105 protein-coding genes, 1 tRNA gene and 1 pseudogene (2 of these 107 running past the window's edge) are annotated in these 111,445 nt (G+C 70.8%); 66 read left to right on the forward strand and 41 right to left on the reverse strand.

All coding sequences use genetic code 11. From position 1 onward, the window contains the following. Positions 1-175 carry the end of a thioredoxin domain-containing protein gene (locus tag MFF64_RS09750; protein WP_238190581.1) on the forward strand. The gene continues 629 nt to the left of window position 1, outside the view, so the window shows 175 of its 804 coding nt (coding positions 630-804); its start codon lies beyond the left edge, outside the window; its stop codon occupies positions 173-175. A 335-nt stretch (positions 176-510) separates the two neighbouring features. After that, positions 511-1,344, forward strand: a complete 834-nt coding sequence (locus MFF64_RS09755; protein WP_099903946.1) for a beta-keto acid cleavage family enzyme — start codon at positions 511-513, stop codon at positions 1,342-1,344. Between the two features lie 3 nt (positions 1,345-1,347). Here MFF64_RS09755 and MFF64_RS09760 read toward each other — a convergent pair whose 3' ends face one another. The 3 genes from MFF64_RS09760 to MFF64_RS09770 all read right to left on the reverse strand — a co-directional run bounded on the left by MFF64_RS09760 (position 1,348) and on the right by MFF64_RS09770 (position 4,994). Then, complete coding sequence (locus MFF64_RS09760) at positions 1,348-2,424, reverse strand: lytic transglycosylase domain-containing protein (RefSeq protein WP_238190583.1); 1,077 nt, start codon at positions 2,422-2,424, stop codon at positions 1,348-1,350. Positions 2,425-2,658: 234 nt separating this feature from the next. Continuing rightward, positions 2,659-4,101 carry a DUF5666 domain-containing protein gene (locus MFF64_RS09765; RefSeq protein ID WP_099899078.1) on the reverse strand — a complete coding sequence of 481 codons (1,443 nt, stop codon included), beginning with the start codon at positions 4,099-4,101 and terminating at the stop codon, positions 2,659-2,661. A gap of 11 nt (positions 4,102-4,112) precedes the next feature. After that, positions 4,113-4,994 (reverse strand): DUF6502 family protein, encoded by an 882-nt coding sequence (locus MFF64_RS09770; RefSeq protein WP_099899080.1) that lies wholly within the window; start codon positions 4,992-4,994, stop codon positions 4,113-4,115. Positions 4,995-5,141: 147 nt separating this feature from the next. Between MFF64_RS09770 and MFF64_RS09775 the strand changes: the two genes are divergently transcribed. The 3 genes from MFF64_RS09775 (at position 5,142) to MFF64_RS09785 (ending at position 6,447) form a co-directional block, all read left to right on the forward strand. Further along, positions 5,142-5,345 (forward strand): hypothetical protein, encoded by a 204-nt coding sequence (locus MFF64_RS09775; RefSeq protein WP_099899082.1) that lies wholly within the window; start codon positions 5,142-5,144, stop codon positions 5,343-5,345. A 17-nt stretch (positions 5,346-5,362) separates the two neighbouring features. Beyond that, on the forward strand, positions 5,363-5,578 hold the full coding sequence (locus tag MFF64_RS09780) for a hypothetical protein (protein WP_099899084.1): 216 nt from the start codon (positions 5,363-5,365) through the stop codon (positions 5,576-5,578). Positions 5,579-5,679: 101 nt separating this feature from the next. After that, the gene (locus MFF64_RS09785) at positions 5,680-6,447 is read left to right on the forward strand and encodes an outer membrane protein (RefSeq protein WP_238190586.1); all 768 of its coding nucleotides are present in this window, start codon (positions 5,680-5,682) and stop codon (positions 6,445-6,447) included. Between the two features lie 254 nt (positions 6,448-6,701). Here the strand turns inward: MFF64_RS09785 and aroQ are convergent, their stop codons facing one another. Then, a complete protein-coding gene (aroQ, locus tag MFF64_RS09790) occupies positions 6,702-7,148 on the reverse strand; it encodes a type II 3-dehydroquinate dehydratase (RefSeq protein ID WP_099899088.1) in 447 nt (148 codons plus the stop codon). Positions 7,149-7,344: 196 nt separating this feature from the next. On the opposite strand from aroQ, the gene MFF64_RS09795 reads away from it, so the two are divergent. Beyond that, positions 7,345-7,605 carry a hypothetical protein gene (locus MFF64_RS09795; protein ID WP_099899090.1) on the forward strand — a complete coding sequence of 87 codons (261 nt, stop codon included), beginning with the start codon at positions 7,345-7,347 and terminating at the stop codon, positions 7,603-7,605. A gap of 107 nt (positions 7,606-7,712) precedes the next feature. Then, the gene (locus MFF64_RS09800; RefSeq protein ID WP_099899092.1) at positions 7,713-8,645 is read left to right on the forward strand and encodes a LysR family transcriptional regulator; all 933 of its coding nucleotides are present in this window, start codon (positions 7,713-7,715) and stop codon (positions 8,643-8,645) included. Between the two features lie 3 nt (positions 8,646-8,648). Here the strand turns inward: MFF64_RS09800 and MFF64_RS09805 are convergent, their stop codons facing one another. From MFF64_RS09805 to MFF64_RS09825, 5 genes are all read right to left on the reverse strand, one after another. Next, entirely contained in the window at positions 8,649-8,819 is a 171-nt protein-coding gene (locus MFF64_RS09805) for a hypothetical protein (RefSeq protein WP_165795498.1), read from the reverse strand. An 83-nt stretch (positions 8,820-8,902) separates the two neighbouring features. Next, a complete protein-coding gene (mmsB, locus tag MFF64_RS09810; protein WP_099899094.1) occupies positions 8,903-10,108 on the reverse strand; it encodes a multiple monosaccharide ABC transporter permease in 1,206 nt (401 codons plus the stop codon). Positions 10,109-10,117: 9 nt separating this feature from the next. After that, entirely contained in the window at positions 10,118-11,701 is a 1,584-nt protein-coding gene (gene mmsA, locus MFF64_RS09815) for a multiple monosaccharide ABC transporter ATP-binding protein (protein WP_099899096.1), read from the reverse strand. Continuing rightward, positions 11,701-12,783 (reverse strand): multiple monosaccharide ABC transporter substrate-binding protein, encoded by a 1,083-nt coding sequence (chvE, locus tag MFF64_RS09820; protein ID WP_099899098.1) that lies wholly within the window; start codon positions 12,781-12,783, stop codon positions 11,701-11,703. Before chvE ends, mmsA begins: the two co-directional genes overlap by 1 nt. Before the next feature lie 373 nt (positions 12,784-13,156). Then, a complete protein-coding gene (locus MFF64_RS09825; protein ID WP_099899100.1) occupies positions 13,157-13,915 on the reverse strand; it encodes an SDR family NAD(P)-dependent oxidoreductase in 759 nt (252 codons plus the stop codon). A gap of 135 nt (positions 13,916-14,050) precedes the next feature. On the opposite strand from MFF64_RS09825, the gene MFF64_RS09830 reads away from it, so the two are divergent. From MFF64_RS09830 to MFF64_RS09845, 4 genes are read left to right on the forward strand one after another with little or no spacing between them, the layout of a single operon-like run. Next, complete coding sequence (locus tag MFF64_RS09830; protein ID WP_238190588.1) at positions 14,051-14,833, forward strand: FadR/GntR family transcriptional regulator; 783 nt, start codon at positions 14,051-14,053, stop codon at positions 14,831-14,833. Beyond that, on the forward strand, positions 14,830-15,852 hold the full coding sequence (locus tag MFF64_RS09835) for an aldose epimerase family protein (RefSeq protein WP_099899104.1): 1,023 nt from the start codon (positions 14,830-14,832) through the stop codon (positions 15,850-15,852). Before MFF64_RS09830 ends, MFF64_RS09835 begins: the two co-directional genes overlap by 4 nt. Then, positions 15,849-16,724, forward strand: a complete 876-nt coding sequence (locus MFF64_RS09840; RefSeq protein ID WP_099899106.1) for an SMP-30/gluconolactonase/LRE family protein — start codon at positions 15,849-15,851, stop codon at positions 16,722-16,724. The genes MFF64_RS09835 and MFF64_RS09840 overlap by 4 nt, the downstream gene beginning before the upstream one ends. 7 nt (positions 16,725-16,731) lie before the next feature. Further along, positions 16,732-17,934, forward strand: a complete 1,203-nt coding sequence (locus MFF64_RS09845) for an FAD-dependent monooxygenase (protein WP_238190590.1) — start codon at positions 16,732-16,734, stop codon at positions 17,932-17,934. Between the two features lie 129 nt (positions 17,935-18,063). On the opposite strand, the gene MFF64_RS09850 is transcribed toward MFF64_RS09845, so the two are convergent. Continuing rightward, positions 18,064-18,744, reverse strand: a complete 681-nt coding sequence (locus tag MFF64_RS09850; RefSeq protein WP_099901116.1) for a nitroreductase — start codon at positions 18,742-18,744, stop codon at positions 18,064-18,066. A gap of 130 nt (positions 18,745-18,874) precedes the next feature. Between MFF64_RS09850 and MFF64_RS09855 the strand changes: the two genes are divergently transcribed. From MFF64_RS09855 to MFF64_RS09875, 5 genes are all read left to right on the forward strand, one after another. Next, entirely contained in the window at positions 18,875-19,726 is an 852-nt protein-coding gene (locus tag MFF64_RS09855) for a transporter substrate-binding domain-containing protein (RefSeq protein ID WP_238190591.1), read from the forward strand. A 46-nt stretch (positions 19,727-19,772) separates the two neighbouring features. Further along, positions 19,773-20,435: an amino acid ABC transporter permease gene (locus MFF64_RS09860; RefSeq protein WP_099901233.1), complete on the forward strand. Its 663-nt coding sequence runs from the start codon at positions 19,773-19,775 to the stop codon at positions 20,433-20,435. An 8-nt stretch (positions 20,436-20,443) separates the two neighbouring features. Further along, positions 20,444-21,232, forward strand: coding sequence for an amino acid ABC transporter ATP-binding protein (locus tag MFF64_RS09865; RefSeq protein ID WP_238190593.1), 789 nt, complete (start codon positions 20,444-20,446; stop codon positions 21,230-21,232). Further along, entirely contained in the window at positions 21,229-21,975 is a 747-nt protein-coding gene (locus MFF64_RS09870) for an SDR family NAD(P)-dependent oxidoreductase (RefSeq protein ID WP_238190595.1), read from the forward strand. The genes MFF64_RS09865 and MFF64_RS09870 overlap by 4 nt, the downstream gene beginning before the upstream one ends. 71 nt (positions 21,976-22,046) lie before the next feature. Next, positions 22,047-23,117 (forward strand): enolase C-terminal domain-like protein, encoded by a 1,071-nt coding sequence (locus tag MFF64_RS09875; RefSeq protein ID WP_099902095.1) that lies wholly within the window; start codon positions 22,047-22,049, stop codon positions 23,115-23,117. Between the two features lie 107 nt (positions 23,118-23,224). Here the strand turns inward: MFF64_RS09875 and hmpA are convergent, their stop codons facing one another. Then, the gene (hmpA, locus tag MFF64_RS09880) at positions 23,225-24,469 is read right to left on the reverse strand and encodes an NO-inducible flavohemoprotein (protein ID WP_238190599.1); all 1,245 of its coding nucleotides are present in this window, start codon (positions 24,467-24,469) and stop codon (positions 23,225-23,227) included. Between the two features lie 93 nt (positions 24,470-24,562). On the opposite strand from hmpA, the gene MFF64_RS09885 reads away from it, so the two are divergent. After that, positions 24,563-25,042 carry an Rrf2 family transcriptional regulator gene (locus tag MFF64_RS09885; protein ID WP_238190601.1) on the forward strand — a complete coding sequence of 160 codons (480 nt, stop codon included), beginning with the start codon at positions 24,563-24,565 and terminating at the stop codon, positions 25,040-25,042. Between the two features lie 92 nt (positions 25,043-25,134). On the opposite strand, the gene MFF64_RS09890 is transcribed toward MFF64_RS09885, so the two are convergent. After that, the gene (locus MFF64_RS09890) at positions 25,135-25,971 is read right to left on the reverse strand and encodes an NAD-dependent epimerase/dehydratase family protein (protein WP_238190603.1); all 837 of its coding nucleotides are present in this window, start codon (positions 25,969-25,971) and stop codon (positions 25,135-25,137) included. 246 nt (positions 25,972-26,217) lie between these two features. Here MFF64_RS09890 and MFF64_RS09895 point away from each other — a divergent pair, with 246 nt between their 5' ends. After that, the gene (locus MFF64_RS09895) at positions 26,218-27,153 is read left to right on the forward strand and encodes an SMP-30/gluconolactonase/LRE family protein (protein ID WP_099902986.1); all 936 of its coding nucleotides are present in this window, start codon (positions 26,218-26,220) and stop codon (positions 27,151-27,153) included. A gap of 23 nt (positions 27,154-27,176) precedes the next feature. On the opposite strand, the gene speB is transcribed toward MFF64_RS09895, so the two are convergent. Continuing rightward, positions 27,177-28,217: an agmatinase gene (gene speB, locus MFF64_RS09900; RefSeq protein ID WP_099902988.1), complete on the reverse strand. Its 1,041-nt coding sequence runs from the start codon at positions 28,215-28,217 to the stop codon at positions 27,177-27,179. 297 nt (positions 28,218-28,514) lie between these two features. On the opposite strand from speB, the gene MFF64_RS09905 reads away from it, so the two are divergent. Further along, a complete protein-coding gene (locus MFF64_RS09905; RefSeq protein WP_238190605.1) occupies positions 28,515-29,798 on the forward strand; it encodes an MFS transporter in 1,284 nt (427 codons plus the stop codon). Positions 29,799-29,815: 17 nt separating this feature from the next. Continuing rightward, positions 29,816-30,898: a helix-turn-helix domain-containing protein gene (locus MFF64_RS09910; protein WP_099901817.1), complete on the forward strand. Its 1,083-nt coding sequence runs from the start codon at positions 29,816-29,818 to the stop codon at positions 30,896-30,898. A gap of 70 nt (positions 30,899-30,968) precedes the next feature. On the opposite strand, the gene MFF64_RS09915 is transcribed toward MFF64_RS09910, so the two are convergent. After that, positions 30,969-31,487: a Ros/MucR family transcriptional regulator gene (locus MFF64_RS09915; protein WP_238190607.1), complete on the reverse strand. Its 519-nt coding sequence runs from the start codon at positions 31,485-31,487 to the stop codon at positions 30,969-30,971. A 363-nt stretch (positions 31,488-31,850) separates the two neighbouring features. Here MFF64_RS09915 and MFF64_RS09920 point away from each other — a divergent pair, with 363 nt between their 5' ends. The 5 genes from MFF64_RS09920 (at position 31,851) to MFF64_RS09940 (ending at position 37,870) form a co-directional block, all read left to right on the forward strand. Beyond that, positions 31,851-33,221, forward strand: coding sequence for an MBOAT family O-acyltransferase (locus tag MFF64_RS09920; protein WP_099904887.1), 1,371 nt, complete (start codon positions 31,851-31,853; stop codon positions 33,219-33,221). After that, entirely contained in the window at positions 33,208-34,221 is a 1,014-nt protein-coding gene (locus MFF64_RS09925; protein WP_099904885.1) for a hypothetical protein, read from the forward strand. Before MFF64_RS09920 ends, MFF64_RS09925 begins: the two co-directional genes overlap by 14 nt. After that, positions 34,218-34,832 carry an SGNH/GDSL hydrolase family protein gene (locus tag MFF64_RS09930; RefSeq protein WP_238190609.1) on the forward strand — a complete coding sequence of 205 codons (615 nt, stop codon included), beginning with the start codon at positions 34,218-34,220 and terminating at the stop codon, positions 34,830-34,832. The genes MFF64_RS09925 and MFF64_RS09930 overlap by 4 nt, the downstream gene beginning before the upstream one ends. 87 nt (positions 34,833-34,919) lie before the next feature. Continuing rightward, positions 34,920-37,265 (forward strand): Orn/Lys/Arg family decarboxylase, encoded by a 2,346-nt coding sequence (locus MFF64_RS09935; protein WP_238190610.1) that lies wholly within the window; start codon positions 34,920-34,922, stop codon positions 37,263-37,265. Beyond that, positions 37,265-37,870 (forward strand): GNAT family N-acetyltransferase, encoded by a 606-nt coding sequence (locus tag MFF64_RS09940; RefSeq protein ID WP_099901191.1) that lies wholly within the window; start codon positions 37,265-37,267, stop codon positions 37,868-37,870. Before MFF64_RS09935 ends, MFF64_RS09940 begins: the two co-directional genes overlap by 1 nt. 237 nt (positions 37,871-38,107) lie before the next feature. On the opposite strand, the gene MFF64_RS09945 is transcribed toward MFF64_RS09940, so the two are convergent. From MFF64_RS09945 to MFF64_RS09975, 7 genes are all read right to left on the reverse strand, one after another. Continuing rightward, positions 38,108-38,608 (reverse strand): hypothetical protein, encoded by a 501-nt coding sequence (locus tag MFF64_RS09945; RefSeq protein WP_238190612.1) that lies wholly within the window; start codon positions 38,606-38,608, stop codon positions 38,108-38,110. A gap of 47 nt (positions 38,609-38,655) precedes the next feature. Next, positions 38,656-39,024: a hypothetical protein gene (locus tag MFF64_RS09950; protein WP_238190614.1), complete on the reverse strand. Its 369-nt coding sequence runs from the start codon at positions 39,022-39,024 to the stop codon at positions 38,656-38,658. A 420-nt stretch (positions 39,025-39,444) separates the two neighbouring features. Further along, a complete protein-coding gene (locus MFF64_RS09955; RefSeq protein WP_238190615.1) occupies positions 39,445-42,585 on the reverse strand; it encodes an efflux RND transporter permease subunit in 3,141 nt (1,046 codons plus the stop codon). Positions 42,586-42,590: 5 nt separating this feature from the next. After that, positions 42,591-43,859 carry an efflux RND transporter periplasmic adaptor subunit gene (locus MFF64_RS09960; RefSeq protein WP_099906840.1) on the reverse strand — a complete coding sequence of 423 codons (1,269 nt, stop codon included), beginning with the start codon at positions 43,857-43,859 and terminating at the stop codon, positions 42,591-42,593. Then, positions 43,856-44,542, reverse strand: coding sequence for a TetR/AcrR family transcriptional regulator (locus tag MFF64_RS09965; RefSeq protein WP_238190617.1), 687 nt, complete (start codon positions 44,540-44,542; stop codon positions 43,856-43,858). Before MFF64_RS09965 ends, MFF64_RS09960 begins: the two co-directional genes overlap by 4 nt. Positions 44,543-44,980: 438 nt before the next feature. After that, complete coding sequence (locus MFF64_RS09970) at positions 44,981-45,532, reverse strand: DUF4337 domain-containing protein (RefSeq protein ID WP_099906836.1); 552 nt, start codon at positions 45,530-45,532, stop codon at positions 44,981-44,983. 12 nt (positions 45,533-45,544) lie between these two features. After that, positions 45,545-45,763: a hypothetical protein gene (locus MFF64_RS09975; RefSeq protein ID WP_133123677.1), complete on the reverse strand. Its 219-nt coding sequence runs from the start codon at positions 45,761-45,763 to the stop codon at positions 45,545-45,547. Between MFF64_RS09975 and MFF64_RS09980 the strand changes: the two genes are divergently transcribed. The 4 genes from MFF64_RS09980 to MFF64_RS09995 all read left to right on the forward strand — a co-directional run bounded on the left by MFF64_RS09980 (position 45,762) and on the right by MFF64_RS09995 (position 50,092). Further along, positions 45,762-46,478, forward strand: coding sequence for a hypothetical protein (locus MFF64_RS09980; protein WP_099906834.1), 717 nt, complete (start codon positions 45,762-45,764; stop codon positions 46,476-46,478). The genes MFF64_RS09975 and MFF64_RS09980 overlap by 2 nt on opposite strands. A gap of 115 nt (positions 46,479-46,593) precedes the next feature. Next, on the forward strand, positions 46,594-48,261 hold the full coding sequence (locus MFF64_RS09985) for a Na/Pi cotransporter family protein (protein WP_099906832.1): 1,668 nt from the start codon (positions 46,594-46,596) through the stop codon (positions 48,259-48,261). Positions 48,262-48,408: 147 nt separating this feature from the next. Continuing rightward, positions 48,409-48,627, forward strand: coding sequence for a hypothetical protein (locus MFF64_RS09990; protein WP_165795843.1), 219 nt, complete (start codon positions 48,409-48,411; stop codon positions 48,625-48,627). A 58-nt stretch (positions 48,628-48,685) separates the two neighbouring features. Further along, the gene (locus tag MFF64_RS09995) at positions 48,686-50,092 is read left to right on the forward strand and encodes an FAD-binding oxidoreductase (protein ID WP_099906842.1); all 1,407 of its coding nucleotides are present in this window, start codon (positions 48,686-48,688) and stop codon (positions 50,090-50,092) included. Positions 50,093-50,446: 354 nt separating this feature from the next. On the opposite strand, the gene MFF64_RS10000 is transcribed toward MFF64_RS09995, so the two are convergent. Next, on the reverse strand, positions 50,447-51,403 hold the full coding sequence (locus MFF64_RS10000) for a ketopantoate reductase family protein (RefSeq protein WP_099902185.1): 957 nt from the start codon (positions 51,401-51,403) through the stop codon (positions 50,447-50,449). A gap of 296 nt (positions 51,404-51,699) precedes the next feature. Beyond that, a complete protein-coding gene (locus tag MFF64_RS10005; protein ID WP_099902187.1) occupies positions 51,700-51,936 on the reverse strand; it encodes a hypothetical protein in 237 nt (78 codons plus the stop codon). Positions 51,937-52,579: 643 nt separating this feature from the next. Here MFF64_RS10005 and MFF64_RS10010 point away from each other — a divergent pair. After that, complete coding sequence (locus tag MFF64_RS10010) at positions 52,580-52,765, forward strand: hypothetical protein (protein ID WP_238190619.1); 186 nt, start codon at positions 52,580-52,582, stop codon at positions 52,763-52,765. A gap of 643 nt (positions 52,766-53,408) precedes the next feature. Here the strand turns inward: MFF64_RS10010 and MFF64_RS10015 are convergent. After that, positions 53,409-53,485: transfer RNA gene (locus MFF64_RS10015), tRNA-Arg, on the reverse strand. A gap of 219 nt (positions 53,486-53,704) precedes the next feature. On the opposite strand from MFF64_RS10015, the gene MFF64_RS10020 reads away from it, so the two are divergent. Together MFF64_RS10020 and MFF64_RS10025 are read left to right on the forward strand one after the other, a co-directional pair. Continuing rightward, on the forward strand, positions 53,705-55,276 hold the full coding sequence (locus MFF64_RS10020) for an integrase family protein (protein ID WP_165795837.1): 1,572 nt from the start codon (positions 53,705-53,707) through the stop codon (positions 55,274-55,276). A gap of 49 nt (positions 55,277-55,325) precedes the next feature. Beyond that, positions 55,326-55,563: pseudogene (locus tag MFF64_RS10025) on the forward strand (IS481 family transposase); the annotation flags it as partial. Here the strand turns inward: MFF64_RS10025 and MFF64_RS10030 are convergent. Next, entirely contained in the window at positions 55,560-55,991 is a 432-nt protein-coding gene (locus MFF64_RS10030) for a tellurite resistance TerB family protein (protein WP_099906619.1), read from the reverse strand. The pseudogene MFF64_RS10025 and the gene MFF64_RS10030 sit on opposite strands and share 4 nt — an antisense overlap. A 110-nt stretch (positions 55,992-56,101) precedes the next feature. Beyond that, positions 56,102-56,911, reverse strand: a complete 810-nt coding sequence (locus tag MFF64_RS10035; RefSeq protein WP_099906617.1) for a formate/nitrite transporter family protein — start codon at positions 56,909-56,911, stop codon at positions 56,102-56,104. A 160-nt stretch (positions 56,912-57,071) separates the two neighbouring features. Here MFF64_RS10035 and MFF64_RS10040 point away from each other — a divergent pair, with 160 nt between their 5' ends. Then, positions 57,072-58,343, forward strand: coding sequence for an alpha-hydroxy acid oxidase (locus MFF64_RS10040; protein WP_165795836.1), 1,272 nt, complete (start codon positions 57,072-57,074; stop codon positions 58,341-58,343). A gap of 250 nt (positions 58,344-58,593) precedes the next feature. Here the strand turns inward: MFF64_RS10040 and olsB are convergent, their stop codons facing one another. After that, the gene (gene olsB / locus MFF64_RS10045) at positions 58,594-59,580 is read right to left on the reverse strand and encodes a l-ornithine N(alpha)-acyltransferase (protein ID WP_099906613.1); all 987 of its coding nucleotides are present in this window, start codon (positions 59,578-59,580) and stop codon (positions 58,594-58,596) included. A 303-nt stretch (positions 59,581-59,883) separates the two neighbouring features. Here olsB and MFF64_RS10050 point away from each other — a divergent pair, with 303 nt between their 5' ends. Then, positions 59,884-61,710 carry a DUF4153 domain-containing protein gene (locus MFF64_RS10050; RefSeq protein ID WP_238190621.1) on the forward strand — a complete coding sequence of 609 codons (1,827 nt, stop codon included), beginning with the start codon at positions 59,884-59,886 and terminating at the stop codon, positions 61,708-61,710. Positions 61,711-61,758: 48 nt separating this feature from the next. On the opposite strand, the gene MFF64_RS10055 is transcribed toward MFF64_RS10050, so the two are convergent. Beyond that, positions 61,759-62,154 carry a DUF2267 domain-containing protein gene (locus MFF64_RS10055; RefSeq protein ID WP_099901857.1) on the reverse strand — a complete coding sequence of 132 codons (396 nt, stop codon included), beginning with the start codon at positions 62,152-62,154 and terminating at the stop codon, positions 61,759-61,761. A 289-nt stretch (positions 62,155-62,443) separates the two neighbouring features. Here MFF64_RS10055 and rplU point away from each other — a divergent pair, with 289 nt between their 5' ends. From rplU to MFF64_RS10105, 10 genes are all read left to right on the forward strand, one after another. Further along, positions 62,444-62,761: a 50S ribosomal protein L21 gene (gene rplU, locus MFF64_RS10060; RefSeq protein ID WP_099903429.1), complete on the forward strand. Its 318-nt coding sequence runs from the start codon at positions 62,444-62,446 to the stop codon at positions 62,759-62,761. A gap of 42 nt (positions 62,762-62,803) precedes the next feature. Next, a complete protein-coding gene (rpmA, locus tag MFF64_RS10065; protein WP_099903427.1) occupies positions 62,804-63,085 on the forward strand; it encodes a 50S ribosomal protein L27 in 282 nt (93 codons plus the stop codon). A gap of 193 nt (positions 63,086-63,278) precedes the next feature. Further along, positions 63,279-63,914 carry a GNAT family N-acetyltransferase gene (locus tag MFF64_RS10070; protein ID WP_099903425.1) on the forward strand — a complete coding sequence of 212 codons (636 nt, stop codon included), beginning with the start codon at positions 63,279-63,281 and terminating at the stop codon, positions 63,912-63,914. 65 nt (positions 63,915-63,979) lie between these two features. Further along, a complete protein-coding gene (gene obgE, locus MFF64_RS10075) occupies positions 63,980-65,008 on the forward strand; it encodes a GTPase ObgE (RefSeq protein WP_099903423.1) in 1,029 nt (342 codons plus the stop codon). 48 nt (positions 65,009-65,056) lie between these two features. After that, complete coding sequence (locus MFF64_RS10080) at positions 65,057-65,344, forward strand: type II toxin-antitoxin system VapB family antitoxin (protein ID WP_099903421.1); 288 nt, start codon at positions 65,057-65,059, stop codon at positions 65,342-65,344. Further along, positions 65,341-65,745: a type II toxin-antitoxin system VapC family toxin gene (locus tag MFF64_RS10085; RefSeq protein WP_099903419.1), complete on the forward strand. Its 405-nt coding sequence runs from the start codon at positions 65,341-65,343 to the stop codon at positions 65,743-65,745. Before MFF64_RS10080 ends, MFF64_RS10085 begins: the two co-directional genes overlap by 4 nt. Further along, positions 65,742-66,863, forward strand: a complete 1,122-nt coding sequence (gene proB, locus MFF64_RS10090; RefSeq protein WP_238190623.1) for a glutamate 5-kinase — start codon at positions 65,742-65,744, stop codon at positions 66,861-66,863. The genes MFF64_RS10085 and proB overlap by 4 nt, the downstream gene beginning before the upstream one ends. Positions 66,864-67,000: 137 nt before the next feature. Beyond that, positions 67,001-68,023: a chemotaxis protein CheB gene (locus tag MFF64_RS10095; protein ID WP_238190625.1), complete on the forward strand. Its 1,023-nt coding sequence runs from the start codon at positions 67,001-67,003 to the stop codon at positions 68,021-68,023. Between the two features lie 126 nt (positions 68,024-68,149). Then, on the forward strand, positions 68,150-68,833 hold the full coding sequence (locus tag MFF64_RS10100; protein ID WP_438823062.1) for a spermidine synthase: 684 nt from the start codon (positions 68,150-68,152) through the stop codon (positions 68,831-68,833). A gap of 194 nt (positions 68,834-69,027) precedes the next feature. Continuing rightward, on the forward strand, positions 69,028-71,379 hold the full coding sequence (locus tag MFF64_RS10105; protein WP_238190629.1) for a DUF3772 domain-containing protein: 2,352 nt from the start codon (positions 69,028-69,030) through the stop codon (positions 71,377-71,379). A gap of 121 nt (positions 71,380-71,500) precedes the next feature. On the opposite strand, the gene MFF64_RS10110 is transcribed toward MFF64_RS10105, so the two are convergent. Beyond that, positions 71,501-71,731, reverse strand: coding sequence for a hypothetical protein (locus MFF64_RS10110; RefSeq protein WP_238190631.1), 231 nt, complete (start codon positions 71,729-71,731; stop codon positions 71,501-71,503). Positions 71,732-72,140: 409 nt separating this feature from the next. Here MFF64_RS10110 and MFF64_RS10115 point away from each other — a divergent pair, with 409 nt between their 5' ends. The 4 genes from MFF64_RS10115 to MFF64_RS10130 all read left to right on the forward strand — a co-directional run bounded on the left by MFF64_RS10115 (position 72,141) and on the right by MFF64_RS10130 (position 77,938). Then, the gene (locus MFF64_RS10115) at positions 72,141-72,563 is read left to right on the forward strand and encodes a translation initiation factor 2 (protein ID WP_238190633.1); all 423 of its coding nucleotides are present in this window, start codon (positions 72,141-72,143) and stop codon (positions 72,561-72,563) included. 14 nt (positions 72,564-72,577) lie between these two features. After that, the gene (locus MFF64_RS10120; RefSeq protein WP_238190635.1) at positions 72,578-73,084 is read left to right on the forward strand and encodes a CC0125/CC1285 family lipoprotein; all 507 of its coding nucleotides are present in this window, start codon (positions 72,578-72,580) and stop codon (positions 73,082-73,084) included. A 155-nt stretch (positions 73,085-73,239) separates the two neighbouring features. Further along, positions 73,240-76,356, forward strand: a complete 3,117-nt coding sequence (locus MFF64_RS10125) for a S8 family serine peptidase (RefSeq protein ID WP_238190636.1) — start codon at positions 73,240-73,242, stop codon at positions 76,354-76,356. A 556-nt stretch (positions 76,357-76,912) separates the two neighbouring features. Next, complete coding sequence (locus MFF64_RS10130; protein ID WP_238190638.1) at positions 76,913-77,938, forward strand: helix-turn-helix domain-containing protein; 1,026 nt, start codon at positions 76,913-76,915, stop codon at positions 77,936-77,938. A 72-nt stretch (positions 77,939-78,010) separates the two neighbouring features. Here the strand turns inward: MFF64_RS10130 and MFF64_RS10135 are convergent, their stop codons facing one another. Together MFF64_RS10135 and MFF64_RS10140 are read right to left on the reverse strand one after the other, a co-directional pair. Further along, on the reverse strand, positions 78,011-78,385 hold the full coding sequence (locus MFF64_RS10135) for a hypothetical protein (protein ID WP_099900320.1): 375 nt from the start codon (positions 78,383-78,385) through the stop codon (positions 78,011-78,013). Positions 78,386-78,550: 165 nt separating this feature from the next. Beyond that, positions 78,551-78,841, reverse strand: a complete 291-nt coding sequence (locus MFF64_RS10140; protein WP_099900322.1) for a hypothetical protein — start codon at positions 78,839-78,841, stop codon at positions 78,551-78,553. 285 nt (positions 78,842-79,126) lie between these two features. Between MFF64_RS10140 and MFF64_RS10145 the strand changes: the two genes are divergently transcribed. Beyond that, positions 79,127-80,365 carry a multidrug effflux MFS transporter gene (locus tag MFF64_RS10145; RefSeq protein WP_099900324.1) on the forward strand — a complete coding sequence of 413 codons (1,239 nt, stop codon included), beginning with the start codon at positions 79,127-79,129 and terminating at the stop codon, positions 80,363-80,365. 121 nt (positions 80,366-80,486) lie between these two features. After that, entirely contained in the window at positions 80,487-81,131 is a 645-nt protein-coding gene (locus MFF64_RS10150) for a transglutaminase-like cysteine peptidase (protein ID WP_238190640.1), read from the forward strand. On the opposite strand, the gene MFF64_RS10155 is transcribed toward MFF64_RS10150, so the two are convergent. Further along, entirely contained in the window at positions 81,115-81,396 is a 282-nt protein-coding gene (locus tag MFF64_RS10155) for a hypothetical protein (RefSeq protein ID WP_099906343.1), read from the reverse strand. The genes MFF64_RS10150 and MFF64_RS10155 overlap by 17 nt on opposite strands. 285 nt (positions 81,397-81,681) lie before the next feature. On the opposite strand from MFF64_RS10155, the gene MFF64_RS10160 reads away from it, so the two are divergent. Beyond that, positions 81,682-83,058 (forward strand): SGNH/GDSL hydrolase family protein, encoded by a 1,377-nt coding sequence (locus tag MFF64_RS10160; protein ID WP_099906345.1) that lies wholly within the window; start codon positions 81,682-81,684, stop codon positions 83,056-83,058. A gap of 7 nt (positions 83,059-83,065) precedes the next feature. Here the strand turns inward: MFF64_RS10160 and MFF64_RS10165 are convergent, their stop codons facing one another. From MFF64_RS10165 to gltB, 4 genes are all read right to left on the reverse strand, one after another. After that, the gene (locus MFF64_RS10165; protein ID WP_099906341.1) at positions 83,066-85,243 is read right to left on the reverse strand and encodes a TonB-dependent siderophore receptor; all 2,178 of its coding nucleotides are present in this window, start codon (positions 85,241-85,243) and stop codon (positions 83,066-83,068) included. A 407-nt stretch (positions 85,244-85,650) separates the two neighbouring features. Then, complete coding sequence (locus MFF64_RS10170) at positions 85,651-87,078, reverse strand: glutamate synthase subunit beta (RefSeq protein WP_099906339.1); 1,428 nt, start codon at positions 87,076-87,078, stop codon at positions 85,651-85,653. 45 nt (positions 87,079-87,123) lie between these two features. Next, complete coding sequence (locus MFF64_RS10175) at positions 87,124-87,726, reverse strand: glutathione S-transferase family protein (RefSeq protein WP_099906337.1); 603 nt, start codon at positions 87,724-87,726, stop codon at positions 87,124-87,126. Positions 87,727-87,924: 198 nt separating this feature from the next. After that, a complete protein-coding gene (gene gltB / locus MFF64_RS10180; protein WP_238190643.1) occupies positions 87,925-92,616 on the reverse strand; it encodes a glutamate synthase large subunit in 4,692 nt (1,563 codons plus the stop codon). Between the two features lie 687 nt (positions 92,617-93,303). Here gltB and MFF64_RS10185 point away from each other — a divergent pair. Next, entirely contained in the window at positions 93,304-94,362 is a 1,059-nt protein-coding gene (locus MFF64_RS10185; protein WP_099908698.1) for a threonine aldolase family protein, read from the forward strand. Between the two features lie 107 nt (positions 94,363-94,469). Here the strand turns inward: MFF64_RS10185 and MFF64_RS10190 are convergent, their stop codons facing one another. Then, positions 94,470-95,372, reverse strand: coding sequence for a DMT family transporter (locus MFF64_RS10190; RefSeq protein ID WP_099908697.1), 903 nt, complete (start codon positions 95,370-95,372; stop codon positions 94,470-94,472). A gap of 105 nt (positions 95,373-95,477) precedes the next feature. Between MFF64_RS10190 and MFF64_RS10195 the strand changes: the two genes are divergently transcribed. From MFF64_RS10195 to MFF64_RS10230, 8 genes are all read left to right on the forward strand, one after another. Further along, the gene (locus MFF64_RS10195; RefSeq protein WP_099908695.1) at positions 95,478-96,290 is read left to right on the forward strand and encodes an IclR family transcriptional regulator; all 813 of its coding nucleotides are present in this window, start codon (positions 95,478-95,480) and stop codon (positions 96,288-96,290) included. 150 nt (positions 96,291-96,440) lie between these two features. Further along, positions 96,441-97,169: a protocatechuate 3,4-dioxygenase subunit beta gene (pcaH, locus tag MFF64_RS10200; protein ID WP_099908693.1), complete on the forward strand. Its 729-nt coding sequence runs from the start codon at positions 96,441-96,443 to the stop codon at positions 97,167-97,169. A 4-nt stretch (positions 97,170-97,173) separates the two neighbouring features. Beyond that, the gene (gene pcaG, locus MFF64_RS10205; protein ID WP_099908691.1) at positions 97,174-97,809 is read left to right on the forward strand and encodes a protocatechuate 3,4-dioxygenase subunit alpha; all 636 of its coding nucleotides are present in this window, start codon (positions 97,174-97,176) and stop codon (positions 97,807-97,809) included. A 38-nt stretch (positions 97,810-97,847) separates the two neighbouring features. Further along, positions 97,848-98,681 carry a 3-oxoadipate:acetyl-CoA acetyltransferase gene (locus tag MFF64_RS10210; RefSeq protein ID WP_099908689.1) on the forward strand — a complete coding sequence of 278 codons (834 nt, stop codon included), beginning with the start codon at positions 97,848-97,850 and terminating at the stop codon, positions 98,679-98,681. Positions 98,682-98,685: 4 nt separating this feature from the next. Next, positions 98,686-100,044 (forward strand): class-II fumarase/aspartase family protein, encoded by a 1,359-nt coding sequence (locus tag MFF64_RS10215; RefSeq protein ID WP_099908687.1) that lies wholly within the window; start codon positions 98,686-98,688, stop codon positions 100,042-100,044. An 11-nt stretch (positions 100,045-100,055) separates the two neighbouring features. Beyond that, positions 100,056-101,237, forward strand: coding sequence for a bifunctional 3-oxoadipate enol-lactonase/4-carboxymuconolactone decarboxylase PcaDC (pcaDC, locus tag MFF64_RS10220; protein ID WP_099908686.1), 1,182 nt, complete (start codon positions 100,056-100,058; stop codon positions 101,235-101,237). A gap of 66 nt (positions 101,238-101,303) precedes the next feature. Next, on the forward strand, positions 101,304-101,948 hold the full coding sequence (locus MFF64_RS10225; protein ID WP_099908684.1) for a TetR/AcrR family transcriptional regulator: 645 nt from the start codon (positions 101,304-101,306) through the stop codon (positions 101,946-101,948). Positions 101,949-102,023: 75 nt separating this feature from the next. Continuing rightward, entirely contained in the window at positions 102,024-102,266 is a 243-nt protein-coding gene (locus MFF64_RS10230) for a hypothetical protein (RefSeq protein WP_099908682.1), read from the forward strand. Between the two features lie 105 nt (positions 102,267-102,371). Here MFF64_RS10230 and MFF64_RS10235 read toward each other — a convergent pair whose 3' ends face one another. From MFF64_RS10235 to MFF64_RS10245, 3 genes are all read right to left on the reverse strand, one after another. Further along, entirely contained in the window at positions 102,372-104,516 is a 2,145-nt protein-coding gene (locus MFF64_RS10235) for a TonB-dependent receptor (protein WP_099908680.1), read from the reverse strand. Between the two features lie 121 nt (positions 104,517-104,637). Continuing rightward, complete coding sequence (locus tag MFF64_RS10240) at positions 104,638-105,423, reverse strand: SDR family NAD(P)-dependent oxidoreductase (protein WP_099908678.1); 786 nt, start codon at positions 105,421-105,423, stop codon at positions 104,638-104,640. 52 nt (positions 105,424-105,475) lie between these two features. Next, the gene (locus MFF64_RS10245; protein ID WP_099908676.1) at positions 105,476-105,925 is read right to left on the reverse strand and encodes a cupin domain-containing protein; all 450 of its coding nucleotides are present in this window, start codon (positions 105,923-105,925) and stop codon (positions 105,476-105,478) included. 358 nt (positions 105,926-106,283) lie between these two features. On the opposite strand from MFF64_RS10245, the gene MFF64_RS10250 reads away from it, so the two are divergent. From MFF64_RS10250 to MFF64_RS10270, 5 genes are all read left to right on the forward strand, one after another. After that, positions 106,284-106,640 (forward strand): copper chaperone PCu(A)C, encoded by a 357-nt coding sequence (locus MFF64_RS10250; RefSeq protein WP_238190645.1) that lies wholly within the window; start codon positions 106,284-106,286, stop codon positions 106,638-106,640. An 84-nt stretch (positions 106,641-106,724) separates the two neighbouring features. Continuing rightward, positions 106,725-108,494, forward strand: a complete 1,770-nt coding sequence (locus MFF64_RS10255) for a PQQ-dependent dehydrogenase, methanol/ethanol family (RefSeq protein ID WP_238190647.1) — start codon at positions 106,725-106,727, stop codon at positions 108,492-108,494. Between the two features lie 69 nt (positions 108,495-108,563). Continuing rightward, on the forward strand, positions 108,564-109,070 hold the full coding sequence (locus MFF64_RS10260) for a c-type cytochrome (protein ID WP_099904154.1): 507 nt from the start codon (positions 108,564-108,566) through the stop codon (positions 109,068-109,070). Next, on the forward strand, positions 109,048-109,674 hold the full coding sequence (locus MFF64_RS10265; RefSeq protein WP_099904156.1) for a hypothetical protein: 627 nt from the start codon (positions 109,048-109,050) through the stop codon (positions 109,672-109,674). Before MFF64_RS10260 ends, MFF64_RS10265 begins: the two co-directional genes overlap by 23 nt. Before the next feature lie 149 nt (positions 109,675-109,823). Beyond that, complete coding sequence (locus tag MFF64_RS10270) at positions 109,824-110,180, forward strand: hypothetical protein (RefSeq protein ID WP_099904158.1); 357 nt, start codon at positions 109,824-109,826, stop codon at positions 110,178-110,180. 4 nt (positions 110,181-110,184) lie between these two features. On the opposite strand, the gene sfsA is transcribed toward MFF64_RS10270, so the two are convergent. Then, positions 110,185-110,892 carry a DNA/RNA nuclease SfsA gene (gene sfsA, locus MFF64_RS10275; protein WP_099904160.1) on the reverse strand — a complete coding sequence of 236 codons (708 nt, stop codon included), beginning with the start codon at positions 110,890-110,892 and terminating at the stop codon, positions 110,185-110,187. Between the two features lie 138 nt (positions 110,893-111,030). Here sfsA and MFF64_RS10280 point away from each other — a divergent pair, with 138 nt between their 5' ends. Continuing rightward, positions 111,031-111,445, forward strand: the 5' portion of a protein-coding gene (locus tag MFF64_RS10280; RefSeq protein WP_099904161.1) for a competence/damage-inducible protein A. Its footprint extends 338 nt past the window's final position; 415 of the gene's 753 nt are visible here — the first part of the coding sequence; the start codon lies at positions 111,031-111,033; its stop codon lies off the right edge, out of view.

The following is a 111,445-nucleotide window of genomic DNA, read 5'->3' on the forward strand; positions in this document are numbered from 1 at the left end:
CGGCGGCCTCGGTGATCGGTTGGTGCTGCTCTGCTACGGCTACGACCCGCAGACGGGACTCTACACCCCGCTGATCCGCCGCATCCTCACGGCCTCCGGCGTGGTCACGGTCGTCGGCATCGGCCTCCTGGTGCTGGGGCTGCACCGGCGCTCGCGCCGGGATCAGCCGACGTGAGACGAGGTCCGCACGATTCCTTCCGGACCTCGTCTCAGCAGCCCGCGCGGCCCCTGGGCGAAGCCGATTTCCGCATGGCGGAGCAATGAATCGAAAATCGTATGACTGAGCGGATTTCGCAAAAGTGATCGCCGGTCTTGCGACAAAAATCCGGGACACTACGAGACGTTGAGCTGCCGAAGCGTTGGCCTGCCAGCGCAAGGCTGCCGAGGACAGGACGTCCCGTCCGGGTGGCGGGAAGCGGGCGGTGCAGAGTGCAACGCCGCACGAGGGGCAACGCCGGCGGGCGGGCCCGACGATCGTGACCGGGACGAGCGCGGAGAATCGAGAGACAAATGGCATTCCCCCTCGTCATCACCGTGGCGCCGAACGGCGCCCGCCGGACCAAGGCCGATCACCCCGCCCTGCCGATCGACCCACGAGAGATCGGCCTGGAGGCCGCCCGCTGCCGCGAGGCCGGCGCCGCGATGATCCACCTGCACGTGCGGGACGCGGAGCAGCGCCACACCCTCGACCTCGACCGCTACCGGGCGGCGCTGGCCGCGGTGCGCCGGGAGGCGGGACCGGAGATGATCTGCCAGGTCACCACCGAGGCGGTCGGCATCTACAGCCCGGCCGAGCAGATGGCCACGATGCGGGCGCTCAAGCCCGAGGCATTCTCGGTCGCCCTGCGCGAGCTCTTCGCCGAGCCGGAGGACGAGGGCGCCGCCGCCGCCTTCCTGGTCGAGCAGGCCCGGGCCGGGGTGATGGTGCAGCACATCCTGTACGACGCCGGCGACGTGACCCGCTTCCAGGGACTGGTGGCGCGGGGGCTGATTCCGCTCGAGCGGGCGAGCGTGCTGTTCGTGCTCGGCCGCTACGCCGTCGGCCAGCGCTCCGACCCCGCCGACCTGCTGCCGTTCCTGAGCGCCTGGAATTCCGAGCACCACCTCGACCTGCCCTGGGCGCTCTGCGCCTTCGGCCCGCGGGAGGCGGCCTGCCTGGTCACCGCGGGGGCGCTCGGCGGCCATGCGCGGGTCGGGTTCGAGAACAACCTCTGGCGGCCGGACGGCAGCCTGGCGCCGGACAACGCCGCGCAGGTCGCCGGTCTCGCCGCCCTGGCGCGGGCGATCGGGATCGCCGTCGCGACGCCGGCCGAGGCGCGGGCGCTGTACGTCGGGGAGGCGTGAGGCCTACTGGCTGACCGCGGCGGCCGGCTCCGGCATTGCCGCGGCGGTCTGGGGCACCGGGGGCGCGGGTTTGCGCACGACGAAGTGGCGGAACTCGACCGGGCGGCGCGGCGGCAGCGGCATCTTGGCGCCGGCCTCGGACTCGGCCGGAGGGGCGGCCGGATCGAGGGAGGCGACCGTGGTCGCCGCGGCCGGAGGGGCGGCCGGGGCGGGAGCGGCCGGGGTCGCCGCGAGGCTGACCGTCTGGCCGGAGGTCGGGAACGGCAGGGTGGCGGCGGCCGTGGTACCCGCATAGGCGAGAGCCGGGCCGGCGGACGGGGCCGGGGCGGCGTGGAACGCCAGGGAGGCCGGGCGGACCGGCGGCAGCGGCACGGTGACGACCGGGTCGGCGGCGGCCTGGGCCGCCGCCTGCGCGGCGGCCTCGGGAGCCTGGATCTGCGCCGCCGCGGGCTGGTAGGCGGCGAGAGCTTGCGGGGCCGCGGGCGCCGGCAGCGTGTATTGCGGCGCCGCTCCGGGCTGGGCGACGGCGCTCGACAGGGCGGCGACCGACGGGTCGGCGGACGCCGTGGCGGTGGTGGCGGCCTGGCGGGCGCCGAAGACGCTGCCGAGGAACTTGTTGAGCGGGTTGGTCGGCAGTTCCCGGACCGGCGGCGCCTCGAGCTCGGCCACGTCGGTGCGGATGCCGGCTCGCTTGGCGGCGTAGTAGTAGCCGCGGGCATAGTAGCTGTAGGCCTGGGCCTCGTTGCCGTGCGCGGTCTTGTAGGCGCCGGCGAGGTAGGCGACGCCATAGGTCAGGTTGATCTTGGCATCGAGCAGGCCGGCGGCCGGGCCGCTATAGCCCAGGGCCCGGGCGGTGCCGTGCTTGATCTGCATCAGGCCCATCGCCCCGCCGCGGCCGACCGCGCGGGGATTGTAGCCGCTCTCCCGCTTCACCACCCGGTGGATGAAACTCGCCGGGACGCCGTTGGCCTTGGCATGCGCCTCGATCAGCGCGTCGATGTTGTCGCGAGCAGGGCTCACCTGGGCTGTGGCCGGGAGCGGCGCCGCGACGGCGACGGCGATGAGGAGGCGCTTGCGCATGCAGAACCTGCTGGAGGGGGCCGGTGCGCAGCCGCACCGACGGGAAGGCCCATCCTGCTCCGGTTCAAATACGGCGGGAAAGAGACTTGGCCGTTCCACACCCCGACTTGGCCGTTAACTGAGCCGTCGGATGCCCCGGTTTCGCGGTGCAGTGTGGCGGGACGGGCACAGCGGCGAAGCTTTTTCGGGCTCAGGCGGCGGGGTTTCGACGGGTGGCGATTCGGCTGATTCGCCTCAGCGCCGCCCGCCACCACCTCCGAATCCGCCCCCGCCGAACCCACCAGGGCCATCGCCGCCCGGTCGGCCGAACCCGCCAGGACCACCGAAGCCCCCTTGGCCGCCCTGCGTGCCGAAGCCGCCGGGGCCACCAAAGCCACCCTGGCCGCCGAACCCACCTTGGCCGGTTGGGCCGCCGAAGCGGCCCGTCCCCTCGCCGCTCGGCAGGCGCGGGTCGATCTCGCCGCGGCCCTGGCCGCCGAACGGTCCTTCCCCACCCGGCCCGAAGGACCGACCCGACGGACCCGACCGTTCACCCGGACCTCCCAGCGATCCGCCCCGCCCCCCGTGGCCCGGCCCGCCATGTCCTGGTCTTCCAGGTTCCGGGCCTCCATATCCCGGGCCTCCATGTCCCGGGCCTCGATGTCCCGGGCCTCGATGTCCCGGGCCGCCTCCCAGGCCGCCCCGCCCGGCTCCGCCGCCCGGACCGCCCTGGTCTCGCGTCCCGCCCCGCCCGGCCGGATCGGGTTGTAGCCGCACGCCATCGAGATCGACCCGGCCGCCGCGGCCGGTGCGCCCGTCGAGGATCGCGAGCCCGCCGCCGGCCGGGACGAGGCCGCCGCCACCGGATACCGCGTAGCCGGCACCGGTGCGCAAGGCGCCACCCTCGCGGGTCACGTAGGCCTCGATCGAGAGGCGGCGCGCTTCCGCCCCGAACGGCTCGGCTGCCGGCACCGCCCGCGTCACCGCGAGCCGGCCGCCGGTCAGGCTCCCCTCCGCCACCGCCCGCCCGCCGACGAGCGCCGGATCGAGGCCGGCGAGCGGCAGGTTGCCGATGCGCAGAGCCCCTGCGGGCCCGCGCCGCACCGGACCGGCGACGAGGTCCGGTGCCGTTCCGGCCGGGTCGATCCGGCTCGCCGCGATGCTGCCGTCGGGCCGGCGAAGGCCGCTCACCGCGACCCGCTCGCCGACCCGTGGCCGCGGCATCTCGGGCGGCAGCCCGGCAGTGGCGACCGCTTGGCCGAGCACCGTCAGCCGGTCGGGAGCGACGCGCTGCACCGGGCCGACCACCTCGTGGATCACCGCGATGCCGGCGGTGGACAGCCCGCTCTCCCCCGGCAGCGCCAGGGTGCGCACCACCTGGCCGACGCGCAGGTCCTCGGCCCGGGCCGGGCGCCCGTCCATCGTCACCGGCACGTCGGGCGGGTAGGCGATGCGCAGGTCATTGACGATGATGCTGCCGAAGCCCCGGATCGTACCGACGACGCCGGTGCCGCCGATGCCGCGATCGCCCTCCTCGTCGGGCCCCGGCCGGATGCCGGTGCCGCCGATCCCCTGGTCGAGGATCTTGTCGCCGGCGGCTCCCGCGGGACCCGCGACCGCGATCCAGCTCGCGCCGGAGAGGAGGCCCAGGACGCCTCGCAAGAGGCCGCGCCGGCTGACGGATGAGGCGCGTCGCACGGGCCGCTCCCTCACGCCTTGGGCTCGGGCAGCGGCGCGGAGTCGGGCCGAGCTCGCGGCGCGTCGTTCATTCGGGCCTGCGGCGCGTCCTCGGAATAGATGTAGATGCCGAAGTTCCAGCGCGCCTCGCCACCTGCATCGGTCTCGCAGGCCGCGTGCGCCTCGCGGTTGGCCTGCTGCAACGCCTCCATGGCGATCTCCCGCGCCCGCCCCTCGAGCCGCCGCGCCAGGTCGGGCGACAGCCCGTCGTAATGCACGGCACGCTCGAAGAAGCGCGGCTTCTCCTCCAGGATGTTGGTGACTGCAGCGGCGATGTGGTCATGGAGGTTGCGGCCGAAATAGTAGAGCTGCTGGCCGCCGCCGCCGCTCGGCACGAAGGCGGCCTCGGCCAGCACGATGCGCTCCTGCGGGTCGAGCGTCACGAGCCCGCGGTCGAGCCATTCGTCGAGCACCGCCCGCGGGCGCAGGTCCCGGGTCACCGAGGCGACCAGGCTCTCGAAGGAAGGCCCGCTCTCGGCCACCCGCGGCAGGGCCCTCGGCCGGCCGTCGGCCTCCGTGAAGTCGGGCGCGGCGACCCAGCGCGCGATGATGCGGCTGGTGCGCGAGACCGCGGCCGGCACCGCGCTCACCGGCGCGCCGGCCCCGCGCAGGCGGCGAACCTCCTTGCGGTGGATGCCGGTGAGCAGGCTCACCCGGCTGTCGGTCTGGTCCTTGCCGGGCAGGGCGAAGTCGTACTCGGCGACGTTCACGTACAGCTCGCGCAGGAGATCGATCAGCGCCGGGAAGGTGATCCCGCTGCGCACGAACAGCCGCACCAGCGGCCGCAGCAGCCGAGCGAGCGGGGCCTGCAGCGCACCGGCATCCGGCGACAATCTCGGGTTCGGCTCTGACATCGCGATCGTTGTAGCCCAGGCACTGTGGGACACAATCCCACGAAAGCGCGGCGCACCGTGTTTTCCGGTTGACGTGGGAATTTTGCCCACTTAGACCAGAGGCCGTGGTCAGATTTCCCACGCCGTCAGCAGCCGCAGGACAACCCGATGGCCAGCCCCCTCCCCCTCGTCCGCCCTTCCGACGAGCCCCTCAGGCTTCAGGCCGCCCCGCGACAGCGTCTCCCGTCGCGGCTCCCCGCCGCGATGCTGGTGCGCGGCCTGGCTGTCATCGCGGGATTGGGGATGCCGGTGGCGGCGGCGAGGCTGGCCGACCTCGTCCATCCCGCACCCGCGGTCTCCCCGGCCCGCTGACACAGGAGTTCGCCCCCATGCTCGAAGCTCTGCGCAGCGACCGGTCCCACCCCGCGCCCCTCGGCCGGGCCTTCCCGGCCCCGGAGATCGAGGAGTTTCGCCCCGCTCTCCGCTCCCGGCGCGAGCCGGTCGATGGCGGCGAGACCCTGATCGTCGCCGCGCTCTGCGTCGTGATCGGCGGCGCGATCCTGCTGGTCGCCCTCCAGGCGGTCTGCATCGTCCAGAACCTCTGACGCGGTTCGGATGCGCCGGCGCGACGCCGGCCGATACCTGACGGCCGGGACGGCTCGCCGCCCCGGCCCTTCCCCGAAGACCCGCACACACGGCATCCCTGATGACCAGATCGACCGAAGCGCTCGGCCTCGCCGCCGCGCTCGCCCTCACGGCTGCCCTCGCGGCCGCCTCGCCGGGTTCCGCCGCCGACCTGCCGCGCCGGGCCGCCCCGCCGCCGGCCTTCACCCCCGTTCCGGTCTTCACCTGGACCGGCTTCTACGCCGGCCTGAATGCCGGCGCCGGCTTCGGCGGTGCGGGCGGCACCTTCACGGACACCACCTACGGCACGGTGAGCCCGGGCAGCCGCGACGCCGCCTTCGTCGGCGGCGGCCAGATCGGCTACAATTACCAGATCACGCCAGGCTCCGGCTTCGTGGTCGGCGCCGAGGCCGACATCCAGGGCACCACCTTCGGGCGGGCCCGGAGCGGGCTCGTCGGCACCACAACCTTCTACGATATCGGCCCGAGCCTCGACTGGTTCGGCACCGTGCGCGGCCGGATCGGCTACGCCTTCGACCGCTTCCTGGTCTATGGCACCGGCGGCTTCGCCTATGGCAGCGGCAGCACGCCGTCGAACGCCTCGTATTACACCGGCACCCTGCCCGGCAGTTTCCGCACCGGTTGGACGGCCGGCGGCGGCGTCGAATACGCCATCACCGACCGCCTGAGCGCCAGGATAGAGGCGCTCTACGTCAGCCTCGAGCGCAACGGCGGCAGCGGCAGTCTCATCTACGACACCGCCACCGCCGCGTATTACGGCCTCGGCAAGCCCAAGTCGGAGTTCGGCGTGGTACGCGCCGGCCTGAACTACCGGTTCTCGACGGACTGATTTTCCCCCAGCATCAGGACGTTCGAGAGGGCCGGAGGCGGGCGACCGCCTCCGGTCCACCTGTTCCCGTGTCGCGCCCCGTCCCGAGGCGGATCACGGTCGGGCATGCGGGAGATCCCGAATGCCCGACCGACGTCGGTCCCGCAGGTTGCGGCAGGGAGGACGGGCGCCGCGGCAGTTCTCCGCTCTAGGAGCGCTCTCCGTGATGCGGTCGAGGCTGAACCGTGTCTCGGTGACGAAGAAGAGCTCGGCCTTCACGCCTTCGCGTCGATCAGCTGCGCGAGGCGGCGCAACGCCAGCCCATACCCTTGCGTGCCCAGGCCCGCGATCACCCCGTCGGCGCGCAGCGAGACGTAGGAGTGATGGCGAAAGGCCTCGCGCTTGTGGACGTTCGAGATGTGCACCTCGATCACCGGCGCGTCGAAGGCGTTGAGCGCGTCGAGGATCGCCACCGAGGTGTGGGTGAAGGCCGCCGGGTTGATGACGATGCCGCCGGCGGTCTCGCGCGCCTCGTGGATCCAGTCGATGATCTCGTATTCGCGGTTCGACTGGTGGAAGCGGATCTCCAGGCCCAGCTCGCCGGCGAGCGTGCGGCAGGAGGCCTCGACATCGGCGAGCGTCTCGCTGCCATAGATGTGCGGCTGGCGCTTGCCGAGCAGGTTCAGGTTCGGGCCGTTCAGCACGTAGACGAGGCGGCTCATGGGCGGGGCTCCTTGGTGCGGGGCGCGGAACCTGCGTTAGGCGCCGGTCCGCCAGCCTGCGTCAACCGTCCCGTCAGAGCCGGACGGCATCGCCACGATAGGCGAACGGCATTGGCGGGCGGGGGCACGCCGCGGCGATGATCACGGACAGACAGCGGGACCTCCCGGCCCGCTTCCCGAACAGAGGATCTGTCCGATGCGCAGCCTTCTCCTCGCCGGCGCCGTGCTCGCCGCCTTCTCGACCAGTTCCGCCGACGCCTGGACCCAGTCGCTCCTGCATCCCGAGGGCCAGGGGACGGCCGTCGTGACCACGATGCCGACGCCCCCGCGCTACAGCGGCTATGATGATGCGGCCCGCCGCGCGGCGACGCGGCGGGTCCCACCCGCGCCGACCGGCGTGACCGCCCCGACGCGGCCCTCGGACCCGCCGGCCTGGCCGTCCTGCCCGTGGTGCTGAGGGACGCGTCGCGGCGTCGTTCCCGGCTTCCTCCCGCGATGCTAGCCTCGTGACCGTCCCCGACGCCCGGGGCATCCGGTTCGTGGCTCGCAGAGCGGAGAGCGCCGATGGAGATGCATCAGGTCCGCTACTTCCTGGCCCTGTGCGAGGAGCACAACTTCACCCGCGCGGCCCAGGCCTGCCACGTCACCCAGCCCTCCCTCACCCGGGCGATCCATTTCCTGGAGCAGGAACTGGGCGGAGCCCTGTTCCATCGCGAGCGCACCGGCACGCAGCTCTCCGAGCTCGGCCGCACCGTGCGGCCCTACCTGGAGGAGGTCTACGCCAAGGCGCAAGCGGCGCAGGAAGAGGCCCGCGCCTTCGGCAGGCAGCGCCGCACCCGCCTGACCCTCGGGGTGATGTGCACGATCCAGCCCGACGCCCTCGTCGGGCTGATCGGCGGCCTGCGATCACGGCATCCGGATCTCGAACTCGACATCGTCGATGCCAGCGCGATCGCCCTCGAGGAGCGCCTGCTGTCGGGCGACCTCGAGGTGGCGCTCTACTGCCTGCCGGGCCGGGAGCCCGATCCGCGGCTCCACCACCTCGCCCTGTTCCGTGAGCCGATGGTGATCGCGGTGGCGGTCGGACACTCGCTCGCCGCCCTCGACGCGGTCCGCCCGCAGGACCTCAGCGGCCAGCACTACGTGCACCGCCTCAACTGCGAGTTCCGCGGCGTCGCCGGCCCGCTCTGGGAGGCGCAGGGCTGCACGGCGTGCGAGACGATCTACCGGAGCGAGCGCGACGACTGGATCCTGGCGATGATCGCGGCGGGGCTCGGCTTCGGCTTCATGCCGCGCTCCTGCGCCCATCATCCCGGGGTGGTCACGCGCCCGCTGGTCGAGCCGGAATTCTGGCGCCAGGTCAACCTCGTCACCGTCCGCGGCCGGCCGCACGCCCCGGCAGTCGGCGCGCTCCTGCGCGAGGCGATGCGCGCGGAATGGTTCGGCGCCCCCGCCCTGGCGGCCGAGCGCGAGCGGACCCGCAGCGGCGAGGCCTGAGGGCTAGCCTTCGGCCTTGTCGCCCTGCCCCTTCTTGGCGCCGCCCGCCGGGTCGGTCGCGTCCTCGCCCCCGGGCTCCGGCGCATCGCGTCCCTGGGGAGTCAGGCGCGGCCGGCTGATCTCGTCCTCGTCCACGCCCGGCGGCTCGGTCTTGTTCGGGTTCTGGTTGGTCATGAAATACTCCCCGGGAGACAAATCCTCCCGGGCAACGCCTGGCGACTGGCCGGGTTCGCGCCGGGGATGCCCGGCCCGGTACCTCAGCGCTTGCGATAATACTGATCGATGCTCACGGCGCCCAGCAGCACGAGCCCCTTGATGACCTGCTGGTAGTCGATGCCGATGCCGAGGATCGACATGCCGTTGTTCATCACGCCCATGATCAGCGCGCCGACCACCGCGCCCGTGACCTTGCCGACGCCGCCCGAGGCCGAGGCGCCGCCGATGAAGCAGGCGGCGATGACGTCGAGCTCGAAGCCTAAACCCGCCTTCGGGGTCGCGGTGTTGAGGCGGGCGGCGAAGATCAAGCCGGCGAGCGCGGCCAGCACGCCCATGTTGACGAAGGTGAGGAAGGTCAAGCGCTCGGTGTTGATGCCCGACAGCTTGGCCGCCTTCTCGTTGCCGCCGAGCGCGTAGATCCGCCGGCCGATCACCGTGCGGCTGGTGACGAAACGATAGAGCAGGATCAGCGCGAACATCACGATCAGCACGTTCGGCAGGCCGCGATAGGTGGCGAGCCAGGTGCTGAAGGCGACGATCACCGCGGCGACCAGCGCATTCTTGAGCGCGAAGGCCCCGATCGGCTCCGGGGTGAAGCCCTGGCGCTGCTGGCCGAGGCGCCGGCGCAGGTTCGAGCCGATGAGGATCAGCGCCAGCGCGACGCCGACGAGGACCGAGGTGATGCGCAGCGAGCCGCCGGTGACGATGTCCGGAATGAAGCCGGAGCTGAGCTTCTGGAAGTCGGAGGGGAACGGCCCGACCGACTGACCGGCGAGCAGCGCCAGGGTCAGGCCCTTGAACACCAGCATGCCGGCGAGCGTCACGATGAAGGACGGGATGCGCAGGTAGGCGACCCACCACCCCTGCGCCGCGCCGATGATGCCGCCGGCGACGAGGCAGAGCAGCGTCGCCGGGAGCGGGTGCAGGTCCATCTGCACCATCAGCACCGCGGCGAGCGCGCCGATGAAGCCCGCGGTCGAGCCGACCGACAGGTCGATGTGACCGGCCACGATGACCAGCAGCATGCCCAAAGCCATCACCACGATGTAGCTGTTCTGCAGCACCAAGTTGGTGAGGTTGAGCGGGCGCAGGAGCGCCCCGTCGGTGAAGAACTGGAAGAAGATCACGATGCCGATGAGGCACAGGATCATGCCGTAGTCGCGCAGCGAGCCGGAGAAAGCCTTGCCGTTGAAGCCGGCGATCACCGGCGGGCGCGGGGCCTGGAGAGGGGTGGCGGTGTCGCTCATGGTGGGTCGCTAGCCTCCCGAGGTGACGATGGCCCGCATGATCGCCTCCTGGGAGGCGTCACCTGCGGAGAGTTCGCCGACGATGCGGCCACGGTTCATGACGAGGATACGGTCACACATCCCGAGGAGTTCGGGCATCTCCGAGGAGATGATCAGCACGCCCTTCCCTTGGCCGGCGAGGTCGTTGATGATCGCGTAGATCTCGTACTTGGCGCCGACATCGATGCCGCGGGTCGGCTCGTCGAGGATCAGCACGTCCGGGTCGGTGAAGAGCCACTTGCTCAGGACGACCTTCTGCTGGTTGCCGCCCGACAGGTTCATCGTGGCCTGGTCGATGCCCGACGAGCGGATGCGCAGGCGCTCGCGGTAGCGTTCGGCCACCACCCGCTCCCGATCCTCGTCGATCACGCCCCTCGCGGCGACGCCCGCGAGGTTCGCCAGCGACACGTTGGTGCGGATGTCCTCGTGCAGCACCAGGCCGTAGCCCTTGCGGTCCTCGGTCGCGTAGGCGAGGCCGGCGTGAATCGCCTTCTCGACGGTTCCGAGATCCGCCGGCTCGCCGCGGAGACGCGCCTCGCCGGCGACGCGCTGGCCGTAGGCGCCGCCGAACAGGCTCATGGCGAACTCGGTCCGCCCGGCCCCGAGCAGGCCCGCCATGCCGACGACCTCGCCGCGGCGAACGGTCAGGCTCACATCCTCGACCGCCAGGCGCTCGGGATGGAGCGGGTGGCGCACGCTCCAACCCTTGACCTCCAGCAGCGGCTCGCCGATGGAAACACCCTCCCGCGGCGGATAGCGGTGGGCGAGGTCGCGCCCGACCATGCCCTTGATGATCCGGTCCTCGTCGAGCGTCCCGTCGGGCCCCAGCATCGCCGCGCGGGGCAGCGTCTCGACGCTTGCGCCGTCGCGCAGGATCGTGACGCTGTCGGCGACCCGGGCGACCTCGTTGAGCTTGTGCGAGATCAGGATCGAGGTGATGCCCTGCTCGCGGAACGCCTCGAGCAGGGCGAGCAGCGCAGCGCTGTCGCTCTCGTTAAGCGAGGCGGTGGGCTCGTCGAGGATGAGGAGGCGCACCCGCTTCGACAGCGCCTTGGCGATCTCGACGAGCTGCTGCTTGCCGACGCCGAGATGGGTGACCAGGGTCTCGGGCGCCTCGTTCAGGCCGACCCGGGCGAGCAGGTCCCGGGTGCGTGCCATGGCGAGGGGCCAGTCGATCACGCCGAAGCGCGAGGCCGCCTCGTTGCCGAGGAAGATGTTTTCCGCGATCGACAGGAGCGGCACCAGGGCGAGTTCCTGGTGGATGATGATGATGCCGAGCGCCTCGCTGTCGGGGATGCCGGAGAAGCGACGCTCCTGCCCGTCGAACAGGATGCTGCCGTCGTAGGAGCCGGCGGGGTAGACCCCGCTCAGCACCTTCATCAGGGTCGACTTCCCGGCCCCGTTCTCGCCGCAGACGGCGTGGATCTCGCCGGCGCGGACGGCGAGGGTGACGTTGTCGAGCGCCTTCACGCCCGGGAACGTCTTGGTGATGCCGCGCATCTCCAGGATCGGAGCGGCATTCGGCATCACGCACGAGGCCGGGGACGCCGCCATCACTTGACCTGCGAGGCCTTGTAGTAGCCGCTGTCGACCAGGATCGTCTGCCAGTTGGACTTGTCGACCGTCACCGGCTTCAGCAGGTAGGACGGCACTACCTTGACGCCGTTGTTGTAGGTCTTGGTGTCGTTGACCGGGACCTGGCCGCCGGTCGAGATCGCGTCGACCATGTCGCTCGTCACCTTGGCGAGCTCCCGGGTGTCCTTGAACACCGTCATGCTCTGGTCGCCGCGTACGATCGCCTTGACGGAGGGAACCTCGGCGTCCTGGCCGGTGATGACCGGCATCGGCTGGTCGGACGAGCCGTACCCGACGCCCCTCAGCGACGAGATGATGCCGATCGAGATGCCGTCATAGGGCGAGAGCACCGCGTCGAGGCGCTTGTTGCCGTAGAAGGCGGAGAGCAGGTTGTCCATCCGGGCCTGGGCCGCGGCGCCGTCCCAGCGCAGGGTCGAGACCTTGTCCATCCCGAGCTGCTTGCTCGGCACCGTCAGCTTGCCGGAATCGATGTAGGGCTTCAGCACCGACATCGCGCCGTCGTAGAAGAAGTAGGCGTTGTTGTCGTCGGGAGAGCCGCCGAACAGTTCGATGGTGAACGGCCCCTTGCCGTCCTTGAGGCCGAGCTTGTCGACGATGTAGCTGCCCTGGAGCACACCGACCTGGAAGTTGTCGAAGGTGGCGTAGTAATCGACGTTCTTCGAGCCACGGATCAGGCGGTCATAGGCGATGACCTTGATGCCGCGGTCGCTCGCCTGCTGCAGCGCGTCCGACAGGGTGGTGCCGTCGATCGCCGCGATCACCAGCACCTTGGCGCCGGTGGTGATCATGTTCTCGATCTGCGAGAGCTGGTTCGGGATATCGTCCTCGGCGTATTGCAGGTCGGCGGTGTAGCCCTTGGCCTTGAGCGCCTGGACCAGGCCCTGGCCGTCGGCGATCCAGCGCGCCGAGGACTTCGTCGGCATCGACACGCCGATCTTGCCCTTCTGCTGGGCTTGATCCTTCTGCTGGGCCTGCGCCGGGGATGCGAGCATCGCGGCAGCCATCAGGGCTCCGCCGATGAGGGCGACGAACGACTTCATGCTTCCTCCCAATCCCCGCGTCTTCGCTGCGCGGGGCTGCCGGTGATTGGTGCCCGGCAGGATTGTGTCCTGCCATTCTGCCGGAGCTCTTGTTTCTACATCATGGCTGCCGGGATGCCCCAGCGGTGGAGAGGCTCTTCCTCACAACCCATCGGTTCGACTCAACGACTCTTTCCCACCCTCGACCTCATCCTGAGGTGCTGCTGCTTGCAGTAGCTCGAAGGGGGCTCCAGATTGCTGGGAGACTTCTGGAGCCCTCCTCCGAGGCTCACTTCGTTCGCACCTCAGGATGAGGGCGCGCATAGGTTGGCGATAGACAGCGGAGGATACGAGACCTTTGGACGAGTGAACCCTGGTAAGTCGGGTCTCGTCCTCACACCCAGCCGCCGTCCACGACGTAGTGCTGGTTGGTGCAGGCGCCGGCCTCCTCGGAGGCGAGGAAGACGGCGAAGCGGGCGACATCGGCCGGCACCAGCTTGCGCTTGAGGCACTGCCGAGCGTTGATCTCGGCCTCAGATTCCGGGGTCACCCAGAGGGCGAGCTGGCGCTCGGTCATGATCCAGCCCGGCGCCAGCGCGTTGACGCGGATGCCGAAGGGCCCGAAATCCCGGGCGAGGGATCGGGTCAGCCCGATCACCCCCGACTTGCAGGCGGTGTAGGCCGCCATGCCGCCCTGGCCGATCATCCACGAGACCGAGCCGAAGTTCACGATCGCGCCGGCGCCCTTCGCCTTCATGTCGGGAAGGACCGCCTGGGCGGCGAAGAACTGGTGCTTGAGGTTCACGGCGATGCGGCCGTCCCAATAGGCCTCCGTCACCTCCTCGGTGGCGTGGCGCTCGTCATGGGCGGCATTGTTCATCAGCACGTCGATTGGCCCGAAGCGGTCACGGATCCGGCCGATCGCGGCCTTGAGAGCCGGAATATCGGTGACGTCGGCAGGCTCGAAGGCGACCGCGAGGCCCTCCGATTCGAGTTCGGAGGCCAGGGACCGGGAGGGCGCCTCCGCGATGTCCAGGAAGCCGACCCGTGCCTTCTGCCGGGCGAAGTGCCGGACCAGCTCGGCCCCGATGCCGGAGCCGCCGCCCGTCACCACCACGACCTTGCCCGCAAGGTCCGGATAGATTGCCGCCAACGCTTCCTCCCTCGAAGCCCGCCGGTTCGCTCGACGCACTGAAAATCATTTAATATGACTATTCCAGTGGCCCGGCCCTTATCGCGGAATCCTGACGCGCGGGCAAGAGGCGAAAAGCGGCGGGAGGATGCAACCTTGGATGAGATCGGCGCCGAAACCGTGCCACGGCGGTGTCCGGGCCACGCCCGGGTGGCCCGAGCGCTCGGCACCGCCATCGTCGCCGGGCGCTACCCTGAGGGCGACGTGCTGCCGGGCGAGCCGGTGCTCCTCGCACGCTTCGGGGTGTCGCGCACGGTCCTGCGCGAGGCGATGAAGACCCTGTCGGGCAAGGGCATGCTGGAGGCCCGCACCCGGGTCGGCACGCGGGTGCGCGAGCGGGCGGCCTGGAACCTGTTCGACCGCGACGTCCTGGCCTGGACCATCGAGGGCGGCATCGATCGCCGCTTCCTGCGCGACCTCGCCGAGATCCGCCTCGCCGTCGAGCCCGCGGCCGCCTCCCTCGCAGCGGAACGCCGGACCACTGCCGATCTCGACCGGCTCGATGCCAGCGTCGCAGCGATGCGCGCGGCGCCGGGTCTCGATCCGGCCTTCGCCGAGGCCGATCTCGCCTTCCATCTCGCGCTGGCTGATGCCTCCGGCAACGTCTTCATGCATTCCGTCGGGGCGGTGACCGAGGCGGCTCTCGACGTGCTCTTCCGGTTGAGCCGGCCCACCGACCCGCGGGCGCACGCCGTCTCCTGGCGCGCCCACGCGGCGATCGCGGCGGCGATCCGGGCCCGCGACCCTGCGGCCGCTGCCCGGGCGACCGAGGCGGTGGTGCGGGACGGCCTGAGGAACAGCGAGGCGGCGGTGGAGAGGGCGCCCCCTCCGCCCTACCCTACCGTGAGCCCGCCCTGCGCCCGAAGGAGCCCGGAATGAGCGACACTGCCCGCATCTCGGGCCCCGTCCCCGTCGGCGCGATGCCGGATGGCCGCCCGATCCTGGAGGCGCGGCTCGCCGGCGAGGGGCTGGCGGTCTCGATCCTGGACCTCGGGGCGGTGATCCGCCGGCTCGACTTCCACGGCCACCCGATGGTGCTCGGCCGCGACGACCCGCACGACTACGTGGCGAAGACGCCGCAATGCGGCGCGATCGTCGGCCGCTTCGCCAACCGGATCGCGGGCGGGCGCTTCACCCTCGACGGGACGACCTACGACCTTCCCCGCAACGAGGCCGGCCGCAACCACCTGCATGGCGGTGCGGCGGGATTCTCGCGCCGCAACTGGACCTTCGCCGAGGTGGGAGAGCGCAGCCTGACGCTGACCTACCGCGCGGCGGATGGCGAGGAGGGCTATCCGGGCGCCCTCGACGTCGCCTGCACCTACGCCATCACCGGCCCCGGCACCCTGCGCATCACCCTGACGGCGCGCACGGACGAGCCGACCATCGTCAACCTGACGAACCACAGCTACTTCAACCTGCTCCTGCCTCGTCAAGGCTTTCCGGCCCCGACCATCGACGATCACGTCATCGAGATCCCGGCCGAGTCCTACCTGCCGGTCGACGATGGCCAGATCCCGACAGGGGAGATCGCCCCGGTCGCCGGCACGCGGTTCGACCTGCGCCGCCCGACGCGCATCGGGGGCCGAGCCTTCGACCACGCCTTCGTGCTCGGGCGCGAGACGACACCCGAGCCCCGCACGGTCGGCCGGGTCACGGCGGCGGGCAGCGACGTGGCGCTCACGGTGCTCGCCACCGCGCCGGCGGTGCAGTTCTACGACGGCACGCATCTCGCCAAGGCCGGCCTCGGCTTTGCGGCCCGCTCCGCGCTCTGCCTCGAGCCGGAGGCGTTTCCGGATGCGCCCAACCACCCGGGCTTCCCGAGCGCGACCTTGCGCCCGGGCGAGACCTACCGCCAGATCATCGAGTACCGCTTCACGAAGGAGACCGCGCGATGAGCGGCTGGGCCGGCATCTTCTGCGACCGCGCCTGCATCCTCGGCGAGGGGCCGGCGGCGCATCCCGGCCTCGGCCGGCTCTACTGGCTCGACATCCTCGGCAAGCATCTGGCGGAGCGGTCATTCTCGGGCGGCAGCACCACCCTGCACGACCTGCCGGTGATGGCCTCGATGGTGGCGCGGATCGACGACCATACCCTGCTGCTCGGGGCCGAGGACGGCCTGTATCTCCGCGACATCGCGAGCGGCCGGCTGCGGTTGCTGACGCCGCTCGAGGCCGACCGGCCGGAGACCCGCTCCAATGACGGCCGGGTCCATCCGAGCGGGGCCCTGTGGCTCGGCACGATGGGCAGACGAGCCGAGTCCGGGCTCGGGTCGATCTACTGGTTCTTCCGCGGCGAACTCCGAACACTGTTCACCGGTCTCACCATCCCGAACGCCATCGCCTTCGCGGCCGACGGCGCGAGCGCGACCTTCGCCGATTCCGAGGCCGGGACGATCTGGCGCGTCGCTACCGATCCGTCGACCGGCCTGCCGGTCGGCGAGCGTCAGGTCTTCGTGCAGGTCCCGGCCTCCGAGGGTGCGCCGGACGGCGCGGTGATCGACGCGGAGGGCCTGCTCTGGAATGCCCGCTGGGGCGGCGCCAGCCTCGATGCCTACGCGCCCGACGGCACCCGGGTGCGCAGCATCGCGCTACCGGCCCGCCAGGTGACCTGCCCGGCCTTCATCGGGCCGGACGCCGACACCCTGGTGGTGACCTCGGCGACGGAAGGCCTCGACCCGGACCGGACCGACGACCGCTTCGCCGGGCGGACCTTTTCGGTTCCAGTGAAGGTGAAGGGGCGGTTCGAGCCGGCGGTGCGGGTGGAATAGAAGGCCCATGCCCCGCCGCATCCTGATCGCCGGCGCCAGCATCGCCGGCACCACCGCCGCCTGGTGGCTCGGCCGCGCCGGCGTCGACGTCACCGTGGTCGAGCGTGCGCCCGCCTTCCGCGACGGCGGCCAGAACGTCGACGTGCGCGGGGTCGGCCGCGCCGTCCTGCACGAGATGGGGCTGGAGCGGGCAGCGCTCGACCGCGGCACCGGCGAGGGGGGGACCGCCTGGGTCGACGCCGCGGGCCGGGCCCGGGCGCGTTTCATGACCGGCGAGATGGAGGGCGAGGGCCCGACCGCCGAGTTGGAGATCCTGCGCGGCGACCTCGCCCGCCTGCTCTACGAGGCGACCACCGAGCACGCTGCCTTCCGGTTCGGCGACAGCATCGCCCGAGCCGAGGAGGACGGGACCGTCGCCTTCGTGGGAGGCGCGACGGAGCGCTACGACGCCGTCATCGTCGCCGAGGGCGTCGGCTCCGCGACCCGCGAGCGGGTGTTTCCGGGCGAGAACGACTCGCGCTGGATGGACCTGACGATCGCCTACTTCACGATTCCCCGCACGCCCGACGACGATCGGCTCTGGCGCTGGTACAACGCGCCCGGTGGCCGCAGCGTGTCGCTGCGCCCCGACTCGCACGGCACCACCCGGGCGATGCTGTCGATCCATGGGCCGCTGCCCGAGGCGCAGAGCTGGGACGCCCCACGCCAGAAGGCCTTCCTGCGCGAGCGCTTCCGCGACGCCGGCTGGGAGACGCCGCGGGTGCTCGCGGGTCTGGACGAGACCGACGACTTCTACTTCGACGTGCTGCGCCAGGTGCGGATGCCACGCTGGTCGCGCGGCCGCATCGTCCTCACCGGGGACGCGGCCTGGTGCGCAACCCCGCTCGCCGGCATCGGCGCCACCTTGGCGATCACCGGAGCGCGGGTGCTCGCCGGGGAGTTGACCCGCGGCGGCGACGTGCCGGGTGCCCTCGCGGCCTACGAGCGGGCGATGCGTCCGATGGTCCAGCAGGCGCAGGGCGTGCCGAAGATCGCCCCGCGATTGATGCATCCGCGCACGCGGGCCGGCATCCGCCTGCTGCACGCGGCCTTGCGGGCAGCGAGCCTGCCAGCCGTTCGAGGGGTGACGGGGACGCTGTTCGGGGGACGGCGGGACGAACCGGACCTGTCGCGCTACGAGGATGGGCGGGTGAGGATGGCCGTCCGGTAGATGGTCGTCTGAAGACGAAAAAATCTTTGCGCGCTGGATTTGATGGTCTCTGCGTCAGCCCCGGCTCCGCTGCGCGGCACCGGAATGACGCGGAGAGTCGGGCCTCATGCGATCAGACCGAGCAACCGATCAATGATCGTGGAACACCGTATACGCCTCCACCGGCTCCCGCTCCGCCCGTAATGCATTCACCGGCTCGCCCGGATCGGCAAAACCCAGAGCCATCCCGCACACCACCATCTCGCTCTCCGGCACCCCGAGCTGGGCCCGCACCACGCCCGGATAGCTCGCGATCGCCGCCTGCGGGCAGGTATCGAGGCCGCGGCCGCGGGCGGCCAGCATCAGGGTCTGCAGGAACATCCCGTAATCGAGCCAGCTGCCCTGCTCCATGTCGCGGTCGATGGTGAAGACGAGGCCGACGGGGGCGCCGAAGAACACGAAGTTGCGACCCATTTGGCGCTTCGCGCCCTCCCGGTCGCCCTTTTCGATCCCGGCCAGCCCGTAGAGCTGCCAGCCGAGGGCGCGCCGGCGCCCGAGATACGGGTCGCGCCAGTCGACCGGGTAGTACTCGTATTCCCGGGCCTCCGGCGCGTCGCTCTCGTGCGCCGCCGTGAGCGCGCCGGTGAGGCGCCGGAGGGCCCGGCCGGTGACGACGTGGACCTTCCAGGGTTGGATGTTGCTGCCGCTCGGCGCCCGGCCGGCGAGCGCGATCAACTCGCGGATCGTCGCCTCCGGCACCGGATCGGGCCGGAAGCCCCGGACGCTGCGCCGACTGATGATCGCCGCGTCGATGGCTTTGTCCTCCGTCATATGGTCGTCTCCCCTCGTCACACCTTCGGCACGCGCATGCCGATGGATTAAACCACCCTACCCCGTGGCCTCTGGCCCGCCACGTGCTAGCGCGACCGCAAGGAACGTTCGTGGAGAAGGAATTTTCGTGATGCTGTCGCGCAGATCGCTGGCAGGCCTGGTCGGGGCCGGCACCATGGCGGCGGGGGCGGCTGCCTCCGCGCTCGTAACCCCGGCCGTGGCGCAGGACGCGTCCGAGAGCGCCTTCGACCGGATCCGCCGCACCAAGAAGCTCCGCACCGCGGCGGTGGCCGGCGGCGCGCCGTACTACCAGAAGGACATTGCCACCGGGCAGTGGCGCGGCTTCTACGTCGACATGGCGAAGGCGCTCGCCGCCGAGCTCGAGGCGGAGCTGGAACTGTCCGAGACCACCTGGGGCAACGCGGTGCTCGACCTCCAGGCCAACAAGATCGACCTGTTCTTCGGCCTCAACCCGACCCCGAAGCGGGCGCTGGTGGTCGACTTCTCGGTGCCGGTGTTCAGCAACGCCTTCACGGTGATCGCCAAGAAGGGCTTTGCCCCGAAGACCTGGGCCGAGCTGAACAGCCCCGACGTGAAGCTCGCGGTCGATGTCGGCTCCTCGCACGACGCCGCCGTGACCCGGCTCTGCCCCAAGGCGCAGGTCGTGCGCTTCAAGTCCGCCGACGAGGCGACGCTGGCGCTCTCGACCGGCCGGGTCGACGCGCAATGCCTGGTCCTGATGCTGGCGATGACCGTTCTGAAGAAGAACCCGGCCCTCGGCCAGTTGGTCGTGCCGAACCCGGTCTTCGCCACTACCTCGAATGCCGGCTTCCGGCGCGAGCGCGACAAGACCCTGCGCGACTTCGTCAACACCTGGATCGACTACAACAGGGGCCTCGGCTTCATCCGCCAGACCATCGTGTCGAACATGGAGCTGGTGGGCGTGTCCGAGGCCGACATGCCGGCCGGCGTCTCGCTGTGAGCCGGCAGGGGCGTGGGCCGGCCTGATAGGTACACCTGGAATTGACATGTACACTTGGGATTTCGGCTCGCTCTGGACCTATCGCTGGCTGTTCGTCCAGGGGCTCGGCGTCACCGCGGCCTTCACGGTCGCGATCGTGGTGATCGGGCTCCTGGTCGGCTTAGGCGCCGGCCTGGCGAAGCTCTCGCATCTCGCGCCCCTGCGCTGGCTCAGCAACGCCTATATCGAAGTGTTCCGCTGCACCCCGCTCCTGGTGCAGCTGGTGTGGTTCTACTACGCCCTGCCGATCCTCGCGGGGATCGAGATCTCGGCAATCGGCGCCTCGGTGCTGGCGCTCTCGCTCTACGGCGGCTCGTTCTACGCCGAGATCATCCGCGGCGGCATCGTGTCGATCGACCGCGGCCAGGGCGAGGCGGCGGCGGCCCTCGGCATGACCCCGGCGCAGAGCCTGCGCCGGATCATCCTGCCCCAGGCGCTCAAGCGCATGGTGCCGCCGCTGATGAACCAGTCGATCATCCAGTTCAAGAACACCTCGCTGGTCTCGGTGCTGGCGGTGCCGGACCTGCTCTATCAGGGCCAGGTCGCGGCACATGACAGCTATCGCCCGCTGGAGATCTACACGCTCGTGGCGGTGCTGTACTTCGCGGCGCTCTACCCGCTCACCTGGATCGTGCGCCGGGGCGAGCGGCGCCTCGCCACCAGCGATTGAGGGCGGCCATGGCAGAGAGCTCAGTTCCGAAGATCGCGATCGCACATCTCGCCAAGAGCTTCGGCGCGCATGCGGTGCTCAAGGACGTGTCGCTCACCGTGCCGGCGGGCGGGGTGGTGGCGCTGATCGGGCCGTCGGGCTCCGGCAAGTCGACGCTGCTCCGCTGCATCAACCTGCTGGTGGTGCCGGATGCCGGCGAGGTCCGGGTCGGGGCCGATGCGTTCCGATTCGGCCCGGGCACCCGATTGCCGGGGACGAAGGCCCTGGCGCGGTTCCGTGCCGGGACCGGCATGGTGTTCCAGCACTTCAACCTCTTTCCGCACCTCACCGCCCTCCAGAACGTCATGGAGGGGCCGGTCACCGTGCAGCGCCTGCCCAAGGCGGAGGCTGAGGCGCGGGCGCGGGCACTGCTCGACAAGGTCGGCCTCGCCGACAAGGCCGAGCAGTATCCGAGCCGCCTGTCGGGCGGGCAGAAGCAGCGCGTCGCCATCGCGCGGGCGCTCGCCATGGAGCCCGAGGTGATGCTGTTCGACGAGGCGACCTCGGCCCTCGACCCGGAGCTGGTCGGCGAGGTCTTGGGCGTGATGCGGGCGCTCGCCGCCGACGGCATGACCATGGTGATCGTCACCCACGAGATCGCCTTCGCCCGCGAGGTCGCCGACCGGGTGGTCTTCCTGCGCGACGGCGTCGTGGTCGAGGAGGGCCCGGCCCGCACCCTGATCGACGCGCCGCGGCACCCCGACACCCGGGCCTTCCTGGCCCATTTCCACCGCCGCGGCGAGACGGTGACCCCATGACCCGGGTCGCCCTGGTGACGGGGGCGGGGAGCGGCATCGGCCGCGCCACGGCTCTGGCCCTCGCTGCACCCGGCCACGGCCTGGTGCTGCATAGCGGCCGCAACGCGACGGGCCTCGCGGAGGTGGCGGAGGCCGCCCGCGCCCGGGGCGCCGCGGTGGCGACCTGGCTCGGCGACCTCGCCGATCCGGAGACCGGCCCGCGCGGCGTGGCGCTCGCTGCCGAGACCTTCGGGCGCCTCGACGCCGTGGTGGCCGCCGCCGGCAAGGCGCAAAGGGGCGGAGCGCTCGCGCTCGATCCGGGCGGCCTCGCGAGCGCGCTCGCCCTCTCGGCCGATTCGTTCCTGCGCCTCGCGCAAAGCTCCGTGCCGCTGCTGCGGGCAGGCCATGCGCCGCGGATCGTCGCGGTCTCTTCCTACGTCGCCCATCTCTATCGAGCCGATCTCGGCCTGTTCGCGGCCTCCTCCGCCGGCCGCGCCGCCCTGGAGGCCCTGGTGCGGAGCCTCGCCCGCGAACTCGCCCCGGACGGCATCACCGTCAACGCCGTGGCGCCGGGCCTGACCCGCAAGGATCCGGGCCGCGCCGGGGCGCTGTCGGCGGAGGCGATCGCGACCCTCGAATCCGCCATTCCCCTCGGCCGCCGGGCCGATCCGGCGGAGATCGCCGGCGTGATCGCCTTCCTCGCCTCGCCGTCCGCCTCCTACGTCACCGGCCAGGTCATCCACGTCGATGGAGGGCTCACGTGAGCCGCATTCCCCTCACCGACCCGCTCGTCATCGAGCACCTGCGCGTCGTCCTGATCGAGAGTCCGATCAGGATGGCGCGCCGCCAGGGCGTCGGCGACGTCAAGGGCACGGTGAAGCGGGTCCTCCTGCGCCTGACCACCCGGGAGGGCATCGTCGGCTGGGGCGAGGCGGCGCCGTGGGAGGTGTTCACCGGTACCGCCGAAGGCGCCTTCTCGGCCCTCGATACCTACCTGCGCCCGCTGATCCTCGGCCGCTCGGCGAGGTCCGTGCGGGCGCTCGCCGCCGATCTCGACCGGGCGCTCACCGGCCACACCGACGCCAAGGCGGCCGTCGAGATGGCCCTGTTCGACATCCTCGGCCGCGCCGCAGGCCTGCCGGTGGCCGAGCTGCTGGGCGGCCGGGTGCGGGACAGGATCCCGCTCTCGTTCTCGGTCGCCGATCCGGATTTCGACGCCGACCTCGCCCGCATGCACGCCATGACGGCGGAGGGCCACCGCCTGTTCAAGGTGAAGACCGGGGTGAAGTCCCATACCGAGGACCTCGCCCATCTGGAGGCCATGCGGGCGGCCTTCGGTGAGCGCATCGACCTCAGGGTCGATTACAACCAGGCGCTGGCGCCGTTCGGGGCGCTGCGGACCTTGCGCGACGTCGAGGTTTTTCGGCCGACCTTCATCGAGCAGCCGGTGGCCCGCCGCCACCTCGACGCGATGGCGGATCTCACCGCCGCCCTCGACACCCCGATCCTCGCGGACGAGAGCTGCTTCAACGCCGCCGACGCGCTCGAGGTCGTGCGGCGCCGGGCCGCCGACGCGGTCTCGGTGAAGCTGATGAAGTGCGGCGGGATGCTGAAGGCGCAAGCGCTGATGGCGATCGCCGAGACCGCGGGCCTGCCGGGCTACGGCGGCACCCTGTGGGAGGGCGGCATCGCGCTCGCCGCCGGCACCCAGCTCATCGCCGCCACCCCCGGTATTTCGCTGGGCTGCGAGTTCTACATGCCCCACCACGTGCTGACCGAGGACGTGCTGGAGGCGCGGGTGCCGGTCGAGGCCGGCGACGTGGTGGTGCCTCAGGCCCCGGGGCTCGGGATCACGGTCAGCGAGGCGGCGATCCGGGAGAATGCGCGGGTGCTGGCGGAGGCGTGAGGCCCTGCCAACCCCGTGCCGAACAAGCACCGATCCTCTCTCGCGACCTCATCCTGACGTCGCGAGTGGGACGGGAGAGCGACGCAAGAAGGGCCGGCGATTTGTCCCTACGCCGCCATGCGGGTGTTTTCCTCGTCCAGCTCGTCCGCCGGCCCGAAGAACTCGTACCGGATGCGCTCCGCCGGTACACCGAGGCGGGCGAGGCCGTGGACCAGGCTGGCGAGAAAGGGTTTCGGGCCGCACAGGTAGTAGGTCGCCTCCGCCGCCGGGGTGTGGGCGACGAGCCAGTCGGGGGTGATGCGGCCGGCCGCATCGTAAGCGACGCCCAGCCGGTCGCCGGCCTCCGGCGCCTCGTACAGAGTGTGCAGGCGGATCGCCGGGCGATCGGCGGCGAGCTGCCGGGCGCGCCCGGCCATGGCGTGGACCCGGCCGTTCAGCGCCCCGTGGACGTACCAGGTCGGCCGCTCGGGCGTTTCGGCGTGGATCGTCTCCAGCATGCTCATCATCGGGGTGAGGCCGACGCCGCCGCTCACCAGCACCACCGGTGCCGACGAGCCGCGATCAAGCACGAAGTCGCCGGCGGGCGCCGCGACGCTCAGCACCGTGCCGGGATGGGCCGCCTCGTGCAACCAGGACGAGACAAGGCCGGTGGGCCGGCCGGGCGTCGCCTCGCGCTTCACGGTGACGCGGTAGGCGCGGTCGTTCGGCGCGCAGGAGACCGAGTAGTTGCGCTTGAGCACGCCGTGTCCGGGCAGGTCGAGCCGGATCCCGAGAGACTGGCCGGGCTGGTGGCGCAGCACGGGGCCTCCATCCACCGGGACCAGCACGAAGGAGCGGATCGTCTCGCTCTCGAGGATCACGCTCTCGATGCGGAAGTCGCGCCAGCCGGTCCAGCCGCCGGGCCGCGATTCATGATCGTGGTAGATCGCGGCCTCGCGATCGATCAGGATGTCGGCGAGGTACCAGTAGGCCTCGCCCCAGGCGGCGCAGATTTCCGGGGTCGCGGCGTCGCCGAGCACGTCCTGGATCGCCCCGAGCAGCGCCTCGGCGACGGATGCGTAGTGGGCCGGCTGAATCGCCAGGGTGACGTGCTTCTGGGCGATGCGTTCGACCGCGCCGGAGAGCGCGCCGAGATTGTCGATGTTGCGCGCATAGGCCAGCACCGCGTTGGCCAGAGCCTTGGGCTGGGAGCCGGTCTCGCCGTGATGCGACTGGTTGAACAGGTCGCGGATCGCCGGATCCTGGAACAGGCGCTCGTACATCCGCCGGGTGATCGCGAGGCCGTGCGCCTCGAGGGCCGGCACGGTGGCCTTGACGAGGGCGATGGTGGCGGGGCTCAGCGAGGACGGCATGGCGGCTCTCAAAGGTATATTTCCCATACACCTTATAAGATCGCCTTTTGAAGGTGCATAGGATTTACATGTTATGAGGCGGGCGAGGCTCCCATGCGCCTGACGCGCTACACCGACTACGCCCTGCGCACCTTGCTGTATCTCGGCGCCAACGAGCCGCGGCAGAGCTCGATCGCCGAGATCGCCCGGGCCTACGGCATCTCCGAGAACCACCTGACCAAGGTGGTGCACCAGCTCGGCCGCCTCGGCCTGGTGCGCACCATCCGCGGCCGCGGCGGGGGCCTGCGCCTGGCGCTTCGCCCCAGCGAGATCGTGGTCGGCGCGGTGGTGCGGCAGACGGAGGAGGACCTGGCTCTGGTCGCGTGCTTCGGCGACGGGGCCTGCGCCATCACCCCGGCCTGCCGCCTGCGCCACGCCCTGGCCGAGGCGCTCGCCGCCTTCCTGGCGGTGCTCGACGGCTACACCTTGGCCGACCTCCTGGCGGGGGGCGCGGCGCCGGATCTGGCGCGGCTGCTGGGCTTGCCGGAGCCGGGAGGTGACAGATTGGATTCGTCAGGTGCCGGACGCCCTTGATGGGGTGTCGCGTTCGCGACGCTCACCGGGCGGTCGCCCACCTGCGTCCGGCCCCTCCCCCACGGAGGGGGAGGGGCCGGACGTGGCGGGCCTCAGTCCCTCGTCCGCCTCGGCCGCTCGGCTTGCGGCGTGTAGTCGATCGTCGTGAAGCTGCCGCCCTGGAGGGTGCGGGCGACTGGATCGAGGGGATTCTCCCGGGCGAGAATCTCGTCGGCGTAGTCCTCCGCCGACTGGGTCGGCCGGTAGCCGATCGCCGCGGCGGCGGCCGTGTTGTCCCAGTAGCTGCGCGGGTTGTTCGAGGCGCCCCAGACCGCGACGTAGCCGGGGATCGGCGCCACGATGCTGCGCAGCACGAGCTGGGCGAGGTCGTCGTGGCCGAGCCAGGTCGAGAGATGGCGGAACTCCGTCGGCCGCGGCAGGGCGCTGCCGATGCGGAGGGCGACGCCCTCGATGCCGTGCCGGTCCCAGTACATCTGGCCCATCAGCTCGCCCCAGGCCTTGCTCAGGCCGTAGGCGCCGTCGGGCCGGAACGGCGCGTCGATCGCGAGTCGCTCGTTCACCGAGTGCATGCCGAAGGCGTGGTTGGAGCTGGCGAACACCACCCGGCGCACGCCGTGGCGGCGGGCGCCCTCGTAGACCGCCTGCAGGGCACGCAAGTTGTTCTCGATCACCTCCGGCAGCGGTTTCTCGACGCTGGTGCCGGCCATGTGCACCAGGACCTCCGTCCCTTCGAGCAGCCGGTCGACCGCCTCGGGCTCGCGCAGGTCGCCGGTCGTCACGGTCTCGGACTCCGAGAGCGGCGTCAGCGCCGTCGGCCCTCCACCGGAGCGCAGGACGATGCCGGCGGCGAGGAGCCGCGGCCGCAGCACCTCCCCGATCTGTCCCCCCGCCCCCGACAGGGCGACCCGAATTCCCGCTGCCTCGCTCATGCTTCCTCCTGCTTCATCGTTGGTGGTGCTCCCCCCGGGCGGCGCGGGTCACGCTCCATCATCGAGGAGCGACGGTCCGTCGTCGAGGATCGTCCGACGTGGTGGGCCAGCGCGCTCGCGAGCGCCGGGACAGCCGGCCGCTGGCGGCGGGCGCGGACGGGCCGGGCTTCTCGAGGAACGCCTTGCATCCGGCGCGGCGGACCGCGATGGTCCGTCGCACGAAGAAACGACAGGAGGGAAGCCCCCGTGTGGACGCCGACGACCCGGTATCCCGACCCCGCCATCGAGGTCATCGACCCCTCCTTCGCCCGCTACCGGGTGTTCAGCGCCGGGGTCGAGCGCCTGGCCACCGGCTGCCGCTGGAGCGAGGGCCCGGTCTGGTTCGGCGACGGGCGCTACCTCCTGTGGAGCGACATCCCGAACAACCGCATCCTGCGCTTCGACGAGGAGAGCGGCGCGGTCTCGGTCTTCCGCAAGCCGTCGAACTTCGCCAACGGCAACACCCGCGACCGCCAGGGCCGTCTCGTCACCTGCGAGCATGGCGGGCGGCGGGTGACGCGCACCGAGTACGACGGCAGCATCACGGTGCTGGCCGACTCGTACGAGGGCAAGCGCCTGAATTCCCCGAACGACGTCGTGGTGGCCTCCGACGGCGCGGTCTGGTTCACCGACCCGCCCTTCGGCATCCTCGGCAATTACGAGGGCGAGCGGGCCGAGCCGGAATCGCCCCAGAACGTCTACCGCCTCGATCCGGCGACCGGGGTGCTGGCGGCGGTGGCGACCGACCTCGCCGGGCCGAACGGCCTGTGCTTCTCCCCCGACGAATCGATCCTCTACCTCGTCGAGTCGCGGGCGCAACCGAACCGCCGCATCCTCGCCTTCGACGTCTCCGGCGGGCGCCTGACGAACCAGCGCGTCCACATCGATGCCGGCCCCGGCACGCCGGACGGCTTCCGCTGCGACACCGACGGCAACCTGTGGTGCGGCTGGGGCATGGGCACGGACGCCCTCGACGGGGTGATGGTCTACAATCCCGAAGGCACCCTGATCGGCCGCATCCGCCTGCCGGAGCGCTGCGCCAACGTCTGCTTCGGCGGCCGCCACCGCAACCGGCTGTTCATGGCGGCGAGCCAGTCGCTCTACGCGCTCTACGTCGACACGCAGGGCGTGGCCGGGGGATGAGGCCCCGGCCCGCGGGGCGGTAGCTAGCCCCGCCGCCCCGCCGCCACCAGGCACAGCAACTCGAACAGCACCTGCGCGGCGCATTGCGCCGTGTTGCTGGTCGAATCGTATTGCGGCGCCACCTCGACCACGTCGCCGCCGACGACGTTCAGGCCGGCCAGCCCCCGCAGCAGTGCCAGCACCTCGCGGGGCGTGAGGCCGCCCATCTCGGGCGTGCCGGTGCCCGGGGCGAAGCCCGGATCGAGGCTGTCGACGTCGAAGGAGATGTAGGTGGGGCCGTCGCCCGCGACCTCCCGGGCCCGGGCGATCACCGCCGGCAGCCCGAGCTGCGGCACCTCCTCGGCGTGGATCACCGTCATGCCGGAGACATACGAGAACTCCCACAGGTACTCGGCGCCGCCGCGGATGCCGATCTGGATCGTGCGCGCGGGATCGAGCACGCCGTCGAGCACCGCCTGGCGGAACGGCCCGCCGTGGTGAAACTTCGAGCCCTCGTAGACGCCGCCGGTGTCGCAATGGGCGTCGATGTGGATCATGCCGACCGGACGCGCGGCGCCCACCGCCCGCAGGGTCGCGCGGCTGATCGAGTGGTCGCCGCCGACCGCGAGGGGGACGACGCCCGCCTTGACCACGGTGGCGAAGAACGCCTCGATGTCCTCGTGGCAGCTCTCGAGGGAGAAGCGGCTGCGGAACGGCACGTCGCCGATATCGGCCGCCTGCAGCTCCGCCGCCGGGGTGATCCGCAGCACGTGCTCGTAGGGGCCGATGCGCTCCACCGCCCGCACCGCCCGCGGCCCGTGGCGGGCGCCCGCCCGGTTGGTGACGCCGAGATCCATCGGCACGCCGATCAGCGCCACGTCGAGGCCGCCGAAATCGGGCAGGGTCGCGGCCTCGGGGCGGAACGGCAGGTCGAGGAATGTCGCCGGGTCCGCGAAGGGCCACTTGCGCCGGTCGCTCTCGCTGAATTGCTGCGCCGCCGCCTTCGCGAAATCCGGATCGTCGATGTCGCCGCCGGTCGCGTCGAGGTAGCGGGCACGAAGGGCCGCGAGCTTGGCCTGATCCATGGGGGCTCCGGAGATGGGGGCCCGCGAGGGCTCTCGAGCCCGCGGGCGCGGCACTCGGGGGGTCGGCCTTGCGGGCCCCGGCGCGCCCGGCGTGCCCTCGGCCCGCGCCACCCGGCCGCGACAAGAGCGCAGGCCGGCCATGCTGGCAAGCCCGTTGCCCAGGCGGGCGACGCTGGGTCAGGACTCCGGCACCGCGCGGTCCGCCGCTCCCGAGACTCAAGGACCGCCCTCGATGGCCGAGCTCCAACCCGATCCCGCTGCGTACCGCCTCGTCCCGGCGAGTTGATCGGCAGCCCGATGCGCGCCCTCCTGACCCCGGCCTGGCCGGGCGTCTGGCTGCTCGCCGGCGCCCATTTCCTCGCGTTCGCGGACCGGTTCATCGCCGCCCTGGTCGCCCCGGCGATCAAGGCGGACCTCGGCTTGAGCGACTTCGAGCTCGGCCTCGCCCAGGGCACCGCCTTCGTGGTGGCCTTCGCCGCGGCGTCCCTCATGGCCGGTCCCCTGGTCGACCGCGTCCACCGCCCGCGCCTGATGGCGGCCGGGATCCTGGTCTGGAGCCTCGCCTCCCTGACCTGCGGGCTGGCGACCGATCTCGCCGAGTTCGTCCTTGCCCGACTGCTGCTCGGTCTCGGCCAGGCCGTGCTCACCCCGGCCGCCCTCGCGCTCATCGCCGCGCGGCAGCCGCGGGACCGGATCGGGCACGGCGTCTCGCTCTACACCGCCGGCGCCGTCCTGGGGCGAGGCACGGCCCTGGTCCTGGGCGGCGGCCTCCTCGCCCTGCTGCCCGCCATGGTGCCGGTGATGGGTGTCCCCGCGCCGGTCGCGGCCTGGCGGGTGCTGTTCGTCCTCAGCGCCGTGCCGAACATCGTCGTCGTCGCCCTGCTGCTGCGGTGGGAGGATCCCGGCCGCGGCGGCTCGCGACCACCCAAGCCGGTGCGGGTCGGGCCGTGGCTCGCCCGCCATGCCGGGCGCTACGGCGCCATGATCGTCGCGGGGGGAGCCGTGACCCTGGTGGTGCAGACCACCAATGCCTGGGCGGTGACGCTGCTCGTGCGCCATTTCGGCCTGCCGCTATCCTCGGCCGGGATGTTGTTCGGGGCCGTCGTGGTGCTCGCCGCGCCGCTCGGCCAGTTCGCCGGCGGGCGCCTCCTCGATCGCAGGACCAGGGGAGACCTGCCCGGCGGGCGGCTGCTGCTCGGCGTCCTCGTCGGCACGCTGCCGCTCTCGGCCGCCGTCTGCCTCGCGGACAACCTCGCCCTCGCGACGGCCGCGCTCGCCGCACTGGTTTTCGGCCTCGGCATCGGCTCCGTGACGACGCTCGCGGGGCTGCAGATCATGACGCCCCGGTCCCTGCGCGGCCGCGTCACTGCCCCGTTCATGGCCGGCATCACGCTCGCGGGGTTCGGGCTCGGTCCGCCGCTGGTCGGCCTCATGGCCGACCGCGTCTTCGGCGAGGCGGGGCTCGGGCGCGCCCTGCTGGCGACCAGCGGCCTCGCTTACGTAACGGGAATCGTTGCCCTTCTGCTGAGTGCGCGTTACCTCACGACGCACACGACCGAACGGGCGCGGACCGCCCGCTGAGCGGGCCCACCACCGCGATGGACACGATCACTCTCGGGCCAAGCACCTTCGGGCCGGGTACCGTTGCACCGGGCATCTCCGGCACGTCCCCCGCGGACGCCGCCTTCGAGGCTTATCGCGCGCTCTACAGCGGCGGCACCGATGTCGACCGACTGGGCGACACCTTCGCCGGCCCGTTGCGAACCGAGGTCGTCGCCCACCGGCTGCCGCGGATGCTGCTCTTCGACCGGCGTCTCGCCGGCGTGTCGCATGCCCGCGCGCCCAGCCGGGTCGCCCGCGACGGCTTCGACCACGTCACCTTCCACCTCGTCCTCGCGGGCAGCATGATGCTGGAGGTGCCGGGCGCGATCCGTCGGGTCGAGGCCGGGAGCATGGCCCTGTTCGACCTCACCCGGCCGCAGCGGACCTGGACCGAGGGCGCGCACATCGTCACCGCCGCGATCGCCCGCGACCGGCTCGATGCCGCGACGCTGGACGGCCTCGACCTGCACGGCCTGGTTCTCGGCCGGCGCGAGGCGGGGCTGGTGCTCGACTTCGCGCGCTCGTTGGCCGCGCATGCGGCGGCGCTGACGCCGGAACTCGCCGGCGCCGCGACCGGGTCGCTGTGCCTGATGCTCGGCGCGACCCTGGCCTCCTTGCGCGACCGGAATGCCGTGCTCCCGCCGCCGGTCGCGGCGGGCCGCGCCCGCGCCCGGGTGGTCGCCTATATCGAGCGGCATCTCGGGGATCCCGGCCTGACCAGCGCGGCGATCGCGGCCGGGGCCGGCCTGTCGCGCAGTGCGCTCTATCGGCTGTTCGAGCCGGCGGGCGGCGTCGCCCGGTTCGTGCAGCAGCAGCGCGTGGCGCGCCTGCGCCGCTCCCTGTCCCGGGCCGACGAGGACCGTACGATCGACGAGCTGGCAAGCGCGGCCGGCTTCACCTCGCCGAGCCATGCCGGCCGGCTGTTTCGCGACGCGTTCGGAATCCCGCCCGGGGAGTACCGGCGCAGCCAGCGCGCGGGTACGTCTGAGACCGGGATCGTCCCGATCGGCGCGACGCACGGGGGCGCCGCGGCGAGCCCGCCGATCGGCCTCATGGCCTGGCACGGCGAGCTCGTGTGAGCGTCGCGGCAGCCCCCGCCAGCCGCGACGCTTCGCGGAACGGCCGCCCGGGCGACCGTTCCGGACGATCTCACGCGCTGCGCGCGCGCCCGCGCTTGGCCGTCTTGGTCTCGGCCGGCTTCGCCTCGGCGGCCGGCGCCTTCACGACGGCGTCGGACGCGGCGCGCTTGGCCGCCGCCGCGACGGTGCGGCCCCGGCCGAGGCCGATGCTCTTCGCCAGCTCGGAGCGCTGGGCGGCGTAGTTGGCGGCGACCATCGGGTAGTCGTGCGGCAGGCCCCACTTGCGACGGTACTCCTCGGGGGTGAGCCCGCGGGTCGACAGGTGGCGCTTGAGCGACTTGTACTGACGGCCGTCCTCGAGGCTGATCAGGTAGTCCGGGGTCACCGTCTTCTTGATCGGCATCAGCGGAACCGGCTTCTCGGCCTCCTTGGCGACCGGCTGGCCGAGGGAGACGAAGGCGCTGTGCACGGTGCCGATCAGGCCGGCCAGATCGGCGGCCGGGACGGAATTGTTGGCGACGTAGGCCGATACGACGTCGGCGGCGAGGGCGACGAAATCGACCTCCTGGACCAGATCTTCTTGTGACACGGAGAATCATCCTAACTTACGCACCCGTTGAACGGGCTTAGACGCGATATCGGGCATCGTACCGCGGTTTCAACCCATGGTCGCGCACTTACCCCTGAATTTCCCACAGATGCTTTTGATAATCGGGCAGGCTTGCCGCCGCGCAACGGCTTTATGGCGAATTCGGTGATGCGCCCAAGCCTTGCGGAGGGTGCTGGCTACTCGACGACCTACTCTGCGACGAAGGTCGGATCGGCGCGTCGAGGGCGGAAACATGCTCACAAGCGGCCCAAGCGCCGCCGAGGCACCGCTGAGACACCGGGCGCATCCCTTTCCCTGGCGTCGAATTTGCACTAACGCGGGGGCACGACCGGCGAGCGCCGCATGCCCTTCAACTCCCTGCCGTTCCTGCTGCTGTTCCTGCCGGTGGCGCTCGGGCTGCACGCCCTCTGCGTCGCTCGCCGGCCAGGCTGGCGCGTCGCCTGGCTCGCCGCGCTGTCCTTTGCCTTCTACGGCTGGTGGGACCTTCGCTTCGTGCCGCTGCTCGCCGGCTCCGTCGCCCTCAACTGGCTCGCCGGGGAGGCCTATCGGCGGAGCCCGCGCGCCGCGATCGTCACCGCCGCGATCGTCCTCGACCTCGGGCTGCTCGGCCTCTTCAAGTATCTCGGCTTCTTTGCCGGGCAGGCGGACGCCGTCACCGGTGCGGACATACCGCAGGTCTCCCTCGCGCTGCCGCTCGGCATCTCGTTCTTCACCTTCCAGCACATCGCCTACCTGGTCGACCTGCGGCGCGGCACGGCGGAGCGGATGACGCTCATCGAGTATGCCGTCTACGTCGCGTTCTTCCCGAGAGTGATCGCCGGTCCCCTGGTCCGGCCCTCGGAACTCCTGGGCCAGCTGCGCGCCCCCGAGCCTCCCTCCGCGGACCGCGCCGCCCGCGGCCTGATGCTGCTGACCGCCGGCCTCGCCAAGAAGGTTTTCCTCGGCGACGGCCTCGGGACTTACGTCGATCCGCTCTGGGCTGCGGCTGCATCGGGCGGGCAGCCGGATTTCGCCACGGCGACGCAGGCGACGGTCGGCTACGCACTCCAGCTCTACTTCGATTTCTCGGGCTACACCGACATGGCGCTGGGCCTGGCGCTCCTGTTCGGCATCACCCTGCCGGAGAACTTCCGGGCACCCTACCGGGCGGCCTCGATCCAGGATTTCTGGCGGCGCTGGCACATCACCCTGTCGTTCTTCCTGCGCGACTACCTCTACATCCCGTTCGGCGGCAGCCGGCACGGCGTGCCGCGCCAGCTCCTGGCGCTCTTCGCCACCATGGCGCTCGGCGGGTTGTGGCACGGGGCCGGGCTCACCTTCGTCGCCTGGGGGGCGGCGCACGGGATCGCGCTCGGCCTGCACGTGCTCTGGCGCCGCGCCGGGCTGAAGCTCCCGGAGGCAGCAGGCCTCCTCGCGACCTTCACCTTCGTCTGCCTCGCCTGGGTTCTGTTTCGTGCGCCCGATTTCGCCACCGCACTCGCGGTCTATCGCGGGCTCCTCGGCCTCGGCTCCGATGCCGGAGGTACGGCCACGTTCTGGCCGCTCGCCGCCGGCGCCGGCGCCCTGGCGATCCTCGGCCCCACCGCCCGCGAGGCGGTGGAGCGCCTGATCCCGCGCGCCTGGGCCGCCGCCGCGACCGCCCTGCTGCTGGCCGCGATCCTGCTGCAGGTCGGCAACGACGCCAACCAGGCCTTCATCTATGCTCGCTTCTGAGGCCCAGGCTCGCGAGACCCTTGCTCGCGAAATCCTCGCGCGGCGCTTCCTGGTGCTGACCGCGGTATTTCTTGCCTTCCTCGTCACCGGGGTGGCCGGGCGGGTGATCTGGTTCGACGCCTACTGGGTCTTTCGCCAGGATCCGCCCTGGCGGCACGAGACCGGCGGCAACAGCCGCCTCCTCGACCGGCAGACCCGCCGGGCCAAGGTGCTGCAGGCGCTGACGCGCCCCTACGACCTCGCGCTCATCGGCTCCTCGACGGTCTATCACGGCCTCGACCCCGCCGACGTCACGGCCGTGCCGGGGTCCCGCGTGTTCAATGCCGGCATCTCGGCGATCATCGCCACGGAGCTGCCGGTGATCGCCGCGGTGGTGGCGTCGCGCGCGCCGGCGCGCGCGACGCTGGGGCTCGACTACTACATGTTCTCGCGGCCAGGCGTGCCGGTGCATCTCGACGAGGCGCTGGCGACGCCGAGCGGCCGGCTCACGGCGCTGATGGGCAGCGTGCTCGGCCGCTACGCGCTCGACGACAGCCGGCTCGCGGCGGTGGCGGGCGGTGACGACCCGGGCTCCTGGACCAGGGCCGGCTTCCGCATCACCCCACCCTTGCCGGCGGCGCTGACGCTCGCGAACGACGCCACGCGCCGGCGCACCACCGCGCCGTTCCGGCCCGAGACCCTGGCCGGCCTCGACCTTGCCCTCGACCGGCTCTCCGGCCTCGACCTGACGGTCTACCTCTCGCCGGTGAGCGACGCGCAGCGGCGGGTGCTCGCCGAGCTCGGCCTTCTCGACGATTTCTCGCAATGGCGCGAGGCGGTGATGCGGCTCGGCGCCGCCCGCGGCCGTCCGGTCCTCGACCTCACCGGCCTGGGCGATCCCTACCCGTTCGATCCCGCCGCCGGCTCGACCCCCGCCTGGCTCGACAACCTGCACTACACGCCGCTGATCGGCCGCCAGGTGCTGGAGCGGCTGGGCCTGCGCCGGCCGCCCGCCCGGTGAGCGCGGCCCGCCCCCCTGCCCCGCCGGCGAAGACCTCCGGCCTGCGCCGCCACCGCGCCCTGATGGCCCGTCTCGCCGCCGGTCCCGCGCCGGAGGCGGTGATCCTCGGCGATTCGCTCGCCGCCGGGTGGCCCGAGCCGGACCTCACGGCCGCGACGGGTCTTCCCACCCTCAATCTCGGCCTGCCCGGGGACCGGGTGCAGATCACCCGCTGGCGCCTCACCGCGATGGCCGCCTTCGCCGTCAGGCCCCGCCTCGCGCTTCTGATGGTCGGCACCAACAGCTTCGCGGACGGCGACGGCCCTGAGACCATCGTCGCCGGGCTCGCCGCCCTGGTGGCGGCTCTGCGCGCCGTCTGGACGCCGCCGGTCATCGTGCTCGCCACCGTGCCGTGGCGCGAGAGCCTCCCTCAGCGGAGCGAGGCCGACCGGCTCGCGCTCAACGCCGCGATCGGGGACCTCGTCCGCATCGAGACCCTCGCCCTCCTCGACTGCGACGCGGCGCTTGGTCCCGACCCCGCCACTGGCCTCGAGGCCGACCGGCTCCATCTGAACGCCCGCGGCTACGCCGCGCTCAGTGCCGCCCTCGGATCCCTGCTGCGCACCGGCTGAATCGATGGCCGTGCCGCTGCTGTCATCGGATCGTCACGAGAGCGGCCGACACGCAGGCCATTCCGTAAACGACAGGAGCCCCGCCCGATGGACTTCCACCGCCGCTTCACCGTGCTGATGTGCACGCCGGCCTTCGATCCGGACGACCTGGAGGGCGCGCGCGTCAATCAGATCGTGGCGGCGGTCGAGCATCGCGGCTTCGAGGTGGTGCGGGCGCGGCGGGTCGAGGATGCGGCGATCGCAGTACAGACCGACGCGGCGGTCGGCTGCCTGGTGGTGGATTGGGGCAAGCGCGGCCTCGACGGCAAGGCAGCGGCGCTCATCGACATGATGCGCAGGCGCGGCCTCGAGATGCCGATCGTCATCATGGTCCGGCGCAAGCGGCTCGAGGACATCCCGGTCGAGCTGCTCGACTTCATCGACGGCTACATCTTCCTCGCCGAGGAGACGCCCGAGTTCATCGCCCGCGGCCTCGTCAGCCGGGTGACGCAGTACGCCGAGACCCTGAAGACCCCGTTCTTCGGCGCGCTGGTCGACTACGCCGAGAAGGGCAACCAGCTCTGGACCTGCCCCGGCCACAATGGCGGCATCTTCTACAACCGCTCGCCGATCGGCCGCATCTTCGTCGAGCACCTCGGCGAGGCGATCTTTCGCGACGACCTCGACAACTCGGTCCTCGACCTCGGCGACCTCCTGACCCACGAGGGCCCGGCGCTCAAGGCGCAGAAGGAGGCGGCCCAGATCTTCGGGGCGGAGAAGACCTACTTCGTGCTGAACGGCACCTCGGCCTCGAACAAGATCGTGCTGTCCTCCCTGGTGGCCGAGGACGACTTGGTGCTGTTCGACCGCAACAACCACAAGGCGGCGCATCACGGCGCGCTGTTCCTCGGCGGCGGCATCCCGATCTTTCTCGAAACCGACCGCAACGCCTACGGGTTGATCGGCCCGATCTTCCACGAGGCGCTGGACGAGGACCGCATCCGGCAGAAGATCCGCACCAACCCGCTGGTCAAGGACCGCGAGGCGTGGCGCCGCGAGCGGCCGTTCCGCGTCGCGGTCATCGAGCAATGCACCTATGACGGCACGATCTACGACGCGCGCGAGATCGTCGCGAGGATCGGCCATCTCTGCGACTACATCCTGTTCGACGAGGCCTGGGCCGGCTTCATGAAGTTCCATCCCCTGTTCCAGGGCCGCTACGCCATGGGGCTGACGGGACTCGACGAGACCTCGCCCGGCATCATCGCCACGCAATCGACCCACAAGCAGCTCGCCAGCTTCAGCCAAGCCTCGCAGATCCATACCAAGGACGGCCATATCCGCGGCCAGACCCGGCGGGTGGAGCACCGGCGCCTCAACGAGAGCTTCCTCGTCCACGCCTCGACCTCGCCGTTCTACCCCCTTTTCGCCTCCCTCGACGTCGGCGCCCAGATGATGAAGGGGCGCTCCGGCATGATCCTGTGGGACGACACGATCCGGCTCGGGATCGAGTGGCGCAAGAAGGTGCGGGCGATCCGCAAGGAGTTCGAGGAGAACGAGCGCGACCCGAAGCGGCGTTGGTTCTTCGACCCCTTCGTGCCCGACATGGCGACCGGCGCCGACGGCGCGCAGGTGCCGTGGGAGAGCCTGCCGACAGACGAGCTCGCCTCCGACCCGCGCCACTGGGAGCTGAAACCGGGCGCGGGCTGGCACGGCTTCACCCATGTGGCGCCGGGCTACGCCATGACGGATCCGAACAAGCTCACGGTGCTCACCCCCGGCTTCGACCGGCGGACCGGCGAGTACACCGAGCACGGCGTGCCGGCCCCGATCGTCGCGCAGTACCTGCGCGAGAACCGCATCGTCGCGGAGAAGAACGACCTCAACTCGCTGCTCTTCCTGCTGACCCCGGGCGTCGAATCCTCGAAGGCCGGTACGCTGATTTCGGGCCTCGTCGCCTTCAAGCGCCTGCACGACGACAACGTGCTGCTGGAAGAGGCGATGCCGGAATTCGTCCGGCGCCGGCCGCAGCGCTACGGCGGCGTGCGCCTGCGCGACCTCTGCGCCGATTACCACACCTTCCACCGGAAATCGGGAACTTCGGCCTTGCAGCGCAAGCAATTCGCCCCCGAGCACCTGCCGGAGATGGTGATGCCGCCGAAGGCCGCGGCGCAGATGCTGACCCGCAACAACGTCGACTTCGTGCCGATCGCCGAGGCCGAGGGGCGGATCGCCACGACCTTGATGCTGGTCTATCCGCCCGGCATCGGCACCGTGTTGCCGGGCGAAAGACTCGACGCGCGGGCGAAACCCATGCTCGACTACTTCAAGATGTTCGAGGCCGCCGCCAACCTCTTCCCGGGCTTCGAGGCCGAGATCCAGGGCGTCTACCGCCAGGTGGAGCCGGACGGGCGCATCCGCTTCTACACCTACGTGCTGCGGGAGGAGCGCTGATGGATTCGGCCCCGGCGCAGCCGGAAATCGTGATCCGCCCGTCCACGGATGCGGACGTCTCGGCGATGATCGACATCTACGAGCACCATATCCGCCACGGCGTCGGCGATACCGGCGACTTCGAGGAGGATCGGCTACTGCCGGACGACCTCAAGCGCCGGCGCAAGAACATGCGCAGCAAGCGCCTGCCCCACCTCGTGGCCGAGCGCCACGGCATGGTGGCCGGCTACGCCTACGCGGTGCCGTTCCGCAAGCGGCCGGCCTACCGCTACACCCTCAAGCACTCGATCTACGTCCATGCAGGCCACCTCCAGGCCGGCATCGGCCGGCGCCTGCTGCCGGCGCTGATCGAGGCCTGCGCCGCCGGGGGCTACCGCCAGATGATCGGCTACATCGACGCCGAGAACGAGGCGTCCTTGCGCCTGCACGAGGCCTGCGGCTTCACCAGGGTCGGCCACCTGCCGGCCGTAGCCTACCGCTACGGCCGCTGGGCCGACAGCGTGATGGTGCAGTGCCCGCTCGGCACGGGGGCCGTGGACCAGCCCTCGACCTGGCGGCAGGAGGCGGCGGCGCAAGAGGCGCGGGCGCCGCTGCCGCTGGGGTGAGGACACTCGGCGATCCAAGCCGTCCAAAGAAAAACTCGTTCCCCTCTCCTTTCCGGGAGAGGTGCTTAGATCGAAGCTCCGCCAGCTCGACCATGTGAACATTTGCATGCGTGATACAAAATCCAGAAATAATCTTCCGGATTTTGTATTATCAGGGAAGCTATGACGCGACCGTAGTGATCGACATCAATACCGATTACATTCGAATATTTTTATCTATGTTGGATGCAATAATTATCATTCCTTCTTGAGTGTTGATGTTACCAGAGCAATGCACTCTTCAGCAACAGCCTTGAAGCGCCTGCCGTTGTCATTTAAACCAGAAATATTATATGCTTCCGCATTGTCATTGTTGATTTCTGCAGCGTTGGTCGTCGAGTTATTATTTTTGGCTGATTTTCGTATATCGCGAATTCGCGTGAATGCAGCCCATCTCGACATCTCAGGCAGTTCGTCATTCTCCATGATCTGCAATTGCACCTTGGTCAACTCCGGCGGCTCGTCAGGCGAGAGAAAATCTCGCAATGTCTTGCAGTCATTATTTATAATATAATGTTCTCCGTCGCAAACAGCTCTATGTCGTTCGAAATCCTCAAAAACATCATGGAGATAGCGCGATGCATAACGAAGAGCGGAAAGAATGTTTCGTCTTTTCTCGCCTTCGAATAAATCTTCACGAATTTTTACAGTTTCCCTGCTTTGTTCAAGTGCAATCTGTATCTTATCTATCTCGTCCATACTGTTCTCAAAGAAGGCCTTCCTAATAATCAAATTGCCATCAGCTTTCATGGAACGGGAATGCATAGTTCTTTTAATGTGCTTGGTTGAGCGGTACAACTTGCCGACTTCAATTGCCAAATCCCTCTTGACAGACAGGCAGCTCTCCCGCCTAGCTTTCTCTGCTGCTCCTGCTTTTCGAGTTCTTCCGCCATCATTTTCTCCCGTTTTTCATTTTCTTCTTTGATAATATTAAAATATAAAAAGATTGCTCCGCCCAGCAGGGTAACGAACGAAAATTGAATGATTGTCCTGAACGCATCCTCGCCGACGGTATTTTTTATAAATGAATTTAATATACTTTTATCCATCAGCAACATCAGAGATAAGAACGCAGCTGCGACAATTACGGCAATGGCAGTCTCTCTGCGTCGCATAGCTTGATGTCCTTCGGACGATGGATCAGCGGCCAATATGATATACGAATTTTTATAACCTGATAGCAGGGCGCGGCTATTACATGATTCGAGATGGCAATATGGGTCAACGCGCAGGTCGCGGCAGATTGCATTGCAGTTATGGGTTTGCGCCCGTCTCGACGGGGAGAGTGAACGGGCGACTGTGCAACCTGCCTCGCCCGAAGTGATGGTCAAGCTGTGGTGGACGGGCCTGCGTGACGCCAAGCAGTATATCAGCCTACCGTTTGCGGTGCCCAGCGTAGCCTCTTCGGGCGGCGTCGCCGTTTGACGCGGAACGGTCTCGAGCAAGAGAGGGCGCCAGATCTTCTCCTCTCTCGTCCCGCGAGCGAGGAGAAGATCTGGCGCCTCATCCGTTCGGGACTGTCCGACCGATCACCCTCACTCCGCCGGCATGTGCCGGCCTGCCTCCCCCTCCGGTTGGCTCGCCGGCAGGCGACCGCGGCGCAGGGACAGGACGAGCCGGGTCGCCCCCGTCCCGAGGCGGTCCATGTAGAGGTAGAGCACCGGCGTGATGAACAGGGTGAGGAGCTGCGAGACCAGCAGCCCGCCCACCACCGCGACGCCGAGGGGCTGGCGCAGCTCGGCGCTCGCCCCGTGGCCGATGGCGATCGGCAGGGTGCCCATCACGGCCGCCGCCGTCGTCATCATGATCGGGCGGAAACGCAGGGCGCAGGCCTCGCGGATCGCCGCTGCCGGGCTCCAGCTCTGCTCGCGCTGCAGCACCAGGGCGACGTCGATCATCATGATGGCGTTCTTCTTCACGATGCCGATCAGCATCAGCACGCCGATGATCGCGATCACCGAGAGGTCCATCCCGTAGAGCTGGAGCGCGCCGAGCGCCCCGATCGCCGCCGCCGGCAGGCCGGTGAGGATGGTGAGCGGGTGGATGAAGCTCTCGTAGAGGATGCCGAGCACGAGGTAGATGGTGATGACGGCCGCCGCGAGCAGCAGGCCCTGGTTCGCCAGCGCGTCCTGGAACACCTGGGCGGTGCCGGCGAAGGTCGTGGTGATGGTGCCCGGCACCCCGAGCTCACCCTTGATCGCGGCGATGCGGTTCACCGCCTGGCCGAGGGCCACGCCGGGGGCGAGGTCGAACGAGATCGTCACCGCCGGCAGCAGGCCGAGCTGGTTGATCGAGAGCGGGCCCGGCACCCGGGTGACGCTGGCGACGGCCGAGAGCGGCACCAGCTTGCCGCCGCTCGCGCGCAGGCGGATCTCGTCCAGCCGGTCGGCGGTCCAGTTCAGGCGCGGATCGAACTCGGTGATGACCTGGTAGCTGTCGGCGGTGCCATAGATGGTCGAGATCTGGCGGGTGCCGAAGCCGGTGTAGAGGGTCTGGCGGATCTGGTCGGAGGTGATGCCCAGCGCCTGCGCCTTATCGGTATCGACCGTCACCTTGGCCTGGAGCGCGGCGTTCTGCAGGTCGCTGGTGACGCCCGCGAAGGTGGCGCGGTCGCGGGCCAAGGCCTCGGTCAGCCGCTCGGACCAGCGCTCGAGCTCGGGCCGGTTCAGGCCCTGCACCACGTACTGGTACTGGCTCTTCGACTGGCGCCCCCCGAGGCGCAGGTTCTGCACCGGGGTGATGAACGAGGTCAGGCCCGGCACCGCGGCGAGGTCGCGGCGCAGTTCCGCGATGGTGCGGGAAAGCGGCGGGCGCAGGTCGCGGTCCTTCAATTCGACGAAGAACGAGCCCTGGTTGAGGGTCCCGGAGAAGCCGTTCGAGCCCGCCCGGCTCACCACGTGGGCCACCGCCGGATGGCGGGCGAGGATCACCTCGGCCTCGTGCTGGAGGGCGCTCATCGCGTCGAAGGACACGTCCTGGCCGGCCTCGGTGGCAATCTGGAGCTGGCCGATATCCTCCGCCGGGAAGAACCCTTTGGGGATCACCACGAACATCCAGGCGGTGAGCGCGACGGAGGCGAAGAACACCATCAGCACCGCGAAGGGCCAGCGCAGGCACAGATCGACGCCGCGCTCGTAAGCCCCCTGCATCCGCGCGAAGCCGCGCTCGAACAGGTTCTTCGTCTGGCCGTGCCCGGCGGCGTCGGCCGGCAGGCGGGCGGCGAGCATCGGGGTCAGCGTCAGCGAGATCACCGCCGAGGCGACGATCGCGATCGTCACCACGATGGCGAACTCGTTGAAGATCCGCCCGACGACGCCCCCCATCAGCAGGACGGGGATGAACACCGCGATGAGCGAGATGGTGATCGACAGGATGGTGAAGCCGATCTCGCCGGCGCCCTTCAGCGCCGCCTCGAACGGCTTCATCCCCTCCTCGACGTGCCGGACGATGTTCTCCAGCATCACGATCGCGTCGTCGACGACGAGGCCGACCGCCAGGGTGAGGCCGAGGAGCGAGATGTTGTCGATCGAGTAGCCGAGCAGGTACATCGCCCCGAAGGTGGCGATGATCGAGATCGGCACCGCGATCGAGGGGATCAGCGTCGCGGCGAGCCGCCCGAGGAACAGGTAGATCACCGCGACGACGAGGCCGATGGTGAGCACCAGCGTGAACTGCACGTCGTGCACCGCCTCGCGGATCGAGACCGAGCGGTCGTTGACGACGTCGATGGTGCCGCTCGACCCCAGCTGCTCCTGGAACTTCGGGAGCATCGCCCGCACCCGGTCGACCACGTCCACCGTGTTGGCATCGGGCTGGCGCTGCACCGCCAGCACCAGGCCACGGGTGCCGTCCTTCCACGAGGCGATGCGGTTGTTCTCGACCGAATCGATGACGCGGGCGACCTCGCCGAGGCGGACCGGCCGGCCGTTGCGCACCGCCACGATCACGTCGCGGAACGCGTCGGCGTTCATCAGCTGGGTGTTGGTCTGGATGGTGAGGTTCTGCCCCCGCCCCTCGACCACGCCGACCGGCGTCGAGGTGTTGGCGTTCTGGATCGCCGCCTGCACCTCGTCGACGCCGATGCCCCGCGCGGCGAGCACGTTCGGGTCGAGCTGCACCCGGACGGCGAATTTCTGACTGCCGAAGACCAGCACCTGCCCGACGCCGGTGATGGTGGAGAGTGACGGCGAGATCACCGTCTGGGCGAAGGCGTCGAGGGTCGGCAGCGGCGTCGTCTCGCTCGACAGGGCGAGCAGGATCACCGGCGCGTCGGCGGGGTTGAGCTTGCGGAAGCTCGGCGGGATGGTGAGCTCGATCGGCAGCCGGCGCAGGGTGCGGGTGATCGCCGCCTGCACGTCGGCGGCAGCCTGGTCGATGTTGCGCGACAGCTCGAACTCGACGGTGATCGAGGTGAAGCCCTGGTAGTTCGTCGCCGAGATCGTGGCGATCGATGGGATGGTGGAGAACTCCTTGATCAAGGGCGTCGCCACCGAGGCGGCCATCGATTCGGGCGAGGCGCCGGGGAGCTGGGCGGTGACCGAGATGGTCGGGAAATCCACGGTCGGCAGCGCCGCCACCGGCAGGAAGCGGTAGGCGAACAGCCCCGAGAGCGTCAGCGCGATCGAGAGCAGGATCGTGGCGACGGGCCGGCGGATGAACGGGGCCGAGAGATTCATGACGCCTACTCGATGCGGGTGGGGGCGCCGGATGCCGCGGCCTGCGCCTCGGTCGCGTCCTGCGGGCGCTCGCTGACGGGCAGGCCGGGGCGAACCCGGAACTGGCCCTCGACCACCACGCGCTCGCCGGTCTTCAGACCCTGAGCCAGGGCGGCGCGGCCGTCGCGGGAGGCCAGCACCTCGACGGTGCGGCGCTCGGCGGTGCGGTCAGGCTTCACGACCCAGACGAAGCTGCCCTCCTGCCCCGGCTGCACCGCGGCCTGGGGCACCGTGACGGTGCCAGGCCGCGAGCCGAGATCGACCTCGATCCGGACGTACTGGCCGGGCCAGAGCCGGTCGTCCTCGTTCGGGAACAGCGCCCAGGCGGTGACGGTACCGGAGGCCTGGTCGACGCTCGAATCGACGAAGGTGAGGCGTCCGGTCGCCAGCACGGCCTCGCCGCCGCTGGGATAGACCCGGACTGGTGCGGTGCCGGGCCGGCTCAGCGCCGCCCGCAACCCGTCGAGGTCGCGCTCCGGCAGCGAGAAGGTGGCGCGCAGGGGCCGCATCTGCGTGATGGTGACGAGGCCGGTGCCGGCGGATTCGTTGCCCTTGACGAGGTTGCCGGTGGTGACGAGCACCCGGCCGAGGCGCCCCGCGATCGGCGCCCGCACGATGGTGTAGTCGAGCCGGACCTTGTCGGCCTCGATCGCGGCCTGCGAGGCCGCGACGTTGGCGGCCGCGACCTTGGCCTCGGCGGTGGCGACGTCGAACTGCGCCTGCGAGGCGGAGGACCGGGACAGCAGCTCGCCGACGCGGCGGACGTCGTTCTGGGTGCGGACCTGGGTCGCCTGGTCGCGGGCGAGCGCCGCCTCGTCCCGGGCGATCTGGGCCCGGATCTCGCGGTCGTCGAGGCGGTAGAGCACGTCGCCCGCCTTCACCACCTGGCCGTCGCGGGCGAGCTGCTCGACGATGACCCCGTCGATGCGCGGGCGGACCACGACGCTCGCCATCGGCTCGACCCAGCCCACCGCCGAGCGGGTGAGCGCGAGGTCGGTGACGCCGGCGGCCACGGTGGTCACGACGGGACGCGAAGCGGCGGGGTTCGCCGGGGCTGCGGGCGCTGGCGGCGCATAGGCGACCGGCAGGTGCTCCGGCAGGTGCCGGGCGAGATCGGCCGGCAGCGCCCCCCGGGCCGTGCTCCAGGCGGCGCGGGTGTCGCCGCCGTGGCGCTGCACGAGCCATCCCGCCCCGGCTGCGACGAGCGCCAGGAGGACGAGGACGAGGCGGATCATCGCGGGGCTCCGTTCGCCGGCGCAGGAGGCGCGCCAAGGCCGTTGAGGAAGAAATCGGCGACCGAGGCCGAGGCTGGCGGGCGCCGGCCGGTGCCGTGCACTGCCATGCGGATGCCACCGAGGATCATCAGGACGGCGAGGTCGATGTCGGGCACGTGCAGCTCGCCCGCGACGACCCCTTGACGGAGAAGGCCCGCCAGCGCGCCGCGCAACCCGTCGAAACCCTCGCGCAGGACGCGCCGGCTGCGCTCGCCGAACTCGGCGCCGCGCCCCTCGATCGCGGTCAGCGCCGGCGAGAGGGCGCCGATACGCTCCAGCACCAGCCCGACGGCAGCGCGCAGGCGCGCGGGTGCGTCCGTCGCGGGAATCGCTCCGATAGCGTCGCGCAGCTCGGCGAGCGTCCAGGCGAGGCCATTGATGAACAGGGCTTCCTTAGTGGGGAAGTAGCGGTACAGCGTGGGCTTGGCGACGCCGGCCTCGGCGGCGACCGCATCCATGTGCACGGCCGCGTAGGGCAGCCGCGAGAACAGCCCCATCCCGGCCTCGAGAATGCGGCGGCGGCGCTTGGGATCAAGCGTTCTGGGATCAAGCGGCTTGGAATCGAGCGGGCGGTCGGCGAGGGGACGCACGACGGAAGGGCGATCGACCTCAAGGCGATCGACTTGGCGGGCGGCGTCGCTCATGAAGGCCTAACTGAACTGACGGGTTCAGTTTAGGGGCACGGCGTGGCGGGCTGGCAAGCACCGGCTTCTGCGACACAGGGGCGCAACATCGCCAAAGCGAAATGGACGATCAGCCTTACATCCAGGCGTTGCGAGACGACGAGGATGAAGACTTCGAAGTCTTGCGCCTTTTGAGGGGAAACGATCGCATATCGAGCAGCGTCCATCCGCCCCTGGGCGTCATCGACCCGGTTTCGCGGGAGCCGCGCGCGGCGGAACCCGGGCCCCGCCTCGCAGGTGTGTCCGAGGATTGCGGATCGCGTTCCGCTTCGTCCCGCGCCGCACCCGGCGGATCGGGATCCCGGGCGCCGCTCTCACGGCCCCGGGACGACCAGGAGGGTTGCCGATCAACCCGGAGGATCGTCGACGACAGCGTCGGGTCCGCCGTCGCGCCGATCCTCACACCAGATGGATCGCGTGCGGCGCGAACAGGCCGATCGCCAGCATGGCGATCCCCGCGACCCCGAGCGCCCCGCCCGCGAAGGCGAGCGCCGCGATGCCGGTGATGACCTGGGCGGAGGCGAGCACGATGCCGATCTGGAAGGCGGCGGAGCCGAGCTCGTAATGGTGGTAGCGGGCGAGCGACAGGTCGCGCTTGGCCTCGGCCGCTTTGGCCTTGGCGGCGAGTTCCTTTCGGCCGTCGCCGGAGGCCGGGTCGGATTCCCAGCGCGCCATGGTCTTGGCCCATTCCTCGACCTGCTTCTTTACCGCCTCCGGGGGCGCGCCGGGCTCGAGGGCGATCTCCTCGCTCGCGGTCTTCAGCACCGTGGCGCGGATCGTGCGGGCCTGGAAATAAGCCCACTGGTTGGCGGATTCGACGTTGGCGCCGAGCGCGTCGGTCTGCGCGCTCTTCGCCAGGGTCTCGCCGAGGGCGAGGAAGAGCGCCAGGACCGAGATCAGCAGCGCGATCTTCTTGTTGGAGCCGTCGACCGCTCCGTGACCACCCGACATCGTCGTCTCTCCTCAACCGGCCATGATGGCGCGCCTCGCGCCCGATCTGGCGAAACCCTGCGACAGGACGAAGAACAGCCGCGCCACGCGCGAGCGGCGAATCGGCGGCCCGAGCGCCTTCATAGCCGGGCCGCCGGGCCGCGCCAGCCCCCGCTTGCGGCTCAAGCGCGGACCGGGCAGGCCTGCACGACGGCCCCGCCCGAGGGCCCGTCCGGAGAGACGCCACACCATGCCGCAGTCCAATTTCCTCGCCCGCTTCCTCGCCCCGCTGCCCGCCTGCCTCGCCGTTCCTCTGGCCGTCCTCCCCGCCCGGGCCGCCGGACCGGACTGGCCCGACACCTATCTCTCCCGCGTCGAGGCCGTGGCGGTGGTGCAGAGCCTCAACGCGGCGCTGCTGGCGAGCCGCAGCGCCACCGCGACGCTCGAGGGCTGGTGCGCCGCCCACCGCATGGCCGAGGCACCGCGCTTGGTGGCCAGGCTGGATCGGGGCGTCGACAAGCCGGCCGGCCCCGAGACCCGCAAGCGCCTCGCCGTCGGGCCGGACGAGCCCCTGCGCTATCGCCGGGTGCGGCTCGCCTGCGGCGACCACGTGCTGTCGGAGGCCGACAACTGGTACGTGCCGGCCCGCCTGACCCCGGAGATGAACCGGGTGCTGGAGACCACCGACACGCCGTTCGGCCGGGCGGTCTCGGCCCTCGGCACCACCCGCCAGACCGTCGGCGCCGAGCCGCACTGGCAGCCCCTGCCCGAGGGCTGGGACCAGGCGCTGCCGCCGGCCCCGGCCTGCGGCCCGCTCAACGTGCCCGAGCACCTGTTCAGCCACCGGGCGGTGCTGTTCACGGGCGAGCGGCAGCCCTTCTCGGAGGTGGTCGAGACCTATACCCGCGCGGTCCTGGACTTCGCCCGCGCAGCCCGCCCGGCCGATCCCGCCTGCCCCAAGCCCTGACGAGGAGCGCGGGACAAGGAGCGGTGACGGGCAGCAGACTTGCATCGGGGGACGGAACCCGGATGCTCGGGACCTGTATGCTCAGGCCGGACCGGACGGAGGCTGACCCGCGCCGATGGACACCACTCTGACCCTGCTCGACCTCTGCGGCGCCGTGGCGCTGCTGCTCTGGGGCATCCACATGGTGCAGACCGGGGTGCAGCGCGCCCTCGGGCCGCATCTGCGCCGCCTGCTCGGGGTGGCGCTCGGCAACCGGGTGAAGGCGCTCGCGGCGGGCCTCGGCGTCACGGCGCTCCTCCAGAGCAGCACCGCGACCGGCCTGATGGTGGCCTCCTTCGCGGGGGCCGGGCTGGTGGCGGTGGTGCCGGCGCTGGCCGTGATGCTCGGCGCCAATATCGGCACCACCCTGATCGTGCAGGTGCTCTCCTTCGACGTCGCCCGGGCCGCCCCCGTCCTGGTGCTCGTCGGCGTGATCCTGTTTCGCCGCGGGGCCACGCCGCGCACCCGCGACCTCGGCCGGGTGGCGATCGGCCTCGGGCTGATGCTGATGGCGCTCGCGCGCCTCGTCGAGGTCATCACCCCCTACGAGGACGTGCCGGCCTTGCGGGTGCTGCTCGGCGCCGTCGCGACCGACCGGCTGATCGCCCTGCTGCTCGGCGCGGTACTCACTTGGGCGGCGCATGCGAGCGTGGCGGTCGTGCTGCTGGTGATGTCGTTCACGCAAGCCGGCGTGCTGCCCCTGGAGGCCGGGATGGCCCTGGTGCTCGGGGCCAATCTCGGCTCGGCGCTCAACCCGGTGCTGGAGGGCGCCCGGGACGGCGAGGCCGCCGGGCGTCGGGTGGCGCTCGGCAACCTCCTCACCCGCGCGCTGGGCTGCCTCGTCGCCCTGCCCTGCCTCGGGCTGATCGGGCCGCACCTCGTGACCTGGCAGCCCGACCTGTCGCGCGCGGTGGCCGATTTCCACACCGCCTTCAACCTCGTCCTCGCGCTGATCTTCCTGCCGCTCCTCGATCCCTTCGCGGCCCTGCTGCGCCGGCTGGTGCCGGAGCGGATCGACGCCCACGATCCCGGCCGGCCGATCCACCTCGACGGGGCCGCCCTGGAGACGCCGCCGGTGGCCCTCGGCGCCGCCGGCCGCGAGGCCCTGCGCATGGCCGACGTGCTGGCCGAGATGATGGGCGGCGCCGGCGAGGCGCTGACCGGTGGCGACCGCACCAAGGTGGCGCAGATCCGCCGCATGGACGACACCCTCGACCGGCTCAACGCCGCCATCAAGGCCTACCTCGTCCGCCTCGACCCCGAGTCCTTGAGCGAGGACGACGAGCGCCGGGTCGCAGGCCTGCTGGCCTTCACCACCAACCTGGAACATGCCGGCGACATCCTCTCGCGCAACGTGATGACCCACGCCGCCAAGCGCCTGAAGCGCGGCCTCGCCTTCTCGGCCGAGGGCAAGGCGGAGGTGGGGGCGCTGCTGGCGCGGCTCTCCGCCAACTTGAGCGCGGCCGGCGCCGCCTTCCTGACCGAGGATCCCCGCGCCGCTCGCCGGCTCGCCGACGAGAAGGCGGTCTTCCGCGATCTCGAGGCGCGGGCGACCGAGGCCCATTTCCGCCGCCTGCGCGAGGCCGGTCGCATCGCGGGTCCCGTCCCGGCCGAGGCCACGACCCTCTATCCCGACCTCATGCGCGACCTTAAGCGGGTCAACGATCACCTCGTCGCCGGTGCCGCCTACCCGATCCTGGAGAGCCGCGGCGCCTTACGCTCGAGCCGCCTCGAAGCCCCGTGACCGCTCACCGCGGACCCAGGCCATCATCGCTCACCGTGAGAACCGTCTGCGCTCGGCGAAGCTCGTTGCTCGACTTGCGAGAGCCTGATCGAGCGGAGTTCTCGAAAAGCCGGGGATCCTCGACCGACCTCATCCTGAGGTGAGAGGGTGGGATCCGCCGCCATATCTCAGAGCTTGCGGGCGGCAATCGGCTCGATCCGCGGGCCGTTCGTGCCGCTGCTGAAATCCGCGCTTGCCGCGACGACCGGCGACGCCGTGGTCGGCCGGGTGCGCGGGCCGCTGGTCGCGACGGAGGCCGGAATCGGCCGGTGCATCGGGGCCGAGCACGCCGGCCTCGCGCGCGCCGCGGCGGCGAAAAACCTGTAAGACACCTGGACGAGCGGCGATCCACGCCGCCTTCGGGAGGAGACATCGGATGACGGCGATGCCGGACGCGTCCCGCAGCGAGGCGGCCACCGCCCTCGTGGCGGCCCTCGTGGCGGCCCTGGGCGACAAGGCGGTGCTCACCGGCGCCGAGCGGCCGGCCCGCAACGACGCCGACTGGAGCACGCTCGGGCCGCAAGCCCCCCTCGCGGTCCTGCGGCCCACCACCACCGAGGCGGTCGCCGCGGCGATGCGGATCTGCGCCGCCCACGGTGTGCCGGTGGTGCCGCAGGGCGGCCTCACCGGCCTGTGCGGCGGCGCCCGTCCGCTCGCCGGGTCGGTCGCCCTGTCGCTCGAGCGGATGACCGGGATCGAGGCGATCGACCCGGCCTCCGCCAGCATGACGGTCAGAGCCGGCACGCCGCTCCAGGTGGTGCAGGAGGCCGCCGACGCGGCCGGCTTCCTGATCCCGCTCGATCTCGGGGCGCGGGGCTCCTGCGCCATCGGCGGCAACGCCTCCACCAATGCCGGCGGCAACCGGGTCATCCGCTACGGCATGACCCGCGAGATGATCCTCGGGCTCGAAGTGGTGCTGGCCGACGGCAGCGTGATCACCGGGCTCAACCGGATGATCAAGAACAATGCCGGCTACGACCTCAAGCACCTGTTCATCGGCTCGGAGGGCACGCTCGGCATCATCACCCGGCTCGTGCTGCGGCTCTTCCCCAAGCCCGCCTGCACCGTCGCGGCGCTCTGCGCCCTGCCGGACTACGCCTCCGTGGTCGGTCTCCTCGCGGCCTCCCGCCGGGGCCTCGGCCCGATGCTGTCGGCCTTCGAGGTGATGTGGCCGGATTACTGGGAGACGGTCGGCGCGATGCCGGGCGTGCGAGTGCCCCTGCCGCAGGGCCACGCCGCCTATTGCCTGATCGAGGCGCAAGGCACCGACGAGACCTTCGACGCGCCGCGCTTCGAGGCCTGGCTCGAGGCGCAAGCCGAGGCGGGGCTCTTGGCCGATGCAGTCCTGTCCCGCTCGGTGGCGGATGTGAAGGCGTTCTGGGGCGTGCGCGACGCCTGCTCGGAATTCCCGCAGGTGCTCGGGCCGCACGAGTCCTTCGATATCGGCCTGCCGGTGGCGGCGATGGACGATTACGTGCGCGCCTGCAAGGCGGCGCTGGCCGAGCGGCTGCCCGGCGCCTTCGCGCTGTTCTACGGCCATATCGGCGACGGAAACCTGCACATCGTGGCCGGGCTGAAGGGCGCTCGTCCGCAGCCAAAAGACGTGATCCAGGAGGTCATCTACGGACTGGTGCGCGAGTTCGGCGGCACCATCTCGGCCGAGCACGGCATCGGCCTGACCAAGAAGCCCTGGCTCGGCCACGTCCGCTCGGAGGCAGAGATCGCCCTGATGCGGCGCCTCAAGGCGGCTCTCGATCCGGACGGGATGCTCAATCCCGGCAAGGTCGTATGAGGAGGGCAGGCTTCTCTCGGGAGAGTTGATCCCCTCTCCGTCGTTCCGGGGCCGCGAAAGCGGAGCCCGGAACGACGCGGTGAATGATGAGTCGGTCGAGCCCAACGATCACGCGATGAACGATCCGGCCGCGATGACTTCCACCGCCGGCACAGGAGAAGCCCAGTGATCGTCGGCTTCGGCTCCCTGAATGCCGATCTTCCATCTGCCCGAGATCCCGTGCTCGGGCCCGGCCCTGCTCGCCGACGACCTCCCAGTGCAGGCGGGCGAGCATTGCCGCCGCCCACGCCTGCGGCCGGCGGGGCGGCCAGGCGAACCTGCTGTGGCCTGCGGGCACTGATGGACCGGAGCTGATCAGACCGGGCAGCTCTCGGGGTTCGCCTGCACCGGGAAGGCGGCCTCGCGCGCCTTGATGAGGGCCACCACCGTGTCGTTGACCGGGGTCGGCACGCCGCAGAGCCGCCCCAGGCGCGGGATCGACCCGTTGATCGCCTCGACCTCGCCGCGGCGCCCGGCCCGGTGGTCGAGCAGCATGGAGGGCCGTGCCTCAGGGATCTTGCCGCCGAGCCGGCGGATATGCTCGACCGGATCGCCGACCTGGAGCGTCACGCCCATCGCCGCCGCGACGGCGACCGCCTCCTCTGCGCAGGCCTTCGCCACGCGCCAGGCCTCCGGATCGGCCATCACACCGCCGATGGTGAGGCCCGTGAGGGTAGTGGTGCCCGAGAAGGTGACGTTCATGATCAGCTTCTCCCACACCATCCGGCGGATATCGTCGAACAGGCTGACCTTGAACCCGGCCGATTCCCAGATCGCCGCCGAAGCCTCCAGGCGCTCCCGCGGCAAGCCCGCGAAGGCGCCGAATCGGATCATCTCGAGCCCGTTATGGTGCGCGTGGCCGGGCCCGCGCATCGAGGCGCCGAAGCCGCCGACCACCCCGACGGCGATCCGGTCCGGGTCGATGACCGTCGCGGCCATCTCCGGCGAACCGAGCCCGTTCTGGATCGTCTGCACCACCGTCCCGGGCCCGATGAGGGAGGCGCAGCTCCCGGCTGCCGCGGCGACGTCGAAGGCCTTGGTGGCGATGATGACGAGGTCGCAAGGACCGACCTCCGCCGTGCTCGTGCCGGCACTCGCGAGCCGCACGGTCCGGTCGCCGCTCGCGCCCTCGACGCGCAACCCGTGCTCCTGCATCGCCGCAGCATGATCGGCCCAGAGCGTGACGGCGTGCACCGCATGGCCCGCCGAGGCCATCAGCGCCGCGTAGACCGAGCCCATGGCCCCGCATCCGACGATCGCGACCTTCGCCATCCTGGCCCCCTCCCCTGGTGTCGACCGGCGCTCTTCGCGAGGCGCCCGTGCTCGACGGCCCGGCGACCTCGGCGGGCTGCCCGGCCATCATGGGGTCGATCGTATCGTCGCGACGGAGCTACCGTCCAGGCGTCGCGGCCGGTCCGGTTACCCTCGCGATCATGAAGGCAGCCGGGCGGTGAGACAGGGGCGCATGTGACCGTTGACCTCGATCGGGTCGTTCCGGCGCGTCGACCACGCGGCGCCCTCGTCCTCTGGGGTCTCCGTGGGGAGGTCGGACGAGAGGCGCGCAGCCCTCACGCGGCGAGCGTACCGAATTGCAGGGCGTGCGCGCGGCGGCTCACGGCCGGCCACTCGTTCGCGCGGCGCAGCGGGATCCGGGCCTCGATCAGGAGGTCGTCGTCGAGCAGGCCTTGCGCCACCTCGAGGGTGGCCTCCGGGAAGGTCTCCAGGATGGCACGCGCGGCCGCATCGATGTGCGCTTCGCGATCGGGGCCGTACTCGATCAGGACGTGCTTGAGGACGCAGAGCATGGCCGTGGTGTACCCGCCCCGGGGCTCTGCCCGGTAGTGCGCCCGGGCAACGCTAGAGCCGGGCGATCAGGGCAGCGGCGGGTTGAGCACCGGCGCCAGCGCCAGGCCAAGCATGAAGGCGGCGACGGCCATCCGGCGGAACTGGTTCGACGTGACCATGCGAGCCTCCCGGGCGACGGCATCCAGCCGGCGTTGCGAGAGCTCCTACCGATCGGCGATTGCGTGCGTGTGTCGTGCAACGAGGCGAAGTGTTTCGTGGTGCGGCGACGCACCGGCTCACACGCTGCGGATCCTCCGGAACCGGACCGTGCGCGTCGACCATCCCGCGCCCCCCGTCGGGCCTTCGGCCTCTCGCTGCGAGCCCCGGCGCCCGAGCAAAATCCTTGTTGTTCGACAGCGGCTTGAGAGAGCGGGGAGTGTCGGCGGGCAAGGCTCGACACGAGGGCGCCACCAACCCGACACCAGCCGGCAGAGTCGCCCCGGGTGGCACTGCGGCGACACGCGTCAGCGCCTGGTCCGGCTTTGGGCTGTTTCGTCAGCCTGGGGAAGCGACGGTGCCTGCCACGAGACAGCCCGAAGTGGACCACATCGCCGCCGCCCTGCCCGGCCATAGCTGCGCTACGACCAATCCGGGATCTGACCCATGCCGAACCTGCGCGCCGCGTTCCTGACCGTCATCGGCATGGGGCTGATCGCCCTGGCGATCACGGGCATCGCGGATCGGGACGCCCAGGCGCGCCTGGAGCGGGCGCTGCGGCCCACACCCCCGATCCAGACGGTGAGCAGCGTCACGGCGGGCCCATTCGCTCAGCCGGGCCCTGCGCGGTGAGGGGTGGCAGACTGCTGTCGCCGTTGCGTTCACCGGAGCATTGTCCGATGACGTGGGTACCGGTTCGACGAAGACCATGCCGCGCGATCAAAGACCCGGAGCATCGCCTGCTTGCAGGGTTAGGGTACACGTCGGTGCCGTTCAGCCATGCCGAACCGGCGCGGTTCCGTCCCTTCGGGCCGGGTCAAACCTGCGGGAAACCTCCGGGAGAACCTACGTCGCCTTGAGATGCGCGGTGCCGGACACATTCCGTGGGGCCTGCCGCGCCGGACGCCGCCCGTCCCGGGCAGGCATTCAATCGATGTCCGAGATCCGTACCACGGAAGCTGGCATGCTCCATGGAATGGACGTCCTGGCCGTGACCCGCGCGGCCGACCGTCCCGAAGAGCGAGGACACGATTCTTTGGAGCCGACCCGGGATCCCTCGTTCCGGAGACTTCGACGCGCGCTGGAGGACGGGTCCGAGCATGTCCAAGGCCAAGCTCAGCCGTGGCTCATCCTGACCGGCCTTGCGGGCGCGATGCGCCCCACGTCCTGCACCGTCCAGCCGCGTCGCTCCCGGCGTGAACCAGCGAGCCCAGGCTCGACGCTGTCCAAGATCTGCTGGCGACGCGCAACCTCGGCACCAACTCATCGAGATTGCTGGCGACCCCGGTAGGGCTCGAACCTACGACCTGCCGCTTAGAAGGCGGCTGCTCTATCCAGCTGAGCTACGGGGCCTGACCGGTTTCCGTCGTATCAGGACCCTTGCCCGTCGTCCACAAGAGACTCACCCCTAAGGTGTTTTCCCCTCTGCGAAGACCCGTTTCCGGCTCCTCCCGGGGTGTGCGGCACCGAACTTGGCCCGGTTTCCGCCATCGCAACGGACCCCGGGTAGGGCGACGCCGGTTTGCTACGGGTTTGCTACGCGCTAGAGCAGTCGCTCCAATGGAGCGCGCCATGCCGAGGAAAGCCGAGGTCCTCACTGCCACGGCCATCGAGGCCATGATCCGGGAGGCGCGCGAGACGGGCGCCGCGCCCCGGGACGTGGCCGACGGGGGTTGCCAGGGGTTGACCCTGCGCCTCACGCCGACGGCGGCAGTCTGGTCGATCCGGTTCCGCTACGCCGACAAGCCCCTGCGCATCCGGCTCGGCGACGCGCGCGAGTGGACCCTCGCGCAGGCGCGCTCGGTCGCCGTGGCTGTGCGGGACCACGTCGAGGCCGGACAGGGCGTTCCGGCGGAGGAGTGGATCTCGCTCAAGCGCACGGCCATCACGTCGAAGGGCGAGGGTCCGGCCTTCATGCTGCGCGACAGGGGCCCGGCCACGTGGACGCTGGAGGAAGGCCGCGAGGCATGGGGAGCGTGGATGCGGCGCGAGGTCGAGGCGGGGCTTCTCCGGCCGGCCACGGTGCGGAACTACCTGAGCGTGATGGGCGGCCCCGCCATGCGGACGCTCGACACGCGCTACGTCTCCCGCATCACCGCCGCCGACATCGCCGCCGTCGTCGAGACCCTGGTAGCCGAGGGCAAGCGGTCGACCGCCCGGGACATCGTCCGCGTCTCGAAGAGGTTCTGGCCGTGGATGGGCGACGCGGGCCGGCGGCACCTCTCCGGCGCCGACACGAACACCGTGGCGGGGTTGAAGGCTCCGGAGATGGGAACCAGGCCGCAGCGGCGGTCCCCGCGCCTGCCGGCGGTCGCCTACATGCTGGCGGTGGCCCAGACCGGCGTGCTCTCGACGTCCGTCGGCGGCGCCATCGAGCTCCTCATCCATACCGCGCAGAGGCGATCGAGCGTCGTCAAAGCCAGGGTCGACGAGTTCGAGCCATGGGCCGAGCGAGAGGGATGGGGCGTCTGGTGGCAGGGACACCGGACGATCTCCCGCGACACCCCGACGGAAGCCGACCCGCGGCACGGGGCGCACGCCCTGCCGCTGCCGCCGCAAGTCTGGTGGCGGATCGAGGCCTACCTGGACTTCTCGCGCCGGGAAGCGGAGGAGCGTGGTGTCCCACGGTCACCGTGGATGTACCCAGCGGCGCGGCCGCGGCGGCTCGGCGACCCGGTCACGCACCTGTCGCCCCATACCCTGACGCACGCCGTCGCCGCGATGCCGGGCGTCGAGGCCGCGCCGCGCGATGTCCGACGCGTCTTCGCGACGGTATGCCAACGGGACCTTGGTGTGGCCACGCCCGTCGTCGGCATGGTCCTCGATCACGCTCACTCGGACCTCCGTGAGGTGTCCGACGGCAACGCGATGACGCGCCGTGACACGCCGGACCAGATGCTGGCCCTGAAGGCGCCGGCGCTGGAGGCGTGGCAGACGGCAGTGTGGGCTGAGAGACTCAAGATCGACCTTCCGGACAGCGAGACGCTGAAGTCGCAGATTGTCGCCGAGAACCTGCGCCAGCGCGGCGTCACCGACCTTGAGGCCGAGGGCGAGCGCCGTCGGCAGGCAGCCGCCCGGGCTTACGCCGAGGGGCGCACCTGGCGTCAGCGACGCCGTCCGACCGGGGCAACGAACCCGGCCTGAGCGCGCGCCACGTCGGCGGGACGCTCGGCCCGCGCGAATCCCGGCCCCCGGTCAGGGAGAGCGCATGAACCGGACGATCAACGAGGCAACCGTCAGATCTGTCACTACGAAGACCTGGAGAGCTCGACGGCGCACGTCCTGGCCTTCGTCACGGCTTACACCTTCGCCAAGCACCTCGAGCCTTGCGCTGGAAGGCCCCATTCCGGATCATCCGTCAGGCCTGGACCAAAGACCCGGACCGGTTCACGATCGACCCGCAGCACCTCAATCCGGGCCCATCCACTTAGAGCAGCGCGTCCCGGTCTAGCTCGAGCGCTCCTGCCACCTCGGTCAGGGCCCGGTGCTCGGACGGGCTGATGCCCTCGAAGTCGGCGACATCGGCGGCGATCAGGAAGACGCTCTGGCGCTGCTCGGCCGGGCGGTCGGCGATGGCCTCGATGAAGAGCCTGTTCTGCATCCGCCCGGCCCGGGTGCGGGCGCGGCCGATCGCGTCGTAGAGCTCCTCCTCCAGCATCAGGCTGTCATAGCCCTTCTCGAGGATCGGATCGGCCAGCATGCCCTTCAGCGCCGCCTCGAACTCCGCCCCCGCGACCTCGCCGTCGGCCACGATCACGTTGGCGCAGGCCGACACCGCGGCCCGCATCAGCGGGGCATCGCCCGCATAGGCCGTCACCGTCTGCTTGAACCGGCCGAAGGCCGCCTGGACGAAGCTCATCGGTCTCCCTTCTTCGCATATCCGTCTTGCCCTGCTTAGCAAGCGCGGTGCGGGGAGAAAATCGGCAGGCTGCCGCAGCGCAGCATCGACGCGTCAGGGTTCCTGGCGGATCACAGCTCCTGCCGCACCTGGGCATGGGCGAGAAGCGCGAACAGGCCGGTGCCGCCGATGACGTTGCCGACGAGCGCCGGCAGGATCATCCCGCCAAGCACCTGACCCGGGCCGGCCTCGCCGGAAAAGAGCAGCAGGAAGGCCTCCGCGGCGCCCGCCACCACGTGGGTGAAGTCGCCGAGCACGATCGCGAAGGTGAGGGTGAGGACGATCCAGAACTCGCCCCCGCTCGAGGCCGCCCGCAGCCACGCCACGGTGGCGATCAGGAAGCCGGCCGGGATGCCCTGGAGCAGCATCGCGGACGGCGCCTTGTGCATCAGGCTCTCGCGCGACACCGCCAGCATCGCATCGAGAAGGCCTGGGCTCACCACGTGGCCGTGGATGTTGAGCGCCGCCGCGGCGGCGGTGCCGACGAGGTTGCCGAGGAGCACGATCCCCCACAGCCGGGCCGTCGCCGCCAGCGCCCGCCCGCTCGGCCGGGTGACGAGGGGCAGCACGGTCACGATCGTCTGCTCGGTGAAGAGCTGCAGCCGTCCGAGGATCACGATCAGGAAGCCGAGCGGATAGCCGAGCTGCGCCACGACGGTGCGGCCTCCCATCTCGGCCGGCAGCTTGTGGTGCAGCGCCCCTTGGGCGATCACCGAGGCCGTGATGGCGATGCCGGCCGCGACCGCCGACCAGAAGAGCGAGCCGGCGGGGCGCGCCAGCTCCTCCTTGCCCTGCTTGCGCACCGCCTCGTGGACGATGGTGGCGCGGGGCGCCGAGCGATCCTCGATCTCGCCGCGTTCGCCCTCGTCCCGGTCCGCCATGATGATCCCGCGCCGCCTGCCATGGTCATGAGCAGTTTCGACGCGTGGCATCTTCCGCCGTTCCACCGCCCTCCCCCGCCTCGGCTTGCGGGTTGCGAGCTGCCGCGCGCCGGTGCTACCCGTCGTGACGACCGGATCGAAGAACCGGAGGGAGGCAAGCGTGGATGCAGACGAGCGCCACACGGGGCGGGCTCTCGCCCATCGGCCATCCTCCGCGCTGACGCAGCCGCCCCGCGCACCGGCCCAGGCGGCGCCCGCCGCCGCCCCGACCCGCCTGAGCGCCCGGCTGCAGCGGGCCCACGCCGTCGCGGACCTGCGCGACCAGGCGGCCCGGCGGCTGCCGAAGGCGGTGTTCGACTTCATCGACGGCGGCGCCGAGGACGAGCGCACGTTGCGCGACAACGTCGAGGCCTTCGATGCCTGGATGCTGATGCCGCGGGTCGGCGTCGATGTCGGCACCCGCGACCTTTCCCGGCCGATCCTCGGCCATCCCTCGTCCCTGCCGATCATGATGGCGCCGACCGGGCTCGCCGGCTTCTTCTGGCCCGACGGCGAGGTCGCGGGGGCGCGAGCCGCCGCGCGGGCCGGCATCCCCTACTGCCTGTCGACCAACTCCGTCGGCTCGATCGAGCACGTGGCGGAGGGCGCGCCGGAGGGCGAGCGCTGGTTCCAGCTCTACTTCCTGCGCGACCGGGAGTGGATGCAGGCGCTGCTGCGCCGCGCCGCGGCCGCGCGCTACCGGGTCCTGTGCCTTACCGTCGATCTCGCGGTGCAGGGCCGGCGCGAGCGCGACCTGCGCAACGCCTTCACCATGCCGCTGCGGCCGCGCCTCTCCACCGCCCTCGATCTCGCACGCCGTCCGGCCTGGCTCGCCGGCGCCGCCCGCTCGCGGCTGGGCTTCGGCAACTTCCAGGTGGCGGGCAGCGGCTTCACCAGCGTCGCGCAGCACGTCGCCTCGCTGTTCGACCCCTCGGCGAACTGGGACGACATCGCCCGCATCCGCGACCAGTGGCGCGGCCCGATGGCGCTGAAAGGTCTCCTGCACCCGGGCGATGCCGAGAAGGCCGTGGCGCTCGGGATCGAGGCGGTGATCGTCTCCAACCACGGCGGCCGCCAGCTCGACGACGTGCCGGCGGCGATCGCGGCCCTGCCCGAGGTGGCCGAGGCCGTGGCGGGCCGGGCCGAGATCATCCTCGACGGCGGCGTGCGCCGCGGGACCGACGTGATCAAGGCGCTCGCCCTCGGCGCCACCGCCTGCAGCCTGGGTCGCCCGTTCCTGTGGGGCCTGTCGGCCGGCGGGTCCGAGGGCGTGTCCCGGGTCATCGAGATCTTCCGCAATGAGCTCGACAACGCGATGACGCTGCTCGGGACGCCGACCCTCGACGCCATCACGCTGGATCACGTGCGGGCGCGGCGGGGTGGCGGGTGGTGAGAGCAGAGCCCGGTGCTCCGGAGGACACTCTCGACACGGTCCGAGCTTATCCGATCGCTCTTGCACATGATCCCATCTGCCACCTCATCCTGAGGTGCCGAAGCGAAGCGGAGGCCTCGAAAGAGGCCTCCAGAAATCTCCGAGGTCCCTGGAGCCCTCCTTCGAGGCCGCTGCACGGCACCTCAGGATGAGGTCGTGGGTGGGATAAAGTCGGCGCAAATCACCGCGCCGCGACCGAGAGAAATCCCCTTCACGCCGCGTGCCGCCCCGCCTCGGCGCCGAAATGCCCGATGTAGCGCTTGGCGATCGCCTCGACCGGCAGCACCACGAACACGTCCGTGGTGCCGAACTGGCGATCGACCACCGCGCCGTCGCCGAAGGTGGCGCCGACCCGCAGATACCCCTTGATCAGGGGCGGCAGGGCCTGGAGGGCGGATTTGGGGTCGATCGCCTCGCGGCTGAGACGGTCCATGGCGACGTGGCGGCCCGGCAGGGCGCGGGCGCGCCAGGCCTCGGGGGCGCGGGCGAAGTGGTGCAGGAAGCTCAAGGGCAGCGCGAGGCGGTCGGGGTCGGTGCCCTCGAGGCTGGCGCAGCCGAGCATCGCGTCGACGCGGTGATGCAGGACGTAGGTCCAGATGCCGTGCCACAGCAACTCGACGGTGCGCTTGGTGCGGTAGGGCCTGAGCACGCAGGAGCGGCCGAGCTCCAGCACCCGCTTGCCGGCATTGGCCTCCAGCACCGGGCCGAGATCGTACTCGCCGGCGGTGTAGAAGCCGAAATGCCGGTCGGCCTGCTCCTGGCGCAGCAGCCGGTAGGTGCCGACGACCCGGGGCTTGGGCTTGCGGAAGGGTTTTGCCTCCTGGGCAGCGTGGTCGATCACCAGGAGGTGGTCGCAGACCGCGTCGTACTCGTCGGCGTCGCGGCGCTTGAGAAGGGCGAGGCCGGTCGGGATCGCCGCCATCTCCTCGTAGAAGACGCGGTAGCGCAGCCGCTGGGCCCGCTTGACCTCCTTCGGCGTCGTCGCGAGGCGCACCTCTAGGGAGCCGATGCGACCGAGCACCGGGGCGAGACCGGGAGCCTCGACGTGCTTCAGGCGCGGGAAGAGCCGCGAGGGCTGGCCGAACCCCTTGAGCTGGATGCCGCCCTCCGCGGCGCGGCCGAGCAGGCGCGCGAGGGGAATGCCGGGCGGAGCATCGCGGCCGTCGCCGGCCGGGCCGCGGGTGAGGAACGGAACCATGGTCGAGGCATCCCGTGCGGCGCCGACCGATCCGGCGCCCGTGGGGTGGTCGCCGCGACCGCCCCGCGTGGCGACAAGACACCACGAAGCCGGCACGGGAATATGACAGGGGTTAGCCAGGCGCAACAAGGCGTTCGCGCGACGGCAACGGACCGGGGCGGTGCCGCTCACCTTGCGGCATGGGCAGATGCAGGCTAGGCCGTCGGCGCCGGGACGATGGGACCGCCAAGGCCGCACCGGCTCCTGGTGCGGGCGACGTCCGCGCCGCCGGGTCCCGGCTCGATCGTCAGCCGGAGATGTGAGTTGAGCGTCGAGAATCCGGCAACGCCGCAGCCGGGAGCCGGTGTGGAGCGCCCGTCCCCGAGCCCGGCCCGGCGACGGATCGGGGCTGTCCGGCTCGCCATCGGCTGCGCGCAGGGGCTCACCCTGTGGTTCTTCTTCGCGAAGGCGGAGGCGATCTGGGGCGTCGGCCCGCATCGTGAGGTGATGGCCTACGCGCTGCCGCTCCTGCTGATCGCACCGCTGGTCCCGATCCTCGGCGTCGGTCGCCTGCGTCGCGGCACCGTGCTCGCCTGGCTGGGGGCCGCCTGCACCCTGCTGGTGCTCCTCGTCGCGTACGACCTGTGGCGGGCGGGACCACCGGCCGACGGCGTGGCGCCCGACGGGGAGCTCGGCCCGCTCCTGATCCCGGCCGCCTTCGCGGTCGTCTACATCCTCCATCACCTGATCGAGCCGGCCGACGCGGCGCGGCGCTGGCGCCCACCCTACGCCGCCTATGTCGGTGGCGCCTGGCGGCACGCGTTCCAGATCGGCACAGGCGTCGGCTTCGCGGCGGCGGTCTGGGGCGTGCTCGGCCTCAGCGCGGCGCTGTTCGACGCCCTCAGGCTCGCCGGGGTGGCCGAGACGCTGACCGCCCCGGTGGTGGTGATGCCGGTCCTCGGCCTCGCCTTCGCCGGAGCCGTGCACGCGACGGATGTCCGATCCGGATCGCTCGCGGCCCGGCTGTCGGTCGCGACGGTGCTCGCAGCCGTGCTCGCGGTCCTGGCGACCGGCCTCCTCGCGGCCTTCCTGTGCGCGCTGCCGTTCACCGGGCTGGAGCCGCTCTGGGCGACGCGCCACGCCGCCGCCCTGCTGCTGGCCAGCACCGCGCTGCTGATCCTGATCGTCAACGCCGCCTATGGCGACGGCACGATGCCGGAGGCCCGCTCGCCCCTGCTGCGGGCCACGGTGCGGCTGGCCGGCCTGCTCCTGGCGCCCCTCGTCGGCCTCGCGCTCACGGCCCTCACCCTGCGCATCGCGCAGCACGGCCTGACGCCGGTCCGGGTCTGGGGCCTCGCCGCCTGCGCGGTCGCCGCAGTCTACGCCGTCGGCTACGCGTGGGCCGGGCTCCGGGCGCGACCCTGGATGAGCGCACTCGGCACCACCAACCTGGTCGGCGCGGTCGCGACCGTGCTGGCGCTGCTGCTCCTGCTCTCGCCGGTCGCCGATCCGGCCCGGCTCTCGACCGCGGACCAGATCGCGCGCCTGGAGAGCGGCCGGGTGGCACCGGAGAGCGTCGACTTCACGGCGCTCCGCTTCCGCTTTGCCCGCTACGGCCGGGAGGCGCTGGCGCAGCTCGCCGCCTCGGGCGATGCGGCGGTTGCCGATCGAGCCCGCGAGGCACGAAACCGGGGGATCAACCTCCCGCCGGGGGGCCGCCCCTTCGCGGGCGCCACGATCGCGCCGCCGGGCGCGTCGCTGCCCACCGGGTTTCGGGAGCAGTCCTGGCCGCGCGAGCCGCTTGCGCGGGAGCCTGCCTCCTGCCTGTACTCCGCCGCCCGCTGCATCCTGCTGGTGATCGACCTCGACGGTGACGGTACGCCGGAGGTGCTGGCCTTCCGGGAGCTGCCGGATTTGCCGGGGAGCGGTGGCGTCTTCGCCACGGAAGCCGCCGTGTACCGGCGCGACGATCGCGGGGTCTGGCGCAAGGCCGGAACGCTGTCGTGGCCGTTCGGCCGGGCGATCGCCCAATCGATCCTGGCAGGGATCCGCGCAGGCCGGGCGGTTCCGATCCCGCCCGGCCTGCCCGATCTCGACGTCGACGGGCAACGCCTGCGCTTCGCGCCGGACGCGAACCAATCCGGCCGTTAGGGATTCACGTCCGCGGCGCCCGACTGCCGAGCGCCGCGATCCGTCTCGTCAGACGAACTGGCTCAGGCCCGGGATCGAGCCGACGATCGGGCCCATCACGTCCTCGCCGGCCTTCTCGCGGCCATAGGCGAACAATTCGCGGCCCAGCGGCTGCATCTGGCCCATCGGCACGCCGGCGGACATCAGCTTCTGGCCGAGCGCCATCACGCCGCCGCCCATCATGCCGCCGAGCATGCCCATCAGGCCGCCGCCGCCCTCGCCGGGGCCGCCGTCACCGGACTGGGCGATCGCCGTCTCGGCGCCCGGCATGGCCGCGATGAGCTGGCCGACCTCCTGGGGCGGGCCCTCCTTCTGCAGGAAGGCCAGGATGAGCCCGATCGCCTTCTGGGCCGTGGTCGCGTCGAGTCCCGTGGCCTGCGTCACCCGGGCAACAAGCTCTTCCATCGTGGTCTCCCGCTCGTCGGCGTCGGCCCCTCCCAACAGGTGATCGGCGGCCCTTCGACCGGGCGGTCTTCGGCGAAGGCCGCCATGAAATCAAGGCGGGGTGGCAAATCCCGGCGGGCGCGGCGTTGACAGACGGCGCCCGCACCCGTAACGGTACGGTCTGGCGCGCGGACCGCAAGGCCCGCGCGCCGTCGCGTTCGCGGCGGCCTGCTCAGGCACCCGGACGTCAACTGTCAAAAAGACGACCCCGGCGAGGCGCCGGAGGCCGGATGGAACACGGACGAGAACGATGTTCGCAGTGATCAAGACCGGCGGCAAGCAGTACCGCGTCGCCGCCAACGACGTCATCACGATCGAGAAGCTCGAGGGCGAGGCCGGCGCTGCCGTCACCTTCGGCGAGGTGCTGCTGTTCACCGACGGCTCCGGCACGACCCAGGTCGGTGCCCCGCTCGTCTCGGGCGTCAGCGTCGCCGGCGAGATCGTCGAGCAGACCCGCGGCCCGAAGGTCATCGCCTTCAAGAAGCGCCGCCGCCAGAACTCGCGCCGCAAGCGCGGTCATCGCCAGGACCTCACCGTGGTCCGCGTCACGGGCATCAGCGCCGCGTAAAGCTGGCCGCGAGCCCTTTCCCAGAATTCAGGAGTTAGCCCCATGGCTCACAAGAAGGCAGGCGGTTCGTCCCGCAACGGTCGCGATTCGGCTGGTCGTCGTCTCGGCGTGAAGAAGTTCGGCAGCGAGGCTGTCGTCGCCGGCAACATCATCGTGCGTCAGCGCGGCACCAAGTGGCATCCCGGCGTCAATGTCGGCATGGGCACCGACCACACCCTCTTCGCCCTTACCGACGGCAAGGTGCAATTTATTACCAAACGAGGCCGCGCCTTCGTAACGGTCGTCGCCAACGACGCCGCCCCGGCCCTGGAGGCCGCAGAGTAACCCGACGGAGCCAGTGACGAGGGAGCTCCGCCGGTGTCCCCACACCGACCCGGCGACTCCTGCTCATCTTAGGCCCTGAAACGGCCGAGCTCCGAGCGAGATCACGAGGGGAAGGTGGGGCACCACCTTCCCCTTCGTCGTTCTCGTAACCGCGCCCGAGCGGGAGGCTCTGGGTTCGGATCGGAGTCAGGCGATGTTTCCCGACCTCACCCGCGACGATGTCTTCCGGCTCGAGACCCGGAGGCTGTGGCTGCGCTGGGCCCGCCAGGCCGACGCGCAAGCCCTCGTCCGCTTCGCCGGTGAGAAAGCCGTAGCCGGGATGACCGCCCGCATTCCGCATCCGCTCGATCCGCCATCCGTGGATAACTTCATCCTCGAATCGCGGCAGGCCAATGCGGATGGACGGGCGCTGATCATGGCGATCACGCCGCGGCGCCACCCGACCCAGGCGATCGGCGTGGTGAGCATCGAGCCCGGTCCGGAGGGCGGTGCCCCGCATCTCGGCTACTGGCTCGGCACACCGCACTGGGGCCAGGGCCTGGCCACGGAAGCCGCGCGGGCGATGATCGACGCCTTCTTCGCCTATACGGAGGGGAGCGAGCTCGCTGCTTGCGCCCGGGTGGTCAACCCGGCTTCGCGGCGGGTGCTGGAGAAGTGCGGCTTCGCCTCGGTCGGCTCCGGGCTCCAGGCCTTCCCCGCCCGGGGCGGCGTCTTCCCGGTCGACCGTTTCCGGCTCGACCGGCGGGCCTGGGACAGCCTGAAGACCTGGCACGCCGCGGGCCTCGTCTTCGAGCGTCATGACCGGCCGGAATGCCGGCCCGGCGCCTGATCTGATAGAACCACGGCGGCCGGGGCTCCTCCCCGACCGCCGTGAACCCATTCTGGAGTGATCCCGTGAAGTTCCTCGACGAGGCCAAGGTCTACGTCCGCTCGGGAGACGGCGGCGCCGGCTGCGTCTCGTTCCGGCGGGAGAAGTTCATCGAGTTCGGGGGTCCCGACGGCGGCGATGGCGGCCGGGGCGGCGACGTCTGGGTCGAGTGCGTCGAGGGGCTGAACACCCTGATCGACTACCGCTACCAGCAGCATTTCAAGGCGCGCAAAGGCGAACACGGCTCGGGCCGCAACCGCGCCGGTGGCAAGGGCGAGGACGTGGTCTTGAAGGTGCCGGCCGGCACCGAGATCCTGTCCGAGGACCGCGAGACCCTGATCGCCGACATGACCACGGTCGGCCAGCGGGTGCGGCTTGCCAAAGGGGGCAATGGCGGCTTCGGCAACGCCTACTTCACCACCTCGACCAACCGCGCCCCGAAACACGCCAATCCGGGGCTCGAGGGCGAGGAGCACTGGCTCTGGCTGCGCCTCAAGCTCATCGCCGATGCCGGCCTCGTCGGGCTGCCGAATGCCGGCAAGTCGACCTTCCTCGCCGCCGTCACCGCGGCGAAGCCGAAGATCGCCGACTACCCCTTCACCACCCTGCATCCGGGCCTGGGCGTGGTGCGGGTCGATACCCGCGAATTCGTGCTCGCCGACATCCCGGGGCTGATCGAGGGCGCGCATGAAGGTGTGGGCCTCGGTGACAAGTTCCTGGCCCATGTCGAGCGCTGCCGGGTGCTGCTCCACCTCGTCGAGGGTACGAGCGAGGATGCCGGGGCCGCCTACCGGCTGGTGCGTACCGAACTCGAAGCCTACGGCCACGGCCTGGAGGACAAGCCCGAGGTGGTCGCCCTCTCGAAGGCCGACGCCCTCGACCCCGAGACCCTGGCGCTCCAGGTCGAGCGGCTGGAGGCGGAGACCGGCCGGAAGCCCCTGGTCCTGTCCTCTGCGACGCGGCAGGGCGTCACGGAAGCCCTGCGCACCCTGATGGCCCGCATGGACGAGGCGGCGGCCGAGGCGCCGGCGGAGCGGGTGGCCTGGCAGCCTTGAGGTTGCCGCGCGTCGTGCGGTAGTCTGCGTGCAGTCGGGAAATGCCACATGGCCGAGCCTCTGATCATCGACAGCGACGAGCCTCTGCGGCTGGCCCGGCGCCTCGCGGAGCGTCTTGGGACGACCCCGGACGATGCCGTGGCGCAAGCGCTGCGCGCCTATGACAAGGCGCCAGCGGCGACGCGCCCCTTGATCGCTTCGTGGCAAACCCTGGGCGATCGAGAAGCCGTCATCGCCGATATTGTGGCGCGCGGCGCGGCTGTCAGGGCCAAGCTGCCGCCGGGGACGAACTCCGATCACAGCGATCTTTACGACGAGTCCGGCCTGCCGCGATGATCGCGGTCGATACGTCGGCGCTGCTCGCCATCGCCTTCGGCGAGCCAGAGGCCCAAACCTTTCTCGCCGCTCGAACACGAGAAGACTGCGTCCTGGGCACACCGACAGCCCTGGAGGCGCATATCGCCGTCGAACGCCGCGGCGAACCCGATGCGACAGGCATCCTCCGCGAACTTATGAGTCTCTCAAATCTCACGCTCCTGCCGTTTACGGCAGCTCAGGCCTTTATCGCGCAACGGGCATTCGACCTTTACGGCAAAGGTCGCGAGCATCCCGCATCCTTGAATCTTGGTGACGGCCTGTCTTCCGCCATCGCCAAGCGCGACGAGCTTCCTCTACTGTTCAAAGGAACCGATTTCAGCATGACGGACCTCGTGCCCGCCGTGAGCGTGCGGCCGTGACTCCCACCCTCGACCAGTTCCGCCGCGTCGTCCTGAAGGTCGGCTCGGCGCTCCTCGTCGACCGGGGGCGGGGGCGGCTGCGGCATGCCTGGCTCGCGGCGCTCGCCGAAGACATCGCCGACCTGCATGGCCGGGGCGTCGACGTGCTGGTGGTCTCCTCCGGATCGATCGCGCTGGGGCGCACGGTGCTCAATTTCAGCCCGGGTCCCCTGCGGCTCGAGGAGAGCCAGGCCGCGGCGGCGGTGGGGCAGATCGCGCTCGCCCGCCACTGGTCGGAGGCCTTGGCCCATCACGGCATCGTCGCCGGCCAGATCCTGGTGACGCCGCAGGACACCGAGGAGCGCCGGCGCTACCTCAACGCGCGCGCCACCACCCTGAAGCTCCTGGAGGAGCGTGCCGTCCCGGTCGTCAACGAGAACGACACGGTGGCGACGTCGGAGATCCGCTACGGCGACAACGATCGCCTCGCCGCCCGGGTCGCCACGATGATCGGCGCCGACCTCCTGGTGCTGTTCTCCGACATCGACGGGCTCTACACCGCCCCGCCGGCGAGCGACCCGAAGGCCGAGCACCTGCCGGTGATCGCCCGGATCACCCCGGAGATCGACGCCATGGCGGGCGGACCGGCCTCGGAACTGTCCCGCGGCGGCATGCGCACCAAGGTGGAGGCGGCCAAGATCGCGATCTCGGGCGGCACCCACATGATGATCGCCGACGGCCGGCCGAAGAACCCGCTCAAGGCGGTGACGGGCGGGGCGCGCTGCTCGTGGTTCCTCGCAGGCTCGACACCGGGGGCGGCCCGCAAGACCTGGATCGCCGGTTCGCTCGAGCCGCGCGGCACCCTGACGATCGATGCCGGCGCAGCGCGCGCGCTCCAGGGCGGGGCGAGCCTCCTGCCGGTCGGCGTGAAGCGGGTCGAGGGCAGCTTCAGCCGCGGCGACGCGGTGACGATCCGGGCCGGCGACGGTCAGGTGCTCGGCCGCGGCCTCGTGGCCTATGACAGCGAGGATGCCGGCCGCATCCTCGGGCGGTCGAGCCGGGAGATCGAGGCGGTGCTGGGCTATCCGGGCCGGGCCGCCATGGTGCACCGGGACGATCTCGCCCTGGTGGGCGATTGACGCGCGGGACCTCGGCAGCGTCGAGGGCGCGCGGGGCGGGAGGCTGGCCGGCATATGCACCGTCCCGAGACCTAGTGCGTTAGCCCTTCGCGCATGAGCCCTTGGATGAGCCTTCGGCGCGCCGGGAGCAGGCGACCATGGCCAACCGCGACATCGTCGTCATCGGCGGCTCCTCAGGGGCGACCACGCCTCTGAGGGCGATCCTCGGCGCCCTGGCACCGGACCTGCCGGCGGCAATCTTCGTCGTGCTGCACATTCCCGCCCGCAGCCTCGGCGTGCTGGCGACCGTGACCGCGGCAGCGACCCATCTGCCGGTTCGCGCGGCGACCGACGGCATGGCGATCCAGCCCGGCACCGTCACTCTCGGCGTGCCGGACCACCACCTCATCCTGGCGGAGGGCCGGATCCGGCTCGGGCGCGGCCCGCGCGAGAACATGGCGCGGCCCTCCATCGATCCGCTGTTCCGCTCGGCCGCCGCCGCCTACGGCCCTCGGGTGATCGGTATCCTGCTGAGCGGTCTCCTGAACGACGGCGCCTCGGGCCTCGAAGCGATCAAGAGCTGCGGCGGGATCACGCTGGTGCAGGATCCCGCCGACGCGCTGGCGGACGAGATGCCGCGCAGCGCCCTCGCGGCCCTGGAGGTCGACCTGACACTGCCGGCGGCGCGGATCGGCGACGTCTTGTCGGACCTCGTGCGCGATGCCGCCGGGCCGCGCCTGCCGGTCTCGCCCGAACTGCGCCTGGAGGTCGACATCGCGGCGGGCGAGCGGGTCGACAGCGACGTGCTGCGCCGCATCGCCGACCCCTCACCGATCACCTGCCCACAATGCGGCGGCGTCCTCTCGCAGGTGCGCGACGGCAAGCCGCTGCGGTTCCGCTGCCAGGTCGGCCATGCCTTGTCTGCCGAGGCGGTGGCGAAGGAGCAGGAGAACGCCGTCGACGAGGCCATGCGGGTGGCCCTGCGCATCATCGAGGAGCGCGCGGAACTCGTCCGGCGCATGGCGCGGGAGGGGCGGGAGGCTGGACGGACGGCCGTCAGCGCGATGTACGAGGAGCGCGCGGCCGAGTATCGCCGCTACGCCGACACGATCCGCAAGGCCGTCCTCCTGCGGCTGCCGCTCTCCGAACCCTCGGGCGACGAGGGTGCGCAGGAGAAGTGACGTCGTCCCGGAAAGTGAATCTTCAACCGGCACCCCCTATGAGCGGGACCACGATACGAGGCGCCCGCCCCTCCCCCGGCGGCGGAGACGAGACCGATGCGGCGTTCCCCCGTGCCCGGCGCGGCGCTGGCGGCCTGGACCGAACTCGATACCGGCCCGATCCCCGGCGGGGGCGGCGCCTTGCGGCTGGTACGGCGCGACGACGAGTTCCTGATCGTGGTCGAGGGCATGGAGCTGATGGGCAGCCATCGCAGCGGCTCGGAGCGGGAGCTCGCGGCCCTCGCCTGCGCGGCCTTGCGCCGCTATCCGGCGCCGCGGGTGCTGATCGGCGGGCTCGGCATGGGCTTCACCCTGCGGGCGGCCCTGGCCGAACTCGGGCCCGACGCCAAGATAGTCGTCGCCGAGCTGGTGCCGGCGGTCCTGACCTGGGCCCGCGGCCCCCTCGCCCCCATTTTCGGCGGCTGCCTCGACGACAAGCGGGTGGAGATTCGCGAAGGCGACGTCAACCGGGTGATCCAGTCCGGGCCGCAGGCCTGGGACGCGATCCTCCTCGACGTCGATAACGGCCCGCGCGGCCTGGTCAGCCGGGCCAATGACCGGCTCTACGATTCCTGGGGTTTGAAGCGGGCGCGCTGGGCCCTGCGTCCAGGCGGCCTGCTCGGGATCTGGTCCGGCTGCCCGGACCGGAAGTTCAAGGCCCGCCTGCAGCGCACCGGCTTCACGGTCGCGGAGCACCGCATCCGCTCCGAGCGCCCCGGGCGGACCCCGCACGTGGTCTGGATCGCGACGCGCCCGACCGACGGCGGGTGAGGACGGGCTGCGCCCGCGGCGCCACGCCCCTCGCCGCCACACCGCTTCCACTCGGGACGGACTTCGACCCACAGCTGATTCCATCACCGATCACTTGCAATCACTTGCCGATCGTCACTTGCCGACCGGTTAGGACGTGCTAGGCAGCCTGCGGCCAAGCTTCGCAAAGGCGCGGCGTCCCGAGCTGTCCCCCCATGCCCATCCCCGCTTCCGCCCTCCTCCGCGGCGCCGTTCTCGGCGTCCTGACCGTCCTGCTCGCGCTGGGCTTCCTGCTCGGGCCGACTCGGCCAGCCGCGGCGCAGACGGACGACGCGCGCCGCACCGAGCTGAATGCCGGCATCGCAGCGGCCCGGGCCGAGGCGGAGCGGTTGCAGGGCGACTTCAAGGGCCTGCTCGGCATCCGCGACCGGACCGAGGTCCTGATCACCGAGGCCAAGGCGCTGCGGCGGGACACCGAAGCGGCCCGTGCCCGCCTCCAGGCGCAGCTCGCCGAGATCGGGCGCGCCACCGTGCCGGAGGCCGCCGGCGTCGAGAAGCGGCAGGTCGAGGCCGAGCTGGCGCAGGTCGAGACCCGGCTGCGGCAGGACGGGCAGAGCCTGCGCGCTGCCGAGGAACTCCTGAACCGCGTGACCGAGGCGCGCCGGTCGCTGTTCGCCCGGCGCCTCCTCGCCCCGAGCCCGAGCCCGCTCACCCCTTCCTTCTGGAGCGAGCTCCTCGACCGGGCGGTGCCACAGGTCGGCGAGAGGATGGCGGCCCTCGGCACGAAGGCGGCAGAGAACGCCTGGGACGAGGATTTCCTCGGCCTCGCCGTGATCCTGATCCTGGGGCTCGGCCTGTCCTGGGTCTTCCGCGCGGTCGGCCGCCGCCTGGCGCGCAGCTGGCGCCGGCTCTGCGAGCGGGCCGGTATCGGCCCGCGGCGGGCGGCCGCGATCCACGCCCTGATCGATCTCGGCGTGATGGTGGCGCCGCTCCCGCTGGCGATCGCCATCCTGCTCCTGCTCAACGAGGAGACCGACCTCTCGCCCGGCAGCCTCGATTCCCTGTTCGTCCGCTTCTTGGCCGCGATCGCCGGCGTGCTGCTCGGCACCGGCATCCTCCGGGCGATGGTGGCGCCGCGCGATCCCGCGGTGCGGCTCCTCGCCGTCGGCGATCCGGCGGCCCGGACCATCCATCGCACCGGCACGGCGATGCTGCTGATCTACGCGGCGAACCTCGTCTTTTCCGAGTTCACCGTCATGGCGCAGTTCCGGGGGGTGATCGGCGAAGCCACGACGATCCTCACGGTGCTCGCCTGTTGCGCGCTCCTCGCCGGCGCGCTCGTGCGGCTCGCCCATGCCGAGCCCCCGGACGAGGAGGCCGTGGCGGCGATGCCGGCGGCCTCTCCCGTCGGTGTCCTCGGCGGCCTGGCGCCGCTCGCCTGGGCGGTGACGGCCGCCGCCTTCGCCTGCGTGCTCCTCGGCCTCACGGCGCTCGGCGCCTTCCTGGTCGGGCGCCTCATCGTCACCGGCGTGCTGGTGGCGTTGGGCTGGATCGTGCTGATCTGCGTCGACGCGCTCTCGGTCGGGTCCGAGGACGTCGCCCGCTCGCCCCGGCTGTCGCGGTTGTGCCGCACCTTCACGCTCCGGCCCGAGACGCTGGCGCTGGCCTCCATCGTGACCTCGGGCGCGCTGCACGCCCTCGTCGTCGGCGCGATGGTGTTCGTGGTCATCGGCCCGTGGAACCTCGCCTATGGCGAGCTGAACCCGTTCCAGGACGCGTTCCTCGGCACCACCGTGGCGGATCTGCGCGGCTGGCTGGGGGCCGCCGGCCTCGCGCTCTTCGCCTTCGCGGTGGGCCTGCTGGCGACCCGCTTCGCCACCGGCTGGCTCGACCGGCGCTTCCTGCCCCATACGAGGCTCGATGCCGGGGCGCGCTACTCGGTCATCACGGTGGTGGGCTATGGCGGCCTCGCCCTGACGCTCGTGGTGGCGCTCGGTCAGCTCGGGGTGAACCCGCAGAGCCTCACGGTGATCGCCGGCGCCCTCTCGGTCGGCATCGGCTTCGGCCTGCAGAGCATCGTGTCGAACTTCGTCTCGGGGCTCATCGTGCTCGCCGAACGGCCGATCCGGGTCGGCGACCTCGTCACCGTGAAGGGCGAGGAGGGCCGGGTGAAGAAGATCAGCGTGCGATCCACCCTGATCGCCACCGGCGACCGCACCGACCTCGTGGTGCCCAACACCGACCTCATCACCTCGATCGTCCGCAACAAGACCCTCACGGACGACACCCAGCGCCTGCGCGTGCCGCTGATCCTCGACAAGGAGACCGACATCGAGGTGCTGCACGAGATCCTGCTGAAGGTCGCAAGCCACCATCCCAACGTCGCGGCTCACCCGGCCCCGACCCCCCTCCTGATGCGGATCGGCGAGCACGGCCTCGAATACGAGGTACGCTGCTTCCTCGTCGATCTCGCAGCGAGCGACGCGACGCGCAGCGAGCTGAACACGGTCTGGCTGACGCTGTTTCGCCGCGCCGGCATCAAGCTCGGCGGGCCGCCCGCGGCCTGACGGCCGAACCAGTCGCGGGCCGGGCATCATTCCGCCGGCCGCGGGCGGCCAGTGCCGCGGCGGTCGCCTGTGAGGATGATGGCAAACAAGAACCCGAGCAGAGTCGCGCGATGCACTCTGCTCAGAGCGCCTCGACGAGCGGAACGGCGGCCACGAGGGCGATGGCCACGGCGAGGGCGACGGCCAGCACCAGGGAGATGGAGCGCCCCGCAAGGACGGTGATCCGGCGCTCCCCTCCCGTAGATGGCAACCGTTCGATGTTCGGCTGACTCATGGCAAAACTGCTTGTCGGCGCGTAGACGCCCCGCGTCAGAGTAACAGACTCGACCGAGACAAGAGTGGACACCTTCATGCCCAGCGTCTCTAAAGCTTGTCCGGGCGTCTCAAACCGGCACGCATCGGGAACCGGCGCAGGGACAGGCAGCCCCCTGGCGACCCTCGGCTCGTCCTTCCCGGGCCTCAGGACATAACCTGTTTGGTTGCGGCCGGACAGGCATGAAAACCTGCCGTTGCTGACGCAGCAGGAACCGACGATCATCCCTGGAACGTCATCGGCGACGATCCGATCGTCCGTCTCACTTGTCGGAACTCTACGTCTCAAACGGCGCGGCTGCCCTGGACAACCGGATTCGGTTGGGAAACAAACGGGACGATCCCCACGGTCAAGCTTATCGCGAATGGCAGGGGATCCTGATCAAGATCAACCGCCCTCTTGCCAATGGACGCGGCCGCCGGTCGGCCCTCCGCGCGAGCCCGACGTAATGCGCATCATTGCCGCCAGCCTGAGCTTCCTCGCCCTGACCGCCTGCGGGACCGTGACCCGCGGCACGACCGAGCAGGTCACCTTCCTGTCCGAACCACCCGGCGCCGCGATGCGCACCTCGTTCGGGACGGGATGCCCGGTCACGCCCTGCACCCTCGAGATCCCGCGCAAGCAGGAATTCGTCACGACCTTCTCGCTGCCCGGCCACGCCGACGTGCAGGTGCCGGTCACCACGAAGCTGAGCGGGACGGGCGGCGCCAGCATGGCCGGCAATCTCGTCGCCGGCGGCCTCATCGGCGCGGGCGTCGATGCTTATCACGGCACCGCCTACGACCACACGCCGAACCCGGTCATCGGCCGCATGGTCCCGTTCTCCTCGCCGCTGCCGGCTCGCCGCCGCCGCGCCGCGCCGCAGAGCTGACGGAGGCCGTCCCGATGTCCTCGACCATCATGCGCTGCGCGGCGGCGGGCGCGGCGCTCCTCGCCGCCCTGGCGACCGGCGCCTGCCAGACCTCCTACAAGAGCAACAGCACCGGCATCGGCCTCACCGGCGGGGTGCGGGCCGAGGCGGTGACGCCGGACCTCTACCGCATCGAGGCGAGGGGCAACGGCTTCACCAGCAAGGGCCGGGTGCAGGACTTCGTGATGATGAAGGCGGCGGAGATCACCCTCGCCAATGGCCGCACGCACTTCCTCATCACGGATTCCCGCGACACCACCGAGCGGAACCAGTACCGCGGCCCGTCGCGCTCCGAGACCGTCTGGCGGGGCGATTCCCGCGTCACCACCACGACGCCCGGCTTCGTCAACACGGTGGTGCGTCCGGGAGAAGACGCCTATGTGCGCCTGCTCTCGAAGAGCGCGGGACCGCTGCCTCCGGAGGCGCTGGACGCCGCCGAGGTCAAGCGCGTGGTCGGCCCGCGCCTGCTCCAAGACGACTGACAGGACGACCGACCCGACGGCTTCGGTCCGTCGGAACCCGGCATCCGCGGGCGGGAGCCAAGCAGGCTCCCGCTCCCGGCCCCCCGTGTCTCGCTGAACCGGCGCGGCCGAACGGTCGCGCCACGACGCTGCGTCTCCTCTCAAGGTTTTCGGTCATGCTGCGCCATCGCGCTCCCCTGCTCGCCGGCCTGTCCGCCATCGCGCTCACGGCTTGGAACGATCCTGGCCGGGCGGCCGAGGCGGGCCCGCTGCCGGCCTTCGCCCGCATCGCGAACTCGGACCTCGCCGCGCAGCGCCCGCTGATCTCGCCATCGACGATCGGCCTCAGCGCCGTCGATTTCGAGACGCCGGAATACAAGCTGCAATACGGCCTCCCGTCGATGAACGCCGCGGCGGCCTATGCGCGGGGCTTCACGGGCGCCGGCGAGACGGTCGCGGTGGTGGATTCCGGCATCGACGCGAACCATCCGAAGTTCGACGGGCGGATCTCCGGCCTGTCGCGCAACTTCGACATCGGCGGCAGCAACCCGGGCGATGTCCGCGACAACCTCCAGCCGGAGGACCAGGGCCACGGGACGGCCGTGGCGGGCGTGGTCGCGGCGGCCCGGACCGGACAGAAGATCCACGGCGTCGCCTTCGACGCCGAGATCATGGCCCTGAGGGCCACGGGGAGCAACCGCGACACGGCCGCGGCGCTCTCGTACGCCGCCGATCAGGGCGTCCGCATCCTCAACGCGAGTTACGGACCGGGATTTCCACAGAAGCGGCTGCCCAACGGCTCGCCAAACCCCGATTACAAAGAACTCGAGATCTATGACATCAATGTCGGCGATCTATACAGGACCTCCACCAGCCTGAAGAAGGCGATGGATGGCGGCATGCTCGTGATCGCCGCTGCGGGCAATGACGGCATCGACCAGCCGATCATCGCGAAGAACCCGACGGGCATGTCGCTGTTTCCGTTCATCAAGCCATCGACCGCGAGGAGCGGCGACTACCGCTTGGTGGATGGAGAGGGAAGAGAGTTCCCGATCGAGGCGGATGACGAGGACAGCGACTTCTCACAGCTCTCCAAGTCGCTCATCACCGTCGTCGCCGTCGACAAGGACGCCACGATCGCGCCCTACAGCAACCGCTGCGGCGTCGCGGCCAACTGGTGCATGGCGGCGGTTGGCTCGATGGTCGGGACGACGGTGCCGCTGGGGACCGCCCCGAACGGCTCCGACTACGAGTTCAAGTTCGGCACCTCCTTCGCGGCCCCGCAGGTCGCCGGCGCCGCCGCGGTGCTGCGCCAGGCCTTCCCGTTCATGACCGCGCCGCAACTCGCCCAGACGCTGCTCACGACGGCCACCGACCTCGGCGATCCGGAGATCTACGGCTGGGGCCTCCTGAATCTCGGCCGCGCCGTCGACGGCCCGGGCCTGTTCACCTCGACCTGGGACGTCGACACCCACGGCTATTATGGCCGCTTCGCCAACCCGATCGGCGGTCCGGGCGGCCTGGTGAAGCGGGGCGCCGGCATCCTGGAACTCGCCGGGGCCAACCAGTACGAGGGCGCGACCGAGGTGCTCGGCGGCACCCTGGTGCTCAACGGGTCGGTGACCTCGCCGGTGATCGTCGAGTACGACGGGACCCTGCGCGGCACCGGCCGCATCGCCTCCTCGCTCGCCAGCAACGGCATCGTGCGCCCGGGCAACTCCCCCGGCACCCTGACGGTGGCCGGCCCGGTGGCCTTCGGGCCCGACAGCCTGCTCGCCCTCGACATCGACGGGACCCGGACCGGCAGCGGCGCCGGCAGCCATTCCCGCCTGCTGGCGACCGGCACCACCGCCACGGTGGCGGCCGGCGGCGCTCTGGTGCCGATCCTGCGCGGCATCACGGGCGACGCCTCGAACGCCTACACGCCGGCCCTCGGCACCCGGTTCGGGGTGCTCGGCGCCGCAGCGGGCCTGTCCGGCTCCTTCGCGGGACTGGCCCAGCCGACGAGCGGCCTCGCCGCCGGCACCCGCTTCGACGCGCTCTACCGCGCGACCGGCCTCGACCTCGTGGTGACGCCGGCCCGCTACGCGGCGCTCCAGGCGGTCGGCCTGCGGCAGACCGGCAACGAACGGGCGGTGGGCGCCGCCCTCGACGCGGCGCGTCCGGACGCCGGCACCCGACCCGACGCCCTGCGCGCTCCCCTCTACGACGCGCTTTACGCCAGCACGCCCGCGTCGCTGCCGGGCGCACTCGCCAGCCTGTCCGGTCAGACCTACGGCGACGCCGTGATGGCCGACCTCTCCGCCCGGCGCCTCGCCGGGGCGGCCCTCGACCGGCACCTCACCCTCGGCACCGGGCTCGGCGTCAGCGTATCGGCCGGCCGTGGCGGCGCCGGGCTCGGCCCGAATCTCGACCTGCGGGCGAAGCCCGGTGCCGCCACGGCGGCGCTCGCGGTGGGCGAGGGACGGTTCTGGGGTGATGCCGTCTACGGCTTCGGCACCCGCAGCCGGGACGCTGCGGCCGGCGGCGCGGGCTTCGACGCCGGCGGCGTCATCCTCGGCCTCGACCGGCAGGTCTCCGCGACCACCCTGGTCGGCGGCGCCTTCACCTACCTGCGCGGCGAAGGCAGCTCGAACGGTGCCGTCCGCGACCTCGGCCGGTTCAGCAACGACAGCTACGGCGGCACGCTCTACGGCATGACGCGCGTCGAGGCGATCGAGCTGCGCGGCACCGTCAGCGGCGGCATCACGACCGGCCGCATCACCCGCGACATCGCGGTCGGCAGCCTGCAGCGCAGCGTGAGCGGGTCGCTCTCCGGCCCGAATGCCGGCGCCTCGGCCTTCGCCGGCACCCGCATCGCCGCCGGGATCCCCGGCACGGCGGTGATCCCGGAGGCGGGGCTCTCCTACGATTACCTCGGCCGCGGGCGGGTCGCCGAGGCGGGAGCGGCCGGGCTCTCGGCGGCGACCCGCGACGTCAACGCCCTGCGGTCCCTCCTGGGCGCCCGCCTGGCCTCGGACGTCGTGCTTCCCGGCGCCGCCCCCCTGCGGTTCGACCTGCGGGCCTACTGGGCGCACGAGCTCGCCGACACGACGGCCCTGGTGCAGTCCCGCCTGTTCGGAACCGGCTTCTCGGCGGCGACCAGCCGGCTCGCCCGCGATGGCGCCGTGCTGGGCGCGAGCCTGAGCGGCGAGATCGCGCCCGGCTTCGCCCTGCAGGCGGGCTATACCGGCGAGATCCGGGCCCGGGCCGACGCCCATCTGTTCTCGGCCGGGCTCACTGCCACCTGGTAGGCCCGAGCGGATCTCGCAAAAGCGGTCGCCGGTTTCGCAACGGAAATCTGCGACAAGACAAGAAGCCAAGCGGCGGACGCGTGGGCCTGCCAGCGCAAGTCTGCATGGAGCGGCGTCCGATCGCCCTGAAATCGGACGCCGCTCCAGTCTTTTGATTTTGCCGCATCGTCTGCGACGAATTGGTCTCCACATCGTCGGAAACTGTCCGGACAGACCAGCGCTGCGCCGTCGGGGACGCGCTCTTCCATCGGGGTGCGGCGCCGACCTGCGCTCCCCCATATCCTGACCGCCCGTGTCCTCGTGAGCACAACTTGATCGCGTCGCGTGAATGACGACGACACCCGGCGTTTTGGCATTGACGCAGCGCTTCCGCGTGCCCATCCTTTTTTGTGCATTGCTGAAACGGGTTTGTCTCATTTCGACTTTCCCGCGACGGTACTTTCGACGCACTCGACGGGCGTTCATGTCGAACATGCACGCCTCAACTCACGAGAGGCCGCGTTCATCCTCGCAGGATGCGACAGCGGCACCAGGCCGGGCGGTGGACGCTGACGCGATGGCGGAGAACGCGGCGACGGACTTGATGCTCGAGCGCCTCGAAGCCGAGCAGCAATTCGCCCTCTGGCACGACCTGGTGCAGCCTCTCTTCCGGGTCAGCCTCGACGAGGAATCGGCCGCCGGCTTCCGGGCCGAGGTGCAGGCGGTCCCGGTCTCCGACGCCCTGCTGACGACCGCGACGTCGCGGGCGCAATCCTTCGAGCGCAGCATGGGCGACGTCCGCAGCTCCGGCTGGGACCATGTCGTGATCCAGCATTACGTCAGCGGCGGCTTCGAGGGGCTCTGCGGCGAGCGGGCGGTCTCGGTCGCGGCCGGGGACATCAACGTCCTCGACCTCAACCGCACCCTGCGCACGCGGGCGACGGATTTCTCCAACCTCACGCTGATCCTGCCGCGGGACCGCCTGCCGATCGCCGGGTCGCACGACCTGCATGGGCGCGCGATCGGCCGGGGCAGCGCCCTCGCGACGGTGATCGGGAGCCACCTGCGCAGCCTGGCCGAGCATGCCGGGTCCCTCTCCCCGCGGGAGGCGAGCGCGGCCCTCGACGCGCTCTGCCTGCTGCTCTCGGGCAGCGACTTGCGGGAGGCCGATCCGCTCGTGCGCGCGGCGGCGAGCGCCAGCGCCCACGAGCGGATCTGCGCGCATATCGACCAGTACCTTGACGACCCGACCCTGAGCCCCGCCGGCATCGCGGCGGCCTGCCGGGTGTCGCGGGCGACCCTGTACCGGCTGTTCGGCTTCGACGGCGGCGTCATGGCCTACATCGCCGGGCGCCGGCTCGACCGGGCCTTCACGGCCCTGAGCCGGCCGGATGACGGGCGCACCAGCATCGCGCAGGTGGCCTATCGCAGCGGCTTCGCCAGCGAGACGCATTTCAGCCGCTCGTTCCGGGCCCGGTTTGCCATGACCCCGCGGGACGCCCGCCGCCTCGCCCGCGAGGGCCTGCATCCGGTCGCGGCGGCGCCCGGCCTGAGCCCGCGCGACTGGGTGGGGACGATCCGGCGCCTGCGGGAAACCTTCTGAGGGCGGGACCGTCTTCCGAGAGCTTGGCAAGCCTGAGGATCTGCTGGTTCCGGGACAGGCGCCCTGCGGCGGTCAGGGCAGCGCGCCGATCAGCTCCTTGGCACGGGTCATCGTGTCGTTGCAGGCCTGGGCGTTGCCGGCGCGGTCCTGGTCGCGCGCCGTGGCGATCAGGCCGCGCGCCTCGGCGATCCGGCCGGCCTGCGGCGCGGTCGCGGGATCGCTCGGCTTTCCCGCCGGCGGGGCAGCCAGAGCCTTGGGTGAGGCCTCCTTGGGTAAGGCCTCCTTGGGCGAGCCTCGCGTCGTCGGCGCGTCGCCGGTCACCGCTGCGGCACCGGGGCTCTCGAGCCGGCGCTCGATCGTGGCAATCTGCTCCGCGCAGGGCGTGGCCGCAGCGGCGGTTGCGGCGAGCGGCACCAGAATCGAAGCCGCGATGAATGTCCCTCGCATCGGGGAGCCTCCTGCCCGAAGCCGCCTCTCGCGGGCGGCAGCCCCGGGCAACGGATGACCTCACCACCGGTTCGCGCTGCGGATCACGGCGTCGGTGTCGCACGGCGCCCGGCCGCCGCGCGCATCGGCGGCCTGTCTCGGGCGCCCCGCCTCGGCGCCCAGCCTTCAACTCCTGCCCTGGCGCGCCGCCGCCGCCGCGACGAGGCGCAGCACCTCGCGGCGGGCCTCGGGATCCGTGATCCGGTTGAAGGTGCGCAGGAGGTCGACCGCCTGCCGCTCGAAGCTCCTGTCACCGTCACGCTCCACCCCGGGGCCGGGGACCGGATCGATCGAGATCCCGAGCAGGGCCTCGATCTCGCGCAGCCGGCGGATCGACAGGCTCTCGGCCGAGACAGCGTCGTCATCGCCGCGAGAGGGGTTCGGCTGGCGGCCGGAATCGAACACGCCATCGGACATCGGCACCTCCTGCCCCCGAGCACGGTGCCCGGGGTCGCGTCGCGGCTGCCGCGCCCCCGCTCGCAGCGCCGTGAAAGTCTGATTATTGTCCTGCTCGTTCGCAGACAAACAAGATGGATCGTCTCACTCAGATGTGATGAGCGACCCGCTCCGAACGGGTGAGCGCCCGGACAAGCGGCGGTCACGGCTGGGCTCAGCCATTCCCGACCGGCATGCCTCGTGCGGTCGGCATCGCCTTACAGAGAATGAGCCCCTGAAGGACCGTGAGCGGACCGAGTCATGACGATGTCACCGAGGCGTTCCGGCGAAGCTCAGGATCAAGCCTGCCCGCCTCACCACGCATCCTCGCCTCGCCCGGCCTCTTCGCCTCATGGACGAGCGTCGCTGCCGCTTCTCGTCGCCGTGACCATGACCGGGACGGTGGCCCTGCACATCTTCGTGCCCGCCCTCGCGGCGGCGGCGGCCGATCTCGGCACCACACCGGTCGCGGCGCAGCTGACGATCACCCTCTACCTCGTCGGCCTCGCCTGCGGGCAGCTGGTCTACGGGCCGCTCTCGGACCGGTTCGGCCGTCGCCCGGTGCTGATCGCCGGCCTGTCGCTCTACCTCGCGGGGCTCCTCCTGGCGATCCCCGCCCCCTCGATCGAGGTGCTGATCGTCGCCCGGGTGCTGCAGTCGCTCGGGGCCTGCGGCTCGCTGGTGCTCGGCCGGGCGATGGTGCGGGACGTCTCGACCTCCGCGGATGCCGCCCGCAAGATCGCGATCCTGACCATGGCGATGACGCTGACCCCGGCCCTGGCGCCGGCGATCGGCGGCCTCGTCGCCGGCGCCTTCGGCTGGCGGGCGGTGTTCGTGGTGCTGGCGGCGGTGGTGGCCGTCCTCGGCGCGCTCGTGGTGCTGACCCTGCCGGAGACCAATCGGCGGCTGGTCGCGCTGCCGGGCATCGGTGCCGTCGCGGGGGCTTACGTGCGCCTCCTGCGCAACTCGACCTACCGGGCCTACCTGCTCGCCGGGGCCTGCGCCGGCACCAGCCTCTACGCCTTCCTGGCGGTGGCGCCGTTCCTCCTCGTCGACCGGCTCGGCCGCTCGTCGCAGGAGGTCGGGCTCGATTGCCTGATCGTGGTGGCGGGGATGGTGGCCGGATCGGCAGCGGCCGGGCGCCTGGCCGGGCGGATGCCGATTCAGCGGGCGGCCCGGATCGGCAACGGCCTCTGCCTCGCCGCGGCCCTGGCGCTGCTGGCGATCGACCTCAGCGGGCATCTCACGGTGGTGACGCTGCTCGCGCCCCTCGTGCTCTACGCGGTCGGCATCGGGCTCCTCGGGCCGAACGCGGTGGCGGGCCTGATGAACGTCGATCCCCACGCGGCCGGCTCGGCCTCGAGCCTCTACGGCTTCATGCAGATGGCGCTCGGCGCCCTGTTCACGCTCGTGGTCGCCACGTGGCACGACGGCTCGGCGACCCCGGTCGCGGCGACGCTGCTCGGCGCCGCCGCGATCGCCGCGCTCTCGCTCCGGCGGGTGTGAGCCGAGCCCGCACCGGCCTGTGAACAGACGTTAACCTTTTCTTAACTCGGCCGTTGCCCTCGCGGACCCGGCGTGCGACCAATTCGTTAACGAGAGCTTAACGGTTGCGGGTGCGGGTCGGATGCGTATCGCGGGTCGCAAGGGCGGAATTGGAATCGCGCAGGCCCTGGCCGTGGCTGCCGGGCTGCTGGCTTCGGTGAGCGGGGCGGGCAGCCAGACCCTGGCGGGGCTCCCGGCCGTCACCCTTCCGGCCGCTGCCGTCGGCGAGGCCCGGCCGGTCCCGGCCTGGGTCGAGTTCTGTACCCGCTACGGGTCGGAATGCGCGGTGGATGCCGGCGAGCCGGCGCAGGTGACGCTGACGCCGCGGCTGTGGCAGACGGTCACCGGCATCAACCGGCAGGTCAACACCAGCCTGCGCGCCGTCACCGACCAGGAGCACTGGGGCGTGCCGGACCGCTGGGACCTGGCCGAGGACGGCTCGGGCGATTGCGAGGACTTCCAGCTGCTCAAGCGCAAGCTGCTCGCCCAGGCCGGGCTGCCGCGGCGCGCGATGCGGATGACGGTGGTGATCGACGAGAAGGGCGAGGGCCACGCCGTGCTGATGCTGCGCACCGACCGCGGCGATCTGGTCCTCGACAACAAGACCAGCGCCGTGCTGCCCTGGCACAAGACAGGTTACACCTTCATCAAGCGCGAGGGGGACGAGAGCGTGCGCTGGGTCTCCCTCGGCCGGGCGGTGTCGCCGGTCGTCACGGCGAATCGCTGAGACCGGCCCCGTACCGGGTAGCCAGAACCGCGCTCGCCAGCTCGGCGCTGCCATTCGTCCAGGGCAGCGCCAGCACCACACGCACGCCCGGCGCCGGTGCCGGGGCGACCGGCCGCACCATCGGCGCGGTGATCGGCGCCGGGTCGAGCGCCGGGCGTAAGGTGAGGGCTGCGGCCTCGCGGCCGCCCCGGCTCAGAAGGACGCCAGACCCGATCGCGAGGATGAGCGCGGCCTGGAACCCCAGCCGCCGTATCGTCCGAAACATCTGAAAGCACCCGCCTGTCGTGCGGCGACGTGTTGTAATCCGTCGCTCGCCTGGAACACATCATCGGCCTGAGCTGCTTAACGGCCGGTCGTCACCGCGCCCGGTCACCTCTTCTGGCGTCGGCGATGTTCTGCAATGCTGAATGGAGCTTTTACACTTCCATTCATCATCCCCTAACCTTGACGGGTGGCGAACGCGCCGGCCCGCGGATGTGCCGGGTGGGCCGGAGCCGGTTGCCGCGCTATACTCATCGCCATGAGGATGGCCATGAGGATGGCCATGAGGATGCGGACGAAGCCGGGGACGATGCGGATGGGGTGGCCGACGGGAAGGACGCTGTCGCACGTCGTCCTCTGGAGCCTGCTCGCAGGCCTTGGCCTGCCTGAGGCGGCCCGAGCGCAGTATTATGACGACGGCTACGGCTACCGCCGCGCTCCGGCGTACCGGCCCGCGCCTGCGCCCGAGCCGCAGCGGCAGTTCTACTGGCCCTGGGAGGACCGCCCCTCGGCGCAGCCCCAGGCGCAGGATCCCGGCCGGCCCGCCTATCGCGGCGCCTACCGCACCCCCCGTCCGCGGCGGGAGCGCGAGGTGGTGCATAGCCGCGAGGGTCGCTCGGTGCAGCGACCCAAGCCCCGCCCGGCCCCGGTCGTGGCCAAGCCCGCCGCCCCGAAGCCGAAGACCGATCCGCGCACGCAGATCGCGGTGTTCGGTGATTCCCTCGCCGAGCTGCTGGGCCAGGGCCTCGACACGGTCTACGAAGCGAACCCGGAGGTGGTGGTGATCCGCCGCGCCAAGGGCGACAGCGGCCTCGTGCGCAAGGACGTGGTCGACTGGCCGAAGGCGGCGGAGGACTATCTCAAGTCCAACCCGAAGGTGTCCTACGCGGTGGTGATGGTCGGCGCCAACGATCGCCAGGCCTTGCGCGACGGCGACCAGACGATCGAGCCCCTGAGCGAGCGCTGGCGCGCGCTCTACCGCGAGCGGGTCGACGCGCTCCTGAAGGTCTTCACCGACCGCAAGGTGCCGGTGGTATGGGTCGGCGAACCGCCGATGAAGAGCGATACCCTGTCGGCCGACATCACCTCGCTCAACGAGATCTTTCGCGATCGGGTGCAGCGGGCGGGCGGCGTCTACGTCGATATCTGGCCGGCCTTCGTCGACGAGAACAACCGCTACGCCGCGAACGGGCCGGACCTCGAAGGGCAGCAGGCGCGCCTGCGGACCTCCGACGGCGTGCACTTCACCCAGGCCGGCGCCCGCAAGGCGGCCCACTTCGCCGACGTCGAGATCAAGCGGCTGCTCGAGGCGACGACCGGCGCCCCGGCGCTGCCGGACGCCGTCTCGCCCCTGGCCCCGGACGCGCCACCGCCGGCGGTGGGCGAGGCCAAGCTCGACGACGACGCGGCGATCGACCGGCTCATCACTGCGATGCTGCCGAGCCTGCCGGAGCCGCCGGGCATCCCGGCCCTGCCGGTGAAGCCCGCCGCCGGCCCGGTCCTGCCGCTGACCCGCAACGACGTCGCGCCGGGCGGTCAGCTCGTCACCGGCCGGCCACGGATCGACCGCGACACCGGCTACACCCTGGAGCGCAGCCTGACACGCGGCGCGGCCCCCCCGCCCCAGCCCGGCCGGGCCGACGATTTCCGCTGGCCGCGGGGGTGACGGCGTTCTACAGCCGCGCCGTGAGCGTCGCCAGCACCGAGAACGGGGCCCCCGGCAGGTTGTTGAACTGATTGAACGGCTGCTCGATGTAGCGCGCGTTGGTCAAATTCTTTAAATTCAACGAGAATCGGGCGTGCTCGTTGAGGTCGTAGAACACGGCCGCATCGACGCGGGTATAGGCCCCGACCTTGTAGGTGTTGGTGATGTCGCCGAAGCGCGAGCCGACATAGGTCAGGCCGGCGCCGACGCCGAGGCCGCGCCAGACGCCCTCCTGGACCTGGTACGTCGTCCAGACGCTGCCACTGAATAGCGGCGCCGCCTCGAGCCGGTTGCCGACCGGGATAGTCGTATCACGCGTCACCCGGGCATCAGTGTAGCCGACACCGCCGATGACCTTCCAACCCGGCAGGATCGTCCCGGCGAGATCGGCCTCGACGCCCTTCGAGCGCTGCTGCCCGGTGATGATCGAGAAGCCGGTATTGACCGGATCGTTCGCCGCGACGTTGTTGCGGGTGATGTCGAACACCGAGGCGGTCAGGCTCAGGTCCGGCGTGAAGTCGAAGCGGGTGCCGACCTCGATCTGCTCGCCGGTCTCGGGCGGCGGGTTGGCGGCGTTGAAGACGTTCGCGGTCTGCGGCTTGAACGAGGTCGTGTAGCTCGCGTAGAGCGCCAGCGGCTCGACCACACGGTAGATCAGCCCGACCCGCGGCGACACACCCGACAACTCCTGGTCGGGCGGGATCGTGCGCGAGGTCGGCGTGCGGCTGAAATAGAACTGCGTGCCGGTGTCGTAGCGCACGCCGAGCAGGAGCTGCAGGCCGTAGCCGAGATCGATCTGATCCTGGGCGTAGAGCCCGGTCAGTTCGTTTTTCTGCTTGAGATCGCTCTGCAGCGACAGCGCGCCTGGCAGCGCGAGGCCGGGGACGGGATTGAGGAAGCTTACCGAGGAGAGCGCCCCCTGCGTGGTCACTGCCCGCCGGTAGCCGTTGAAGTACTCGACGCCGAGCAGCGTGGTGTGGCGCAGGCCGAGGAAGTCGAACTTGGCCACCAACTCGGTCTGGCTGTCGACGGAGGCGTAAGTCGAGGTCGCGGCGGTGGTGCGGCGCGTGACCGTGAGCCCGTTGGCCGAGATGCCGGTGGCGCGGGCCGCGATCGCGTCGAAGCTGCCGCTCTGGGCATTGAGCACCTGACGCAGCATGAGGTGCTCGTTGAAGTCGTGCTCGACTTTCAGCGTGCCGAAATTCGCGTTGGCATTGTAGCGCGAGAACGGCTCGCCGTAGTAGCGCGAGATGTTGTCGAGCGGCACCCGCCCGTTCCGGGCGATCAGGCCCTCGTCGTAGACCGTGTCCTGCCGGGTGAACTCACCGATGAACGAGACCCGGGTGTCCGGGCTCGGGTTCCAGGTCAGTGCCGGGGCGATGAAGAAGCGGGAATTGTCGCGCCCGGCGAGGTCTCGGAAGGTCGGATCGACTTGCGTCCCGAAGCTGAGGCGGGCCGCCACCCCGTCGACGCCCGGCACCGGGCCCGACGCCGAGCCCTGGACCCGCCGGAAGCCGAAACTGCCGCCCTGGATGCTGGCATCCGCCGTCGGCACCAGGCTCGGCTGACGGGTGACGATGTTGATGACGCCGCCCGGATCGCCGCGGCCGTAGAGCACCGAGGCCGGCCCTTTCAGCACCTCGATCCTCTCAACATCGGCGAGATCGCGCTGAACCGGGTAGAAGTTGCTGGCTTGGTTCATGAACACGCCGTCGATGGCGTAGGTCTGGGTCCGGAAGCCGCGGATGATGAAGGTGTCGCTGCGGCCCTGGATGGTGCCGCCCGGCTGAACGTTGCTGACGTTGAGCAGCGCGTCGGTGAGCCGGGTCTCCTGGCGGTCGACCAGGACCTCGCGGGGCACGACATTGACGGTCTGCGGGATGTCGCGCAGCGGCGTGTCAGTCTTCGTTGCGGTGGCGCTGCGGGTGGCGCGGTAGCCCTGCACCGGACCGGTGGCGGTCTCGGCGAATGGTGGAATTCCCGCGGGCTGCGACGGACCGGCGACCGTGATGGTGTCGAGGGCGATGGCCTCGCCGGATTCCTGCGCCCCCGCGCCGCCAGCCCCGAGGATCGGCGCCGCACCCGCGAGCAGAGCGACGAGCAGCGGCGACCGACGTCGGTTCGCGGGGCAAGTGGTAGAACGCACGGGAACCTCGGACAGCGGATTTGGACTTCCCGCGGCGTAATTGCGCAGCGTTCCCCGATCAATCGTCACATTGGAGCAAGGTTTGGAACGGCTCCAGCCCTGGTCGCAATCGCCATCAGTGTGACTTTGGAGCACCTGTCGCACTGTTCGTGGCAGGATATCGACCGTCGATCACTCGATCTCCACTTTATGAATTAGAATAGATACAAAATGTAAAGCTGTGGGGTGAGCGGCAGCCGCGACGGCATAGGATTCGAAATCTTGCGGGTCTGGCTCTCCCCTGCTTGGCTTGGCGCCTGAACGACGACGGGACCCGCCCCGGATGGAGCGGATCCCGTCATCGACGATCGAACCTGGCCCGGCGGGGAGATCTCCCCGCCCACAAGATCCCGCAGAGGACCCCGCCGTTAGAGCGGCAGGGTCGTCGCTCCCATCAGCGCTTCGTCGATGGCCCGCGCCGCCTGCCGGCCCTCGCGGATCGCCCAGACCACCAGGGACTGGCCGCGGCGCATGTCGCCCGCCACCCACACCTTGTCGTTCGAGGTGCGGTACTGGGTGTCGTCGGCCAGAACGTTGCCGCGCTTGTCGCGGGCGACGCCGGATTCCTCGATCAGGCCCTTCGCCACCGGACCGGCAAAGCCGATCGCCATGAAGACGAGGTCGGCGGGCAGCAGGAACTCGGAGCCGGCGATGGGCTTCCTCGCCTCGTCGACCCGGGCGCAGACGACGCCCTTCACCTTGCCCTTCTTGTTGCCCTCGATGCGCAGGGTCGCGGCCTGGAACTCGCGCTCCGCTCCCTCCGCCTGGCTCGACGAGGTGCGCATCTTGGTCGCCCAATAGGGCCACACGGTCAGCTTGTCCTCGCGCTCCGGCGGGCGCGGGCGGATGTCGAGCTGGGTGACCGAGAGCGCGCCCTGGCGGAAGGCGGTGCCGACGCAGTCCGACGCGGTGTCGCCGCCGCCGATCACCACCACGTTCTTGCCGGCGGCGAGGATCGGCTCCTCGGCCGTGGCGGTCTCCTGACCGACGCGGCGGTTCGACTGGACGAGGTACGGCATGGCGAAGTGTACGCCCTCGAGCTCCTGACCCGGCAGGCCGGGATCGCGCGGGGCCTCGGCGCCGCCGGCGAACAGCACGGCGTCGAACTCGTTGTGCAGGCTGGCGAAGGAGCGGGTGACGCCGACGTTGACGCCGTAATGGAACTGCACGCCCTCGGCCTCCATCTGCCGCACCCGGCGGTCGATGTGGCGCTTCTCCATCTTGAAGTCGGGGATGCCGTAGCGGAGCAGGCCGCCGGCCTTCGGCTCGCGCTCGAAGACGTGGACGTCGTGGCCGACGCGGGCGAGCTGCTGGGCCGCCGCGAGGCCGGCCGGGCCGGAGCCGATGACCGCCACCTTCTTGCCGGTCTTCACCTCGGCCGGCTCAGGCACGACCCAGCCCATGCTCCAGGCCTTGTCGGCGATCGCCTGCTCGATGGTCTTGATCGCCACCGGCTGGTTCTCGAGGTTGAGGGTGCAGGCCTCCTCGCAGGGTGCGGGGCAGATGCGGCCGGTGAACTCCGGGAAATTGTTGGTGGAGTGCAGGTTGCGCGCCGCCTCCTCCCAATCCGCATTGTAGACGAGGTCGTTCCAGTCCGGGATCTGGTTGTGGACCGGGCAGCCGGTCGGGCCGTGGCAGAACGGGATGCCGCAATCCATGCAGCGCGCCGCCTGCTTCTTCAGGTCGTGCTCGTCGAGCGGCAGGGTGAATTCGAGGAAGTGGCGCACGCGGTCGGCCGCGAGCTGATACTTCTGCTCCTGCCGGTCGAATTCGAGGAAGCCTGTGACCTTGCCCATCGGTGGAGTGCTCAGTTCGTGAAGTGATCGGGCCGGCGGCGGGTCTTAAGCGACCCCGGCGACGGTGGCGGATGTGGGGAGCGCGTCCCCGCAACGGGTGAGCCAGGCCCGGATCGCGGGCCGGCCCGAGAGATCGAATCCGCCCTCGTCGGCGAATTGCGTATAGGCGAACAATGCGACGTCCGCGATGCTGACGGCGTCGCCGACGAACCAGTCGGCGGCGGTCAAGTGTCGCTCCATGAGGTCGAGGGCGGCCTCGCCGCCCGCCACCCGTCTCGGATCGCGGGTCTCGGCCGGTTCGCCCCGGTAGCGCATGTGGAAGCGGCAGACCGCGATGGTCGGCTCGTGGCTGTACTGCTCCCAGAACAGCCACTCGTCGATCTTGGCCTGGATCCACGGATCGTCCGGCAGCAGGGACGAGCCGCGGGCGAGGTGGCGGATGATCGCGTTCGATTGGGCGAGGCAGCGACCATCGGGGAACTCGACGCCCGGCACCTGTCCGGCGGGGAAGCGGGCGAGGTAATCGGCGGTGCGCGTCTCGCCCCGCAGGATGTCGATCGGGATCCACTCATAGGCGAGCCCGAGGTGATCGGCGACGTACCGCACCTTCAGGCAGTTGCCCGACATCGTGTCGCCGTAGACCTTCACCGCGGTTTCTCCGTGCGTCTCCGATCGTTCGTTAAGGCGCCACCCCAACCCTCCCCCCCTGCGGGAGAGGGGACGCCGCCCCCGGAAAGGTCGCGACCATCATGACAGGCGCCATCTGAAGCAGCGTCGCGCTGCCCCTCTCCCGCCCCGCTCCGCGGGGCACCCTCCCCCGCAGAGGGGGGAGGGTTCAGGTCGGCGCTACTCCGCCGCCACCGGCATCCGGGCCCGCTCCATCTCGCGCAGCGCCCGCCGGTACTCGACCGGCATCACCTTCACGAACTTGGTGCGGTAGGTGTCCCAGTTGTCGATGATCGCCTTGGCGCGCACCGAGCCGGTATACTTCAGGTGGTTGTTGATGAGCCCGACGAGGCGTTCCTCGTCGTGGCCCGACATGTCGGCCAGGATGTCGATGCGCCCCTTGGTCTCCAGGTCGCCGTCCTGGTGGAAGCGGCGCATGAACTCGTCCTCCTCCTCGACCGGCTCGAGATCGACCATCGACAGGTTGCAGCGCTTGGCGAAGGACCCGTCCTCGTCGAGCACGTAGGCGATGCCGCCCGACATGCCGGCCGCGAAGTTGCGCCCGGTCTCGCCGATCGACACGACGACGCCGCCGGTCATGTACTCGCAGCCGTGGTCGCCCATCCCCTCGACCACCGCGATGGCGCCCGAGTTGCGCACCGCGAAGCGCTCGCCGGCCGCGCCGCGGATGTAGGCCTCGCCGGCGATGGCGCCGTAGAGCACGGTGTTGCCGACCATGATGGTGCGGTCCGACGGCGAGCCGAGCGCATCCGAGGGACGGATGATCAGCTTGCCGCCTGACAGGCCCTTGCCGACATAGTCGTTGGCGTGGCCGGTCAGGCTGAGCGTCACGCCGGCGGCGAGCCAGGCGCCGAAGCTCTGGCCGGCGGTGCCGGTGAGCTTCACCGTCAGGGTGTCGTCGGGAAGCCCCTCGTGGCCGTGCGCCTTGGCGACGGCGCCGGAGAGCATCGCCCCCGCGGCCCGGTCGGAGTTGCGGATCACGTCCTCGACGGTCACCGCCGCGCCGGTCTCGATCGCGTCGCCGATGGCCGAGAGGAGCCGCCGGTCGAGGACCTGGTCGATCGGGTGCTTCTGGGTCTCGACGTGGCGAAGCGCGACCGTCTCCGGCACGTCCGGCTTGTGGAACAGCCGGGTGAAGTCGAGGCCCTTGGCCTTCCAGTGCGAGATCGCCGCGAGCTTGTCGAGGTACTCCGAGCGCCCGATCAGGTCGTCGAGCTTGGTGACGCCGAGGGACGCCATCAGCTCGCGCACCTCTTCGGCCACGAAGAAGAAGTAGTTGATGACGTGCTCGGGCGTGCCCTTGAAGCGCTTGCGCAGCACCGGGTCCTGGGTCGCGACGCCGACCGGGCAGGTGTTGAGGTGGCACTTGCGCATCATGATGCAGCCGGCCGCGATGAGCGGCGCGGTCGAGAAGCCGAACTGGTCGGCGCCGAGCAGCGCCGCGATCAGCACGTCCCGGCCGGTGCGGATGCCGCCATCGGCCTGGAGCGCCACCCGGCCGCGCAGGTGGTTGAGCACCAGCGTCTGCTGGGTCTCGGCCAGCCCGATCTCCCAGGGACCGCCGGCATGCTTGATCGAGGTGAGCGGCGCCGCGCCCGTGCCGCCGTCGAAGCCCGAGATCGTGATGTGGTCGGCGCGCGCCTTGGCGACGCCGGCCGCCACCGTGCCGACGCCGACCTCCGCCACCAGCTTGACCGACACATCGGCCGCCGGGTTGACGTTCTTGAGGTCGAAGATCAGCTGAGCCAGGTCCTCGATCGAGTAGATGTCGTGGTGCGGCGGCGGCGAGATCAGGCCGACGCCCGGGGTCGAGTGGCGGACCTTGGCGATCTTGGCGTCGACCTTGTGGCCGGGCAGCTGGCCGCCCTCGCCGGGCTTGGCACCCTGCGCCACCTTGATCTGCATCATGTCGGCGTTGACGAGATACTCCGCCGTGACGCCGAAGCGGCCGGACGCCACCTGCTTGATCGCCGAGCGGCGCGAGCGGCCGTCCGGCAGCGGCCGGTAGCGCTCGCGCTCCTCGCCGCCCTCGCCCGAGTTCGAGCGGCCGCCGAAGGAGTTCACGGCGATCGCCAGGGTCTCGTGCGCCTCCTTCGAGATCGAGCCGTAGGACATCGCGCCGGTGGCGAAGCGCTTCACGATCTCGGCCGCCGGCTCGACCGCGTCGATCTCGACCGGGGTCCGGCCGATCTCGGCCGCGCTCTTGATCCGGAACAGGCCGCGGATCGTCTTGAGGTGGTTCTCCTGCTCGTTCACCATCTTGGCGAACGCCCGGTAGCGGTCCGGCAGGTTGAGCCGCACGGCGTGCTGGAGCGTCGCGACGGTGTCGGGCGTCCAGGTATGGGCCTCGCCGCGCAGGCGGTAGGCGTATTCGCCGCCGACATCGAGGGCGGTGCGGTAGACCGGCGCGTCGCCGAAGGCGTCGCGGTGGCGACGCACCGTCTCCTCGGCGATCTCGGCCATGCCGACGCCTTCGATGGTGGTGGCCGTGCCGAAGAAGTCGCGCTCGACGAAGGCCGAGTTCAACCCGATCGCGTCGAAGATCTGCGCGCCGCAATAGGACTGGTAGGTCGAGATGCCCATCTTGGACATGACCTTGAGCAGACCCTTGTCGATCGACTTAATGTAGCGATAGACGATCTCGTCGTCGGTCAGCTCGGGCGGCAACTCGTCCTTCATCGCGATCAGCGTCTCGAAGGCGAGGTAGGGGTTGATCGCCTCGGCGCCGTAGCCGGCGAGACACGCGAAGTGGTGCACCTCGCGCGGCTCACCCGATTCGAGCACGAGCCCGACCGAGGTCCGAAGTCCTTTGCGGATCAGGTAGTTATGCACTGCGGCGGTGGCGAGCAAAGCCGGGATCGGGATCCGGTCCGGGCCGACGGCGCGGTCGGACAGCACGATGATGTTGTAGCCGCCGCGCACCGCCGCCTCGGCGCGGTCGCAGAGACGGTCGAGGGCGCCCTCCATCGCCTGCGCGCCGGTCTCGGCCGGATAGGTGATGTCGAGAGTCTTGGTGTCGAAGCGGTCCTCGAAATGGCCGATGCAGCGGATCTTCTCCAGGTCCGCGTTGGTCAGGATCGGCTGGCGCACCTCGAGGCGCTTCTTGCGCGAGGTGCCCTCGAGGTCGAGGATGTTCGGCCGCGGCCCGATGAACGAGACGAGGCTCATCACGGCCTCCTCGCGGATCGGATCGATCGGCGGGTTCGTCACCTGCGCGAAGTTCTGCTTGAAGTAGGTGTAGAGCAGCTTCGGCTTGTCGGAGAGCGCCGAGAGCGGCGTGTCCGTGCCCATCGAGCCGACCGCCTCCTGGCCGGTCACGGCCATCGGCTGCATCAGGAGCTTGAGATCTTCCTGGGTGTAGCCGAAGGCCTGCTGGCGATCGAGCAGCGACACGTCGGTGCGCGACTCGCGCGGCTGCACCGGGCGCAGGTCCTCGAGCACGATCTGGGTGCGCTTCAGCCACTCCTTGTAGGGGTGGGCGGCGGCAAGCTCGCTCTTGATCTCCTCGTTGGAGACGATGCGGCCCTTCTCCAGGTCGATCAGCAGCATCCGGCCGGGCTGCAGGCGCCAGGACGAGACGATCTTCTCGTCCGGAATCGGCAGCACGCCCATCTCGGAGGCGAGCACGACGAGCCCGTCATCGGTGACGAGATAGCGGGCGGGGCGCAGGCCGTTGCGGTCGAGGGTGGCGCCGATCTGGCGGCCGTCGGTGAAGCACAAAGCGGCCGGGCCGTCCCACGGCTCCATCAGGGCGGCGTGGTACTCGTAGAAGGCACGCTGCTCGTCGCTCATCAGCGGGTTGCCGGCCCACGCCTCGGGCACGAGCATCATCATCGCGTGGGCGAGCGGGTAGCCGCCCTGGACGAGGAACTCGAGCGCGTTGTCGAAGCAGGCGGTGTCGGACTGTCCCTCGTAGGAGATCGGCCAGAGCTTCGAGATGTCGTTGCCGAACAGCTCCGAATCGACGCTGGCCTGGCGCGCCGCCATCCAGTTCACGTTGCCGCGCAGCGTGTTGATCTCGCCGTTATGCGCCACCATCCGGTAGGGGTGCGACAGGCGCCAGGTCGGGAAGGTGTTGGTGGCGAAGCGCTGGTGCACGAGCGCCAGCGCCGAGACGAAGCGCTCGTCCTTCAGGTCGAGGTAGTAGTGGCCGAGCTGGTTCACCAGCACCATGCCCTTGTAGACGATGGTGCGCGAGGACAGCGAGACCGGGTAGAACTCCTTCAGCCGCTCGTCCTTGAGGGTGTAGACGGCGTTCGAGATCACCTTGCGGACGAGGAACAGCCGGCGCTCGAAGGCGTCCTGGTCGGCGCTGGAGGCCGGGCGGCCGATGAACACCTGGCGGTGGCGCGGCTCGCTCAGCCGCACGCTCTCGCCGAGGTCGCTCGAATCGACCGGCACGTCGCGCCACCCAAGCAGCGTCAGGCCCTCGTCGGCGATCGCCTTCTCGACGATTCCCTCGACGACCTTAAAGCCCTCCTCGTCCTGCGGCATGTAGAGCTGGCCGACGCCGTAATGGCCGGCCTCCGGCAGCGCGATGCCGAGGCGCTCGGCCTCCGCCGCGAAAAAGCCGTGCGGGACCTGCACCAGGATGCCGCAGCCGTCGCCCATCTTCGGGTCGGCGCCGACGGCGCCGCGATGGTCGAGGTTCTCGAGGATCTGCAAGCCCTGCTGGACGATGGCGTGGCTCTGCCGGTTGTGCATGTCGGCGATGAAGCCGACGCCGCAGGCATCCTTCTCGTTGCCGGGGTTGTAGAGGCCCTGGCGCGCCGGCAGCGCCGGATCGCGCACGACGAGGGCGGGGACGGCCTGCCCGCGGGTGGTCTGTTGGGACTGATCCGTGCCGCTCATCGTCTGGTCTCCCAAGGTCCGGTCTTCATCACTGGCTCGCGGGCGAGCGTGCTGGTCTGCGTCGAAGGGGCCGGGCGCTCCGGCCGTAGAAAAGTGCCTGCCTCTGGGGCAGACAGGTCTGCCTCAGCGGCAGGCTAGCCCACCGTCACGGGCGGGCGAAGTGGCGCGGACAGCCGCAGGGGCGCCGCGGGCGTGCGAGCCGAGGGCACGGCCGCCGCCTGTGTTCTTTTAGTCCGCGGGAGGGTCGGTCGCGTCTCGCGAAGGGAGCGCCCGCACCTCGCGAGCGCCCGGCAGGCTGGTGTCAGCCGGCGTGCGCCCGCACCGCCCGAATGGCGGCGCGTTTGGTATCTCGTTTGGCCGTCGTGCAAGCCACAAGCCAGCGCCCTTGCGACCCGGGGGCGCGGGGCCCGACCGGGAAAATGGGACAGCGGTACTGTCCTAACTCGCGGAACCTGCCAGATTTCAACCGCTCCAGCAAGAGGCCATTCGGTCCGGGCTTGTGCTTTTCTTGCGTTTCGCGGCCGGGATCGGCAATGAAACACCGAAACCGGGAGAGGCTGCGCATCTTTCCCCCGCGGCGGTACCGTATGACCCTCAAGACATGACGGTCATGAGTCGGCGTGCCTCGCCCCGGCCGGCCCCGCCCGCCATGATGGCCGGGAGCATGATCGAGGGACTTGCAGGCCGATGAACTTCGCGAGCGACAACGTGGTGGGGGCGAGCGCTCCGGTTCTGGAGGCGATCGTGCGCCACAATGGCGGGGCGATGCCGGCCTATGGCGCCGACCCGCTGACGCTCGGGCTCACCCCGCGCTTCCGCGGGCTGTTCGACCATGCCGACCTCGCAGTGTTCCCGGTTGCCACCGGCACCGCGGCCAACGCGCTCGCGCTCTCCGTGATGGTGCCGCCCTTCGGCCTCTGCCTGTGCCACGAGGAGGCGCACGTCATGGAGGACGAGTGCGGCGCGCCGGAATTCTACACCCACGGCGCCAAGCTGCACGGCCTGCCGGGCGCAGGCGGCAAGATCGCGCCGGATACCCTGGACGGATTCCTGTCCGGCCTGACCCGGCACGTGAAGCAGATGCCGCCCCGCGCGCTCACCCTGTCGCAGCTCACCGAGAGCGGGCAGGTCTACACGGTCGAGGAGATCACGACCCTGAGCCGCATCGCCCATGCCCACGGGCTCACCGTCCACATGGACGGGGCGCGCTTCGCCAACGCGCTCCAGTCCTTGGGCTGCTCACCCGCCGAGATGACCTGGCGCGCCGGCATCGACGTCCTCTCGTTCGGGGCGAGCAAGAACGGCGCGCTCGCCGCCGAGGCGATCCTGGTCTTCCGTCCCGACCTCGCCGAGACGCTGGAATTCCGCCGCAAGCGCGCCGGCCACATCCTGTCGAAGGGCCGTTTCCTCGCCGCCCAGCTCGACGCCTATCTCGACGGCGACCACTGGCTGAAGAACGCCGCCCACGCCAATCGGATGGCGGCGCGCCTCGCCGCGGGCCTGTCCGAGATCCCCGGCGTGCGCCTGGCCTGGCCCGTTCAGGGCAACGAGCTCTTCCCGATCCTGCCGGCCGGGCTCGACGCGGCTCTCCGCCGGGGCGGCGCGATCTATTACGACTGGGCGAGCCGCAGCCTGCCCGAGGGTGAGGCCGTGCGCGAGGGCGAGCGGATGATCCGCCTGATCACCGCCTTCTCGACGACGGAAGCGGAGGTCGAGGACTTCCTGGCGCTGGCGCGGCGGGCGTGAGGCTGTACGGGTAAACAAGAGACACGGGCCTTCCCCTCTCCCCGCCCACGGGGAGAGGGGGAATCAGCGCTTCTTCCTGTCCGCGAACAGCCCTGCGGCGGGCGGCGTCACACCGCCCCCTCCTCCCCCGGCGGCGCGACCCGCGGGCGCTCCTGATAGAGCAGGTACAGCCCCGAGGCCGCCACCACCGCGCCGCCGATCACCGTCCAGTGGTCCGGCAGATGGCCGAAGATCAGGAAGCCGAGGAGCACCGCCCAGAGCAGGTGGGCATAGGCGAAGGGCGCGAGGGTCGAGGCCGGGGCGCGGCGATGGGCGAGGATCAGGAGCCAGTGCCCGAGCGCCCCGAAGAAGCCGACCGAGAGGATCCCGAGCCAGATCGAGGGCTCTGATGGCGTCTCCCACAGGAAAGGCAGGAACGGCGCCGTCAGCACCGAGCCGACGAGACCGGTGTAGAACATCGTCGTCTCGGGCGGGTCATGGGCGGCGAGCATCCGCGTGACCACGATGTAGACTCCATTGACGAGGGCGGTCACCACCGCGAGCAAGGCCGCCGGGTGCATGCCCGACACGCCCGGCCGGCTCACCACCAGAACGCCCGAGAACCCGACCAGCACCGCGATCGTCCGCCGCCAGCCGACCCGCTCGCCGAGGAGCGGCCCGGCGATCAGCGCCACCACCAGGGGCGAGGCGAAGGTGATCGAGGTCACCTGCGGCAGCGGCAGGTAGCGGAGCGCCACGAACGCGCACATCGTGGCGGTCACCAGGCACAGGGAGCGCAGCACCTGCAACCCGGGCTTTCGCGTGCGCATCAGCCCGACGATGTCGCGCCGCGCGGCGAGTACCACCGCCACGATGACGAAGCTGACGATGTAGCGCACGGCGACGATCAGCATCGGGCTCATCGTCCCGCTGAGGAACTTCGCCGAGGCGTCGATGGAGGCGAAGCCCGCCACCGCGCTCAGCATCAGGGCGATGCCGATCAGGGTCTCCCGCTGGCCCGTGCCGCGCATGCCCCCGTCTCCCCTCTCACATCACGAGTCTTGACTTAGAACGGAACTGAGTTCAAATCCAGAACTGCGTTCCAGATTTGCGGGCGCGAGACACGAGCACGTCAGATGGCCGGCTCCCTGCTGCGGCGCGCCCTGGACCTGGTGGAACTCCTCGCGAACCATCCGCGGGGGCTCCCGCTCCAGACCATCGCCGAGACGCTGGATATCCCGAAGAGCGGCGCGCACCGGCTCCTGGCCGAGCTCGCCGAGCATCAATACGTCGTGCAGGACGGCGAGACCGGCCGCTACCTGCTCACCACCAAGTTCGCGACGCTGGGCCTCAAGCATCTCTCGCGCACCGGCGTCGTCGATATTGCCCAGTCGGTGCTCAACCGGCTGGCGGATCTGAGCGGGGAACTCGCCCGCCTCGCGGTGGTGGATTACCCGCGCCTCGTCTGGGTGGCGAAGGCGCAGGGCGCCCGCACCGGCCTGCGCTACGACGGCGACATGGGCACCGAGGCGCGGCTCTCCACCACCTCGACCGGCATCGCGTGGCTCGCCAGCCTCACGGACGAGGAGGCCTTGAGCCTGGTGATGCGCCAGGGCCTAGGTGCTCCCGAGACGTGCGGCCCCAACGCGCCGCGCACGGTCGCCGCCCTGATGACGCTGGTGAACGAGGCCCGCGCCCGCGGCTATGCCTGGGTGCAGGACACCAACACCCCGGGCGCCGCCGCGATGGCGGCCAACATCGTGCATCCGCAGACCGGCCGGGCGATCGGCAATCTCAGCGTCGCCGGTCCGAGCCTGCGCCTCACCGAGGCGCAGCGCGACGCCATCGCGCCGGACCTGCTCGCCGCCGCCGCCGACCTGTCCTCGGTCGGTGCCTTCTCCGAGTATCTCGGGGCGCTCGGCGGCCGGGCCCGAGTGGCGTCCGGATAACGCGATGTCCTGACGACACCCTCAAAATGGCTCGGGCCCCGGGACGGTGATAAATTCCGTGGGCGCGTCGAACGACCGGGCCGCAAGAGCCACCGAGGATCAACCCTCGCACGACCGTCACGGGCCCCGAAGGAGCCCCAGGAGGAAGCGATGACCCATGCCGACAGCGAGTTCCTGCAGAGGGACCGCTCGATCCATCCGCCGGCCTTCACGCCGGACTACAAGACGAGCGTGCTGCGCTCGCCGCGCCGGGCAATGCTGTCGCTGCAATCCTCCCTGTCGGAGGTGACCGGCCCGACCTTCGGGCACTCGGAGCTCGGCCCGCTCGACAACGACCTGATCCTCAACTACGCCCGCGAGGGCGAGCCGATCGGCGAGCGGATCTTCGTCCACGGCCATGTCCGCGACGAGAACGGCCGCGGCATCCCCCACACCCTGGTCGAGTTCTGGCAGGCCAATGCGGGCGGGCGCTACCGCCACCGCAACGACCGCTACCTCGCGCCGATCGACCCGAATTTCGGCGGGTGCGGCCGGACGATCACCGACGAGAACGGGTTCTACTACTTCCGCACGATCAAGCCCGGGCCCTATCCCTGGCGCAACTTCCTCAATTCCTGGCGCCCGGCGCACATCCACTTCTCGGTGTTCGGCACCGGCTTCGCCCAGCGCCTCATCACCCAGATGTACTTCGAGGGCGACCCGCTGATCTGGCGTGATCCGATGGTGCTCGGCATCCCCGACCGCTCGGCCGCCGAGCGGCTGATCGCCCCCCTCGATCTCGGCGCCGCGGTGCCCCTCGACATGCTCGCCTACAAGTTCGACATCGTACTGCGCGGACGCCAGCAGACGTTGTTCGAGAACAAGCTCCAGGGGAACTGAGACAATGGTCCAGCCGCTTCCCGTCCGCCTCCAGGAGACGCCGTCCCAGACCGCGGGTCCCTACGTCCATATCGGGCTGATCCCGCACCAGGCCGGCTTCGACATCTTCGAGACCAACTTCTCCAACGTGCTCACCGGCCCGGACACGAGGGGCGAGCGCATCCGGATCGAGGGCCGGGTCTTCGACGGCGCCGGGTCGCTGGTGCGCGACGCCTTCATCGAGATCTGGCAGGCCAACGCCGCCGGCCGCTACAACCACCCGGCCGACCGCCAGGAGGGCAAGCCCCTCGACGAGGGTTTTCGCGGCTGGGGCCGCACCGGCTCGGACTTCGAGACCGGCCTGTGGCACTTCGAGACGGTCAAGCCCGGCCCGGTCGACGGCCGGAAAGGGCATCGCCCGATGGCGCCGCACATCAACCTCTGGATCGCCGCCCGCGGCATCAATATCGGCCTGCAGACCCGGCTCTACTTCGCCGACGAGACCGAGGCGAATGCCGACGACCCGGTGCTGAACCTCGTCGAGCGCGGCCCGCTGCGCGACAGCCTCTTGGCGAAGCGCGAGGAGCGCGACGGCAAGGCCGTCTACGTCTTCGACATCCATCTCCAGGGCCCGCACGAGACCGTCTTCTTCGACGTCTGACCCGCGCCACCGACGAGAGCAAGAACCAGGAGACCACCATGAACCCCGTCGTCATCGCCGTCGCGATCACCGGCTCGGTGCCGCGCAAGAAGGACAACCCGGCGGTGCCCACCACCGTCGCCGAGCAGGTCGAGTCGACCCACCAGGCCTTCGAGGCCGGCGCCACCCTCGTCCACATCCACGTCCGCAACGACGACGAGTCGCCCTCCTCCGACCCGGACAAGTTCGCCGCCGTCCAGGAGGGCGTGCGCAAGCACTGCCCCGGCATGATCGTGCAGTTCTCGACCGGCGGCCGCGGCCGCGACCCGAGCGCGCGCGGGCTCTCGCTGGTCCACCGGCCCGACATGGCCTCGCTCTCGACCGGCTCGGTCAACTTCCCGAGCATCGTCTACGAGAACCACGCGACGCTGGTGAACGACCTCGCCGGTTCGATGCACAAGCATGGGATCCGGCCCGAGATCGAGATCTTCGACCTCTCCCACATCCACGGCGCCAAGCGGCTGATCGAGGAAGGGCTGATGGATGCCCACCCGCACGTGCAGTTCGTGATGGGCGTGAAGAACGCGATGCCGGCCGACGAGCACCTGCTCGACATCCTGCTCGCCGAGACCCGTCGGGTGATTCCGGGCGCGACCTGGACCGCCGCCGGCATCGGCCGCGAGCAGGCCCGCGTCATGGGCTGGGCGCTGGCCCGCGGGGCGGATGCGGTGCGCACCGGGCTCGAGGACAACATCCGGGTGACCAAGGACCGGCTCGCGGCGAGCAACGCAGAGCTGGTCTCGCTGGCGGCCGAGATGGTGACGCGCCACAACCGCCGCGTCGCGACGCCGGCGGAGGCGCGCGCCCTCCTCCACCTGAAGCCCGCGGCCTGATCCGATGACGCTCTCGGCCCTCGACTCCGCCCTGCTCGGGCCCCTCTTCGCCACGGACGCCATGCGCGCCGTCTTCGCCGACGAGGCCCGGGTCGCGGCGATGCTGCGGGCCGAGGCGGCCCTGGCGCGGGCGCAGGCCGAGGCCGGCCTGGTGCCGGCCGGGCTCAGTCCCGCCATCGACGCGATCGCACCGGAATCCCTCGATCCCGGCGCCCTCGGCCGGCGCACCGCCATCTCGGGCGTGCCGGTGATCCCGTTCGTGAAGGCGGTGCAGGCCGCGCTTCCCCCCGAGTTGGAACCCGCGTTCCACAAGGCCACCACCACCCAGGACATCGCCGACACCGCCCTGGTGCTCCAGGTCCGCGACGCCCTCGACCTCGTCGCGGCCGATCTGCGGGCGATCCTCGAGGGACTGTCGGGCCTCGCCCGGCAGCACCGCGAGACGCCCTGCGTCGGGCGCACCTACGGCCAGCACGCGGCGCCCGTGACCTTCGGCTTCAAGGCGGCGATCTGGGCTCTCGGCATCGCCGAGGTGGCGGCCCTGCTGCCGGCCCTGCGCGACCGGGTGCTCACCGCCTCCCTCGGCGGCCCGGTCGGCACGCTTGCCGGCCTCGGCGAGAAGGCGGAGGCCGTGGGCGACGGCTTCGCCGAGGCGCTGGGCCTCCACCCGGACCTCGCGCCCTGGCACACGCGCCGCGCCCGCATCGCCGAAACCGGCTCCTGGCTCGCCCTGCTGATGGGAGCGCTCGCCAAGTTCGCCACCGACGTCGCCCACCTCGCCACTACCGAGGTCGGTGAGGTGGCCGAGCCCTACGTGCCGGGCCGCGGCGGCTCCTCGGCGATGCCGCACAAGCGCAATCCCGTCTCCTCGACGGTGATCCTGTCCGCCTTCGGCGCCGCCAAGGGCACGAGCCTGACGCTCCTCGACGGGATGGCGGCGGCGCACGAGCGCCCGGCCGGCGCCTGGCACGCGGAGTGGCACGCCCTGCCGACCCTGTTCGGCCTCGCCTCCGGAGCGCTCCGCGAGGCGCGCGGCCTCGCGCAAGGGCTGGTGCCCGACCCCGAGCGGATGGCCCGCAACCTCGACGTGACAAAGGGCCTTCTCTTCGCCGATGCCGCCGCGAGCCGGCTCAGTCCCGTGATCGGCGCCAAGGCGGCCCATGCCCTGGTGGAGGAGGCCGCCGGCGCCGTGCGCGACGGCAAGGGCTCGCTCCAGGAGGTTTTGCGCGCCCGTCCCGAGGCGGCGGGCGCCGACCTCGACGCCGCCTTCGATCTCGGCCCCGCCATCCGCGCCGGGGCCCGCACCGCCGACCGGGCGTTGGCGGAAGTCTCGCGCCTCGCCGCCTTCCTGCACTCCGCTTGACCGAGGATCCCATGCCCCAGATCGAGGCCAACGGTACCCTTCTGAACTACGAGCTGTCGGGCCCGAGTGGCGCGCCGGTGGTGGTGTTCTCCAACTCGCTCGGCACCTCTCTGGCGATGTGGGACCGGCTGGTGCCGGCCTTGCGCGGCCGCTATCGCGTGCTGCGCTACGACACCCGCGGCCACGGCGGCTCGCAGGTGCGTGACGCGCGCATCGAGGTCGAGGATCTGGCCGAGGACCTGATCGGCCTGCTCGACGCGCTGAACATCCCCCGCGCCCACGTGGTCGGGCTGTCGCTCGGCGGCATGACCGGCCAGGCGGCGGCGAGCCGCCATCCCGACCGGGTGATCAGCCTGACCCTGATGGCGACCGCCGCCTTCATGCCGAGCGAGGCGTCGTGGAACGAGCGCGCCGAGCTGGTGCGCGCCCAAGGCACGGCGGCGATCGTCGAGGCGACGATGACCCGCTGGTTCACGCCGGACTTCCCGGGCGCTGCCCCCGATGCGGTCGCACCGGTGCGCGAGCAGTTCGTCGGCACCGATGCCGCCGGCTACGCCGTGTGCTGCAACGCCATCGGCCGCATGGACCTGCGCCCGGTCCTCGACCGGATCACGGCGCCGACCCTGGTGATCGCCGGGCGCGACGACCCCGCAACGCCGCCCGCCATGGCGCAGGAGATCTGCGACGGCATCCGCCACGCCGAGCTGGTGGTGCTTCCGAACGCAGCCCACCTCCTCGCCGTCGAGCAGCCGGCAGCCACCGCCGCCCATCTCCTCGGCTTCCTCGACCGGCACCGGGAGGCTGCCGACTCGGCCACCGGCGCGGTGGCGTTCGAGGAGGGGCTGTCCAACCGCAAGAGCGTGCTCGGCGACGCCCATGTCGAGCGCTCGCTCGCCGCGGCAGGCGGTTTCGCCGGGCCGTGGCAGGACTTCATCACCCGCACCGCCTGGGGCGAGGTCTGGGGCGACCCGCGCATCCCGTGGAAGACCCGCTCCTTCGTGACGCTCGCCATGATGGTGGCGCTCGGCCGCGAGGAGGAGTTCAAGCTCCATGTCCGCCCGGCCCTGCGCAACGGCGTCACCCCGTCGGAGCTGCAAGCCCTGCTGATCCAGACCGCGATCTATGCCGGCGTGCCGGCGGCGAACGGCGCCTTCCGCTGGGCCCGCGAGGTGCTGGGCGAAGACCTCACCTGAGCCGATGCGCCGGGGCGGCCGGGATGGTAGAGCAGGCGCCATCCCGCCGCCCTCCCCTGTTCGATCATGGATGCCGTCACGCCCCGCCCCTCCCGCACCAAGGATCCCGAGCGGACCAAGGCCGACATCCTGGCGGTCGCGACGGAGGAATTCGCTGCCTTCGGGCTCAGCGGCGCGCGCGTGGATGCCATCGCGGAGCGGACCCGCACCTCGAAGCGGATGATCTACTACTATTTCGGCGGCAAGGAGGGCCTGTACCTCGCGGTGCTGGAGAAGGCCTACGCCGATATCCGGCAGGTCGAGGCCGATCTCGACCTCGGCAATCTCGCCCCCGCCGAGGCGATCCGCCGGCTCGTCGAGTTCACCTTCGAGTATGACGACGCCCATCCGGACTTCATCCGCCTCGTCACGATCGAGAACATCCACCGGGCCGAGCACCTGTCCGGCTCGGAGACGATCCGCGGGCTCAATCTCGGGGTGATCCAGTCCATCACCGACATCATCGCCCGCGGGCAGCGCGAGGGCCTCTTCCGCCCCGACGTCGATCCGCTCGACGTGCACCTGATGATCAGCGCCCTGTGCTTCTTCCGGGTCTCGAACCGCCACACCTTCGGGGCGATCTTCTCCGTCGATCTCGACGCGCCGGGCTTGCGGGCGCGCCACAAGCGGATGATCGGCGACGCGGTCATCGGCATGCTCGCCCTGCGCTGATCCGGCCGGGAACCGGATTCGGCGCAAGGTGATTACTCTCCCAAGACTGCACGCCATCTTTTGGAGGAGAGCCCGATGACCAGGGGCACCAGCCGCCTCATCCTGCTCGCCGTCCTGGCCGCGTCGCCTGTCCTGGCGCAGGTCACGGACACGCCGCAGCGCAGCCGCGAGAAGACCCCCAACATGCCGCCGCCCCACGAGACGCTGCCCGAGCGCGTCCGCCCCGGCGACACCGACGCGACCGGCACCGTGCGACCGAGCGCACCGACACCGGACCCCAAGGCGAGCGACGGGGTGCTGCGGCCGCAGAAGGGGTGAGCCGTCTTCGATCCTGCAAAATCGAAGCGCGGGATCCCCTCACCCGCGTGGAGAGGGGATCCCGCGCTTCACCTCAAAGCGTCGATCTCGATATCTTTTCGTCCCTCAAAACCGCGCCGTCAGAAAAACCCGCACATTCCGCCCCGGCAGCACGATCTCGTCCTTCTTGAACGAGGCCGAGTTGCGGATCACGTCGTTGAGCAGGTTCGTGCCCTGCACGCCGAGGGTCACCTCGCTCCAGCCGGTCACCGCCGGGTCGAAGGCCTTGGTGTAACTGACCTCCGCCCGCAGGTTGTCGTAGCCCGGCGTGCGCGTCTCGTAGGGCGCGGTCTCGGTATGGGCGAAGGCGTGGAGCAGGTTCACCCGCGCGTACCAGCCATCCGCCCGCACGAAGACGCCGCCGCCGACGCGGTGCGGCGGGATGCGCGGCACGTAGGTGCCGTCGTCGAAGGTGGCGCGCACGAAGTCGTACTGGGCCTCGATGCCGGCAAAGCCGTTGCCGACGGGCAGGAGATCGAGCTGCGAGCCGATCTCGGCGCCGGCGAAGGTCGCGTTCTGCTGCGAGTAGACGACCTGGGCGAGTTCGTCGTCGCTGCCGCAGCTGCCGAAATCGTCGCCGCAGCGCAGGCCGGTCAGGCGCTTGTAGATGAAGCCGGTGTAGCGGGTGTAGTAGCCGGTGGCGTCGAGGCGGAACGGGCCCACGGCGCGGCGGATGCTGGCCTCGATGGTGCGGGCGCGCTCCTTCTTCAGGTTCGGATCGCCGATCTCGAAGGTCTCGGTCGCATCGTGCGGCCCGCGGGAATAGAGCTCGAACGCGGACGGCGCGCGCTCGACGTACTGACCGGTGAGGCTGGCGACGAAGCCGTCGGGCAGGTCCTGCAGCACGCCGAAGCTGGCGCTCTTCGGAGCGAAGCGCCGGCGGCGGCCGTAGGAGAGCGGGTCCTCGCCGTCGACCGGAATGTAATCGCCGGGAAACAGCGTCGCGGTGCCGGTGGAGCGCGCGCCCTCGATCCGGCCCGCCGCCTGGAGGCGCAGGCCCCGCTCCAGGCGCAGCTCTTCGAACAGGTACACGGCGTTGCTGCGCGAATCGGTCGGTGCCAGCAAACCGCCCGCCTCGCCCGATGTGCCGATCAGCCGACGGTCGGCCTGGAGGCCGAGCGCCCCGGTGAGCGTGCCGATGCTGGTGAGCACCGGCACGTGCTGGATCTCGAGCCGGCCTTCCGCCTCGCGGCTCTTGAAGGTCGCCTGGATGCCGTCGATCCCGTTCTCGCCGATGCCGATCTCGTTGTGGCGGTAATTCGAGCCGCCGAGCCAGAACCGGATCGCCTCGATGGGCCCGTCGACCGGGCGGTACTCGCCCTTGGCCTGGAGCTTGTCCTGGGTGGGGTCGAGGCGGGTGCGGCTCTCGGCGGCCTCGCCGCCCGGGATCTGGTAGAGCGCATCGTAGTGGCTGAACGACAGGCCGACGAAGCCGCGGTCGAACAGGTACGACATCCCGACCGCGCCGCCCTGTGATTCGTTGGCCGAGTTGCGCTGGATGCCGAGCGGCGTGGCGTAGCTGTCGGCGGCGGTCTTGAACGCGTCGGCGTGGAAGGCGACCGACTGGCCGGCAGCATCCACCGTCGCGGCGACGTTGCGGCCGTTATCGACCGACGAGTACCCGGTGGTGACCTGTCCCGCATAGCCGTTCGGCGGCGTGAGCGTCGGGATGCGGTTGTTCTCCGCCGAGACCACGCCGCCGATCGCCTGGCTGCCGTAGCGCAGGGAAGCCGGGCCGCGAATGACCTCGATGCGGTTGGCGACGAGCGGGTTGATCGGCACGGCGTGGTCCTCGCCGAGATCCGAGACGTCGTGGACGCCGATGCCGTTCTCCTGGATCCGCACCCGGCTCGTATCGAGGCCGCGGATGATCGGCCGGCTCGCCGCCCCCGGCGCGTAGGTGGTGGCGGAGAGACCCGGCCGGTCGAACAGGGCGTCGCCGAGGGTGCGGGGCTGCTGGCGCACGATGTCGGCCTGGGTCACCACCGTGACCGGCGAGAAGGTGGTGGTGACGACCGGCAGCACCCCGACCGGAAAGACGCCTCCTCCTCCGCTCCCTGCGCCGCCAGACGGCGCCGCCGCGATCGGGCTCGGCGAGGCGACGTCGATCGTGTCGAGGGCGATGTCCTCGGCGCGCGCCGCCGGGCCCGCGAGAGTGACGGCCGCCGCCAGCAGTACCGGCCCCGCCCCGAACGATCCCACCTTGCCCATGCCCGCCCCCGCAAACGCTATAACATTGCATTCGCGTACGGAGAGACGGGCTGGCAAGGGGAGAGTCGGCGCGCCTCGCACGTGGCGCGCCAAGCGTAACGTTATTACAACACGGAAAGTATCAGCGGGCCGCGAGATCGCGCCGCAGGGTCGGCAATCCGATCCCCGCGGCGTCGAAGCCGCCATCCACCGCCAGGGTCTGGCCGGTGACGTAGCTCGCCCGCGGCCCGCACAGGTACACGATGGCGTCGGCGATCTCGCGCTCGAGGCCGTAGCGGTTGAGCGGCACGGCGTCGTGATAATCGGCGCGGATCGCCGGGCTGTGCACCTCTTTGGCCATGGCGGTATCGACCGGGCCCGGCGCCACGGCGTTCACCCGGATGCCGAGATGCGCGAGTTCCACCGCCTGCTGCTTCGTCAGGTGCTTGAGCGCCGCCTTGCTGGTGCCGTAGGCGACCCGCAGCGTCGAGGCGCGCTGGCCGGAGATCGACGTGATGTTGACGACCGCCCCGCCGCCGCCCCGCGCCATCACGGGGGCCGCCGACTGCACGCACAGGAACGGGCCGGTCAGGTTGACGGCGAGCACCCGGGCCCATTCGGCGTGGCTGGTGTCGAGGAGCGGCTTGAACACCGCGGTGCCGGCATTGTTGACGAGCGCATCGAGACGGCCGAACCGGGTCTCGATTGCGGCGACCGCGCCCGCCACGGCCTCCGGGTCGGCGACGTCGGCGGTCAGCGCCAAGGTATGATCGGGCCGGTCGAGCGCCGCCACGGCCTGTCCTTGCGCCTCGCCGTCGATGTCGAGGAGCGCCACGCGCCAGCCCTCCTCGAGGAACAGCTGCGCCGTCGCCAGCCCGATGCCCCGCGCCGCGCCGGTGACGAGGGCCACCTTGCTCTCCGCCGTCATGTCGTCTCCTCCCGTTCTTGTGCCCCGTGCATCGCGGCAGGGGCCCGGGAGGTCAAGCCGGATCGGAGCCGGTCGCGTTGCGCGCCATGAAGCTCTCCGCCGTTCCGGTCGCGGGATCGACGAAGATCACGTCCGTCGGCGCCCGCCGGGGCGTGTCGACGGAGAGGAAGACCACCGGCTCCTCGATCAGACGCGGCAGGGCATGGACCACGCCGCGCTCGAAGAACAGGAGCTGGCCCGGGCCGAACTCCGCCTCGTCGGAGGCGTCGCCGATCCAGAACGTGCCGCGGCCGGAGAGCACGTACAGGTATTCGTCGCAGCCCGCGTGGTAATGTGCCGGCGTCGGCCGGTAGACGCGGAAGACGCGAGCGCTCGCCGCCGGCCGATCGGTCAGGTAGGTGTCGACCAGCATCGTGGTCGCGCTGTCGGGCAGGGCGGCGGCGATTACCCCGATATCGAAGCGGCCGCGTTGCAGCGCCGCCTTCGGATCGCTGTCGGCCATCTGTCCCTCCCGTTCGAAGCTTGCAACCGTTCAAGCTAGCGCGGCTCCGACCGGAGCGGGAGGGGCGATGCCGCCGGTCCCGACTGCATCGGTCGCGGGCAACTTTTTAGAAGGCCCTTATTCTTGGATCTTGACGGAATGACGCTGCCGGCTACCCTCACGCGCAATTCGCCGCCAAAAGGCGAAGCTGATCCAAGTAGGGAGGAGAGTGGATGCCAGCATCCATGCCGCTCGTCGATGCCATCACGGCCACGCCATGCCGTTGATGACGCGATTGTTCTACTGTCCGAAGCGTGGCCCGGGCGCGGCCTTTGCCTTGTTTCTCGGCTGTTTCCCGGCACTGGCCGGCGACATTGACGTGGTGCACGCCTTCGTGACCCCTGCCGAGAAGGTCGGGTCCGACATCCCGCTCCACCTGACGGTGATGAACCGCGCCGCCGAGGCCGATTCCCTCGTGCGCTTCCGCTGTCCCTTCGCGAATTTCAGCGAGAGGGTCACGGTCGACAAGGGCGGCGAGGGCCCGCCCTCGAAGCGCCCGGTCCAGACCATCGCCGTCAAGGCCGCGGGCGAGACCGCCCTGACCCCGGAGGGTATGCACGTGATGCTGCTCCAGACCCGCCAGCCGCTGGTCGCGGGCGAGCGCTTCACCTGCTCGGCGAGCTTCCGCAAGGCCGGCTCCCTGGAGGTGCCGGTGGAGGTCCGCGCGTCCAACTAGGAACAGACGCACTGATACGCCCGGCGGCGAGACGGCCCGCGCCGAGGCGAGAACAAACCAGAAGGCCGCCTGGAGGAAATCATCATGACGACGTCCCGGACGGCACGGCGCGTTCTCGCCGCGACCTCGCTCGCCGCCCTCACGGCAGGCGCCCTGCTCGGCGTCCCGGCACTCGCCGCCGAAGGCAGCGTCACGCAGGAGCGCCTGCTGAATGCCGACATGGAAGAGGGCAACTGGATCCAGCACCACAAGAACTATGCCGGTCACCGCTACTCGACGCTGAACCAGATCAACAAGGGCAACGTCAAGAATCTCAAGGTTGCCTGGACGATGCACCTCGGCGGCATCGAGGGCGGCGGCATCTGGAGCCACGGCGGGCTCGAGGGTACGCCGATCGTCGAGAACGGCATGATGTACGTCACCGACGGGTGGGGCTCGGTCTACAAGATCGACACGCGCGGCGGCGAGGGCAAGCTGCTCTGGAAGATGGACCCCAAGACCGACCGCGAATGGGCCGGTGCGGTCGCCTGCTGCGGCGTCAACAACCGCGGCGTCGCGCTGTGGGGCGACCTCGTGGTCAGCCACACCCTCGACGGGCGCCTGATCGCCACCAACAAGGAGTCTGGCCAGGTCGCCTGGCAGCGCCAGGTCGCCGATCCGGACAAGGGCGAGACGATCACCGGCGCGCCGCTCATCGTGAAGGGCATGGCGATCTCAGGCGTCGGCGGTGCCGAGTACGGCATCCGCGGCTGGATCGCCGCCACGGACCTGAAGACCGAGAAGGAGGTCTGGCGCACCCACACGATCCCGGGCAAGGGCGAGCCGGGCTACGAGACCTGGAAGGGCCCGAACAACGCGGCCGTGAGCGGTGGCGGCTCGACCTGGGTCACCGGCACCTACGACCCGGACACCGACACCATCGTGTGGGGCGTCGGCAATCCGGGCCCGGACTGGGACAACGCCTACCGCCCCGGCGACAACCTCTACACCGACTCGACGCTCGCCCTCGACGCCACGACCGGCAAGATCAAGTGGCACTTCCAGCACACGCCGAACGACCCCTACGACTATGACAGCGTGTCGGAGAACCTGCTGGTTGATGTCGGCGGCCGCAAGCTCGCGATCGAGGCCGACCGCAACGGCTTCGGCTACGCCGTCGACCGCACCACCGGCCAGTTCGTCTGGGCGACCCAGTTCGTCAAGAAGGTGACCTGGACCAGGGGCATCAACCCCGATACCGGCAAGCCGTTCGAGTACGACCCGAACAAGGACGTGCAGCGCTACATCCCATCGGCGACTCCGTCAGCCGAGAACAAGAACGCGGATTTCTGTCCGGGCAACATGGGCGGCAAGAACTGGCCGCCGACCGCCTACAACCCGAACCTGCAATACTGGTACATCCCGGTCATCGAGAGCTGCAACCGTGTCACTCACGAGGCGATGACGCAGGCGAACCTGAAGCCGCGGGAGTTCTTCACCGGCGGCGGGCCGAGCCAGCCGTTCCGGATCACCGGCAGCGTGACGGCGATCGACGTCAAGACCGGCAAGGTCGCCGGCAAGCACGAGACCCAGTTCCCGCTGCTCGGCGGCATGCTGGCGACGCCGGACCTCGTCTTCACCGGCGAGCCCTCCGGCGGCGTCATGGCGATGGATGCCAAGAGCCTCGACAAGCTGTGGGAGTTCCGCACCGGCGGCGGCGTCAACGCGCCTCCGATGACCTTCACGGTCGACGGCAAGCAATATGTCGCGATCCTGGTCGGTCTCGGCGGCGCCTGGGACAAGTGGTTCATCGACTCGACCCCGGAGCTGAAGAACATCCAGACCGGCTCGATGCTCTACGTCTTCGCGCTCTGATCGGATGCCTTTCCGGGCGGGGCGCTCTCAGGCGCCCCGCCGCTCACGAGGTTCATGCGGATGCGAAAAATGGTGTTGCCGGTGATGCTCGCCGGCCTCGCGCTCGCCTCCCCGGCCTGGGCGCAGTCGGCCCGGACCGGCGGGGGCGAGGGCGATCTCGCGGTGTTCAAGAAGGCCTGCTCCGGCTGCCACAAGTGGCATGGCGGCGGCGGAGGCGGCTATGGCGGCGAGGCCCTGTCCCTGCGTAGGACGCAGCTCGACAAGGATCAGGTCGCCGAGGTGGTGCGCTGCGGCCGGCCCGGCACCGGCATGCCCTACCACCTGCGCGGCGCCTACGACACGGTGAAGTGCTACGATTCGCTCAAAGCCGACATGGGCACCAGCATGCCGCCGGAGACGGCGGTGTTCCTGCGATCGCCGGATATCGAAGCGGTGGCGAACTATGTGGTCACCCAGCTCAAGGGCAAGGGGGAGCCGACGCTGGAGGAATGCACCGCTTTCTTCGGCACCACCTCCCGGGCCTGCGACATCTACCGCAAGAAGGAGGGCTCCGATGCCCCGACGGCCTCGCACTGAGTTCGCGGCGCTCATCGCGCTCCTCTGCGCCGGCCCGGCCTTCGCCGCCGGCCCCGAGATCGCGGACCTGCGCGACCTCCGGGTCGGGATGCCGGTCGCGGAGATCGCGCCCCACGGCTACGGCGACCTCGCCTGCCGCGAGGGTCCGCCCCGCACGCTGGCGGCCTGGAGCGACTGGCGCGCCTGCCCGGCGGACATGTCGGGCAAGCATGCCATCGGCTTCTCCTACGCCGACGACACCACCCGCAACGGCACCCGCGTCGCCGGGCATCCGGTCCGCCTGACGCTGCTCGTCGGCGACGACGCCCGGGTCGACGGCCTGGTGATCGAGACCGACGACGCGGTGCCGCTCTACCTGCGCAAGAAGGGCCATCTCCTCGGTCTCCAGGCCCGCGGCCATTGGGGCGAGGACGGCTGGACCTGCGCCGAGGGCAAGCCCACCGGCGACGAGACGCCGCTGGGCGAGACCTTCGTCAAGGAGGAGTGTCGCAAGACCTTGGGGGCCAAGAGCGTGACGGTGACCCGCGACCTCTACGGCCACCAGGGCGCCGACCCGCGCGCCTTCATCAGCCGAACGAAGATCGTGGTGGCGGCGACGAAGTAGGATCGTGCGGGCGGAAGGGCCGTGCTCCGCCCGCGAACCTGACGGTTCGACAACACCGGCTTCAGCGACGGTTCAACGCCAGGGCGCGAGATTGGCGACAGACCGGCGGTCGAGACCGCTCCGGCTCCGCCAACCATAAGGTCGCCCCCATGACCGCGCGTTCCCCGCGCTCCCTGATCCTCGGCACCCTCGCGCTCCTCGCCCTCGCGGGCCCGGTCGCGGCCGCCGACCTCGACGAATATTCCCCGCCCCGCTTCGAGGGTCGCAGCGAGTGGCGCGCGCCGCCCCCTCCCCCGCCGCGCTTCGTGCAGGGTCCCGAAGCCTGCCGGACCTTCGTCAAGCGCCGGATCGATCCGTATGGCGACGAGGTGGTGCGTCGGGTGCGGGTCTGCGAGGACGGGCCCGGCTCTCGTGATGGCTACCGCGACGGCCCGCGCTGGGGCGGCCCGCCGCCCTGGCACCGCCACCGGCACTGGGACGACGAGCCCGGGCCCGGCCGCTGGTAGGCCGTCACGCGACGATCGGGATCTCCGTCCCGATCGTCACCTCGGTCGCGTCGACCCGGCACGTGAAGGCGTGCGCCGCCACGCCCGCTCCCTGCGCCCGCCGGAACGCGGCGGCGAAGCCCGGGTCGAGGTCGCCTGCGACTGCGAAACGCTCGGCCCGCATCTGCACCACCCAGATCACCATCGCGCGGCCGCCCAGGCGCACCACCTCGGCGAGTTCGTCCATGTGGCGGGCGCTGCGGGCGGCGACGCAGTCCGGGAACTCGGCGAGCCCGGGCCGGCGCATCAGGTGGCAGTTCTTCACCTCGACATGGATCGGCCCGGCCGCGTCGCCGGCGAGGAAATCGACGCGGCTCGCGCGGCCATAGGCCACCTCCGCCCGCCAGGACGTGGCGCCGGCGAGCGGGGGCAGGCGTCCCTCGCGAAAGGCCTCGGCCACCAGGGCGTTCGGCCGGGCGGTGTCGATGCCGACCCATTGCGGCCCGCCGGGCAGGTCCGCCTCGACCAGTTCCCACGACCAGGCGAGCTTGCGGGCCGGGTTGGTGGAGGCCGAGAGCAGCACCGGCCGGCCAGGTTCGACCAGGCCGAGCATCGCCCCCGGATTGGCGCAATGCGCGGTGACGAGGGAGCCGTCGGGCAGCTCGACATCGGCGAGGAAGCGCTTGTAGCGGCGCACCAGCCGCCCCTCGGTCAGGGGGCTCGGGAAGCGCATGAGACGACGGATTCGGTGGACATCCCCGGCGCTTAACCCGGCGGGCGCCGGGGTGTCACGCTTGAGCCTCGGGAGGCGCCGCGATAAGGCGGGCGTAACCCTGCCGCCGCCGCGGCGGGCAGCACAGAGACCCTCCAGATGCCTGACGCCAGCCCCGCCCCGGTCACGGCCGCCATCCTGGTCATCGGCGACGAGATCCTGTCCGGACGCACCAAGGACAAGAACATCGGCTACATCGCCGAGTACCTGACCAATTCGGGCATCGACCTGCGCGAGGTGCGGGTGGTGCCGGACGTGGCCGAGGAGATCGTGGCGGCGGTCAACGCCCTGCGCGGCCGCTACACCTATCTGTTCACCACCGGCGGGATCGGGCCGACCCACGACGACATCACCGCTGATTGCGTGGCTCAGGCCCTCGGCGTCGGGATCGACGTCGATGCGCGGGCAAAGGCGATGCTGCTCGAGCGGATCAAGCCCGAGGACCTCAACGAGGCCCGCCTGCGCATGGCCCGCATCCCGTTCGGGGCCGAGCTGATCGAGAACCCGATCTCGA

The organism is Methylobacterium frigidaeris (genome assembly GCF_022179185.1).
In the GTDB taxonomy this organism is placed as follows: domain Bacteria; phylum Pseudomonadota; class Alphaproteobacteria; order Rhizobiales; family Beijerinckiaceae; genus Methylobacterium; species Methylobacterium frigidaeris.

What these genes read in the sequence shown, in the direction of transcription:
- MFF64_RS09945 (WP_238190612.1), bottom strand. Translation starts at nt 38,608, where the DNA reads ATGGACGAGATAGATAAGATACAGATTGCACTTGAACAAAGCAGGGAA.
- MFF64_RS10030 (WP_099906619.1), bottom strand. Translation starts at nt 55,991, where the DNA reads ATGAGCTTCGTCCAGGCGGCCTTCGGCCGGTTCAAGCAGACGGTGACG.
- speB (WP_099902988.1), bottom strand. Translation starts at nt 28,217, where the DNA reads ATGGATCAGGCCAAGCTCGCGGCCCTTCGTGCCCGCTACCTCGACGCG.
- MFF64_RS09795 (WP_099899090.1), top strand. Translation starts at nt 7,345, where the DNA reads ATGCGCAGCCTTCTCCTCGCCGGCGCCGTGCTCGCCGCCTTCTCGACC.
- MFF64_RS09955 (WP_238190615.1), bottom strand. Translation starts at nt 42,585, where the DNA reads ATGAATCTCTCGGCCCCGTTCATCCGCCGGCCCGTCGCCACGATCCTG.
- MFF64_RS09890 (WP_238190603.1), bottom strand. Translation starts at nt 25,971, where the DNA reads ATGAGCGAGGCAGCGGGAATTCGGGTCGCCCTGTCGGGGGCGGGGGGA.
- MFF64_RS10070 (WP_099903425.1), top strand. Translation starts at nt 63,279, where the DNA reads ATGTTTCCCGACCTCACCCGCGACGATGTCTTCCGGCTCGAGACCCGG.
- gltB (WP_238190643.1), bottom strand. Translation starts at nt 92,616, where the DNA reads ATGAGCGGCACGGATCAGTCCCAACAGACCACCCGCGGGCAGGCCGTC.
- mmsB (WP_099899094.1), bottom strand. Translation starts at nt 10,108, where the DNA reads ATGAGCGACACCGCCACCCCTCTCCAGGCCCCGCGCCCGCCGGTGATC.
- MFF64_RS09995 (WP_099906842.1), top strand. Translation starts at nt 48,686, where the DNA reads ATGCCGGACGCGTCCCGCAGCGAGGCGGCCACCGCCCTCGTGGCGGCC.
- MFF64_RS10255 (WP_238190647.1), top strand. Translation starts at nt 106,725, where the DNA reads ATGACGACGTCCCGGACGGCACGGCGCGTTCTCGCCGCGACCTCGCTC.
- MFF64_RS10035 (WP_099906617.1), bottom strand. Translation starts at nt 56,911, where the DNA reads ATGGCGGACCGGGACGAGGGCGAACGCGGCGAGATCGAGGATCGCTCG.
- MFF64_RS10145 (WP_099900324.1), top strand. Translation starts at nt 79,127, where the DNA reads ATGTCACCGAGGCGTTCCGGCGAAGCTCAGGATCAAGCCTGCCCGCCT.
- MFF64_RS09885 (WP_238190601.1), top strand. Translation starts at nt 24,563, where the DNA reads ATGCGCCTGACGCGCTACACCGACTACGCCCTGCGCACCTTGCTGTAT.
- pcaG (WP_099908691.1), top strand. Translation starts at nt 97,174, where the DNA reads ATGGTCCAGCCGCTTCCCGTCCGCCTCCAGGAGACGCCGTCCCAGACC.
- pcaDC (WP_099908686.1), top strand. Translation starts at nt 100,056, where the DNA reads ATGCCCCAGATCGAGGCCAACGGTACCCTTCTGAACTACGAGCTGTCG.
- MFF64_RS10245 (WP_099908676.1), bottom strand. Translation starts at nt 105,925, where the DNA reads ATGGCCGACAGCGATCCGAAGGCGGCGCTGCAACGCGGCCGCTTCGAT.
- MFF64_RS10095 (WP_238190625.1), top strand. Translation starts at nt 67,001, where the DNA reads ATGGCCAACCGCGACATCGTCGTCATCGGCGGCTCCTCAGGGGCGACC.
- MFF64_RS10150 (WP_238190640.1), top strand. Translation starts at nt 80,487, where the DNA reads ATGCGTATCGCGGGTCGCAAGGGCGGAATTGGAATCGCGCAGGCCCTG.
- MFF64_RS10160 (WP_099906345.1), top strand. Translation starts at nt 81,682, where the DNA reads ATGCGGACGAAGCCGGGGACGATGCGGATGGGGTGGCCGACGGGAAGG.
- MFF64_RS09910 (WP_099901817.1), top strand. Translation starts at nt 29,816, where the DNA reads ATGGACACGATCACTCTCGGGCCAAGCACCTTCGGGCCGGGTACCGTT.
- MFF64_RS10235 (WP_099908680.1), bottom strand. Translation starts at nt 104,516, where the DNA reads ATGGGCAAGGTGGGATCGTTCGGGGCGGGGCCGGTACTGCTGGCGGCG.
- MFF64_RS09865 (WP_238190593.1), top strand. Translation starts at nt 20,444, where the DNA reads ATGGCAGAGAGCTCAGTTCCGAAGATCGCGATCGCACATCTCGCCAAG.
- MFF64_RS09970 (WP_099906836.1), bottom strand. Translation starts at nt 45,532, where the DNA reads ATGTCGGGTGGTCACGGAGCGGTCGACGGCTCCAACAAGAAGATCGCG.
- MFF64_RS09875 (WP_099902095.1), top strand. Translation starts at nt 22,047, where the DNA reads ATGGCGCGCCGCCAGGGCGTCGGCGACGTCAAGGGCACGGTGAAGCGG.
- MFF64_RS10210 (WP_099908689.1), top strand. Translation starts at nt 97,848, where the DNA reads ATGAACCCCGTCGTCATCGCCGTCGCGATCACCGGCTCGGTGCCGCGC.
- MFF64_RS09870 (WP_238190595.1), top strand. Translation starts at nt 21,229, where the DNA reads ATGACCCGGGTCGCCCTGGTGACGGGGGCGGGGAGCGGCATCGGCCGC.
- MFF64_RS09755 (WP_099903946.1), top strand. Translation starts at nt 511, where the DNA reads ATGGCATTCCCCCTCGTCATCACCGTGGCGCCGAACGGCGCCCGCCGG.
- MFF64_RS09860 (WP_099901233.1), top strand. Translation starts at nt 19,773, where the DNA reads ATGTACACTTGGGATTTCGGCTCGCTCTGGACCTATCGCTGGCTGTTC.
- rplU (WP_099903429.1), top strand. Translation starts at nt 62,444, where the DNA reads ATGTTCGCAGTGATCAAGACCGGCGGCAAGCAGTACCGCGTCGCCGCC.
- olsB (WP_099906613.1), bottom strand. Translation starts at nt 59,580, where the DNA reads ATGGTTCCGTTCCTCACCCGCGGCCCGGCCGGCGACGGCCGCGATGCT.
- MFF64_RS09950 (WP_238190614.1), bottom strand. Translation starts at nt 39,024, where the DNA reads ATGCGACGCAGAGAGACTGCCATTGCCGTAATTGTCGCAGCTGCGTTC.
- MFF64_RS09920 (WP_099904887.1), top strand. Translation starts at nt 31,851, where the DNA reads ATGCCCTTCAACTCCCTGCCGTTCCTGCTGCTGTTCCTGCCGGTGGCG.
- MFF64_RS10190 (WP_099908697.1), bottom strand. Translation starts at nt 95,372, where the DNA reads ATGCGCGGCACGGGCCAGCGGGAGACCCTGATCGGCATCGCCCTGATG.
- MFF64_RS09785 (WP_238190586.1), top strand. Translation starts at nt 5,680, where the DNA reads ATGACCAGATCGACCGAAGCGCTCGGCCTCGCCGCCGCGCTCGCCCTC.
- MFF64_RS10080 (WP_099903421.1), top strand. Translation starts at nt 65,057, where the DNA reads ATGGCCGAGCCTCTGATCATCGACAGCGACGAGCCTCTGCGGCTGGCC.
- MFF64_RS09780 (WP_099899084.1), top strand. Translation starts at nt 5,363, where the DNA reads ATGCTCGAAGCTCTGCGCAGCGACCGGTCCCACCCCGCGCCCCTCGGC.
- MFF64_RS09985 (WP_099906832.1), top strand. Translation starts at nt 46,594, where the DNA reads ATGGACACCACTCTGACCCTGCTCGACCTCTGCGGCGCCGTGGCGCTG.
- MFF64_RS10085 (WP_099903419.1), top strand. Translation starts at nt 65,341, where the DNA reads ATGATCGCGGTCGATACGTCGGCGCTGCTCGCCATCGCCTTCGGCGAG.
- MFF64_RS09835 (WP_099899104.1), top strand. Translation starts at nt 14,830, where the DNA reads ATGAGCGACACTGCCCGCATCTCGGGCCCCGTCCCCGTCGGCGCGATG.
- MFF64_RS10055 (WP_099901857.1), bottom strand. Translation starts at nt 62,154, where the DNA reads ATGGAAGAGCTTGTTGCCCGGGTGACGCAGGCCACGGGACTCGACGCG.
- MFF64_RS09805 (WP_165795498.1), bottom strand. Translation starts at nt 8,819, where the DNA reads ATGACCAACCAGAACCCGAACAAGACCGAGCCGCCGGGCGTGGACGAG.
- MFF64_RS09905 (WP_238190605.1), top strand. Translation starts at nt 28,515, where the DNA reads ATGCGCGCCCTCCTGACCCCGGCCTGGCCGGGCGTCTGGCTGCTCGCC.
- MFF64_RS10225 (WP_099908684.1), top strand. Translation starts at nt 101,304, where the DNA reads ATGGATGCCGTCACGCCCCGCCCCTCCCGCACCAAGGATCCCGAGCGG.
- MFF64_RS09775 (WP_099899082.1), top strand. Translation starts at nt 5,142, where the DNA reads ATGGCCAGCCCCCTCCCCCTCGTCCGCCCTTCCGACGAGCCCCTCAGG.
- rpmA (WP_099903427.1), top strand. Translation starts at nt 62,804, where the DNA reads ATGGCTCACAAGAAGGCAGGCGGTTCGTCCCGCAACGGTCGCGATTCG.
- MFF64_RS10240 (WP_099908678.1), bottom strand. Translation starts at nt 105,423, where the DNA reads ATGACGGCGGAGAGCAAGGTGGCCCTCGTCACCGGCGCGGCGCGGGGC.
- MFF64_RS10230 (WP_099908682.1), top strand. Translation starts at nt 102,024, where the DNA reads ATGACCAGGGGCACCAGCCGCCTCATCCTGCTCGCCGTCCTGGCCGCG.
- MFF64_RS09925 (WP_099904885.1), top strand. Translation starts at nt 33,208, where the DNA reads ATGCTCGCTTCTGAGGCCCAGGCTCGCGAGACCCTTGCTCGCGAAATC.
- MFF64_RS10265 (WP_099904156.1), top strand. Translation starts at nt 109,048, where the DNA reads ATGCCCCGACGGCCTCGCACTGAGTTCGCGGCGCTCATCGCGCTCCTC.
- MFF64_RS09965 (WP_238190617.1), bottom strand. Translation starts at nt 44,542, where the DNA reads ATGAGCGACGCCGCCCGCCAAGTCGATCGCCTTGAGGTCGATCGCCCT.
- pcaH (WP_099908693.1), top strand. Translation starts at nt 96,441, where the DNA reads ATGACCCATGCCGACAGCGAGTTCCTGCAGAGGGACCGCTCGATCCAT.
- mmsA (WP_099899096.1), bottom strand. Translation starts at nt 11,701, where the DNA reads ATGGCGGCGTCCCCGGCCTCGTGCGTGATGCCGAATGCCGCTCCGATC.
- MFF64_RS10215 (WP_099908687.1), top strand. Translation starts at nt 98,686, where the DNA reads ATGACGCTCTCGGCCCTCGACTCCGCCCTGCTCGGGCCCCTCTTCGCC.
- MFF64_RS09940 (WP_099901191.1), top strand. Translation starts at nt 37,265, where the DNA reads ATGGATTCGGCCCCGGCGCAGCCGGAAATCGTGATCCGCCCGTCCACG.
- MFF64_RS10110 (WP_238190631.1), bottom strand. Translation starts at nt 71,731, where the DNA reads ATGAAGGTGTCCACTCTTGTCTCGGTCGAGTCTGTTACTCTGACGCGG.
- MFF64_RS09855 (WP_238190591.1), top strand. Translation starts at nt 18,875, where the DNA reads ATGCTGTCGCGCAGATCGCTGGCAGGCCTGGTCGGGGCCGGCACCATG.
- MFF64_RS10135 (WP_099900320.1), bottom strand. Translation starts at nt 78,385, where the DNA reads ATGCGAGGGACATTCATCGCGGCTTCGATTCTGGTGCCGCTCGCCGCA.
- MFF64_RS09960 (WP_099906840.1), bottom strand. Translation starts at nt 43,859, where the DNA reads ATGATCCGCCTCGTCCTCGTCCTCCTGGCGCTCGTCGCAGCCGGGGCG.
- MFF64_RS09840 (WP_099899106.1), top strand. Translation starts at nt 15,849, where the DNA reads ATGAGCGGCTGGGCCGGCATCTTCTGCGACCGCGCCTGCATCCTCGGC.
- MFF64_RS10260 (WP_099904154.1), top strand. Translation starts at nt 108,564, where the DNA reads ATGGTGTTGCCGGTGATGCTCGCCGGCCTCGCGCTCGCCTCCCCGGCC.
- aroQ (WP_099899088.1), bottom strand. Translation starts at nt 7,148, where the DNA reads ATGAGCCGCCTCGTCTACGTGCTGAACGGCCCGAACCTGAACCTGCTC.
- hmpA (WP_238190599.1), bottom strand. Translation starts at nt 24,469, where the DNA reads ATGCCGTCCTCGCTGAGCCCCGCCACCATCGCCCTCGTCAAGGCCACC.
- sfsA (WP_099904160.1), bottom strand. Translation starts at nt 110,892, where the DNA reads ATGCGCTTCCCGAGCCCCCTGACCGAGGGGCGGCTGGTGCGCCGCTAC.
- MFF64_RS10020 (WP_165795837.1), top strand. Translation starts at nt 53,705, where the DNA reads ATGCCGAGGAAAGCCGAGGTCCTCACTGCCACGGCCATCGAGGCCATG.
- chvE (WP_099899098.1), bottom strand. Translation starts at nt 12,783, where the DNA reads ATGAAGTCGTTCGTCGCCCTCATCGGCGGAGCCCTGATGGCTGCCGCG.
- MFF64_RS10115 (WP_238190633.1), top strand. Translation starts at nt 72,141, where the DNA reads ATGCGCATCATTGCCGCCAGCCTGAGCTTCCTCGCCCTGACCGCCTGC.
- MFF64_RS10000 (WP_099902185.1), bottom strand. Translation starts at nt 51,403, where the DNA reads ATGGCGAAGGTCGCGATCGTCGGATGCGGGGCCATGGGCTCGGTCTAC.
- MFF64_RS09980 (WP_099906834.1), top strand. Translation starts at nt 45,762, where the DNA reads ATGCCGCAGTCCAATTTCCTCGCCCGCTTCCTCGCCCCGCTGCCCGCC.
- MFF64_RS10130 (WP_238190638.1), top strand. Translation starts at nt 76,913, where the DNA reads ATGGCGGAGAACGCGGCGACGGACTTGATGCTCGAGCGCCTCGAAGCC.
- MFF64_RS09770 (WP_099899080.1), bottom strand. Translation starts at nt 4,994, where the DNA reads ATGTCAGAGCCGAACCCGAGATTGTCGCCGGATGCCGGTGCGCTGCAG.
- MFF64_RS10185 (WP_099908698.1), top strand. Translation starts at nt 93,304, where the DNA reads ATGAACTTCGCGAGCGACAACGTGGTGGGGGCGAGCGCTCCGGTTCTG.
- MFF64_RS10005 (WP_099902187.1), bottom strand. Translation starts at nt 51,936, where the DNA reads ATGCTCTGCGTCCTCAAGCACGTCCTGATCGAGTACGGCCCCGATCGC.
- MFF64_RS09845 (WP_238190590.1), top strand. Translation starts at nt 16,732, where the DNA reads ATGCCCCGCCGCATCCTGATCGCCGGCGCCAGCATCGCCGGCACCACC.
- MFF64_RS09850 (WP_099901116.1), bottom strand. Translation starts at nt 18,744, where the DNA reads ATGACGGAGGACAAAGCCATCGACGCGGCGATCATCAGTCGGCGCAGC.
- MFF64_RS10140 (WP_099900322.1), bottom strand. Translation starts at nt 78,841, where the DNA reads ATGTCCGATGGCGTGTTCGATTCCGGCCGCCAGCCGAACCCCTCTCGC.
- MFF64_RS09800 (WP_099899092.1), top strand. Translation starts at nt 7,713, where the DNA reads ATGGAGATGCATCAGGTCCGCTACTTCCTGGCCCTGTGCGAGGAGCAC.
- MFF64_RS09760 (WP_238190583.1), bottom strand. Translation starts at nt 2,424, where the DNA reads ATGCGCAAGCGCCTCCTCATCGCCGTCGCCGTCGCGGCGCCGCTCCCG.
- MFF64_RS10195 (WP_099908695.1), top strand. Translation starts at nt 95,478, where the DNA reads ATGGCCGGCTCCCTGCTGCGGCGCGCCCTGGACCTGGTGGAACTCCTC.
- MFF64_RS10105 (WP_238190629.1), top strand. Translation starts at nt 69,028, where the DNA reads ATGCCCATCCCCGCTTCCGCCCTCCTCCGCGGCGCCGTTCTCGGCGTC.
- MFF64_RS10010 (WP_238190619.1), top strand. Translation starts at nt 52,580, where the DNA reads ATGCCGAACCTGCGCGCCGCGTTCCTGACCGTCATCGGCATGGGGCTG.
- MFF64_RS10270 (WP_099904158.1), top strand. Translation starts at nt 109,824, where the DNA reads ATGACCGCGCGTTCCCCGCGCTCCCTGATCCTCGGCACCCTCGCGCTC.
- MFF64_RS10120 (WP_238190635.1), top strand. Translation starts at nt 72,578, where the DNA reads ATGTCCTCGACCATCATGCGCTGCGCGGCGGCGGGCGCGGCGCTCCTC.
- MFF64_RS10155 (WP_099906343.1), bottom strand. Translation starts at nt 81,396, where the DNA reads ATGTTTCGGACGATACGGCGGCTGGGGTTCCAGGCCGCGCTCATCCTC.
- MFF64_RS10170 (WP_099906339.1), bottom strand. Translation starts at nt 87,078, where the DNA reads ATGGGCAAGGTCACAGGCTTCCTCGAATTCGACCGGCAGGAGCAGAAG.
- MFF64_RS09935 (WP_238190610.1), top strand. Translation starts at nt 34,920, where the DNA reads ATGGACTTCCACCGCCGCTTCACCGTGCTGATGTGCACGCCGGCCTTC.
- MFF64_RS09975 (WP_133123677.1), bottom strand. Translation starts at nt 45,763, where the DNA reads ATGGTGTGGCGTCTCTCCGGACGGGCCCTCGGGCGGGGCCGTCGTGCA.
- MFF64_RS10125 (WP_238190636.1), top strand. Translation starts at nt 73,240, where the DNA reads ATGCTGCGCCATCGCGCTCCCCTGCTCGCCGGCCTGTCCGCCATCGCG.